This window comes from Bradyrhizobium sp. HKCCYLS3013 (assembly GCF_051167615.1).
Classification (GTDB): Bacteria; Pseudomonadota; Alphaproteobacteria; order Rhizobiales; family Xanthobacteraceae; genus Bradyrhizobium.
This window is the reverse complement of sequence record NZ_JBNPTK010000001.1, coordinates 1-113,066: the sequence shown is the minus strand read 5'-3', so window position 1 is coordinate 113,066 and position 113,066 is coordinate 1. Positions and strand designations below refer to the sequence as shown.

General features: G+C 65.5%; 99 protein-coding genes and 1 tRNA gene (1 of these 100 running past the window's edge). 49 read left to right on the top strand and 51 right to left on the bottom strand.

The genetic code is table 11. From position 1 onward, the window contains the following. From ACQR1F_RS00500 to ACQR1F_RS00485, 4 genes are all read right to left on the bottom strand, one after another. A protein-coding gene (locus ACQR1F_RS00500) for a TorF family putative porin (protein WP_316179491.1) crosses the window boundary here: on the bottom strand, window positions 1–554 show its 5' portion. Its footprint begins 442 nt before the window's first position; the window shows 554 of its 996 coding nt (coding positions 1–554); the start codon lies at window positions 552–554; its stop codon lies off the left edge, out of view. A gap of 475 nt (window positions 555–1,029) precedes the next feature. Then, window positions 1,030–1,473 (bottom strand): hypothetical protein, encoded by a 444-nt coding sequence (locus ACQR1F_RS00495; RefSeq protein WP_434912362.1) that lies wholly within the window; start codon window positions 1,471–1,473, stop codon window positions 1,030–1,032. 75 nt (window positions 1,474–1,548) lie between these two features. Beyond that, entirely contained in the window at window positions 1,549–2,871 is a 1,323-nt protein-coding gene (gene glcF / locus ACQR1F_RS00490; RefSeq protein ID WP_434912361.1) for a glycolate oxidase subunit GlcF, read from the bottom strand. Further along, the gene (locus ACQR1F_RS00485; RefSeq protein ID WP_434912360.1) at window positions 2,868–4,106 is read right to left on the bottom strand and encodes an FAD-binding protein; all 1,239 of its coding nucleotides are present in this window, start codon (window positions 4,104–4,106) and stop codon (window positions 2,868–2,870) included. The genes glcF and ACQR1F_RS00485 overlap by 4 nt, the downstream gene beginning before the upstream one ends. A gap of 421 nt (window positions 4,107–4,527) precedes the next feature. On the opposite strand from ACQR1F_RS00485, the gene ACQR1F_RS00480 reads away from it, so the two are divergent. Next, complete coding sequence (locus ACQR1F_RS00480; RefSeq protein ID WP_434912359.1) at window positions 4,528–4,866, top strand: putative quinol monooxygenase; 339 nt, start codon at window positions 4,528–4,530, stop codon at window positions 4,864–4,866. A gap of 315 nt (window positions 4,867–5,181) precedes the next feature. On the opposite strand, the gene ACQR1F_RS00475 is transcribed toward ACQR1F_RS00480, so the two are convergent. The 5 genes from ACQR1F_RS00475 to ACQR1F_RS00455 all read right to left on the bottom strand — a co-directional run bounded on the left by ACQR1F_RS00475 (window position 5,182) and on the right by ACQR1F_RS00455 (window position 11,685). After that, entirely contained in the window at window positions 5,182–7,170 is a 1,989-nt protein-coding gene (locus tag ACQR1F_RS00475; RefSeq protein WP_434912358.1) for an ATP-dependent nuclease, read from the bottom strand. 293 nt (window positions 7,171–7,463) lie between these two features. Next, window positions 7,464–7,751 carry a hypothetical protein gene (locus tag ACQR1F_RS00470; RefSeq protein ID WP_434912357.1) on the bottom strand — a complete coding sequence of 96 codons (288 nt, stop codon included), beginning with the start codon at window positions 7,749–7,751 and terminating at the stop codon, window positions 7,464–7,466. Further along, complete coding sequence (locus ACQR1F_RS00465) at window positions 7,751–7,981, bottom strand: hypothetical protein (protein WP_434912356.1); 231 nt, start codon at window positions 7,979–7,981, stop codon at window positions 7,751–7,753. Before ACQR1F_RS00465 ends, ACQR1F_RS00470 begins: the two co-directional genes overlap by 1 nt. A gap of 9 nt (window positions 7,982–7,990) precedes the next feature. Further along, on the bottom strand, window positions 7,991–8,905 hold the full coding sequence (locus ACQR1F_RS00460; protein WP_434912355.1) for a RelA/SpoT domain-containing protein: 915 nt from the start codon (window positions 8,903–8,905) through the stop codon (window positions 7,991–7,993). A 1,286-nt stretch (window positions 8,906–10,191) separates the two neighbouring features. Continuing rightward, entirely contained in the window at window positions 10,192–11,685 is a 1,494-nt protein-coding gene (locus ACQR1F_RS00455; RefSeq protein WP_434912354.1) for an FAD-linked oxidase C-terminal domain-containing protein, read from the bottom strand. A 208-nt stretch (window positions 11,686–11,893) separates the two neighbouring features. Between ACQR1F_RS00455 and cycA the strand changes: the two genes are divergently transcribed. Further along, a complete protein-coding gene (gene cycA, locus ACQR1F_RS00450; RefSeq protein ID WP_315801889.1) occupies window positions 11,894–12,289 on the top strand; it encodes a cytochrome c-550 CycA in 396 nt (131 codons plus the stop codon). A gap of 65 nt (window positions 12,290–12,354) precedes the next feature. On the opposite strand, the gene ACQR1F_RS00445 is transcribed toward cycA, so the two are convergent. Then, on the bottom strand, window positions 12,355–13,314 hold the full coding sequence (locus ACQR1F_RS00445; protein WP_315801888.1) for an alpha/beta fold hydrolase: 960 nt from the start codon (window positions 13,312–13,314) through the stop codon (window positions 12,355–12,357). 251 nt (window positions 13,315–13,565) lie between these two features. On the opposite strand from ACQR1F_RS00445, the gene ACQR1F_RS00440 reads away from it, so the two are divergent. After that, a complete protein-coding gene (locus ACQR1F_RS00440) occupies window positions 13,566–13,748 on the top strand; it encodes a hypothetical protein (protein WP_015669379.1) in 183 nt (60 codons plus the stop codon). Between the two features lie 20 nt (window positions 13,749–13,768). Here the strand turns inward: ACQR1F_RS00440 and ACQR1F_RS00435 are convergent, their stop codons facing one another. The 3 genes from ACQR1F_RS00435 to ykgO all read right to left on the bottom strand — a co-directional run bounded on the left by ACQR1F_RS00435 (window position 13,769) and on the right by ykgO (window position 14,982). Next, on the bottom strand, window positions 13,769–14,020 hold the full coding sequence (locus ACQR1F_RS00435; RefSeq protein WP_315801887.1) for a hypothetical protein: 252 nt from the start codon (window positions 14,018–14,020) through the stop codon (window positions 13,769–13,771). 102 nt (window positions 14,021–14,122) lie between these two features. Then, a complete protein-coding gene (locus ACQR1F_RS00430; protein WP_434912353.1) occupies window positions 14,123–14,752 on the bottom strand; it encodes a tetratricopeptide repeat protein in 630 nt (209 codons plus the stop codon). A gap of 104 nt (window positions 14,753–14,856) precedes the next feature. Continuing rightward, window positions 14,857–14,982 carry a type B 50S ribosomal protein L36 gene (gene ykgO, locus ACQR1F_RS00425; RefSeq protein ID WP_006611362.1) on the bottom strand — a complete coding sequence of 42 codons (126 nt, stop codon included), beginning with the start codon at window positions 14,980–14,982 and terminating at the stop codon, window positions 14,857–14,859. Between the two features lie 268 nt (window positions 14,983–15,250). Between ykgO and ACQR1F_RS00420 the strand changes: the two genes are divergently transcribed. From ACQR1F_RS00420 to ACQR1F_RS00410, 3 genes are all read left to right on the top strand, one after another. After that, window positions 15,251–16,135, top strand: coding sequence for an amidohydrolase family protein (locus ACQR1F_RS00420; protein ID WP_434912352.1), 885 nt, complete (start codon window positions 15,251–15,253; stop codon window positions 16,133–16,135). A gap of 90 nt (window positions 16,136–16,225) precedes the next feature. After that, window positions 16,226–16,972, top strand: coding sequence for a haloacid dehalogenase type II (locus ACQR1F_RS00415; RefSeq protein WP_434912351.1), 747 nt, complete (start codon window positions 16,226–16,228; stop codon window positions 16,970–16,972). Continuing rightward, window positions 16,962–17,429, top strand: a complete 468-nt coding sequence (locus tag ACQR1F_RS00410) for a YbaK/EbsC family protein (RefSeq protein ID WP_316179519.1) — start codon at window positions 16,962–16,964, stop codon at window positions 17,427–17,429. Before ACQR1F_RS00415 ends, ACQR1F_RS00410 begins: the two co-directional genes overlap by 11 nt. Window positions 17,430–17,452: 23 nt before the next feature. Here ACQR1F_RS00410 and ACQR1F_RS00405 read toward each other — a convergent pair whose 3' ends face one another. Continuing rightward, a complete protein-coding gene (locus ACQR1F_RS00405; protein WP_315801882.1) occupies window positions 17,453–18,361 on the bottom strand; it encodes a LysR family transcriptional regulator in 909 nt (302 codons plus the stop codon). Between the two features lie 130 nt (window positions 18,362–18,491). On the opposite strand from ACQR1F_RS00405, the gene ACQR1F_RS00400 reads away from it, so the two are divergent. Together ACQR1F_RS00400 and wrbA are read left to right on the top strand one after the other, a co-directional pair. Then, window positions 18,492–19,190 carry a pirin family protein gene (locus ACQR1F_RS00400; protein ID WP_315801881.1) on the top strand — a complete coding sequence of 233 codons (699 nt, stop codon included), beginning with the start codon at window positions 18,492–18,494 and terminating at the stop codon, window positions 19,188–19,190. A 75-nt stretch (window positions 19,191–19,265) separates the two neighbouring features. Beyond that, window positions 19,266–19,865: an NAD(P)H:quinone oxidoreductase gene (wrbA, locus tag ACQR1F_RS00395; protein ID WP_315801880.1), complete on the top strand. Its 600-nt coding sequence runs from the start codon at window positions 19,266–19,268 to the stop codon at window positions 19,863–19,865. Between the two features lie 204 nt (window positions 19,866–20,069). On the opposite strand, the gene ACQR1F_RS00390 is transcribed toward wrbA, so the two are convergent. The 9 genes from ACQR1F_RS00390 to ACQR1F_RS00350 all read right to left on the bottom strand — a co-directional run bounded on the left by ACQR1F_RS00390 (window position 20,070) and on the right by ACQR1F_RS00350 (window position 30,608). Continuing rightward, window positions 20,070–20,660, bottom strand: a complete 591-nt coding sequence (locus ACQR1F_RS00390) for a 3-keto-disaccharide hydrolase (protein ID WP_434912350.1) — start codon at window positions 20,658–20,660, stop codon at window positions 20,070–20,072. 97 nt (window positions 20,661–20,757) lie between these two features. Further along, window positions 20,758–21,618, bottom strand: coding sequence for a D-amino-acid transaminase (locus ACQR1F_RS00385; protein WP_434912349.1), 861 nt, complete (start codon window positions 21,616–21,618; stop codon window positions 20,758–20,760). 113 nt (window positions 21,619–21,731) lie between these two features. Continuing rightward, a complete protein-coding gene (locus ACQR1F_RS00380) occupies window positions 21,732–22,463 on the bottom strand; it encodes an amino acid ABC transporter ATP-binding protein (protein WP_434912348.1) in 732 nt (243 codons plus the stop codon). Window positions 22,464–22,472: 9 nt separating this feature from the next. Next, complete coding sequence (locus tag ACQR1F_RS00375; protein ID WP_434912347.1) at window positions 22,473–23,165, bottom strand: amino acid ABC transporter permease; 693 nt, start codon at window positions 23,163–23,165, stop codon at window positions 22,473–22,475. A 1-nt stretch (window position 23,166) separates the two neighbouring features. Beyond that, window positions 23,167–23,898, bottom strand: a complete 732-nt coding sequence (locus tag ACQR1F_RS00370) for an amino acid ABC transporter permease (RefSeq protein ID WP_434912346.1) — start codon at window positions 23,896–23,898, stop codon at window positions 23,167–23,169. 207 nt (window positions 23,899–24,105) lie between these two features. Further along, window positions 24,106–25,020, bottom strand: a complete 915-nt coding sequence (locus ACQR1F_RS00365; protein ID WP_315801873.1) for an amino acid ABC transporter substrate-binding protein — start codon at window positions 25,018–25,020, stop codon at window positions 24,106–24,108. Window positions 25,021–25,387: 367 nt separating this feature from the next. Further along, entirely contained in the window at window positions 25,388–26,770 is a 1,383-nt protein-coding gene (locus ACQR1F_RS00360; RefSeq protein ID WP_434873287.1) for a M20 family metallopeptidase, read from the bottom strand. A gap of 835 nt (window positions 26,771–27,605) precedes the next feature. Further along, window positions 27,606–29,270 carry a thiamine pyrophosphate-binding protein gene (locus ACQR1F_RS00355; RefSeq protein ID WP_434912345.1) on the bottom strand — a complete coding sequence of 555 codons (1,665 nt, stop codon included), beginning with the start codon at window positions 29,268–29,270 and terminating at the stop codon, window positions 27,606–27,608. A 213-nt stretch (window positions 29,271–29,483) separates the two neighbouring features. Beyond that, the gene (locus ACQR1F_RS00350) at window positions 29,484–30,608 is read right to left on the bottom strand and encodes an alkene reductase (protein ID WP_434912344.1); all 1,125 of its coding nucleotides are present in this window, start codon (window positions 30,606–30,608) and stop codon (window positions 29,484–29,486) included. Between the two features lie 100 nt (window positions 30,609–30,708). Here ACQR1F_RS00350 and ACQR1F_RS00345 point away from each other — a divergent pair, with 100 nt between their 5' ends. The 3 genes from ACQR1F_RS00345 (at window position 30,709) to ACQR1F_RS00335 (ending at window position 34,097) form a co-directional block, all read left to right on the top strand. Beyond that, window positions 30,709–31,098 carry a winged helix-turn-helix domain-containing protein gene (locus ACQR1F_RS00345; protein ID WP_316179535.1) on the top strand — a complete coding sequence of 130 codons (390 nt, stop codon included), beginning with the start codon at window positions 30,709–30,711 and terminating at the stop codon, window positions 31,096–31,098. A 153-nt stretch (window positions 31,099–31,251) separates the two neighbouring features. Continuing rightward, window positions 31,252–32,103 (top strand): SDR family NAD(P)-dependent oxidoreductase, encoded by an 852-nt coding sequence (locus ACQR1F_RS00340; RefSeq protein ID WP_434912343.1) that lies wholly within the window; start codon window positions 31,252–31,254, stop codon window positions 32,101–32,103. A 410-nt stretch (window positions 32,104–32,513) separates the two neighbouring features. Beyond that, entirely contained in the window at window positions 32,514–34,097 is a 1,584-nt protein-coding gene (locus ACQR1F_RS00335; protein WP_434912342.1) for a hypothetical protein, read from the top strand. Here the strand turns inward: ACQR1F_RS00335 and ACQR1F_RS00330 are convergent. From ACQR1F_RS00330 to ACQR1F_RS00315, 4 genes are all read right to left on the bottom strand, one after another. After that, window positions 34,024–35,298 (bottom strand): hypothetical protein, encoded by a 1,275-nt coding sequence (locus ACQR1F_RS00330; protein WP_434912341.1) that lies wholly within the window; start codon window positions 35,296–35,298, stop codon window positions 34,024–34,026. The two genes, ACQR1F_RS00335 and ACQR1F_RS00330, sit on opposite strands and share 74 nt — an antisense overlap. After that, entirely contained in the window at window positions 35,295–36,299 is a 1,005-nt protein-coding gene (locus tag ACQR1F_RS00325; protein ID WP_434912340.1) for a hypothetical protein, read from the bottom strand. Before ACQR1F_RS00325 ends, ACQR1F_RS00330 begins: the two co-directional genes overlap by 4 nt. Window positions 36,300–36,634: 335 nt before the next feature. After that, on the bottom strand, window positions 36,635–36,910 hold the full coding sequence (locus tag ACQR1F_RS00320) for a YiaA/YiaB family inner membrane protein (RefSeq protein WP_315721840.1): 276 nt from the start codon (window positions 36,908–36,910) through the stop codon (window positions 36,635–36,637). A 56-nt stretch (window positions 36,911–36,966) separates the two neighbouring features. Next, window positions 36,967–37,665, bottom strand: a complete 699-nt coding sequence (locus tag ACQR1F_RS00315; protein ID WP_316179543.1) for a PspA/IM30 family protein — start codon at window positions 37,663–37,665, stop codon at window positions 36,967–36,969. A gap of 103 nt (window positions 37,666–37,768) precedes the next feature. Here ACQR1F_RS00315 and ACQR1F_RS00310 point away from each other — a divergent pair, with 103 nt between their 5' ends. From ACQR1F_RS00310 to ACQR1F_RS00295, 4 genes are all read left to right on the top strand, one after another. After that, window positions 37,769–38,386 (top strand): TetR/AcrR family transcriptional regulator, encoded by a 618-nt coding sequence (locus ACQR1F_RS00310; protein ID WP_434912339.1) that lies wholly within the window; start codon window positions 37,769–37,771, stop codon window positions 38,384–38,386. A 382-nt stretch (window positions 38,387–38,768) separates the two neighbouring features. Beyond that, entirely contained in the window at window positions 38,769–40,403 is a 1,635-nt protein-coding gene (locus ACQR1F_RS00305; RefSeq protein WP_434912338.1) for an ABC transporter substrate-binding protein, read from the top strand. Between the two features lie 252 nt (window positions 40,404–40,655). Next, complete coding sequence (gene trpS, locus ACQR1F_RS00300; protein WP_434900145.1) at window positions 40,656–41,675, top strand: tryptophan--tRNA ligase; 1,020 nt, start codon at window positions 40,656–40,658, stop codon at window positions 41,673–41,675. Between the two features lie 94 nt (window positions 41,676–41,769). Continuing rightward, entirely contained in the window at window positions 41,770–42,039 is a 270-nt protein-coding gene (locus ACQR1F_RS00295; RefSeq protein WP_434912337.1) for a hypothetical protein, read from the top strand. Window positions 42,040–42,081: 42 nt separating this feature from the next. Here ACQR1F_RS00295 and galE read toward each other — a convergent pair whose 3' ends face one another. Then, a complete protein-coding gene (galE, locus tag ACQR1F_RS00290; protein WP_434900143.1) occupies window positions 42,082–43,077 on the bottom strand; it encodes a UDP-glucose 4-epimerase GalE in 996 nt (331 codons plus the stop codon). Window positions 43,078–43,679: 602 nt separating this feature from the next. On the opposite strand from galE, the gene ACQR1F_RS00285 reads away from it, so the two are divergent. Both ACQR1F_RS00285 and ACQR1F_RS00280 read left to right on the top strand, forming a co-directional pair. Beyond that, on the top strand, window positions 43,680–44,813 hold the full coding sequence (locus tag ACQR1F_RS00285) for an HlyD family secretion protein (RefSeq protein WP_315801859.1): 1,134 nt from the start codon (window positions 43,680–43,682) through the stop codon (window positions 44,811–44,813). Next, complete coding sequence (locus tag ACQR1F_RS00280; RefSeq protein WP_434900142.1) at window positions 44,800–46,425, top strand: MFS transporter; 1,626 nt, start codon at window positions 44,800–44,802, stop codon at window positions 46,423–46,425. The genes ACQR1F_RS00285 and ACQR1F_RS00280 overlap by 14 nt, the downstream gene beginning before the upstream one ends. 259 nt (window positions 46,426–46,684) lie before the next feature. On the opposite strand, the gene ACQR1F_RS00275 is transcribed toward ACQR1F_RS00280, so the two are convergent. Further along, window positions 46,685–48,160, bottom strand: coding sequence for a M81 family metallopeptidase (locus ACQR1F_RS00275; protein ID WP_434887852.1), 1,476 nt, complete (start codon window positions 48,158–48,160; stop codon window positions 46,685–46,687). A 217-nt stretch (window positions 48,161–48,377) separates the two neighbouring features. Between ACQR1F_RS00275 and ACQR1F_RS00270 the strand changes: the two genes are divergently transcribed. Next, window positions 48,378–49,232, top strand: coding sequence for an adenylate/guanylate cyclase domain-containing protein (locus ACQR1F_RS00270; RefSeq protein ID WP_434907380.1), 855 nt, complete (start codon window positions 48,378–48,380; stop codon window positions 49,230–49,232). Window positions 49,233–49,454: 222 nt separating this feature from the next. Here the strand turns inward: ACQR1F_RS00270 and ACQR1F_RS00265 are convergent, their stop codons facing one another. After that, on the bottom strand, window positions 49,455–50,057 hold the full coding sequence (locus ACQR1F_RS00265) for a TetR/AcrR family transcriptional regulator (RefSeq protein ID WP_315801856.1): 603 nt from the start codon (window positions 50,055–50,057) through the stop codon (window positions 49,455–49,457). 190 nt (window positions 50,058–50,247) lie between these two features. Between ACQR1F_RS00265 and ACQR1F_RS00260 the strand changes: the two genes are divergently transcribed. From ACQR1F_RS00260 to ACQR1F_RS00250, 3 genes are all read left to right on the top strand, one after another. Next, on the top strand, window positions 50,248–51,486 hold the full coding sequence (locus ACQR1F_RS00260) for an efflux RND transporter periplasmic adaptor subunit (RefSeq protein WP_434907253.1): 1,239 nt from the start codon (window positions 50,248–50,250) through the stop codon (window positions 51,484–51,486). 244 nt (window positions 51,487–51,730) lie between these two features. After that, window positions 51,731–54,913: an efflux RND transporter permease subunit gene (locus ACQR1F_RS00255; protein ID WP_434907252.1), complete on the top strand. Its 3,183-nt coding sequence runs from the start codon at window positions 51,731–51,733 to the stop codon at window positions 54,911–54,913. 253 nt (window positions 54,914–55,166) lie between these two features. Then, a complete protein-coding gene (locus tag ACQR1F_RS00250; RefSeq protein ID WP_434880451.1) occupies window positions 55,167–55,388 on the top strand; it encodes a hypothetical protein in 222 nt (73 codons plus the stop codon). 129 nt (window positions 55,389–55,517) lie between these two features. Here the strand turns inward: ACQR1F_RS00250 and ACQR1F_RS00245 are convergent, their stop codons facing one another. Further along, a complete protein-coding gene (locus ACQR1F_RS00245) occupies window positions 55,518–55,769 on the bottom strand; it encodes a hypothetical protein (protein WP_316179560.1) in 252 nt (83 codons plus the stop codon). A gap of 452 nt (window positions 55,770–56,221) precedes the next feature. Here ACQR1F_RS00245 and ACQR1F_RS00240 point away from each other — a divergent pair, with 452 nt between their 5' ends. The 6 genes from ACQR1F_RS00240 (at window position 56,222) to ACQR1F_RS00215 (ending at window position 61,270) form a co-directional block, all read left to right on the top strand. Next, window positions 56,222–56,602 (top strand): DUF2975 domain-containing protein, encoded by a 381-nt coding sequence (locus ACQR1F_RS00240; RefSeq protein WP_434912336.1) that lies wholly within the window; start codon window positions 56,222–56,224, stop codon window positions 56,600–56,602. A gap of 10 nt (window positions 56,603–56,612) precedes the next feature. After that, window positions 56,613–56,843 (top strand): helix-turn-helix domain-containing protein, encoded by a 231-nt coding sequence (locus ACQR1F_RS00235; protein ID WP_315801851.1) that lies wholly within the window; start codon window positions 56,613–56,615, stop codon window positions 56,841–56,843. A gap of 309 nt (window positions 56,844–57,152) precedes the next feature. After that, window positions 57,153–58,154, top strand: coding sequence for an ABC transporter substrate-binding protein (locus ACQR1F_RS00230; RefSeq protein ID WP_434846799.1), 1,002 nt, complete (start codon window positions 57,153–57,155; stop codon window positions 58,152–58,154). 97 nt (window positions 58,155–58,251) lie between these two features. Then, on the top strand, window positions 58,252–59,346 hold the full coding sequence (locus ACQR1F_RS00225) for an ABC transporter ATP-binding protein (protein WP_315801850.1): 1,095 nt from the start codon (window positions 58,252–58,254) through the stop codon (window positions 59,344–59,346). A 35-nt stretch (window positions 59,347–59,381) separates the two neighbouring features. Beyond that, window positions 59,382–60,494 carry an ABC transporter permease gene (locus tag ACQR1F_RS00220; RefSeq protein WP_315802161.1) on the top strand — a complete coding sequence of 371 codons (1,113 nt, stop codon included), beginning with the start codon at window positions 59,382–59,384 and terminating at the stop codon, window positions 60,492–60,494. Beyond that, complete coding sequence (locus ACQR1F_RS00215) at window positions 60,491–61,270, top strand: ABC transporter permease (RefSeq protein WP_434907250.1); 780 nt, start codon at window positions 60,491–60,493, stop codon at window positions 61,268–61,270. Before ACQR1F_RS00220 ends, ACQR1F_RS00215 begins: the two co-directional genes overlap by 4 nt. 123 nt (window positions 61,271–61,393) lie before the next feature. On the opposite strand, the gene ACQR1F_RS00210 is transcribed toward ACQR1F_RS00215, so the two are convergent. After that, the gene (locus ACQR1F_RS00210; protein ID WP_434912335.1) at window positions 61,394–62,293 is read right to left on the bottom strand and encodes an NAD-dependent epimerase/dehydratase family protein; all 900 of its coding nucleotides are present in this window, start codon (window positions 62,291–62,293) and stop codon (window positions 61,394–61,396) included. Window positions 62,294–62,636: 343 nt separating this feature from the next. On the opposite strand from ACQR1F_RS00210, the gene ACQR1F_RS00205 reads away from it, so the two are divergent. Further along, the gene (locus ACQR1F_RS00205; RefSeq protein ID WP_316217170.1) at window positions 62,637–63,224 is read left to right on the top strand and encodes a hypothetical protein; all 588 of its coding nucleotides are present in this window, start codon (window positions 62,637–62,639) and stop codon (window positions 63,222–63,224) included. Between the two features lie 146 nt (window positions 63,225–63,370). On the opposite strand, the gene ACQR1F_RS00200 is transcribed toward ACQR1F_RS00205, so the two are convergent. Beyond that, window positions 63,371–63,964 carry a TetR-like C-terminal domain-containing protein gene (locus tag ACQR1F_RS00200; protein ID WP_315802160.1) on the bottom strand — a complete coding sequence of 198 codons (594 nt, stop codon included), beginning with the start codon at window positions 63,962–63,964 and terminating at the stop codon, window positions 63,371–63,373. 114 nt (window positions 63,965–64,078) lie between these two features. On the opposite strand from ACQR1F_RS00200, the gene ACQR1F_RS00195 reads away from it, so the two are divergent. The 3 genes from ACQR1F_RS00195 to ACQR1F_RS00185 all read left to right on the top strand — a co-directional run bounded on the left by ACQR1F_RS00195 (window position 64,079) and on the right by ACQR1F_RS00185 (window position 65,066). Next, a complete protein-coding gene (locus ACQR1F_RS00195) occupies window positions 64,079–64,459 on the top strand; it encodes a DUF4267 domain-containing protein (RefSeq protein ID WP_434873526.1) in 381 nt (126 codons plus the stop codon). Between the two features lies 1 nt (window position 64,460). Next, window positions 64,461–64,781 carry a DoxX family protein gene (locus tag ACQR1F_RS00190; protein ID WP_434885416.1) on the top strand — a complete coding sequence of 107 codons (321 nt, stop codon included), beginning with the start codon at window positions 64,461–64,463 and terminating at the stop codon, window positions 64,779–64,781. A 123-nt stretch (window positions 64,782–64,904) separates the two neighbouring features. Further along, window positions 64,905–65,066 (top strand): hypothetical protein, encoded by a 162-nt coding sequence (locus tag ACQR1F_RS00185; protein ID WP_434912334.1) that lies wholly within the window; start codon window positions 64,905–64,907, stop codon window positions 65,064–65,066. A gap of 105 nt (window positions 65,067–65,171) precedes the next feature. On the opposite strand, the gene ACQR1F_RS00180 is transcribed toward ACQR1F_RS00185, so the two are convergent. Further along, complete coding sequence (locus tag ACQR1F_RS00180) at window positions 65,172–65,804, bottom strand: SRPBCC family protein (RefSeq protein WP_434912333.1); 633 nt, start codon at window positions 65,802–65,804, stop codon at window positions 65,172–65,174. Here ACQR1F_RS00180 and ACQR1F_RS00175 point away from each other — a divergent pair. Beyond that, window positions 65,784–66,095, top strand: coding sequence for a hypothetical protein (locus tag ACQR1F_RS00175; protein WP_434912332.1), 312 nt, complete (start codon window positions 65,784–65,786; stop codon window positions 66,093–66,095). The two genes, ACQR1F_RS00180 and ACQR1F_RS00175, sit on opposite strands and share 21 nt — an antisense overlap. 1,047 nt (window positions 66,096–67,142) lie before the next feature. Here ACQR1F_RS00175 and ACQR1F_RS00170 read toward each other — a convergent pair. Both ACQR1F_RS00170 and cpdR read right to left on the bottom strand, forming a co-directional pair. Next, window positions 67,143–67,217, bottom strand: a tRNA-Val gene (locus tag ACQR1F_RS00170). Between the two features lie 119 nt (window positions 67,218–67,336). Further along, on the bottom strand, window positions 67,337–67,696 hold the full coding sequence (gene cpdR, locus ACQR1F_RS00165) for a cell cycle two-component system response regulator CpdR (RefSeq protein WP_006610087.1): 360 nt from the start codon (window positions 67,694–67,696) through the stop codon (window positions 67,337–67,339). 343 nt (window positions 67,697–68,039) lie between these two features. Here cpdR and ACQR1F_RS00160 point away from each other — a divergent pair, with 343 nt between their 5' ends. Further along, on the top strand, window positions 68,040–68,924 hold the full coding sequence (locus ACQR1F_RS00160) for an N-formylglutamate amidohydrolase (protein WP_315801832.1): 885 nt from the start codon (window positions 68,040–68,042) through the stop codon (window positions 68,922–68,924). Window positions 68,925–69,405: 481 nt separating this feature from the next. Then, window positions 69,406–70,191, top strand: coding sequence for a histidinol-phosphatase (gene hisN / locus ACQR1F_RS00155; RefSeq protein ID WP_434912331.1), 786 nt, complete (start codon window positions 69,406–69,408; stop codon window positions 70,189–70,191). Between the two features lie 31 nt (window positions 70,192–70,222). Here hisN and ACQR1F_RS00150 read toward each other — a convergent pair whose 3' ends face one another. Then, the gene (locus ACQR1F_RS00150; RefSeq protein WP_315737053.1) at window positions 70,223–71,113 is read right to left on the bottom strand and encodes a LysR substrate-binding domain-containing protein; all 891 of its coding nucleotides are present in this window, start codon (window positions 71,111–71,113) and stop codon (window positions 70,223–70,225) included. A gap of 85 nt (window positions 71,114–71,198) precedes the next feature. Here ACQR1F_RS00150 and ACQR1F_RS00145 point away from each other — a divergent pair, with 85 nt between their 5' ends. Continuing rightward, window positions 71,199–71,951 (top strand): sulfite exporter TauE/SafE family protein, encoded by a 753-nt coding sequence (locus ACQR1F_RS00145; protein ID WP_315801830.1) that lies wholly within the window; start codon window positions 71,199–71,201, stop codon window positions 71,949–71,951. A 2-nt stretch (window positions 71,952–71,953) separates the two neighbouring features. Here ACQR1F_RS00145 and ACQR1F_RS00140 read toward each other — a convergent pair whose 3' ends face one another. After that, window positions 71,954–72,595, bottom strand: a complete 642-nt coding sequence (locus ACQR1F_RS00140) for a LysE family translocator (protein WP_315801829.1) — start codon at window positions 72,593–72,595, stop codon at window positions 71,954–71,956. A 171-nt stretch (window positions 72,596–72,766) separates the two neighbouring features. Here ACQR1F_RS00140 and ACQR1F_RS00135 point away from each other — a divergent pair, with 171 nt between their 5' ends. The 3 genes from ACQR1F_RS00135 to ACQR1F_RS00125 all read left to right on the top strand — a co-directional run bounded on the left by ACQR1F_RS00135 (window position 72,767) and on the right by ACQR1F_RS00125 (window position 79,409). After that, entirely contained in the window at window positions 72,767–74,509 is a 1,743-nt protein-coding gene (locus ACQR1F_RS00135; RefSeq protein WP_434912330.1) for an adenylate/guanylate cyclase domain-containing protein, read from the top strand. Window positions 74,510–74,623: 114 nt separating this feature from the next. Beyond that, window positions 74,624–76,417: an adenylate/guanylate cyclase domain-containing protein gene (locus ACQR1F_RS00130; protein ID WP_315801827.1), complete on the top strand. Its 1,794-nt coding sequence runs from the start codon at window positions 74,624–74,626 to the stop codon at window positions 76,415–76,417. Window positions 76,418–76,604: 187 nt separating this feature from the next. Further along, window positions 76,605–79,409 (top strand): di-heme-cytochrome C peroxidase, encoded by a 2,805-nt coding sequence (locus ACQR1F_RS00125; RefSeq protein ID WP_434912329.1) that lies wholly within the window; start codon window positions 76,605–76,607, stop codon window positions 79,407–79,409. Window positions 79,410–79,455: 46 nt separating this feature from the next. On the opposite strand, the gene ACQR1F_RS00120 is transcribed toward ACQR1F_RS00125, so the two are convergent. Next, a complete protein-coding gene (locus ACQR1F_RS00120; protein WP_434912328.1) occupies window positions 79,456–81,984 on the bottom strand; it encodes a YbcC family protein in 2,529 nt (842 codons plus the stop codon). A gap of 13 nt (window positions 81,985–81,997) precedes the next feature. Next, window positions 81,998–83,587: an NADH-quinone oxidoreductase subunit L gene (locus ACQR1F_RS00115; protein ID WP_316179601.1), complete on the bottom strand. Its 1,590-nt coding sequence runs from the start codon at window positions 83,585–83,587 to the stop codon at window positions 81,998–82,000. A gap of 113 nt (window positions 83,588–83,700) precedes the next feature. Between ACQR1F_RS00115 and ACQR1F_RS00110 the strand changes: the two genes are divergently transcribed. Then, window positions 83,701–84,600: a LysR family transcriptional regulator gene (locus ACQR1F_RS00110; RefSeq protein WP_316179603.1), complete on the top strand. Its 900-nt coding sequence runs from the start codon at window positions 83,701–83,703 to the stop codon at window positions 84,598–84,600. Window positions 84,601–84,705: 105 nt separating this feature from the next. Here the strand turns inward: ACQR1F_RS00110 and ACQR1F_RS00105 are convergent, their stop codons facing one another. Both ACQR1F_RS00105 and ACQR1F_RS00100 read right to left on the bottom strand, forming a co-directional pair. Then, the gene (locus tag ACQR1F_RS00105) at window positions 84,706–84,855 is read right to left on the bottom strand and encodes a hypothetical protein (RefSeq protein WP_316236796.1); all 150 of its coding nucleotides are present in this window, start codon (window positions 84,853–84,855) and stop codon (window positions 84,706–84,708) included. A gap of 420 nt (window positions 84,856–85,275) precedes the next feature. Beyond that, window positions 85,276–85,950: a GntR family transcriptional regulator gene (locus tag ACQR1F_RS00100; protein ID WP_316236795.1), complete on the bottom strand. Its 675-nt coding sequence runs from the start codon at window positions 85,948–85,950 to the stop codon at window positions 85,276–85,278. A gap of 146 nt (window positions 85,951–86,096) precedes the next feature. Here ACQR1F_RS00100 and ACQR1F_RS00095 point away from each other — a divergent pair, with 146 nt between their 5' ends. The 3 genes from ACQR1F_RS00095 to ACQR1F_RS00085 all read left to right on the top strand — a co-directional run bounded on the left by ACQR1F_RS00095 (window position 86,097) and on the right by ACQR1F_RS00085 (window position 90,022). Beyond that, on the top strand, window positions 86,097–87,299 hold the full coding sequence (locus ACQR1F_RS00095; RefSeq protein WP_434912327.1) for an ABC transporter substrate-binding protein: 1,203 nt from the start codon (window positions 86,097–86,099) through the stop codon (window positions 87,297–87,299). A 360-nt stretch (window positions 87,300–87,659) separates the two neighbouring features. Next, window positions 87,660–89,222, top strand: coding sequence for a TadE/TadG family type IV pilus assembly protein (locus ACQR1F_RS00090; RefSeq protein ID WP_315801819.1), 1,563 nt, complete (start codon window positions 87,660–87,662; stop codon window positions 89,220–89,222). Between the two features lie 89 nt (window positions 89,223–89,311). Further along, window positions 89,312–90,022: a hypothetical protein gene (locus ACQR1F_RS00085; RefSeq protein WP_316179610.1), complete on the top strand. Its 711-nt coding sequence runs from the start codon at window positions 89,312–89,314 to the stop codon at window positions 90,020–90,022. On the opposite strand, the gene ACQR1F_RS00080 is transcribed toward ACQR1F_RS00085, so the two are convergent. Both ACQR1F_RS00080 and ACQR1F_RS00075 read right to left on the bottom strand, forming a co-directional pair. Continuing rightward, window positions 90,012–90,860 carry a tetratricopeptide repeat protein gene (locus tag ACQR1F_RS00080; protein WP_434912326.1) on the bottom strand — a complete coding sequence of 283 codons (849 nt, stop codon included), beginning with the start codon at window positions 90,858–90,860 and terminating at the stop codon, window positions 90,012–90,014. The two genes, ACQR1F_RS00085 and ACQR1F_RS00080, sit on opposite strands and share 11 nt — an antisense overlap. 81 nt (window positions 90,861–90,941) lie before the next feature. Further along, entirely contained in the window at window positions 90,942–91,889 is a 948-nt protein-coding gene (locus ACQR1F_RS00075; RefSeq protein WP_315801816.1) for an alpha/beta hydrolase, read from the bottom strand. A gap of 194 nt (window positions 91,890–92,083) precedes the next feature. Here ACQR1F_RS00075 and ACQR1F_RS00070 point away from each other — a divergent pair, with 194 nt between their 5' ends. Together ACQR1F_RS00070 and ACQR1F_RS00065 are read left to right on the top strand one after the other, a co-directional pair. After that, complete coding sequence (locus ACQR1F_RS00070; RefSeq protein WP_315801815.1) at window positions 92,084–92,563, top strand: Hsp20 family protein; 480 nt, start codon at window positions 92,084–92,086, stop codon at window positions 92,561–92,563. A gap of 163 nt (window positions 92,564–92,726) precedes the next feature. Next, entirely contained in the window at window positions 92,727–93,491 is a 765-nt protein-coding gene (locus tag ACQR1F_RS00065) for an alpha/beta fold hydrolase (RefSeq protein ID WP_315801814.1), read from the top strand. 187 nt (window positions 93,492–93,678) lie between these two features. On the opposite strand, the gene ACQR1F_RS00060 is transcribed toward ACQR1F_RS00065, so the two are convergent. Beyond that, window positions 93,679–94,668, bottom strand: a complete 990-nt coding sequence (locus tag ACQR1F_RS00060) for a hypothetical protein (protein ID WP_315801813.1) — start codon at window positions 94,666–94,668, stop codon at window positions 93,679–93,681. Window positions 94,669–95,216: 548 nt separating this feature from the next. Between ACQR1F_RS00060 and gltB the strand changes: the two genes are divergently transcribed. Next, a complete protein-coding gene (gene gltB / locus ACQR1F_RS00055; RefSeq protein ID WP_434912325.1) occupies window positions 95,217–99,953 on the top strand; it encodes a glutamate synthase large subunit in 4,737 nt (1,578 codons plus the stop codon). A 275-nt stretch (window positions 99,954–100,228) separates the two neighbouring features. Beyond that, entirely contained in the window at window positions 100,229–101,677 is a 1,449-nt protein-coding gene (locus ACQR1F_RS00050) for a glutamate synthase subunit beta (RefSeq protein ID WP_316179620.1), read from the top strand. 974 nt (window positions 101,678–102,651) lie between these two features. Here ACQR1F_RS00050 and ACQR1F_RS00045 read toward each other — a convergent pair. From ACQR1F_RS00045 to ACQR1F_RS00035, 3 genes are read right to left on the bottom strand one after another with little or no spacing between them, the layout of a single operon-like run. After that, a complete protein-coding gene (locus ACQR1F_RS00045) occupies window positions 102,652–103,467 on the bottom strand; it encodes an arylamine N-acetyltransferase family protein (protein WP_434912324.1) in 816 nt (271 codons plus the stop codon). Between the two features lie 15 nt (window positions 103,468–103,482). Then, entirely contained in the window at window positions 103,483–104,298 is an 816-nt protein-coding gene (locus tag ACQR1F_RS00040) for an arylamine N-acetyltransferase family protein (RefSeq protein WP_434912323.1), read from the bottom strand. A gap of 10 nt (window positions 104,299–104,308) precedes the next feature. Continuing rightward, window positions 104,309–105,310 (bottom strand): KpsF/GutQ family sugar-phosphate isomerase, encoded by a 1,002-nt coding sequence (locus ACQR1F_RS00035; RefSeq protein WP_315801808.1) that lies wholly within the window; start codon window positions 105,308–105,310, stop codon window positions 104,309–104,311. A 169-nt stretch (window positions 105,311–105,479) separates the two neighbouring features. On the opposite strand from ACQR1F_RS00035, the gene ACQR1F_RS00030 reads away from it, so the two are divergent. Beyond that, window positions 105,480–107,198, top strand: a complete 1,719-nt coding sequence (locus ACQR1F_RS00030) for an outer membrane beta-barrel protein (RefSeq protein WP_434839649.1) — start codon at window positions 105,480–105,482, stop codon at window positions 107,196–107,198. 138 nt (window positions 107,199–107,336) lie between these two features. On the opposite strand, the gene ACQR1F_RS00025 is transcribed toward ACQR1F_RS00030, so the two are convergent. The 3 genes from ACQR1F_RS00025 to hemH all read right to left on the bottom strand — a co-directional run bounded on the left by ACQR1F_RS00025 (window position 107,337) and on the right by hemH (window position 110,081). Beyond that, window positions 107,337–107,783 carry an NfeD family protein gene (locus ACQR1F_RS00025; protein WP_316236783.1) on the bottom strand — a complete coding sequence of 149 codons (447 nt, stop codon included), beginning with the start codon at window positions 107,781–107,783 and terminating at the stop codon, window positions 107,337–107,339. A gap of 16 nt (window positions 107,784–107,799) precedes the next feature. Next, a complete protein-coding gene (locus ACQR1F_RS00020) occupies window positions 107,800–108,804 on the bottom strand; it encodes an SPFH domain-containing protein (RefSeq protein ID WP_315801805.1) in 1,005 nt (334 codons plus the stop codon). A gap of 209 nt (window positions 108,805–109,013) precedes the next feature. Further along, on the bottom strand, window positions 109,014–110,081 hold the full coding sequence (gene hemH / locus ACQR1F_RS00015; protein WP_434912322.1) for a ferrochelatase: 1,068 nt from the start codon (window positions 110,079–110,081) through the stop codon (window positions 109,014–109,016). A gap of 95 nt (window positions 110,082–110,176) precedes the next feature. On the opposite strand from hemH, the gene ACQR1F_RS00010 reads away from it, so the two are divergent. Beyond that, entirely contained in the window at window positions 110,177–110,584 is a 408-nt protein-coding gene (locus tag ACQR1F_RS00010) for an MAPEG family protein (RefSeq protein ID WP_315801803.1), read from the top strand. 216 nt (window positions 110,585–110,800) lie between these two features. Next, window positions 110,801–112,867, top strand: a complete 2,067-nt coding sequence (gene shc / locus ACQR1F_RS00005) for a squalene--hopene cyclase (protein ID WP_434912321.1) — start codon at window positions 110,801–110,803, stop codon at window positions 112,865–112,867. Window positions 112,868–113,066 lie beyond the last annotated feature (199 nt).

Sequence of the window (113,066 nt, the reverse complement as noted above, 5' to 3'; positions counted from 1 at the left end):
GTGACGCCGAACGTCCACATGTCGTTCACGGTGTAGTTCATCTTGCCGTAGACTTCGAAGAACGAGACGTCCTTCTTCATCACGTTCAGGTTGGTCAGCGTGTTGGCCTGACACTCGGCGCTCAGCGCCTGACCCGCGAAATCCGTCACGGCGCCGCCGCCGTAGTAGCAGGTGCCGCCCGGATACAGATAGCCCCAGACGCCGATGTCGAAGGCGAACGCGCCGAAGGTCGGGCGGATACCGCCGTAGATGTCGATCTCGGCAGCAGCGCGGTTCGCGAACGAGATGCTCTCGCCGGCGACGCCGACGTAGAGCTGCAGGTCCTTGTTGACGTTGTAGCGCGGCTCGAAATAGGCGGCGACCGACGCCTTGTGGTTCGACTGGGTGACGCCGCGGAACACGTAGTCGTTCATGATCGCCGCGCCGAACGCGATGTCCCACGGCTCGAACGCGACCGGAGGCGGAGCCTTATAGGCCTTGACCGCCATGTCCGCCGCCGAAGCCGATCCCGAAACCATTGCCAGCGCCGTTGCCAGCAAAGCCCACTTTTTCATGACGATCCCCATCACCCTATTTCGAAAAAAGCCTGCCCCACCTTGGCCCCCCAGGGCGCAAACAAGACCGGCTGCGTCATCCAGACGCAATTTGTGCCAGGGTCCCGCCACACGTGAAGCAAAAAAGCGCGGCATCTGCCGCCTTTTTGGGCGATTTGACATTTCTACGGCAGGTAGTCGGCGCGTGTTGCATTTGAACAACAAATCTCCGTGTCCGAAAGCACGCTAGGACGCACAATCGATTGTGCCGGCCCGCTGGAAACGCGGTGCCGCAAGCAAAACGGCGCAGCGCACCGGAGTCGGATTCGCCCGGCCGTAGATCTGCGGGGACGACCGTTCGGACAAACAGGTCCATCGACAACAAGGGGCAGCCAACGCAGACAACGGACGCTGGCAAACGAAAAGGCCGCAGCGCAGCCGCCGCGGCCTCCCGATGTGAATTCGTCCGGCCCTGAGAATGATCCGGTCCGGAGGATCAGTTGCTGGACGCCGTGCCCTCGCCGTCCTCGTGCTCCTCGGGCGCCGCGCTCGGCATCGCCCAGCTGGTCTCAGCAGCCGATTCGGTCTCGTGCATTTCGGGGGTCTCGACCAGCGGAGCCATCTTGGGAGCCCGCTTCTTGGCGGCCTTCTTCTTCGGCGCAGCCGGAGCCTTCGCAGCCGACGCCTTGGCCTTCTTGGCCGCAGCCTTCTTGGCGGGAGCCTTCTTGGCCGCCTTCTTCGCCGCGGCCTTCACGGTCTTCTTCGCCTTCTTGGCCGGCGCCTTGACAGTTTTCTTGGCAGCCTTCTTGGCGGCCTTTTTCGCCGACTTCTTTGCAGCCTTCTTGGCGGACGTCTTCGTCGCCTTCTTGGCGGCCTTGGCCTGCGCCATCAGCTTCTTCTTTTCTTTCTTGTCCTTCTTCGCCTTCTTGTCCTTCGCCATCAGAAACCCTCCAGTTGCCGCCGTTCGATCAGCTCGTCCGGCGGGACGGGCCGGCCATCAGCGCGCGCCCATCCGTCAAATCATTCCTGGCCGCGGACCGCCCGTCGCCCAGTCGAGAAGCTCAACGGTGTGCACGACGGGGACGGAGGTGCCGCTGGCAATCTGCATCATGCAGCCGATATTGCCTGCCGCGATCACATTCGGCTTGACGGTCGCGATGTTGGCGACCTTGCGATCGCGCAGCTTCATCGCGATGTCAGGCTGGAGAATGTTGTAGGTCCCCGCCGAACCGCAACACAAATGACTCTCCGGTATATCTTTCACCACGAATCCGGACTTGGAAAGCAATTCTTTCGGAATGCTCGTGATTTTCTGCCCATGTTGCAGCGAGCAGGCGGAGTGATAGGCCACGACGATGTCGTCGCGCCGAGATGCAGGGACCAGATCGAGACCGGCGAGATACTCGGTGATGTCCTTCGCGATCGCCGACACGGCGGCCGCGGACGCTGCATATTGCGGGTCTTCGCGCAGCATGTGTCCGTAGTCCTTGATGACGGTGCCGCAGCCCGAGGTCGTCACCAGGATGGCGTCGAGACCGCCGCGTTTCGCCTCCGCGGTCCAGGCGTCGACATTGCCGCGCGCCCGCGCCAGCGCGTCGGAATCCTGCCCCATGTGATGGGTCAGCGCACCGCAGCATTGCTCGTCCTTGACCAAGACGACCTCGATGCCGTGCCGGGTCAGGACGTTGATCGCAGCCTGGTTGATGCGCGGCGCCAGGGCCGCCTGTGCGCAGCCCTGCAGCAGCGCGACGCGGCCGCGCCGCGCGCCCTGCGCGGCAAACACGCTGCCATCAGCCGGCCCCGGCGGCGGCAGCGCGGCGGCGGGCGCCAGATCGAGCATCGCCCTGACGCGCCGCAGCAGGCTGGGCGCAGGTGCGCGCGAGGCGGAGGATGCCGGCAGCAGCGCCTTGAACGGCCGGCCGAGCCGCGCCAGGGTCATCGCCAGCCGAAACTCACGCGGCCGCGGCAGCACATAAGCGAGCACGGCGCGCAGCCACCGGTCGGTCAGCGGACGCTCGTAACGCTGCTCGATTCGCACCCGCGCCTGATCGACCAGATGCATGTAGTGGACGCCCGACGGGCAGGTCGTCATGCAGGACAGGCACGACAGGCAGCGGTCGATATGCTTGACCACGTCTGATGTCGGCGCCTGGTCCTTCTCCAGCATCTGCTTGATCAGGTAGATCCGCCCGCGCGGGCTGTCGAGCTCGTCGCCGAGCAGCACGTAGGTCGGACAGGTCGCGGTGCAGAAGCCGCAATGCACGCAGGCGCGCAGGATCTTGTCGGCGACCGCGATGTCGGGATCGGCGAGCTGCGCCAGGGTGAACTCGGTCTTCATGACGCAACGCTCCGACGCAGACGGCCGCGGTTGAGAATGGTCTTGGGATCGAAGGAGACGCGAACGCGCTCCTCCAGCGCGGCGACGCCTGAGGGCTGCGGGTGGAACACGTCGACCGCGAGCCGCATCTCGTCCCACGCGCGCAGCAGGGTCGCGTGGCCGCCGGCGGCCTCGACATGCTTGCGCACCAGCCCCGCCGACGCATCGGGCTGCGGCGGCAGCGCGGCCCAGATCAGGCCCCCGCCCCAGTCATAGATCACCTCGCCGCCGGTCTGGCGCGTCAGGGCCTGCCCGATGGCGCCGCCCGACACCGGCGGACAGACGATCCGCCACACCGTCCAGGCGCCGAGCGGCCCATGGGCGGCGAACGGCAGCACGTCGCGGACGGCGTTCCAGACATCGGTGGAGGCGTCGTCCGCGATGATCTCGGCCGCGCCGAACGCCGCGAGTTGCTTGGCGAGCGACGCCGCCCGATGCGCCGCGGACGCCGTGATGCCCTCCAGCCTGATCACCGTGACCGCCTCGCGCGGCGAGCCGGTCGGGCTCAAGCCCGTGACCTCCGGCCGCAGCGTCGAGGCCGGCAGATGCGCGGCTCCGGAGACGTCGAACGGCGAGCCGAGCGCCGCCGTCATGGCGCGGTTGGCCTTGAGGTCATCGAGCCCGCGCAGCACCAGCGTGCGTTCGGCCTCCGGCCGCGGCATCACCTTCAGGGTCGCCTCGGTCATCACCGCGAGCGTGCCCCAGGAGCCCGCCAGCAGCTTGCAGAGATCGTAGCCGGTGACGTTCTTGACCACCTTGCCGCCGGTCTTGAAGCTCTCGCCGAAGCCGGAGACGGCATGCGCCCCGAGCAGATGGTCGCGCACCCCGCCGGCCCGGACCCGCCGCGGCCCGGCCAGCCCGGCCGCGATCATCCCGCCGAGCGTGCCGCGGCCGGCGGTGCCGAGCAGCGGCCCCGTATCCATCGGCTCGAACGCGAATTGCTGGCTCTTCGAATCGATCAGCGACAGCAGGTCGGCGAGCGGCGCGCCCGCCTGCGCGGTGATGATCAGCTCGTTCGGCTCGTAGGCGACGACCGCGCTCAGCGCCGACAGGTCGAGCACGGCATTCGTGGTGGTGATCTGGCCGATCTGGCGCTTGGAGCCATGGCCGATGACGTCGAGCGGCTGCTCGCTGGCGATCGCGGAACGGACCACCTCCTCCACGTCGGCTGCGTTGCGTACTTTGAGGGCGTCCACCACTGCTGGCCTTGCTGGTTGATGATGACGATGGTCGCGCGCAACGCGCGGCCATCAGTGTTGGAGCCTTTCTAAAGCGTTGCGAGCCGGACACAAGGGCGGCCAGGACTGCGATCCGCATGGCGCCCCGCCGGCTACAGTTCCCTCGCGTGGCGCGCTGGGTGGCCCAACTACGAGCCCGGAAGACAGTGCCCTCCCTCTCCCCGTTCTTACGGGGAGAGGGTCGGGGTGAGGGGCAGCGGCACGGGAAGTGCCGCGTGGTCCCCCCCCGAATTGCATCTCCGATGCAACCCGATCTCTCCCCACCAGCAGCCCGTCAAGCCCCGGCGAAACATCCATCCTTCGTCCACCATCGAAGGATCGGATGCCGAAACCGCGGTATCGATTCCCCTGCACGACATCAACGAAAGGAACGATCGCAATGACCGGATATGCCAACGAGACCAGAACCGTGAGCGAGGCCGTCAGCGGCGGCGGCCTGCTGGTGGTGGCCCAATGGGAGGCCAGGTCCGGCGAGGCCGACCGCGTCGCCGAGATCCTGTCGCGCTTCCTCCCCGAAGCGCAGCGCGAGCCCGGCGCAAAACTGTTCCTGATCTCCCGCGCCAAGGAGAACCCGGCGCAGTTCCTGTTCTACGAGCTGTTCCGCGACGAAGCCGCCTTCAAGGCCCATCAGGAGAGCAATCACTTCAAGACCTACATCGCCGGCCAGGCCCTGCCGCTGCTCGCCCGGCGCGAGCGGATGCAGTACGGGCTGATTTAGGCCCGGCAACCCGTCGAGATCGAAACTGGGTGGAGAGCCGCCCGTCCCTTTCCTGCGATAAAAGGGGTGGGCCGCCTTCAGAAGCCGCTTTTTTAGTGGCAACGCTCGCTGAGCCATTTCAGTAGAATGCACTGCACCGTAATCCCTTAACACGCAACACGGTGAGCCGGAAGCCGCACGATGCGCGGCCTGATCCGGCTGTCGGCATATGGGCAAAACAAAACGCAGGGGGCGGCAGCTAGCCGCGTTTTTTTGTTTGGCAGGGCATATCTCAGTTCGTAGGTTCACGCTGTAGCCGGCTAAAGAAGACAGACCTCAGAAAAGAGCGTTCACGGCTTTGAAAAGAGCCTCGAATCTCCGTAGCGTAGTTGCATCGATCACCGACGGATCGCGAGCAAGTGCAATCGCGGGGAGATAGTGGTTGAACCCCGCAGATGGCCGCAGTTGGATTCCTTTAGACGCCATGTAGCGATCCAGCCGTTCAATGATCCTGTCACCCGCCGGCAGATCAGACTCAGCTATTGCTGTGCCTAAAAGCCCGTCTTTAAAGGCTTCGTTGAAATAGTGAAGGTAGGTCGCTGGCTCGAATAAGTCCTCAGTGTCGCTCGGTTTACCGCTCTTACCGATTGCAGCAAGGTCTCGAAATTGCGAGGCATCTAGAACCGCCTTTGAAGCGATCAACTTTTCACGCATCAAATCGAGCAATTTCTGCTCAGGAGCGCCCCGGTAGTCATGAAACACAGCTATTCTCAATTTATTGGCGTTTAACAGCGCGATGAACGTTACGACCTTGTCCAAACCGCCAGCTGGAACAATCGTAATATCCGGTCGTAGATATGCCTTTCCCTGCGACTCCAATATCGACGATGCCGCCTGCAGATAAACCAAATCGGCCGATCCTTCGACCAGCAAATTGCGCTCTGAAATGAACAGGTTTTGAGCGACGGTCCAGCCAAGAGCAGCCTGAAGCGGAAAGATTGTTCGTTCGTCGGTCCAAGATACATTGTCCGAAATCACCGTGCCGCCCCTCGCTCGATCCTCGACGACTCTGACTTCGTGAAGCCGATCGGAATGCACCATGAACGGCGAATGCGTGCTGTAGATAACTTGATGGCGTTGGGCGAGGTCGTCGATGTAACGCAAGAAATCGCCTTGTGCGAGTGCGTGCAAACTAAGTGCGGGCTCGTCTAATAACAGAATGACCGGCCTCTTCGTGGCGTGGTCGGCTTCCAGTTGATGCTGTACGCTGTCAAACCAAGTGAGGAAACTGAAAAACCAGATGAAGCCTCGGCTGCGTTGTCTGAATGGAGTAGAAACGCCTCTGTGTTTGTTGTTTGAAATGCGGATGTAGAGATTTGGCCCGCTGTTGTATGGCGGCTCATCATTTGGGTCCGGGCGGATTTCGATCTTTACTTGAAGGTCTTCATTCTGTTTCCAGAATTCCATGATTTGGTCGGTGAGTTTGATCGAGACCGATTCGATCCGTGCTATCAGAGCCTCCAGTGGACCCGGATTCGCAAATTGATCTACGGTGATGTTAGCCATTCTTAGCAATGCGAGGATGCCGCGATGTTCCGTCGTGAGCTCGGTTGGCTTTTCCTTGGCTTCCGCAACGCGCCGCGCCAAGTCAGGTAGATTCATCTTGCTCGGCAGGACATCATAGTCACCGAAGTACATAAAAATTGGCAGCCGTTTACGAAGCTCCTGCCAGACTTCGTAGGTTAGTACATTGTTTCGCCAGTTCTCGGGTACCTTTTGGATGCGTGAATTGATAGTCCCTAGCGCAGCTTTGTCCGCATCAGTCAAATTCAAGTTTGCTACCGCAACCGGAATTTCGTGTATCAGCTTTGCTTTCTGAACGGCCGATCGAAAATCCGTACTTAAATTCGCCTGGTTCGCGATAGTCGCAATGGCTGGCGTATCGTCGACGGAAATGAAAATCGTTATATTGTTGTTGTAATAATGTTCTACGGAAAACATGAAATCGTTCGAAAGTTGAGTGTGAAGCGTAGCATTGATTTCCTGAGCATTCTCCGACGAAAGCTGGAATCGCAGTGTCGTGACCATGTCAGGTTTCTCGTCATGGCGACGCTCGTAATCCGTGAGGTTCTTCCTCGGGTAATCCTCGACATAGTCGAATTTCGCGAGGCCAAACACGTCGTCTGATTTCTGTAAACCTTGCAAGAAAACCGTTTTTCCCGCCTCATTCATTCCGACCAAAACCGTGACGTGATCTTCGATCTTCACCTCAGTTGGCGTCTCAATCGACTTCAGAGGGCCAACTTTCGCCGAGATGAGTTTCATGCAATTCCTCCCCAATCCCTACGGTTGTAAAGCTTACATCTAACTCGGCTTTATTGTGAAGGGCTATCCGAGCGACCACCGAACGTTCGACGGCAGCGGCGGCGCCCGGTCTTGACCGGCAGCGACGCCAGCTTGATCGCGCAACACTTGGCGCGGTCGAGGGAGCTTCCGGTGTTGCTCGGCGACATTGCGCAGCTCGGCGTAAAGCGGATCACACAGCATCAGCGAGCCGTGCGAAATGTCAGTAGGTTCCTCATAATTACACTGTCAGCATGAGGAACCGCACGCGATCATCACCGTACGCGTCGGGCCTCCAGCGCTGACAGCAGCGCAAGGCGCACCTCGCGGCAGCGATGCCAGTCGTGATGCGCGATATAGCCCGGCGGATGGCAAGGCTCGTCGCTGCGGTCGAGGACACTGTTTACGGTCCAATATTCGCTGGTAAGGCAGAGCATGCGCATCAGCTCGGGCTCCTTCTGCCTGTAGCCCTCGCTGCGCCGGTCGCGGCGGTGCTCCAGCTCATCGAAGAGATCAAGCGCCACCTCACTGATGTTGCGTTCACGCCGCTGTCGCTGCGGCATCACCAGCCTCCCAGCTTCGGCGGGCGACCAGGGCCGCGCTTGCTCTCGCCGCCATCAAGCACACCAAGCCGACCCAATAGCCGCGCCGTGAGGCTCCGGACGCTGATCTCAAGCGCGAGCAGCGGGTTTGCCTTCCTGCCGCAGTTGCCGGTGTCGATCATGTCGCCATCGACCGCGATCTGCCGGCGCAGGCGCTCGGCTGTATCGTAGGCCGCTGCGGCACAGGTCACGCGCCGACATCACCTCACAGGAGCGAAGATTCTGCGTTGGTGTCCGCTAAGAGCCTGCTTCATCAGTTCGACGAAAATTCGGGTGTCCGCGAAATAGTTAGGATAGGCACGTTCCAAAGCCGCCAGTGAGTCGACCGAAACCAAGACAGCGTCCATTGCCGATCGTCTTTTCACCAGTTCCTCTGCCTCCGAATAACTGGCCGTTGCATTTTCATAATCGTCTCGCTGAAATCCCGTCACAATCAGTTGGTTCGCATTGGTATCTAATTTCATCAAATACCAATGGGCTCGCTCAGTCGTCCGCTTAATGCTTTGCAGCGCGTTTCCAAATGCAACCAATCGGTTCTCGACTTTGAGAACGTAGGAGTGATGATCTAGCTCCTCTATCAATTCGTTACGTTTGGTCGGCGTATCTGGTACCAGCGACGAGCGTTCGCGGAGCGCTATGACCGATCCCATTAAGGCAAAGAAGCGCAACCATTCGTCTGGCCCGGAAGAGGATTTCAGAGCTTCGCCGATAAATGTCCCCACGGTTTCAACAGCTGTTGCCCAGGCGTGCTGATATTGAGACCGCAGTTGCATCTCTATCTTGAGGCCGTTCCACGGTTCTCCAGCCTCTTTGTCGGAAAAAAATCGGTAGATTAGGTGGATGCCGCGATAGCCGGTATTTTTTGGCTCCTCGATGTAATCATTGCACTTGGACAACTTGTGCTTAATTTCACTCTTGTGAAGATAGAAATCTTGCAAAGCCATCACGGCTGACATTGATTTTACGACTGCTCGACATCCTCCGATGTCTTGCATCTGGCTCAGCTTCATCAAAGGTTCGCGGTCAAGCTTCGCGACGATCGACGAAAGCCGTTTAGTCCTCTGCGCAACAATAGGAGCATCATCGAACCTGCGCGCTGCACGGCGCAAATTCATCTGAAAGGTGTTCAGAGGGTATCCGTGAGAGGCCCGCCAATTCCTTAGAACTGGCTCAGCATGGTTCCATAAGGTCCACTCCTCGGCCGTCCATTGCTCATAGTCTCGCTCCGAGTTGAATAGCTTCACCAACTCACGACCGGCGAGGTTTACGTCCTGCGGGGTGTACTTCTTTGTTGCCCAAGCCACGCGTTTAGCCGTGCAAAACGATTCTCGATAATTCTACCATGGATCATATGTCCCAGCCCCGTTGGATCCATAGCCCAAAATTCGCCCACACGCTTAAACGAAACGAGATATTTATGAGTAAATCAAAATAGATAGGCTGAGGCCTCCCCTACCTTCAAACGGGAGAGGTCCAAGGTGATCCCTTGAGCATCCACAATTTCGAACCCGACTGATGCAGGGCTTCGTCCGGGCGTCGGGCAAATCAACTTTGCTGATTTTGCGCGATCTAACTGCACAAGAACGGCCGACCGCAACAGAATCGCTCGCGCGGAAAAGCTCATTTCGCGAGCACTTTCAACGCCGAACGACGACTCCGTTCCAAGCGCCGAAATTTTCCGCTTTCGTTTTTACAGAACTCGTGCATAACTCCGCCCATCCCGCCTCACCGAGAGGGGCGTACGCGCGGTCGTCACGATACGTGGGGTGGGGATGCGGTGGCCGTGTCGGGTCGCAGCGTGGCTTCGGTCATGCCGACGAACGATGTCGACGCGGACGTGAAATCGTGTGGGCCTGGCCTCCCGGTGCTGAGGCCAAGCGGGTCGTGCCCTTTGCGGGGCGGGCCAGCGACGGGGACAAGAACGCCGATCCCCGGGGCGAGCACGTATAAGCGTTAAGACCGCCGCGCAGGGAATGCCGGATGTTCGGCTGAACCTGTGGTACCTGCCGCCTGCATTTTTTTCGCAGGCGGGCCATGGGTGAGGCCTTCACCCGGCATTCCCTGCGCCCTCTCGATTGGTTCGAAGGGCGATGTCAATGGCATCACTCGGGCGGAGCACGCCGCGGGAATGTGAACGTGCGTCTGCGGACGGAGGTGGATGCGATGAGGTCAGCTCTCTCCACGTCATTCCGGGGCGCGCATCGCGCGAGCTACGATGCGCAATTGCGCATCGGAGAATCCATAGCCACAGGCGGATGTTGGTGGAGCGGGATGGAGCGACCCGCCTGCCTCGCATATCGGCCTGTGGTTATGGATTCCGGGTTCGCCCTGCGGGCGCCCCGGAATGACGGCGGAAAGAGCGAGGCGCCACAAGACGATGCCCTGCCCTGCAGCGCCCGCCTCAGAACCGCGGCAGGTCCGGAAACGCCAGCTTGCCGCCATGCACGTGCATGCGGCCGAGCTCAGCGCAGCGGTGCAGGGTCGGAAACACCTTGCCGGGATTGAGCAGACCCAAATGATCGAACGCGCATTTCACGCGCTGCTGCTGGTTGAGGTCGATCTCGGAAAACATCTCCGGCATCAAGTCGCGCTTCTCGATGCCGACGCCGTGCTCGCCGGTCAGGACGCCGCCGAGCTCGACGCAGCAGCGCAGGATGTCGGCGCCGAACGCCTCGGCGCGCTCCATCTCGCCCGGCTTGTTGGCATCGTAGAGGATCAGCGGATGCAGATTGCCGTCGCCGGCGTGGAACACGTTGGCGCAGCCGAGCTGGTACTTCTCCGACAGCTCGCGGATGCGCGCGAGCGCCTTCGGCAGCGCGCCGCGCGGGATGGTGCCATCCATGCAGAGATAGTCCGGCGAGATGCGGCCGACGGCGGGAAACGCCGCCTTGCGGCCGGCCCAGAACAGGTTGCGCTCGGCCTCGGAGGTCGAGATGCGGCAGGTGGTCGAGCCGCAACCGTTCGCGATCGCCTCGACGCGGCCGATCAGCTCGTCGACCTCGACGCCGGGGCCGTCGAGCTCGATGATCAGCAGCGCCTCGACATCGAGCGGATAGCCGGCATGGACGAAGGCCTCGGCGGCGTGGATCGCAGGCTTGTCCATCATCTCCATGCCGCCGGGGATGATGCCGGCGCCGATGATGCGGGCGACGCATTCGCCGGCGGCCTCGACCTCGGCGAAGCCGACCATCAGCGCGCGCGCCGTCTCCGGCTTCTGCAGGATGCGCACGGTGACCTCGGTGACGACGCCGAGCAGGCCTTCCGAGCCGGTGATCAGGCCCATCAGGTCGTAACCGGCGTTCTCGGTGCACTTGCCTCCGATGCGCAACACCTCGCCATTCATCAGCACGATCTCGCAGCCGAGCACGTTGTTGGTGGTCATGCCGTATTTCAGGCAGTGCACGCCGCCGGAATTCTCCGCGACATTGCCGCCGATCGAGCAGGCGATCTGCGACGACGGATCGGGCGCGTAGTAGAAGCCGGCATGCGCCACCGCCTGGCTGATGGCGAGATTGGTGACGCCGGGCTCGGTGACGACGACGCGGTTGTCGAAATCGATCTCGCGGATGCGCTTGAACTTGCCGAGGCCGAGCAGCACGCCGTCGGCCAGCGGCAGCGCGCCGCCGGACAGCGACGTTCCCGAGCCGCGCGGAACCACCTTGATGCCCTGGTCATGGCAATATTTCAGCACCCGCGACACCTGCGCGGTGGTCTCCGGCAGCACCACGACCATCGGCGGCTGGCGGTAGGCCATCAAGCCATCGGACTCGTAAGGCAGCATCTCGGCGGCGCTGTCGATGACGCCTTCGCCCGGCACGATTGCTCGCAGTGCAGCAACGATCTCGCCACGGCGCGCCAGCACCGCTTGATCTGCCTCCGGCATCATGATCGCCATCGCGTTCCTCCGGCCTCGATTTTGCCCCGGCCTATCAATCACAACCGAAACGGTTTGGATAGGCAGCGGATCCGCATCGAAGTTTGCGGCAGAGCAACAAGCTCAGCCATTATGCTGATTTGCCTCAGCGCATCCCCGCTTGTGCCTCGCCTGAGGCCATGCCACAACCTGCGCGCAAACTCGTCTCGTAACCCACAGAGCCTGATCCATGAAGAAAATGACTTTGAGCGCGCTCGTCATCCTCGCCTCGTCGTCGCTGGCGTCTGCCGCGCTGGCGCAGGATGCGGCCGCCGGCAAGACGTCCTTCAACAAGTGCCTGCCCTGCCATTCGATCGGCGAGGGCGCGAAGAACAAGGTCGGCCCGGAGCTGAACGGCCTCGACGGCCGCAAGTCGGGCAGCGCGCCGGACTACAACTATTCGGAAGCCAACAAGAATTCGGGCATTACCTGGAACGAGGCGGTCTTCAAGGAATACATCAAGGATCCGAAGGCCAAGATTCCCGGCACCAAGATGACCTTCGCCGGCATCAAGAACGAGACCGAGATCAACAACCTCTGGGCCTATGTGTCGTCGTTCGACAAGGACGGCAAGCAGAAGCAGTAAGCGGCCGCCGGCCGACCCATCACCTCGCCTGCAAAGCCCCGGCCGACCGCCGGGGCTTTTTTGCATCACGGCGCCACGGCATCGGCCGTGGCGACGGCCGCGACGATGCGGTCGACCTCGCCGGCCACCAGTTCCGGCACCGCGTTCTGGACCATGTGCCCGAGCTCGGGCAGCACGATCAGCCGGCTGTGCGGCACGACCTGGGCGAGCGGGCGGGCATGGATGTCGGTATAGACCGTCCGGTCGGCCTCGCCCGCCACGATCGTGACCGGGACCTTGATCTCGCCATAGCGCGGCGCCTGCTCGATCACGGCCTGCTTCAGGGTGACGAGATCGCGCGCATTGGCGATGAACTCGCGCGGCCGCAGCAGCAGCGGCGTCGCGGTCCGGTCGACGAAATCGTCCGGCATGGCCTGCGGCGCGAACACGCCGCGGGCGCCGGGCGCCATCAGCGCCAGACCGAGCGGCAGCGTGATCGTATGCGCCAGCAATGGCCCGACCACCGGCGTGGTGACGGCCTCGTTGTAGCGCCCGACCCCGCCCCGCCAGGGATACGCGACCGGCGCCAGCATCACGAGGCCCGCGACCCGGTCGGGGAAATCGAGCGCCATGCGCAGGCCGAGCGCGCCACTCCAGGAATGCACCACCAGGACGACCTGGCCGACCCCGAGCCGCGCCAGCGCCTCATCCAGCATGCGGGCCTGAGCGGCGGGCGTGGAATCCTCGGGCCTGAGACGCGGGCTCCAGCCGTGGCCGGGACGGTCGACCAGCAGCACCCGGTGGCGCTGCGCGAGCAGGTCGCCGAGCGGCCTGCGCATCGCCTCGAGGTTCGAGCTGGCGCCGTGGAGCAGCAACAGTGGCGGCTTTTCGCTGTCGCGGGGCCCGATATCCACAAGATTGATCGTCGCACCCTCGACATTGATGGCCTGCCCTTGCGCCGGGTAACGGCGCTCGAGCACCGCCACGCCGGCGCGCGTGAGCATCGCCAGGAGCGCCAAAGTGCCCACCAAGAACATTGAAATCATTGATAGTTTTCTGCCTGTCACAGTGACAGTTACGGTGCAGATCCGCGGGAGTTGCAGATCCGGCCGCGTTGTCTCGTCGTTTCGCCCGGGAATCCTGTCATCACCGCGTCGTCGGCCATTTTATAACCATGGTCGGGACTTTTCCTCGCAATCGGCTGATGGCCGTGAATTACTTCCGGTCGGGTCATTGCGTGATCTGAGCACGATGACCGGCCCTGAGTTTAGTTTGGTGTTTTGGGAGGGGGTTACCGATGAGTGTTCGTTCGAGCGAGACGGCTATCGACGAGATCGTCGCGAGCTGCAATGGCGATCTCCGTGGCGCGCTGAAGGCGCTGCTGCTGGTCAACGAGCACCTCGAGGCCGAGATCGCGCAGCTTTATGCCGCGGCTGCCCAGTACGGCCTGCCGGACCGCCGCAGCACCGCGTTCCACTGAGCGATCCGACCGGGCGACGATCAGTCCTCGGCTGTGATGTCCTTGTTCGGGCAGGCGTTGATCGTGGAGCGCGCGAGCTTGGCGTCGTCCAGCGACTTAAAGGGGCCGGACGCGAACCAGATGTCGCCCATGGTGGGGGTGACGACCGGATTGCTGGTCACGATCTCGCAGCGATTGGTGGCGCGGTTGCCGACCACCCAGAACATGTCTTCGGCCCACGCGGCCGTGGCCGCCGTGATCACCAGCGCTGCCGCCAGCACCGCACGCGTCATTGCGCCTCTCCTGCCGACAAATCTCGATCAAGAGGCACGTGGGGTTGCGCGGTCCCGCCAGCAAGAGCGGCGCTCAGCACATGGTTAACGGCAGGTCCGGCGTCAGATGTCGCGGCCTTCGACCTTTTCGGTCAGCGTCTTGACCAGCTCCGGCACCTTGTCCAGATGCGGATTGACCTCGAGCGCCTTGCGGAACGCATCCAGCGCCCGCTTCTCCTCGCCGAGATCCTGCATGATCATGCCGAGACCTGCGAGCGCGCCGAAGTGCCGCGGCTCACGGAGCAGGACCTGCTGGATGTCGGCCAGCGAGCGGCCGTAATCGTTCTGGAGGTAATAGATCGTCGCGCGACGGTTCCAGGCCTCGACATAATCGGGCCGCAGCTTGATGACCGAATCGAGCAGCTTGAGTGCGACTTCGTTCTGCTTCGCGTCCATCGCCGCCTTGGACCGCGCCATGAGCAGGGCAACGGTATCGCTGGGGGTCTGCAGCCAGATCGCCCAGATCCGCGCCTCGACGTGCTTGGCGCTGATATCGTCCGGCGCGGCCTTCAGGGCGCCGAACAGGAAATCGAGGCCCTTGGTCTTGTCGGCCCCGACCTTGGGCAGCTTGGCGGGCGCCTCGGGCGGCTTCGGCTTGGGAGCCGCACGCGGCTCGCCCTGCGCTTGCGCAAGGTGCGGTATGGAAATGACGACGGCGGCGAGCAGCACCGCCCGGAAAGTTCGCTTTGCCATGCGCGGAGTGTAGACGCAGTCCGCGCGTCCTGCAAAGCAGCACACGCGTCAAACGCCTGTGAGCGGACGGGACTGGCGACCGCGGCCGGATCAGCCTCGTTCGATCAACCCTGGCGGGCCTTGAAGCGGCGCTGGACCTTGTTGATCACGTAGACGCGGCCCTTGCGGCGGACCAGACGGTTGGCACGGTGGCGGCCACGCAGCGACTTCAGCGAGTTACGGACCTTCATGGGACATCCTGATACGTTGAAAGGCCGTGTTGGACAGGCCGGAAGTGGCAAACAGTGAGGTGGCAAATAGAAAAGGAGTTCCGCAAGCGACCAAGCCGCCCGGATTGGCCGGTTTCTAACCACCGGCCCGCCGGATGTCAATCATGGCGGCGCCGGACTTCAACAGAAGCTGCCGGCCAGCAGCCCGCCGATCCAACTTGGCGATTGCCAAATTCGTTATATCCTATAATCAATTTCTCAAAGCCAAGAACCAACCCCGGGAACGCCCATGCCCAAGCTCGCTCTGCCCAAGATCGACGACGTCGTCGCCATCGACATCCATACCCATGCCGAGGAGCCCTGCGGCATGCATGCAGATGACGGCTACGACGATTTCCAGGCCCAGATGGCCGACTACTTCAAGTCGCCGCACAAGCACCCGCCGACGGTGCCGGAGACGGCCGCCTATTATCGCTCGAAGAACATCGCCGCGGTGATCTTCCCGGTCGACGCCGAGCGCGAGACCGGCTTCCGCCGCTACAACAATTACGAGATGCTCGAGGTCGCCTCCGACCATCTCGATGTGCTGATCCCCTTCGTCAGCATCGATCCGCACAAGGGCAAGCTCGGCGTCCGCGAGGCGCGCAAGCTGATCGAGGAGTATGGCGTCCGCGGCTTCAAGTTCCACCCGACCATGCAGGGCTTCTACGCCAACGACCGCCTCGCCTATCCGCTGTACGAGGCGATCAACGACGGCGGCGCGATTGCGCTGTTCCACACCGGCCAGACCGGCGTCGGCTCGGGCATGCCGGGGGGCATGGGGATGCGGCTGAAGTACTCGAACCCGATGTACATGGACGACGTCGCGGTCGATTTCCCCGACCTCAAGATCATCCTCGCCCACCCCTCCTTCCCCTGGCAGGAGGAGGCGCTGTCGGTCGCGACCCACAAGCCGAACGTCTATATCGATCTCTCGGGCTGGTCGCCGAAATACTTCCCGCCGATCCTCGTCCGCTACATCAACTCGATCCTGCAGGACAAGATGCTGTTCGGCTCGGACTGGCCGGTGATCACCCCTGACCGTTGGCTCGCCGATTTCGCCAAGCTCGACATCCGCGACGAGATCCGGCCGAAGGTGTTGAAGGCCAACGCGCGCAGGCTGCTGGGGATCTGACATCGTCCGGTCCGCAAGGATCGTGCTAGTCTACGCAGGCGCGGTGACCCATCAGTCATTGCGCCTGTTCAAGGTGGTCAGGTGAGCGCCATGCCGTTCAAAGCCATCGTCTTCGACGCCTATGGCACGCTGTACGATATCCAGTCAGTGGCGGCGGTCACCGAGCAGGCCTTTCCCGGCCACGGCGACATCATCACCCAGATCTGGCGCATCAAGCAGCTCGAATACACCTGGCTGCGCTCGCTGATGCAGCGCTACGAGGATTTTTCGGTCGTCACCCGCGAGTCGCTGCTCTATGCGCTGCGCGTTCTCGGCCTGCAGGCCGATGCGATCACACGCGATCGCATCATCGCCAAATATCTCGATCTCGATCCCTACCCTGATGCACGCGCCGCGCTCGCCGCGATGAAGGACCGCCGGCTCGCGATCCTCTCCAACGGCAGCCCCGCGATGCTCGACGGCCTGGTCAAGGCCAGCGGCTTCGATGCTATGCTCGATGCGGTCATCAGCGTCGATGCCCACAAGATCTTCAAGCCGAGTCCCGAAGCGTATACGCTGATCGCGGAGACACTTGGACTTGCACCCGCCGAGGTGCTGTTCGTGTCCTCCAATCCCTGGGACGTCTGCGGCGCCAAGGCCTTCGGCCTCAACGTTGCATGGATCGAGCGCGTCACTCCCGAAGCCATGGCGGCCGCCTGCATCAAGACCGATCTCGTGTCCCCGCTCACGATGTTCAAGGCGCTGCGCACCCAGATGGACGAGTTGGGTTTTGCGCCCGATTATCGTATTGCTGCGCTCTCCGAATTGCCTGAGATCGTCAACACGCATGAGCCTTGAATCCGTCCGCGCCTTCTTCGCTGAAAAAGCCCCCGACATCGACGTCCTCGTCTCCAGCCAGAGCTCCGCAACCGTGGCGCTCGCGGCGGAAGCCTATGGCGTGGAGCCGGCCCGCATCGCCAAGACGCTGTCGTTGCGCGTCGGCGAACGCGTCATCCTGATCGTCGCTGCCGGGAACGCCCGCATGGACAACAAGAAGGTCAAGGCGCAGTTCGGCGGCAAGCCGAAGATGCTGGGTCTCGACGAGGTCGCCGACATCACGGGGCACGAGGTCGGCGGCGTCTGCCCGTTCGGGCTGAAGTCGCCGCTGCCGGTATATTGCGATCTGTCGCTGAAGGCCTTCGACATCGTCGTGCCCGCGGCGGGCTCGACCCACAGCGCGGTGAAGATCACGCCGGATCGCATGGCCGAACTGACAGAAGCGGCATGGGTCGACGTCTGCGAGGTGCAGTCCTGATCGGCTGAGATCGGCGGGCGCGCTCATCGCTTCTTCGCCTTCGCCAGCTCCTTCACCAGAAACTCCGTCAGCACCTCGACCCGCGCGGGGCGCGGGCCGCCGGGCGGCATCACCAGGTGCATCGCGCCTTCCGGCTGGCTCCAGCCCTTCAGCACCACCTCGACCTCGCCCGACGCGATCGCGTCGCCCACGATGAAATCCGGCAGGTCTGCGATGCCGAGCCCGGCGCGCACCGCCGGCAACAGCGCCTCGCCATTGTTGACGCGCAGCTGTCCCGCCGGCCGCACGCTGGCCTGCTCGCCGGCCGCATTTGTGTAGTGCCAGACGCCAGCGGTGGAGAGATAGGCGTAGCCGAAGCACTTGTGCTCGGCGAGATGCATCGGGTGCGTCGGCCGGCCGTGGCGCTTCAGATAGGACGGCGCCGCCACCGTGTAGCGCGGCATGGCGCAGAGCCGGCGCGCGAGCAGCGAGGAGTCCGGCAGCCGCGCGATGCGCAGTGCGAGATCGAAACCTTCGCCGATCAAATCGACGGTGGCGTCGCTCATGTGGAGGTCGATCGAGACCTCCGGATATTGCTCCAGGAACGCCGGCAGCAGCGGCGCGATCTTCTTGACGCCGAACGTCATCGGCACCGCGAAGCGCACCAGGCCGCGCGGCGTCAGTGACTGCGCGAGCGCCTCGGTCTCCGCCGCCTCGCCATCGGCGAGCAGCTGCGCGGCGCGCTCGGACAGCCGCTGACCGGCATCCGTCAGCGCCAGGCGCCGCGAGGTGCGGTTGAACAGCCGCGTGCCTAGACGCTCCTCCAGCCGGCTCACCGCCTTGGAGACGGAGGCCTTGGAGAGGCTCAGCTCCTGCGCGGCGCCGGCGAAGGAGCGCAGCTCGACGACCTTGGCGAAGATCGCCATCGCCTCGAAATCCGGAAGTCGCGCCATTCCTTCAAATCTCTCTTTTGGAAACAATAGGTTTCAATAGTTTCTATTTCCATACTCCGATCGCCGCCTTATTCCAATGCCCAACGGCACGGCGGCACCGGCCGACCGTTGCAACCACAGGAGCAGACCCATGATCGAACTGAAGCCCTTTGCGGCGCTGGGCGGCGCCGACCACGGCTGGCTCAAGGCCAAGCACCATTTCTCGTTCGCGAGCTACTACGACCCCAGCAACATGGGCCACGGCGCCCTGCGCGTCTGGAACGATGACGAGATCGCACCGAACACCGGCTTCCCCGCGCATCCCCATCGCAACATGGAGATCATCACCTATGTCCGCGAGGGCGCGATCACCCATCAGGACAGCCTCGGCAACAAGGGCCGCACCGAGGCCGGCGACGTCCAGGTGATGAGTGCGGGCAGCGGCATCCGCCATTCCGAGTACAATCTGGAGCCGACCACGACGCGGATCTTCCAGATCTGGATCGAGCCGACCACCGATGGCGGCCAGCCGACCTGGGGCGCCAAGCCGTTCCCGAAGTCCGATCGCTCCGGCAAGCTGGTGACGCTCGCGAGCGGCTTCGCAGATGACGGCGACGCGTTGCCGATCCGCGCCAAGGCACGCGTACTCGGCACCACGCTGAAGGCCGGCGAGACCGCCGAGTACGATGCCGACAAGGCCCGGCATATCTATCTCGTGCCTGCCGCCGGAAGCGTCGAAGTGAACGGCGTCCGCGTCAACGCTCGTGACGGCGCCGCCATCCGCGACGAGGCCACGCTGAAGATCACGGCGCTCGAAGATTCCGAACTGGTGCTGGTCGACGCCGCTTAAGTCTGTTTCGCGATCCCGGTCGGCTCTCCGGCCGGGACGCCCTCCCCGATCACTCGCATTCCCACGGAGACTTCCATGACCAAGGTTCTCGTTCTCTACTATTCCGCCTACGGCCACATCGAAGCGATGGCCAACGCCGTCGCCGAAGGCGCCCGCGAAGCCGGCGCCGCCGTCGACATCAAGCGCGTGCCGGAGCTCGTGCCCGCCGACGTCGCCAAGGCCTCGCACTACAAGCTCGACCAGGCCGCACCGATCGCCAAGGTCGAGGAGCTCGCCAACTATGACGCCATCATCGTCGGCACCGGCACCCGCTTCGGTCGCATGGCCTCGCAGATGGCCAACTTCCTCGACCAGGCCGGCGGCCTCTGGGCCAAGGGCGCGCTGAACGGCAAGGTCGGCGGCGCCTTCACCTCGACCGCGACCCAGCATGGCGGCCAGGAGGTCACGCTGTTCTCGATCATCACCAACCTCTTGCATTTCGGCATGACCATCGTCGGCCTCAACTACGGCTTCGCCGGCCAGATGAAGCTCGACGAGATCACCGGCGGCTCGCCCTATGGCGCGACCACCATCACTGGCGGCGACGGCAGCCGGCTGCCGAGCGAGAACGAGCTGGCGGGGGCGCGCTATCAAGGGCGCGTGATCGCCGAGACCGCAAAGAAGCTGCATGGCTGACGCGACTGGGGCGGCACTTCCGTCACCGAAGCGCCGCCCCATCTCGTCGGAAGAAAGTGAGGGAGTCCGCAATGCCCGCCATGCTCGAACTGGTGACGCTGGCCAGGCTGGCCCGCCATCCTCTGCAGATGATGGCGCGCCATTGGTACTGCAAAGGCCTTTACCGCGCGAGCCGCGGTCAGCGCCGCTGCCCGGAATGCACCGCTATAGCGGCTTGATCTGCACCTTCTTGAACTTCACGACGCCCGAGCCGTATTGCAGGGCGATCGGCCCCGCAGCATGCTTGCTGTCGTCGACGTCGACGGTCTTCTCGCCGTTGAGCATCACGGTCAGCCGCGTGCCCTTGGCGGTGATCTCGTAGGTGTTCCACTTGCCGCCGGCCTTCGGCATCGGATCGACCTTGGACACGTCGACGATGGCGCCGGTGCCGTATTTCGGATCGGGCCGCTTGTCGAAGATGTTGACCTCGTAGCAGATGTTGGAGTCGATCTTCGCCGACTGGTCGCAACGGATGAAGATGCCGCTGTTGGCGGCGTCGTCGACCCAGAACTCGGCCTTGATCTGGAAATCCTTGTAGCTGGCCTTGGTGACCAGATAGGACGGATCCTTGCCGTCGAGCTTGTCGGCCATCAGAACGCCGTCCTTCGCCTCCCAATTGGCCTTGCCGACCTCGGCGAATTCGACCTTCTTGTCACCGTCGACCAGGGTCACCCAGCCGTCATCGGCGAATGCCGTCCCCCAGCTCGCGCCCGCAATCAACAGTCCGGCCGCAAGCCCGCACAAGCGATACCGCATCGAAACGCCTCCCCGTTTTTGTTTGGTTCGCCGCCACGATAGCAAAGCGCCGGACGAAGCAAACGGGTTTCGATGCTGCATCTGCTCTCTCGTCGAACTACACCGCCGTCGCGCGCGCAAAATCGACATAGATCTCGCGCAGCCGCGCCGCGACCGGGCCAGGCTTGCCGTCGCCGACCGGCTTGCCGTCGATCGTGACCACCGGCTGCACGAACGAGCTCGCGCTGGTGATGAAGGCCTCCTTCGCCGCGAGCGCCTCCTCCACGGTGAACAGCCGCTCCTCGACCTTGAGCTGACGCTCCTCGGCGAGCCTCACCACCGCCTTGCGGGTGCAGCCCGGCAGGATCGCGTTGGAGTTCGGCCTGGTGACGATGACGTCGTCCTTGGTCAGGATGAAGGCGGAGGACGAGCCGCCCTCGGTCACGTGACCATCCTCGACCATCCAGGCCTCTCCAGCGCCGGCGGCCGCAGCCGCCTGCTTCGCCAGCACCTGCGCCAGCAGCGCGACGCTCTTGATGTCGCGCCGCGCCCAGCGGATGTCGGGCACGGTGATGACGCCGATGCCCGCCGTCGCCGAGGGTGCATCGACGATGTTCTTGGCGGTCACGAACATCACCAGCGTCGGCTTGACGTCGCCTTTCGGAAACGGGAAGTCGCGGCCCTTGTCAGCGCCCCGCGTGACCTGCAGATAGGCCATGCCCTGGTCGAGCCGGTTGCGCGCGACCAGCTCCTTCTGCAGCGCCTCGATTCGCGCCAGGCTCTCCGGCAGCGCCAGCCCGATCTCGCCGACCGAGCGCTCCAGCCGGGCGAGGTGCGAGGCGCTGTCGACCAACTTGCCGTCGAGCACCGCCGCCACCTCATAGATGCCGTCGGCGAACAGGAAGCCGCGATCGAGCACCGAGACCTTGGCCTCGGACAGGGGCACGAAGGCGCCGTTGACGTAAGCGATGGGGTCCAAGGCGGTATCTCCTTTCTCATCAGCGCACGCATAGTCCTTAGCATGCGCCGATCGTTTCTCTCGCCGTCATTCCGGGGCGATGCGCAGCATCGAACCCGGAATGACGGGTCTAACTAGTGCGACAAAATCTTCGACAAGAACTGCTGCGCGCGCTCGCTGCGGGGCTGGCCGAAGAACTCATCCTTCTTGGCGTCCTCGACGATCTCGCCGCGGTCCATGAAGATGACGCGGTGGGCGACCTTCCTGGCAAACCCCATCTCGTGGGTCACGACCATCATGGTCATGCCCTCGCGGGCGAGATCGACCATGACGTCGAGCACCTCGCTGATCATCTCCGGATCGAGCGCCGAGGTCGGCTCGTCGAACAGCATGGCGATCGGGTCCATGGCGAGCGCACGCGCGATCGCGACACGTTGCTGCTGGCCGCCCGAGAGCTGCGCCGGAAATTTCTGCGCCTGCTCCTTCAGCCCGACGCGCTCCAGCAGCTTCATGCCCTTGGCGGTCGCTTCCTCGTGACCGCGCCCCAGCACCTTCTGCTGGGCGAGGCAGAGATTTTCGATGATCTTCAGATGCGGAAACAGCTCGAAATGCTGGAACACCATGCCGACGCGCGAGCGCAGCTTCGGCAGGTTGGTCTTGGGATCATTGACCTTGAGACCATCGATCGTGATCGTGCCGTCCTGGAACGGCTCCAGCGCGTTGACGCATTTGATGAGGGTCGACTTGCCGGAGCCGGAGGGACCGCAGACCACCACCACCTCGCCCTTGGCGACCGAGGTGCTACAGTCCTTCAGCACCTGGAAGCTCGGGCTGTACCATTTGTTGACGTGGCTGATTTCGATCATGGGAGCCGACTACCTGATGATGGCGATGCGCGACTGCAGGCGGCGGACGCCGTAGGACGCGATGCAGGAGATGGTGAAGTAGACCAGGGCCGCGAACAGGTACATCTCGACCAGCCGGCCGTCGCGCTGCGCGACCTTGGAGGCGGCGCCGAGGAAGTCCGGGATCGAGAGCACGTAGACCAGCGAGGTGTCCTGGAACAGCACGATGGTCTGGGTCAGCAGCACCGGCAGCATGTTGCGGAACGCCTGCGGCAGCACGACGTAGCGCATGGTCTGCGCGTAGGTCAGGCCGAGCGCCGAGGCCGCCGCCGGCTGCCCGCGCGAGATCGACTGGATGCCGGCGCGCATGATCTCGGAGAAATACGCGGCCTCGAACAGGATGAAGGTGATCAGCGAGGAGGCGAAGGCGCCGACCTTGATCGGCCGGGACGAGCCGGTGATCCACTGCCCGATATAGGGGACCAGGAAGTAGAACCAGAAGATCACCAGCACCAGCGGCAGCGAGCGCATGAAGTCGACATAGAGCCCGGCGATCCAGCCCATCACGCGATAGCCGGACAGCCGCATCAGCGCGATCATGGTGCCGAAGACGAGACCGCCAAAAGCCGACAGCGCGGTCAGCGTCAAGGTGAAGGTCATGCCGTCGATGAACAGGTAGCTCAGCGAGCGGCGGATGACGTCGAAATCGAAATTGGCCAGCATCTCATTTGCCCGTGATGTAGCCAGGGATCGCCACCGCGCGCTCCAGCAGGCGCATGCCGATCACGACGATGACGTTGATGACGAGATACATCAGCGTTGCGGCGCTGAACGCCTCGAACACCTGGAAGGAGAATTCCTGCATCTCGCGGGCGGCGCCCGTCAGCTCGATCAGACCGATCGTGATCGCCACGGCGCTGTTCTTGACCGTGTTGAGAAATTCGGACGTCAGCGGCGGCAGGATGATGCGGAAGGCCATCGGCAGCAGCACGTAGCGATAGGCCTGCAAGGTGGTGAGGCCGAGCGCGGTCGCCGCCATCATCTGGCCGCGCGGCAGCGAGCCGATGCCGGCCGCAAGCTGCACCGCGACGCGCGCCGACATGAACAGCCCGATGCCGACCGCGGCCGTATAGAACGGCGCATTCGGCATCTGTTTCAGCCACAGGCCGGCGGTTCGCGGCAGCAACTCGGGCAGCACGAAGAACCACAGGAACAGCTGCACCAGCAGCGGCATGTTGCGGAAGAACTCGACATAGACGAAGCCGATCCAGGTCGCCAATTTCGAGGGCAGACTGCGCAGGATGCCAACGATCGTGCCGCAGATCAGCGCGATCACCCAGGCCGACAGCGAGGTCACGATGGTGATCTTCAGCCCCGACAGCAGCATGTCGAAATAGGTGCCCGCCCCGGTCGGGTTCGGCTCCAGGAAGATGTGCCAGTTCCAGGTGTAGTTCACGGGGGTGTCCTGAAGTGATAGCTCGCGGTCGGTTTACGCAATGTCGCCACGAGCGACACTGCGCTCCCCTTCCCCCGCGCGAAGCGGGGAGGGGTCGGGGTGGGGGTCTCAGCAAAGACTGCCCCTGCGGGCCCCCTCCCCAACCCTCCCCCACAAGGGGGGAGGGAGCGCACCGGCGTCGCGGCACGAGCTTAATGCGACTTCACCTTACGGCTTGTACGAATCCGGATCCGGCGAGTCCGACGGCTTGGCGAACTCAGCCTTCAGCTCGGCCGAGATCGGGGTGTTCAGGTTCAGGCCCTTCGGCGGGATCTTCTGCATGAACCACTTGTCATACAGCTTGGCGCCCTCGCCGCTGGTGTAGATCTTGGCGGTCGCGGCATCGACGACCTTCTTGAACTGCGGATCGTCCTTGCGGAGCATGATGCCGTAGGGCTCCGGCTTGGAGAACGCATCCTTGGAGATGACGTAGGCGGCCGGATCCTTGGAGCTAGCGACGAGGCTCGACAGCAGGATGTCGTCCATCACGAAAGCCACGGCGCGATCGGTCTCGACCATCAGGAAGGCTTCGGCGTGATCCTTGGCCGGGATGATGTTGATCCCAAGATTGCGTGCGGCATTGGCTTCGGTGAGCTGCTTGATGTTGGTGGTGCCGGCAGTCGACACGACCGTCTTGCCCTTCAGATCATCAATCTTGTTGATGTTGCTCGACTTCTTCGAGACGTAGCGGCTCGCCGTCAGGAAGTGGGTGTTGGTGAAGGAGATCTGCTTCTGGCGCTCGGCATTGTTGGTGGTGGAGCCGCATTCCAGATCGATGGTGCCGTTGGCGAGCAGCGGGATGCGGGTCGACGACGTCACCGGATTGAGCTTCACGTCGAGCTTGTCGAGCTTGAGCTCCTTCTTCACGGCATCGACGATGCCCATGCAGATGTCGATGGCAAAGCCGATCGGCTTCTGATTGTCGTCGAGATAGGAGAACGGGATCGAGGAGTCGCGCACGCCCAGCGTGATCGCACCGGTCTCCTTGATGTTCTTCAGGGTCCCCGTCAGGTCCTCGGCCTGCACCTGGCCGGCGCAGAGCGCGGCGGCGACGGCAAGACCGAATAGGCGAAGCTGCTTCATAACTGATCTCCTCAATCCGGCTGATCGCCGGATGCTTGCATAAACCACAGCGAACTCAAAATGGCCCCCGCCCCCGGACGATCACCGGCCGGACGAGCGCGGGCACCATAGACCGCCCCGCGGCGGGAAGTTCTCGGACGCTTGCGACAAATTGCCTGTCCCGCGTCCCCTTCGACAAGACGTTCGGGCTGAAACGGCAGCGCCGAACGTCGGGATGGTAAACTACGATCAGCTCGCATGCCCCGCGACCAGACGAAAGTTGCAGGCGGACGGTTCCCGCACGCGGCACGCCCCTCACTCCGGCTCAGGCGGCGGGAGGTGAGCACCAATGATGCCAGGCGATGTGTGCTCATGCCTCCTTCTCGGTTCACAGCGGCTTCCGCAATTCGCCAAGATCCCAGAACAGCCCGGCCATCAGGCCGAGCGCCTCCTCCGTGACATCCAGCAGAATGTGCTCATCCGGCGCGTGCTGCGAGCAGCCCGGATAGGAATGCGGCACCCACATGGTCGGCATCTTCAACACGTCGGCAAACACGTCATTGGGCAGCGAGCCGCCGAAGTTCGGCAGCACGGCGGGCGCCTTGCCGGTGCTCATCTTGATGGAATCCGCGGCCCATTTGATCCAGGGACTGTCGATGTCGGCGCGCGAGGCCATGAAGCCCTGCGTCATGCTGACCTCGATCATCGGGAAGCCATGCGCAACGAGGTGGTTCTTCACGTCCTCCACGATGCTGTCGACCTTGGTGCCGACGACGAAACGCAGCTGCAGCACGGCACGGGCGCGGCCCGGGATCGCATTCGCCGGCTTGTCGATATTGCCGGAGGAGATCGCCAGCACCTCGAGCGTATTCCAGGCATAGAGCCGCTCCGCCGGCGTCAGCCCGTCCTCGCCCCAATTGTCGGACAGCGCCGGCTCGTCGGCGGTCGGCTCGACCTTCACGTCGGCGAGGATGGCGCGGATGGCGTTGGTGAGGCGCGGCGGCTTCAGCGACTCCAGCTTGATGCGGCCCTGGCCGTCGACCAGCGTGGAAATGGCGTTGGCGAGAATGGTCGCGGGATTGGCGAGCACGCCGCCCCAATTGCCGGAATGATTGCCGCCCTCGCGCAGGTTGACGTCGAGATGCAGCCGGATGCCGCCGCGGCAGCCGAGAAAGATGGTGGGGCGCGCGGTCGACAGCCGCGGGCCGTCCGAGCCGATGAAGACGTCGGCCTTCAAGGCGTCGCGATGCCGGTCGGCCACCTCTGCGAGATCGGGCGAGCCGATCTCCTCGCCCATCTCGATGATGAATTTGGCATTGAAGCCGAGCTTGCCGCCGCGGGCCTCGCGCACCGCGCGCAGCGCCGCCATGTTGATGCTGTGCTGGCCCTTGTTGTCGGCCGTGCCGCGGCCGTAGAGGCGGTTGCCGTCCGGCGTCACCGCCCAGGGATCGCGCCCGTCGCGCCATTCGCCGGCCATGCCGTCGACGGTGTCGCCGTGGCCATAGCTGAGCATCGTCGGGGCGCTGTCGCTCTCGTGGTAGGTCGCGATCAGGAACGGCGACTTGCCGCTCGGCGAGGGCACGATCTCGGAGAAAAAGCCGAGCGCGGCAAAGGACGGCGTCAGCTCGTTGGTCAGATACGCCGCGAGGTCGTCCTTGCGCTCGGGATTGAGGCTCTCGGTGCGATAGGCGACCCGGCGGCCGAGCTCGGCCAGGAAGTCACCGCTCGTCAGGCTCTGACGGGCACGGGCGATTGCATCAATCCTGGTCATGGCGCTTTTCCAGTCACAACGAAGGCGGCGTCATATCGGGATCGTGGGCGAAGCGAAAGAGGCTGGGTTTGAATTCAATTGGTCAGCGCATGCGTCTCGGATTATGGAACTGCCATGCCTGGGACTTGACGCGTCGGGCAGCATTGTCGCCGTCCCCGACTTACGCGCTCTCGTTCTCGCGGTGCGGTCGAGCACCCGAGCTATTGGCATGAACACCCTCACGAGACGGAGGGCGCGGGGAATGCCGGGTGAAGGCCTCACCCATGGCCCGCCTGCAGAAAGAAAAGCAGGCGGCAGTCACCACAGGTTCAGCCGAGCATCCGGCATTCCCCGCGCGACGGTTTTCACGCTTATAGCGCGCTCTCCCCGGTGTCCGGCTCGATAGCCACCGTCGTCTGCGGGATCATCACCCGCGGACTTGGCGCCAGCATCGGGGCGCCAGGACCACACGCCTTCACGTCCGCCAGATGCCGTTCGTCGGCGCGGGCTTCCCCACGCTGCGGCATGCCGACAGCCGTCGCATCCCCACCTCGCGTGTCGTGACGATCGCGATGCGCCCCTCCGTGTGAGGCGGGATTTCGGGAATAAAGCACATCTTCGGATATTCGTAAAGAATTTTCTCGCGGCTTCTCCGCCCGCCGCCTCCTTCGAGACGCCCGCCTGCGGCGGGCTCCTCAGGACGAGGACCGAGCTTGTGGCGAAATCCTAACCCTCATGGCTGGCGAGATCTCCACCCTCATGGTGAGGAGCGCCGCTTCCCCCGGATGGTCATGACCGAGCGAGCAGGTCGCCGCGGATGAGGTGCGGCGCGTCTCGAACCATCAGGCCAAGCTGTTCAATTCACCGCATTGCTCACCATCACCTCGATCAGCTTCGTGCCCGGCCGCCGGAAGGCCCCCGACAGCACCGACTTCAACTCACCGGGATCGCTGACGCGCAGTGACTCGCAGCCCAGCGATCTTGCCAGCCCGGCGAAGTCCACCGGCGGATCGACAAAGTCCATGCCGATATAGTTGTCGTCGCCGTGGAACGACAGCAGCCGCTGCTTGATGATGCGATAGCCGCCATTGTTGACGATGACGACGGAGAGCGGCAGCTTGTGGTGAGCCGCGGTCCACAGCGCCTGGATCGAATACATCGCACTGCCGTCGCCGGAGTAGCACACCACGGGACGGTCGGGATTGGCGAGGCTGACGCCGACCGAGGCCGGCAGGCCCCAGCCGATGCCACCCGACGCGAGGCCGTGATAGTTGTAGCGGTCGCGGTACGGCCACAGCGCCGTCATGTAGCGCGCGGACGTCAGCCCCTCGTCGACCAGGATGCCATGCTCCGGCATGGCCTGGGCCACCTGCAGCGCGAGATAGTCGGGATCGATCGGCGTTTTGTCGCGTGCCGTCTCGATCTGAGCGGTCAGCGTCCGGCGCCGCGCACTCCAGTTCTTCGACGACAGCTCCGCGATGCGCGCTTGCGCGGTAGCTTGCAGGGACGAACCGCCCACCTCGCGCAGCAGCGGCGTGAGCTGCAGGAGCGTCTCGCGGACGTCGGCTTTCAGCGCGATCTCGGCGCCGAAGTTCTTGCCCAGCTCCCAATCGACCAAGCCGATCTGCACGATCGGCAGTCCCTCCGGCAGCGGCTCGATCTCGCTGTGCACGGACATCCGCAACGGATCGGCGCCGAGCACGATCAGCAGATCATGCGGCGCCAGGAGATCGCGGACCTGCTTCTGCGCGCGCGACAGCGAGCCGATGTAGCAGGGATGCTCGGAGAGGAAATGCGCGCCATAGGGCGCGGACTGCTGATGCACGGGTGCGCCGATCGCGCTGGCGAACTCCGCGGCGGCCTGCAGCGCATCGCTCTTGACGATCTCGTCGCCGGTGATGATCACCGGCCGCTGCGCCTTGAGAATGCGCTGCGCCAGCCCCTGCAACGCGTCCGCGGTCGGCCGCACGCGCGCATCGACCCGCGTCGACCGGCCGAGCTCGATGCCGGCTTCGGCATTGAGGATATCACCGGGCAGCGAGATGAAGACGGGGCCCGTCGGAGGCGTGGTCGCGACCTTGGCGGCGCGCCTGACGATGCGCGGCAGGTCCTCCAGCCTCGTCACCTCGACCGCCCATTTCACCAGCGGCTCGGCCATCCGCACCAGCGGACCGTAGAGCAATGGCTCCATCAGGCCGTGGCCCTGCTCCTGCTGGCCGGCGGTGAGGATCATCGGCGTGCCGGTGAATTGCGCATTGTAGAGCGCGCCCATCGCGTTGCCGAGACCCGGAGCGACGTGGACGTTGCAGGCGACGAGACGTCCCGAGGCGCGGCTGAAGCCGTCGGCGATCGCCACCACCAGGCTCTCCTGCATCGCCATGACATAGGTGAGATCTGGATGATCCTTCAGCGCATGCATGACGGGCAGTTCGGTGGTGCCGGGATTGCCGAACAGATGCGTGATGCCCTCGTCCTTGAGCAGCGCGAGGAAGGCCGAACGTCCGGTGGTGCGGTTTTTCATGTTGCAGTTCCTCCGGCGACGCGGTGTTGTTTGTTGGTGCAAGCCCTCACCACGTCATGGCCGGGCTTGTCCCGGCCATCCACGTCGGTCGGCACGCTTGGATGGACGTGGATGCCCGGGACAAGCCCGGGCATGACGATGTGGAAAGAGACGAGCGAAGAGCGTCGATCATCGTACGCTTCGTTCCTCGCAATGACGTGGAGAGAGCGGAGGCTACGCCTCGGCTGTCTCCTGATACACCGGATAATCCGTGTAGCCCTTCTCCTCGCCGCCGTAGAAGGTCGGGCGGTTGTAGGGCGTCAAGGGCCAGCCGTGCTGCAGGCGTGCCGGCAGGTCCGGATTGCTGATGAAGTAGCGACCGAAAGCGATGGCGTCGGCATGGCCGGCCTTGATCGCCGCCTCCGCCGGCTCGCCGGTGAAGCCGCCGGCGCCGATCAGCACGCCCTTCCAGATCGGCCGGAATAGGGCGATCGCCGACGGCACGTTCTGCCAGTTGACGTCGGCGCGGCCGGCGCCGGAGGAGCGCGGCTCGATCAGGTGCAGATAGGCGATGCCCAGCTTGTCGAGCGCCTCGATCGCATGGGTGTAGAGCGGCATCGGGTCGGCTTCGCCGGAGCCGTTGGCGATGCCATAGGGCGACAGCCGCACGCCGACCTTGTCGGCACCGCAGGCGCCGATCACGGCCTCGGTCACCTCGAGCAGGAAGCGGCAGCGGTTCTCGATGGAGCCGCCGTAGCGGTCGGTGCGCTGGTTGCTGCGGGTCTGCAGGAACTGCTCGATCAGATAGCCGTTCGCACCATGCACCTCGACGCCGTCGAAGCCGGCGGCCATCGCATTGCGCGCGGCCTGGCCATAGGCGGCGACAAGCGCGGGGATCTCGTCGGTGTCGAGCGCACGCGGCGTCTCGTAGGCCGCCGGCCTGCCGTCCGCCGTCATCGCCTTGAGATCGTCGCCGATCGCGATCGCCGACGGCGCCACCGGCAACGCACCGCCCGGCTGGAACGAGGAATGCGAGACGCGGCCGACATGCCAGAGCTGCAGGAAGATGAATCCGCCCTTGGCATGCACGGCGTCGACGACCTGCCTCCAGCCGGCGATCTGTGCCGTGCTATAGATGCCCGGCACGTTCGGGCTACCGGTGCCGGTCGGCGCGACCGGCGAGGCCTCGGCGATGATCAGCCCGCCCGGCGTGGCGCGCTGCGCATAATAGTCGACGTTGAGCGGCCGCGGCGCGAGCGTCTCCTTTGCGGCGCGCATGCGGGTCAACGGCGCCATCACGACGCGATGCTTGAGGTGATAAGGACCGATCGTGAGCGGTGAAAACAGCGCAGGCAGCATTTCGTCCCCAGATGTCGTTGCGATTGTCGATTGGCATCATCTTGTTCGCAAAACATGATGGTGGCAATGTCCGCCCCACGTCAGTATGAGCAGACCCTCCATGCCGAAAGCGAACGCCCTGCCCTCGCTCAGCCTGCGCATCGATCTCGATGACGGCAGCCGGATCGGGCCGGGCAAGATCGCGCTTCTGGAGAACATCGCGCGGCACGGCTCGATCTCAGCGGCCGGGCGCGCGATGGACATGTCCTACAAGCGGGCCTGGGACCTCGTCGACGAGATCAACCGGGTATGCCGGCAGCCCGCGGTCGCGCGGCAGACCGGCGGCCGCAATGGCGGTGGCGCGGCGCTGACGGCGTTCGGCGCGCAGCTGGTCGAACGTTACCGGCGCATCGAGCGCGACGCGGCCAATGCCGTGAAGAAGGATCTCGCCGCGCTGCGCAGCGACATCGAGAAGCCACGGAAGGCCCGCGCGGCCAGAACCGCGTCGTAAGCCGGTTCCAGCCGACGCGGTGCATCTGTGACCGGACTGATGCGGCTCGCGTTGTAGCCGCAAAAAAACCCGTCTTGCCGTCAGCCGGATGATCTTGCGGCCGCGCCGGGACATCATACACCAGCATCTCATCGTCATGCCGGAGAACCTGCCGTGTCTCACCCTGCCTTGTCCGCCGACCACACCGCCGTCATCACCGGAGGCGCCTCCGGCATCGGGCTCGCCGCCGCCATGCGCTTTGCAGAACGCGGCATGAACGTCTGCATCGCCGATATCGACGAGGCCCGGCTGCGCGACGCCGCCGCCAGGCTCGCGGCTGCGACCAAGCGTGGCGAGGCTGCGGTCATGACCGCCACGGTCGATGTGAGCAGCCGGGACAGCGTGGTCGCGCTCGAAACGGCGGTGCGGCAGCGGTTCGGCGCGATCGACGTGCTGATGAACAATGCCGGCATCCAGCCGGGCAGCAAGATGCTGGCCGACGACAATTGGCAGCGCATCCTCGGCGTCAACCTGTGGGGCATCATCCATGGCGCGCAGGTGTTCGCCCCCGGCATGATCGCGCACGGCCGGCGGGCGCTGATCATCAACACCGGCTCCAAGCAGGGCATCACCACGCCGCCCGGCGATCCCGCCTACAACGTCTCGAAGGCCGGCGTGAAGGCGTTCACCGAGGCGCTGCAGCACGAGCTGCGCAACACGCCCGGCTGCCAGGTGACGGCGCATCTGTTCATTCCGGGCTTCGTGTTCACGCCGCTGACCGCCAATGGCCGCGTCGAGAAGCCGGCCGGCGCATGGACGCCAGAGCAGACCGTCGACTTCATGCTGGAGCGCGTCGCGGCCGGCGACTTCTACGTGCTGTGCCCTGACAACGACGTGCCGCGCGCGCTGGACGAGCGGCGCATCCTGTGGGCCGCGGGCGACATCGTCGAGAACCGGCCGCCGCTGTCGCGCTGGCATGCCGACTACGCCGACGCGTTCTCGGCCTTCGCAAAGAAATCGCCATGATCCGGCCACATCGCAGCGGCGGCCCGTCGTTGCTCCGGATCTCAGCATCATTTCGCCGGACGCGTCGGATCGTCGCAAGGCGCTCCGTGTGCGTTCGGAACGTCCAGCATCGACCGAATCGCGGCGGTCGAGCGCTCTTGCAACTCACTGATTTGCCGTGGCGCGACGTCGCCGCGGGTCGCGCGCTCTTGAAGCGGCCCCTCACCCGTCAAGCGGTGAGATGTCGCAGCTCTGCGGCAGCGCCCCCCGTATGCCGCACGACAATCTGACGCAGACGCATTCCACACTCCTTGCGCGAAGCAGCCACGAAGCGGGCAGCAGATAGCCCGCATCATCCGCACCCGCGTCAGCCGCGCCCCGTTGCCTCGGCTCATCCGCAGTGGTGCGCAGCCTTGGGGAGTACGTCGGACATGTCGCACCATCATCGTCACCATCACGACAGTCACCACGATCACCATCATCACAACCACCACCATCATCATCACAATCATCACTGCCAGCCGGCGCCTGCGCCGATGCCGCCCACGCCGACACCTCCCACACCCACGCCACCGACGCCCGCGCTCGGCTTCGCCGAACTCGGCGTGGTGTTCAACGACGCGACGCGCTTTCTCGAAGGCGGGCTGTGGCGCAACGTGGTCGACGAAGGCGGCCAGGGGCTCGGCAGCGTCTACAACTACACCGGCGATCTCACCGTGATTCAGGATGGCCTGAAGGCGATGGTTGCCGCCAACCAGTTCACCGGGCAGACGCTGACCAACGTCAACAAGATCCTCGCCGACATCACAGTCGCGCAGGATGCCGCGATGGCGTCGGTGACCGGCGGCGGCGCGTTCGGCAGCATCGCGGCCGCGGAGACCGCGCTGCGCAACGCGCATCTCGACATCCTCAACGTCGTCAACAACGATCCGAACCTCGCCGGCAAGGCCACCAACGCCGATGGCGTCACCGGCTTCCTGCAGGCGCCGGCGCTGCTGCCCGAGGGCGTGACGGCCGCAACCGCCGCCAAGGGCACGCTGGCCGAGCTCGGCCTGATCTTCAACGACGCCGCCAACCGGCTGATCGGCGGCGTCAACGACAGCAATGTCGACATCATCCAGGACGATGTCGACGCGCTGATCGCCGGCCTCAATGCGCTGGTCGCCGCCAACCCGCTGCAGTTCGGCGGCCTGACCGGCGTGCACGCGCTCGCCATCATCGACCAGCTCGCGCTCGTCAACACCCACATCAACGGCGCGGCCGGCAATGTCGACATCGGCCGCGCGCTCAACGACGACTTCCTCGACATCATCGACATCGTCGCCGGCGACACCAATCTCGCCAACATGGCGCAGCAGAACGGCCTCAACGGCTGGACCGGATTCGGCGACTTCCTCAATCCGACGCCGGCCTATCAGGACAACCAGGCGCAGACCGATTTCTGGGCCATGTTCATCGCCCAGTCGAACGCGCTCGGCAAAGCCGCCATCGCCGCGGTCAATGCCGGCGACGCCGCCGCGATGGCGAAGGTCACCGCCGACCTGATGACGTTCAAGAAGGACGTCACCGATTTCGACGCGGCGCAGGGCGGCATCTTCCAGGCCCGCTTCGACAACGAGCTGCTCGGCGACCAGAGCACGCTCGGCGCCGAGATCGCCAAGATTCTCGAAGGCTTCCAGGCCGGCAACAAGGCGCTGGTCGCCGCGGCCGCCGACCAGATGCACCAGAACGCAGCCGATGTCGGCGGCAACAACATCCCGGTCAATGGCGGCGCCTACAATGTCGATGGCACCACGATCGGCCAGGTGCTGGCGACCACCGGCGGCGGCAACAGTGCCGACGCCGCCGCCGTCCTGGCGGCCATCACGGCGGCGCCCGCCTCGAACGTGATCATGCTGGCGAGCGCGGCGCCCGCCGCCAGCGCCGCTCCGGCGACCCTCGTCATGGACGGTCCGATGATGGAAGGGCCGATGATGGACATGTCACAGCATCAGCATCATCACATGTGGGCGTGATCACGTCTCGCTCGGGCGCCTGCACCAGCAGGCGCCTGACCAGCGCGAGCGCGGTTTCCGTGGCCGGATCGGCCGAGATCACGGAGACCGCGAGCACGATGAGATCGACTGGCTGGTGCGACAGCACGATCACATGCGTCGCATGCCGCGCATCCATCAGCGCCACCATGCGCTCGACGGCCGGATCGGCGACCGCCCGCCGCCACGGCGCATCGGCCCGGCGCAACACCCGGCGCGACGCGAGAAAGTCGCGCAGCAGCGGCGGATCATAGGCGATCAGCTCATCCTCGCGGCAGCGGCGCGCGCTCTCGAAGACAGGCTGGCGGGTGAGCTCGGCGATCAGATCCTCGCGTGTCGCCGCGTTCGACGCCCCGATCGAGTCGAGCACGCCAGGCTCGCGGGCTTGCAGCACCGCGCGCAAGGCGTCGCCGATCAGTCCGATCGTGAGCACGCCGGCCACGGCGACCGCGCAGAAACGCATCAGTTGCGCCGCGTCGACCTCCGATGAGAGCGCGGCCGCGGCAGCGCCGAGCAAGGCGGCGCCGAGGATCCGCAACACTGTCAGCAGCCCGCTTTGGCGCTGCGTCTCCGCGCTGGCGCCGGCGATCAGGATCGCGGTCACCGCCAGCAGCGCGCCCAATGCGCCGAGCCGCACCGGCATGCCCGGCGCCAGCACGCGAAAATCTGTGATGATGAAGGGGATGACCATGATGGCGCCGAAGGCGACGCGATCGATGGCGCGGTTCTCCCACGCCAGCAGGCTCGCGCGGTCGCGGCGAAGCAGCAGCCAGGCGCAGGTCGCAAAGCCCGCGAGCTGAAAGGCTGACAGCACGATTGTGTGGTGACTTTCGAACGCGACCGGACCGAGCGCGCCGGCGATCGCGAGAGCCGCGCCGCCGGCAAGGGCAATTGCCTTGAGCATGCGATGCGCGTGCCGGCGCAGCAGTCCTTCGGTCACCACCAGCGCGCCAAGCGGGATCAGCGCTGCCGGAATCAGCGAGATGCGGTCGAGGAAAGCATTGTCCGTCCACCAGGCGATACCGCGCAACAGGAACAGCGCGGCGACGGTCCCGAGCAGAACGACGAGCCGCGCCGTCAGCGGTCCCCGGGGATCGCGCCGGTGCAGCATGGCTGCGGCCACCGCAAGGCCGATCGCGCCGCAGAGGTTGACGATGGAGTCGGCGACGATGCCGGCCGTCATGGCGCGGGCTCGCCGGCCGGCAGGCGCGGACGCAAGGTGCCGAACGTCCTGGTGTCGTCGAGCCAGTGCACCAGCGGCAGGATCATCCGCTGCAGCGCCAGCACGGCCGAGGTCGCCAGCAGCGCCGGCAGCGAGTCCGAGGGGATCTCGCGCAGCAGATAGCGCCGGGCGGCGGCGAGATCGATCCGGCCGAGCTGCAGCAGATCGTCGCCCCTGGCGTAGTCGAGCTCGCGCGCACAGAAGCCGTTGTAGACGGGGTCGCGATGCTTGGGCGCGTCGTCATACGTCTTCTTGAGCGCGTCGGAGCCGCCGGTATAGGCGTCGGTGATGACGAAGCGCTGTTCGTCGAACCCGGCCTCGTCGCCGACGCCGAAAACCGCCCGATGCGCCCGCATGATGCCGCGCGCGAGCTGAAGATGCGCAAAGCTCGGCCGGGCCTGCGGCAGCGGCGACGGATAGACGTCGGAGAAGGTCTCGCAGACCATGCCGGCCACCGCCGGCACCTGCGTGACGTTGGAGATCCATTTCGGCCGCAGGCCGTCACGGATGAACAGCAGCAGCGTGGTGAGGCCGTAGAGCACGCCGGAAAGGCCTTTGCCGCGCGCGTCCGGGTCGACCATCACCAGTCCGAGATGCAGCACCTGCTGGGCGTCGCCGTCGCGCTCGACCTGCATCACCGCGAGCGCGTTGAACGCGATCGGCCGGCCGCCCGCCTCCTCCGACACCACGGTGATGATGGCGCGCGCGAGCGGCTCGCGCTGGCCTGAAAAAATGCCATAGGTGAGCTCGCCGGCCGGCAGCGTCTTGCCGGCGACGGTGCGAAGATCGGCCACGAGCGCCGCCAGCGCCGCATCATCCAGGGTCGTGCCCGGGCTCTCGACGATGCGCGTGCGCAACTCCGCATGGGTGCGCAGCGACAGATCCATCGCCTCCTGGCCGAGCGCGGTCAGCCAGAAGCTGATGCTGCGTCGGATACGCCCCACTGCTGCGACGATGTTCATGCCTCAACCTAGCACGGCGTGATCAGAAGCGGCGCAGCCGGGATCACAGCCGCCCTGGCCGCCTTATGCCCTGGTGCTGTTAATTCACGATAACGACGAGGGACGGAGCGTGAGCGAGGGTAAACGCAGGTTGAACGACGTGAGCGGCGGACGCCATCGCGCCCACCGCCTGCCGGCGCTGTCTCGCCGAAGTCGAAGCTTGCCCCGCAAACTGCTCCCTGACCCGGATTGCATCTTCGAGGCAGTCCGGCCTCTCCCTTATCGGCCTTCGCTCTCTTCGAGCAACGGCGGACAAGAGCGGGGAGAGGCGAAGAGAGCGAGACTGCCGCGGCCGCCTACGCCGCCTTCGACACCTCCATCAGCAGGCGCTCGGCGCGGGCGTCCTCGATGCGGTTGACGAGCTTGCCGCTTTCGTGGCGGTCGCGCAGCGTCTTGGTCAGGGTGACGCATGTCTGCACCAGCATGACGATGCCCATCGTCAGGTAGCCCTTCATCCAGAGATCGATCGGCATGAAGAACACGCCGAGGGCGACGAGGAAGGCGGAGGCCCCGAACGAGGCGTAGGAGAAGGTGATGAAGGCGCTGCTGTGCGGCTGGGTGTTCTGGTTCATGGTCGGCTCCTATGATGGCAGTGGTTGTTGATGCGTTCGATCGGGGGTGACGGAATTCAGTTGGCCGGGGCGGTGCGGCCGGCCTTCAGCCGCGCCAGCACGTCGTCGGCAGTGGTCTTGATGCGCGGGCCAAAGCCCTGCTCGGCGAGCTTCTCGGCCGTGGTGATCGGCCCCGTCGCGGCATCGAGCTCCATGAGCGCCTCGTCCGCGGCTTGCGCCTCGATCTGCCGCTCGCGCAGCCGTTTCAGCGTCGCCTCGGCCTCGGGCAGCGTGCACTCGTAAGGACGCGCCGCCTCGATGCCGCCGCGGCGCAGATTGCGCACGGCCTCGGAGGCGCGCGCGATCCGCCGGCCGCGATCGAGTTCGGCAATGCGCGCCTCGGCGTTGACGACATGCTTCTTCAGCCTCGTGATCTCGGTCGCGAACAGCGCCCGCGCCGTCCGCGCCGCGTCACGCTCGGCCTCGAGGCCGGCGATCGCCTGCGCCGCCTCGCGGGCCAGATCCTCGCGGCCGCCGTCGAGCGCTGCGGTGGCGCGCACCTCGAGATCGGTGATCCGCGCCAAGGTCGCCTCGAGCCGCTTGCCCTCCTGCTGGTCCTGCGCGATGGCCAGCGCCAGCGCGCGCTTGCTGCGTTCGACAGCGGCGGCGGCGTCACGCAGCTGCTGATCCAGGATCACCAGCGCGGTACGGTCCTGCAGCTCCTCCTCCGCGACGGCCACGGTGCCCCGAAACAGCGTCAGAACGGTCTTGAACATTGTGAACTCCCTGTTATGAGCATCGCTCATAGGATTTCTTCTAGCGCAATCATGAGCGGCGCTCAAGGATTATTTTGAGCGACGCTCAATATTTTGGTCGACAATGTCCAAGACACTGGAAAGACGCGCAAAACAGCGCGAAGCCCTGATCGAGGCTGCCGAGCGGATGATCCGCACGCGGGGTCTCGCCGGCCTGAAGACGCGCGATCTCGCCCAGGAGATCGGCGTCGCCAATGGCGCGGTCTACAATCTCGTCGCCGATGTCGACGAGCTCGTGCTGATGGTCGGATCACGCACCCTGGCGCGGCTCGATGCCAACCTGTCCGCAGCCGAGGGCGCGGGCCCTCCCGGCCCCGAGGCTGCGCTGGTGCGCATCGCGATCGCCTATTGCGACTTCGCCGCCCACAATCTCGAGCTCTGGCGCGCGCTGTTCGAACACCGCATGGCGCCCGAGAAGCCGCTGCCCGACTGGGCGATCGCCGACCAGATGCACCTGTTCCGCCACATCCACCAGCCGCTGGCGGCGTTGTTTCCACAGCGCTCGTTCGACAACATCAGCGTCACCGCGCGCAGCCTGTTCTCGGCGGTCCACGGCATGGTCGCGCTCGGCCTGGAGCAGAAGCTGATCGCGGTGCCGCTCGCGGCCTTGCGCGCGCAGATCGCGACCATGGTGAAGGCGATGGTGACGGGACTGGTGGCGGAGGAGAAAGCCGGCCACTGACGAGAGGCTTTGCGCCGGGCGAACAGCATCATCGGCACCTGATGCCAACCATCAGGCTCGACTGCTTCACGTCTACTTGTTGTCTTAGCTAATTGCCCTCATGGCGGCGCAGCTCTCTCGTTGTTCAGCCGGAATTGACGGCGCGAACAAACAACCGCCGCATTGCTTCGCAGTATCATGTCGACGTTTGGACTTGTTCCAGACAACATGTCTGGGACAGTCGAGCCACCAGCACGCGATGATGAGTGCTGGTCGTGCGACATGCGCAGATCTCGACGCATGGCCACACTCATCCGGCCGGCAGAACCTGCAGCGTATGACGGCCGCGCGATCAAGAAGAAAACTCCAACGAGTCCATGACGCGCGAGCCAAGGGGGAAATCGTGAGACATTTGCGTGCGCCCAATGACGACCGCGATCCGCCATTCCCGTCCGGCTACGACGACGGCCGGCGTCCGATGTATGAACAATCGTGGCGCGACGAGCACGACCGGCCCACGCCCGCTGAATTCGCGTCGCGCTACGGCGTGCAGGAGGTTCCTCCGCCGCCACGGGAGCGGCGGTTGCTCGGCGTGCTGAGCGTGCTGGGGCTCGTGGCTGTCGCCGCTGGCGTGGCCGGCTTTGCCGCGATGCGGCTTCCGACGCGGTGGACCGCTGCGCTCTCCGCCAACGGCAGTGCGGAGGTGACGACGCCGGCAACAGTCGCCCCGCTGCCGGTCCGCGCCGCGCAGACAGTCGCGCCGGTCCAGGATGCTTTCCCGACCGGAGCGTTCGCGAGCGCCCTCCCCGTGGTCACGCCAGACCAGAGCATGCCGCTCAGGGAGGAGGACCGCACGCCGAAGTTCGACACGCGGATGGCCAATGCCGCGGCGGCGCCGCCGACCAGCGCGCGCCCCCCGGTCCAGGGCGTGACCGACACCGAAATCAGCTTCGGAATGGCGGCGCCGTTCTCGGGTCCGGCCCGGGAGATGGGCCATCAGCTCAAGCTCGGCATCGACCTCGCCTTCGCGCAGGCCAACGAGGAAGGCGGCGTGCATGGCCGGCAGCTCAAGCTCTACACGGCCGATGATGCCTATGAGCCGACGCGGACGCTGAACGCGATGAAGGAGCTCTACGAGCAGCACAAGGTGTTCGGCTTCGTCGAGAACTACGGCAGCCCGACGGCCCTGATCTCGGTGCCCTACGCGCTCGAGCACCATGCGCTGTATTTCGGCGCCTTCACCGGGGCTCCTTCGCTCCGCCGCGACCCGCCGGACCGCTACGTCTTCAACTACCGCGCCGGCTACGCCGAGGAAGCCCATGCGCTGGTGAACTATCTCGTCAAGAGCCGCAAGCTGCGACCGCAGGAGATCGGAGTGCTCACCCAGCAGGACGCCTACGGCGACGCGGGGTGGGAGGGCGTCAGCAAGGCGATGCACGCGCTGCGCGGCGGCGCGGGCGACGCCTTCCGCATGAGCTACAGCCGCAACACCGTCAATGTCGACGAGGCCATCGCGCAACTCCGCCGGCAGAAGCATGCGATCAAGGCCGTCGTGCTGGTCGCCACCTTCCGCGCCGCGGCCAAGTTCATCGAGAAGACCCGCGACCTCTATCCGGACATGACCTACGCGACGATCTCGGGCGTCGGCAGCACCGGCCTCGCCAGCGAGCTGATGGTGCTCGGCCCGCGCTATGCCGACGGCGTCATCTGCACCCAGGTCACGCCGGCCGTCGACGGCTACGCCTCCGTCACCCTGAACTACAAGAAGGCGCTCGCCAAATATTTCCCCGGCGAGCCGGCGGACTACTCGTCCCTGGAAGCCTATCTCACCGCCAACGTCCTGATCGAAGGGCTGCGGCGCGCTGGTCCCGCCGTCGACACCGAGTCGCTGGTCGACGTCCTCGAATCGATGCAGAACTACGAGCTCGGCGTTGGATCGAAGGTGAGCTTCGGCCCCTCCGACCACCAGGCGCTGCACAAGGTCTGGGGCACGCAGCTCGACAAGACCGGCCAGTATCATGCGATCGATCTCGAATAGACGGAATGGCCGGATCGCGCCGCGCTCGGCGCATGTCAGCGGGTTGCGTCGATCCGCGATTTCGGCCATATCGGTCCGATGATCAAGACCGAGACCCTGCGCGCGAACATGTGGTGGCGCTCCATCTAGGAGCGGCACGGCCTCGTCTTTGATCGCCCGTCGCCGCCGTTCATCGACCTGCGACGCGGTTCTTGTCATCAACAGCATCGAAGAGCTCGATCGAGCGGCGGTTCTCACTCCTGGAGAACCACAATGCGTCCCTCAGTGCCAGACCGTCCCGTCATCCTGACCGGCGACAGAACCACCGGCCCCCTGCACCTCGGCCACTATGTCGGCTCGCTGCGGAACCGCGTCGCGCTGCAATCCACGCATCGGCAATTCCTGCTGCTGGCCGATGCCCAGGCGCTCACGGACCACGCCCATGATCCGGCCAGGGTGAGCCGGAATATCCTGGAGATCGCGACCGACTATCTCGCCGTCGGCATCGATCCGGAGATGACGACCATCTGCCTGCAATCGCATTTGCCGGCGCTGGCTGATCTCACGCTGCTCTACATGAACTTCGTCACGGTGGCGCGGCTCGAGCGCAACCCCACCATCAAGGACGAGATCCAGGCGCGCGGCTTCGGCCGCGATATTCCGGCCGGCTTCCTTTGCTATCCCGTCGCGCAGGCGGCCGACATCACCGCCTTCAAGGCGACCATCGTGCCGGTCGGAGACGACCAGGCGCCGCTGATCGAGCAGACCAACGAGATCGTCCGCCGCATCAACCGCCAGGCGGGCAGCGAGGTGCTGCCCGAGGCACGCGCGCTGATCCCGAGCGTCGGGCGCCTGCCCGGCGTGGACGGCAAGGCCAAGATGAGCAAATCACAGGGCAACACGATTCCGCTCTCCGCCACGGCGGACGAGATCCGCGATGCCGTCCGCCGCATGTTCACCGATCCCGGCCACATCAGGGCCGCGGATCCCGGCCGCGTCGAGGGCAATGTCGTCTTCACCTATCTCGACGCGTTCGACGACGATCCTGCGGCTGTTGCGGACCTCAAGGCGCGTTATATCCGAGGCGGCCTCGGCGACAGCGTCGTGAAGCGGCGGCTCGATGACGTGCTGCAGGCCGTGGTCGCGCCCATCCGCGACCGGCGGGCGGCGCTGGCGCGCGATCCCAGCCATGTTCTCGACATCGTCAGGCGCGGCACCGAACTGGCGCGCACCCTCACTACTGCGACCTTGCGCGATGTCCGCGACGCGCTGGGTCTGTTCACGCTGCAATAGCTCTCGAATGATGAGGCCGCATGTGCCGCCGGATCGAGACCAAAGCGCGGCGGCATTTACCGGGCGGAAACCGTTGCTGTCGTTGAATGCGAGCATGGCTCAGTTGCGCATGGAAGTTCGCGATTCGGCCGGCACCATCCTGCCGGGCTATGGCGACGCATTCTTCGACCTCAGGCTCCCCGGCGATCACTGCCGCGTAGCTCAGACCCTGCTGCGGATGATCCGCGGCGACGATGCCCGCTCACCGGTCCACAGCGTCCACTTCTTCCGTGACGCGTCCGAGATCGGGAGCTGGTCGGTCGAAGACGAGCGGGTCGAAAGCTTCATCGACGCCTGCGTGCACACGCCGCCGGCAGCGGCTTAGCGCCACCGGCTCCAGAAGACGTCCTCGCGGACGGCCCGGCTTTCACGCGATGCGCGGGTGCGCCGCCTGGTGCCAGGTCCAGGCCGAGCGGATGATCGTGCCGAGATCGGACCGATGCGCCGCGAAGCCGAGCTCCTGCCGGGCAAGACGCGGATCGGCGACCAGGACCGGTGGATCGCCGGCGCGGCGCGCGCGCACCACCAGCGGGATCCGCTCGCCGGTCTCCCTGCCGATTGCATCGACGATCTCGCGAACCGAATGGCCGCGGCCGGTGCCGAGATTGTAGGTGCCACCCGAACCGTTCTGCAGCAGACGCTCCATCGCCGCGATGTGGGCTGCCGTGAGATCATCGACGTGAACATAGTCGCGCACGGCGGTTCCGTCGGGTGTGTCATAGTCGGTGCCGAAGATCGCGAAGTCCGGCACATGGCCGAGGATCGCCATCAGCGCCCGCGGGATCAGGTGCGTCTCGGGATCGCGCAGCTCACCGATCAGGCCTGACGCGTCGGCGCCGCCAGCGTTGAAGTAGCGCAGCACGATGGCCGACAGGCCGTAGGCCGCCTGATAGTCCGCCAGGATCTGCTCGATCATGTATTTCGAGCGGCCGTAGGGATTCAGGGCCGAGCCCGCGGCGCTCTCGGGAATCGGCTTCCGCCCGGCGTCGCCATAGACCGCGCCGGTCGAGGAGAACACCAGCCGCGCGCAGCCGGCCTCGCGCATGCCCTGCAGCAGGCGCAGGCTGCCGGCGACGTTGTTGAGATAGTATGCCTCCGGATCGGTGACGGATTCGCCGATCGTGCTCGGCCCGGCCAGGTGCATGACCGCGCCGACCCCGTGGGCGCGGATGGTGTCAGCCACTCTGGCGCTGTCGGCGATGTCGCCGACCACCAGCGGTCCCCACCGCACGAAGCGGCGATGGCCGGTGGACAGATTGTCGTAGCAGATCGGCACGTAGCCGGCCCCGGCAACAGCCTTGCAGCAATGAGCCCCGATGTAGCCGGCGCCTCCGGCAACCAGGATCGCTCCGTTGTGACCCATGCATGAAGGCCTTCTGATCAGCGAACGGCTGGACCCAGTCGCGGATGCGAAATGTGACCCAGCGCGGCGACCGCTGCAACCGGGCAGCGCGCCGGCCGGCGTCACCGACAACCGCTTGGCGGCACGCCGCTCTGCGCGCTCTTAACGGTCTTGCACCCCGGCCGGTCGTCCGGTGGCGGTCAGGTGATGCCGAATAGCTGATGTCACGCGATGGCAGCACGACATCTAGCCGTGAACAGACCTCGTACCCGGCTGCGCCGCTGATTCGGACGCGGTTCGTTCAAGTCGCGTTCTGAACGTTAACGTGAGCGCGCGCGACGTCGCATTCTGGGACATCATGCGCGGGCTGGTCGCGGCAGCGAGTGCAGCGCCGATGTCGTTGGCGCGGTCGCGGCGCGGCGATCGCGGGCTGTGCCCGTGTGCTCAACCTGCTGGCCTGTTAGCTGGTTCATCACGGTCCGATCGCCTGCCGGTTCCGTTCGGCGCGCAGATGTCCATGCCCCGCGGCGCATGGCTCACAACCCAGAGTCCAGGTGGCACGCGGCGCAGAATGGGGTACGAGTCGTCGGACTGATCAGCGTCGGCCGATGCAGGAGGCTCCCTTGAGTGAAACACCTGGTAACGTCGACGCGGCGGCGCGCGCTGCATCGACGCCGCCCCCCTCCTCCGCCGCGGCGCCCGGGCTCTGGGCGCGTCTCGGCATTCCGCTGCTTGCGGTGATCGCAGCGCTCGCCTTCGTGGCGCTCGCGACCACGCGCTGGAACGCCTGGACCGGCAACGCAACGACCCAGTCGACCAACGATGCCTATGTGCGCGCCGACCTGACGCAGCTCTCGAGCCGCGTGGCCGGCGAGGTGACGAAGGTTGCGGTCAGCGATTTCCAGCAGGTCAAGGCCGGCGACCTGCTGGTCCAGATCGATCCGGCCGACTACGAGGCACAGGTGTCGCAGGCCGAAGCCAATGTCGAAGCGGCGCAGGCGGCGCTCGACAACCTCAGCAACCAGGTCGAGCTACAATACGCGACCATCGCCCAGGCCGAAGCGCAGCAGGTCTCGGCCGGCGCGGCCGAGGTGCAGGCCAGGCAGGAGGAAGAGCGCCAGCAGTCGCTGTCGCAGAGCGAGGCAGGGACCAAGCAGCGGCTGGAACAGGCAACGGCCGCCTATGCCAAGGCACAGGCGGACGTGCGCGCGAGCCGCGCGGTGATCGCCGCCCAGCGCCACCAGTTGGAGGTGCTCACCGGCACCAAGAAGCAGCGCGGCGCCGATCTCGCCGGCGCCAAGGCCGCGCTCGCCGCGGCGCGGCTCAAGCTCGGCTACACCAGGATCACTGCGCCATTCGACGGCGTCGTCGGACAGCGCCAGGTGCAGGTCGGCGACTACGTCAACATCGGCAGCAGCCTGATCGCGGTGGTGCCGCTGCCGCATGTTTTCGTCATCGCCAACTACAAGGAAACGCAGCTCACCCATGTCGCGCCCGGCCAGCCGGTCGAGGTCACCGTGGACTCGTTCCCGGGCCAAAGGCTGCATGGCCGCGTCGAGCGGATCGCGCCGGCCTCCGGCTCGCAATTCGCGCTGCTGCCGCCCGACAATGCCACCGGCAACTTCACCAAGGTCGTGCAGCGCATTCCGGTCCGCATCGCCCTCGACGGCGACCAGCCGCTGCTCGCGCGGCTGCTGCCGGGCATGTCGGTCGAGACCCACATCCGCACCGCCGGCCAGGCCGATGGCACCAAGTGAGACCGATCGCGGACCGCTGTCGCGCGGCGGCCAGGCGGCGCATCCGCTGTTTGCCGTCGGGGCGGTGCTGCTCGGCTCGTTCCTGGCGAATTTCGACAGCCGGCTGACCTCGGTCGGCCTGCCCGATCTGCGCGGCGCGTTCTCGCTCGGCTTCGACGAGGGCGCATGGCTGTCGACCGCCGCGATCGGCTCGCAGATCTTGATCGCGCCGGCGGTGGCGTGGCTCGCGACCGTGTTCGGCCTGCGCCGTGTGCTCGGCATTCCCAGCCTGATCTACGCGGTGCTGTCGCTGATCATTCCGTTCGTGCGCGACTATCCGACCTTGATCGCGCTCGCGATCCTGCACGGCATGCTGCTCGGCACCTTCGTGCCGGCCACGCTCATGATCATCTTCCGCAACCTGCCGATCCGCTGGTGGCTGCCGGCGATCTCGATCTATGCGATCCGGGTCGGCTTCGCGCTGGATACCTCGACCTCGCTGGTCGGTTTCTATGTCGAGCATCTCGGCTGGCAGTGGCTGTACTGGCAGGGCGTCGTGCTGGCTCCGCTGATGGCGCTGATGGTCTATCTCGGCACCCCGGCCGAGCCGGTCAACCGCACGCTGCTCGAGAACGCCGACTGGGGCGGGATGCTGCTGCTCGGCAGCGCCGTGGCGATGATCTATGCCGGGCTCGACCAGGGCAACCGGCTCGACTGGCTGCAATCGGGCACGGTGATGGCGCTGCTATCAGGCGGCGCCGCGCTGTTCGTCCTGTTCCTCGTCAACGAGGCGCTCGCCCCGCAGCCATGGGCGCATTTCAACGTGCTGTTCTCGCGCAACATCGGGCTGTCGCTGGTCGTGATCCTGCTCTACACGCTGACCAGCCTCTCGAATGCGTCGCTGGTGCCGAACTTCCTCGCCACGATCACGCAGTTGCGGCCGGAGCAGAGCGGCTCGCTGCTGTTGTTCTACGGCGCGCTGCCGATGATCGTGCTGGTGCCGCTGTCGATCGTGCTGCTTCGCCATCTCGATCCCCGCATCGTCGTCGTGCTCGGTCTCAGCGCCTTCGCCGCGGCCAATCTGCTCGGCACCCAGATCACCCATGCCTGGGCGCGCGAGGATTTCATCGTCATCGTCGTGCTGCAGTCGATCGGACAGGCCCTGACCTTGCTGTCGATCATCATCCTCGCGCTGTCGAATTCCGATCCGGCCCGCGCGACCTCCTTTGCGGCCTACATCCAGGTGATGCGGCTCGGCGGCGCCGAAATCGGCGTCGCCCTGATGGGAACGTGGCTGCGGGTGCGCGAGCAGGTGCACTCGGCCTATCTCGGCCTCAACATCCAGAGCGGCGATCTCGACGTCGCGCGCGCGCTGCAACGGCTGACCGGCTATTTCGCCGCGCATGGCGGCGGCCAGGCCAAGGCGCGCGCCGTCGGGACCTTGGCCGCGCAGGTCCAGCGCGAGGCCAACGTGCTCGCTTATCTCGACGCGTTCTGGCTGTGCTTCTGGCTCGCGATCGCCGCGCTCCTGCTGGTCGCCCTGATCACGCGCGCGCCTCCGGGCCCGTTCTCGCCGACACCGATCAGTCTGAGGGCGGCGTGGATGCGACGGTTCGGATCGTCGACGACGTGAGCGGGCCCGCCCCCGCATGCGGGGTCGTAGCTTTCTCTCCAACGACGCCGGCGCGCCTCTGCGCCTTTAACCTTCTCGCGAAAGCCGAGCCGCGGCGATCAGGATCGCCGGCGCTGCATGTTGCGCGCCATGTCCGAGAGCTACGACATCTAGCCGTGAACAGATTTCAAACCTTGATTCGCAAGCGATTCGGACGCGGTTCGTTCCAGCCGCGTTCCGAACGTTAACGTCGCTGCGATGAGCGTCGCATTCTGGGACATCATGCGCGCGATGGTTGCGGCAACTCGTCGAGCGGCCATTTCGGACGCTTGATCTTCTTGTAGGGCAACGTCGTCACGTCGCGCGCGACCACGCCGGGCGCATCGACCATGATGATGTCGGCCGCGATCGGCGCAAATGCCGCGCGGAAATGCTGGGCGGATTTCACCACGACGAGCTTGCGCGTGGCAGGATCGCAGCCGAGCTGGGTGAAGAAGTCGGTGCCGAACGCCTGGCAGCGGAACGTCGTGATCACGACCTCGACGCCATTGCTCGCGATCAGCGCGCAATCGCCGAGCTTGGCGGGCGTGCCGGCGAGGCCCGTCATCACCATGTTCTCCTTCAGCGCCTTGATCTCCCAGGTCGCATCGACGGGATCACCCGACAGCGGCCCGATCTTGCCGCCGATCCGCAGCGGCAGCTTGGCGCCGACGCCGGCATCGAAGGCGATGCGCACCGCGATCGGATCCCAGAGTGGACCGAGGCAGGCATTGCCGATGTTGCGGTCGAGCAGCCGGCGCAGGATGAAGGTGGAATCGCCGGGCGCACCGCCGCCGGGATTGTCGCTGGCATCGCCGAGCACGATGGTGCCGTCTGTCGCCAATGCCTGGTCAAGCGCGGCATCGACGCCGGGCATGCGCTCGGTCACCGCCTCGCGCATGCCGATCAGTTCGTCCGCAAGGCGGCGTGCCAGCGCCTTCGCCCTGACACCGTCCGGATCGACGGCGGCATCGCTATAGACCAGCACCTTGGTGCCCATGGACGGCGTGTCGCCCCAGCCGAAGCCGTGAACGATCGAGACCGAGACGATGCCGTCCTTGCCTTCCAGCGCGGTGATGCGGTCGACGAAGCTGCGCACCGGCTCGCGCGTGGTGTGCAGGGTGACGATCATGTCGGTGTCGACCAGCGCCTTCTGCAGCTTCAGCCGCTTCTCGGCGATCTCGGTGCAGTGTTTCACCAGATCCTGCGCGCGCTCGAGAATGTCGGTGTGCGGATATTCCTTCCAGCAGATCAGAAGATCGGCGCTTCTGACCATCAGCTCGCTCATATGGACGTGGGGGTCGAGCGTGGCGCCGACGACCACATCGGGTCCGACGATCTCGCGTATCAGCGCGAGCAGCTCGCCCTCGCAATCATCATAGCCGTCGGCGATCATCGCGCCGTGCAGGCCGATCAGCGCCATGTCGACCGGCAGCGCGGCTTTGAGGTCGGCAAGGATCTGGTCACGCAGGGTTTCGAACGCGGCGCGAGTGACGAGCCCGTTGGGCACGGCCGCGGCCACCAGCCCTTCGATCAGCGTCCAGCCCTTGGACGGCCCAACCTGGCGCGCAGCCCATAGTGGCCCGCCATGCATCTGCATCTTGTCTGGGTGCTGGCCGGCGGGGAAGTAGGCGCGCTCATGGAAGGTCGCGAGCCCCGTGGGCATCGGCGCGAAGGTATTGGTCTCGGTGGCAAGGGCGGCGGAGAAGACACGCATGAAGGCTGAACCCGGTGGTTGCGAGGAAAGGCAGGCGCGCACCGGCCCGGCCGGCGATGCAGGCCCACAAAGAAACGGACCTCATCAGGAAGCGCAAGAGACCCATGCGAAGGGCGACCGCCGCACAGCGCATGGGACGGAAAACAGCGCGGCCTGATCCCGCTGCGCCGGATGATGCCTGATGCATTTGGCAATCGATGAGGCTACGATCGGCTACATGGCGGACGATAAATTGAAACGGCGGTTGACGACAGTGCTGTGCGCGGATGTGCACGGCTATTCCCGCCTCATGGGAGCCGACGAAGCCGGTACGCTGGAGACGCTGCGCCGCTACCGCACGGCCATTGCAGGATTGGTGGAGCGCCATGACGGGCGCATCGTCAATACTTGGGGCGATGCCGTGATCGCCGAGTTCGCCAGTGTCGTCGAGGCCGTGCGGTGTGCCGTCGAAATTCAGCAGGAAATCAGTCAGAAGCCCACGCCATCCAACGGACACCAGATGCAGTTTCGCATCGGGATCAATCTGGGAGATGTGATGGTGGATGGTTCCGATATCTTCGGCGATGGGGTCAATATCGCGGCGCGCCTGCAAGAACTGGCCGAGCCCGGCGGCATCGTGGTCTCGGCCCCCGTCTACGACCAGGTGCACAACAAACTGACTGTCGGCTTCGACTGTCTTGGCCAGCCACCGCTGAAGAATGTTGCCCCCGTGACCAGCTATCGTGTCACGATCGGCGGCCGTTCCGGCCAGCGACCCGACCTGGTTGACGACGGCGCCCTCCATGCGCGCGCGTTTGCGGCCTCGAGCGCTCCACCTCCTTTTCGCGACGGCGATGCGCGATCCACGTCGATCACCTCGATCGCGGATCACTTCGCGAGCCTGCCTCGTCCCCTCGCAATGGCCCTCACGGTCTCCGGCTTTCTGCTTCTGATCAATGTTTTCACCGGTCTGCACAGAGTCTGGTTTCATTGGCCGGCCGCAGCATTGCTGTTCGCCGGCATCATGCGGACGGTGCTCCAGAGCAGGCCTCCTTCGGACAAGATTGAGCGACGTCGGACGCGCCGGGACTAAGCGGCTGGTGGTTGCGAGCGCTCTATTCGGCCCGGAATCAGATCGAAGCCCGGCATCGCGAAGGTGCGCTTTAACGGCTGCGGGCTGACGGTCCGGAAAACGCCGATATCCTGCTACGATCTCACAGGCCGTCACTCCTACGCCTGCTCGGGGCTTCGCGAACACACAGATGGAGACAGCTTGAGAATGTCGCATGGCGGCTTGGCTCCGCGCGACCGGGCATTACGCCCGCACAGACTGCTCCTCGACCGACCTGATCGCCACGGCCGCAACCTGGGCCAGAGCCTCACGGTCGCCGCCGGAGGAGGCCATCACGCTCATGCCCGTGATCACGGCCGAGACGTAACGCGCGAGCGCGGCCGGATCCGCGGCCGGGGCCAGATCGCCTTCGCGCTTGGCGCGCTCGAAACGGTGCCGGAGCTGCTCCTCGGTCTGCGCACGGCGGGCCGCGAGCTCGAACGGCACGTTGGCGGAGCCGGAGCCGCAGGCGAGACCGCCCTGCACCAGCAGGCAGCCGGGCGGATTGGAGGGATCGGTCTGTTTCTCGGCGACGCCCATCAGCATCCGCGCGGTGACCTCGCGGGCGGTCGGCGCGCTCAGCACCTCGTCCATCCAGGCCTCCCGTCGCGCCGTGTAGCGGTCGAGCGCGGCCTTGAGCAGGGCTTCCTTGCTGCCGAACGCGGCATAGAGGCTGGGCGGGTTGATGCCCATGGCGTCGGTGAGCTGGGCGATGGTCGCGCCCTCATAGCCATGGCGCCAGAACACCTCCATCGCCTGGTCCAGCGCGGTGTCGCGATCGAAAGTCCGGGGCCGTCCGATGCCCATGTGCAAAACTCCTGTTCCCGTCTCCGCCCCGTCTGATTCTTATCTAGTTGTTATTGAACGCGATTTCTTTGATCTGGCGCAGTCGCCGAAAGTCGGGCTACTATTTTCGTAGTATCCGTTACATAAGTCTCTTGCGAACGGGTTGCCAGCGCCACATTTGTAGCGAGCACTACAAATCTGGAGCGCGCCAATGCCTTCGCCCGAAATTCGTTCTTCCGGCCGCCTGAAGCGGTGGCTGGGCACCGTCGCCGCCGCCGGCCTGGTGATTGCCGCCGGATCCTACGCCGGCTCCCAATATTTCCACTTCAGTCCCGCGCCGAATGCGGCCCGCGCGGCGGCCCCCGAACAGGCCGTCCCCGTGACGGTTGTCGTCGTCGAGCCGCGCCAGGCGAGCCTGTGGGACGAGTTCTCCGGCCGGCTCGAGGCGGTCGAGCGGGTCGAGATCCGGCCGCGGGTGGCCGGCGCCATTCTCGGCACCAATTTCACCGAGGGCTCGCTGGTCAAGGCCGGCGACGTCCTGTTCAAGATCGACCCCGCGCCCTACGCCGCCGAGGTCGACCGGGCGCAGGCGCAGCTCGAGGCTGCGCGGGCCCGCGCATCCTTCGCCGCCAATGAGCTGGAGCGCGGCGCGCAGCTGGTCGGCAACTCCATCGTCACCAAGCGCGACTACGACCAGCGCGACAACGGCAATCGCGAGGCGATCGCCAACGTCAAGGCCGCGGAAGCGGCGTTGCAGGCCGCAAAACTCAATCTCGACTACACGCAGGTGCGCGCGCCGGTCGACGGCCGGGTCGGCCGGATCGAGGTCACCGTCGGCAACCTCGTCGCCGCCGGGTCGGCCTCGCCGGTGCTGACCTCGCTGGTGTCCGTCAACCCGATCTATGCGAGCTTCGACGCCACCGAAGAGCTGGTGTTGCGCGCATTGTCGGCGATTGCCGACGGCTCCGGCAAACGCGGCAATCTCGACCGCATCCCGGTCGAGATGACGACCTCGGGCGGCATCACGGCATCCGGCCATATCCAGTTGATCGACAATCAGGTCAACGGGCAGAGCGGCACGATCCGCGTCCGCGCCGTGTTCAAGAACGAGGACGGCCGGCTGATCCCCGGCCAGTTCGCGCGCGTGCGCATGGGCCAGCCGCAGCAGCAATCGCTGGTGCTGCTCGACGAGCGCGCCATCGGCACCGACCAGGACAAGAAATTCGTGATGGTGGTCGGCGACGACGAGCGCGCTGTCTATCGCACGGTCAGCCTCGGCGGCAGCGTCGATGGCCTGCGCATCATCTCCGCCGGCCTCAAGCCCGGCGAGCGCGTGGTCGTCAACGGCCTTCAGCGGGTGCGGCCGGGCGCGCTGCTGAAGACGCAGGTGGCGGCGATGGGCGCGCGGGACGGGGCGGCGTCTGACAACAAGCAGCTGGCGCAGCGCTGAGCATCATTGGAGCCCGGCCACCAACGCCACCCACAGCTGTCGTCCCCGCGAAAGCGGGGACCCATAACCACCGGCTTTGTTTGTAGGCAAGAAAGATGACCCCCAGTCTTTTTCACCAACTGGCCGTCCGCGGTATGGGTCCCGGCGTTCGCCGGGACGACACCTGATCTGAGGCGGCAGCGAGCGCAATAGCTCGAGCGAATTTCATTTCACACGCTGACATCTCCCGACCACGGGGCCCCCCATGAACCTCTCCAAATTCTTCATCGACCGGCCGATCTTCGCAGGCGTGCTGTCGACGCTGATCTTCCTCGGCGGCCTGATCGCGCTGTTCTCCATGCCGATCTCCGAATACCCCGACGTCGTGCCACCCTCGGTGGTGGTGCGCGCGACCTATCCCGGCGCCAATCCCAAGGTGATCGCCGAGACGGTGGCGACGCCGATCGAGGAGCAGATCAACGGCGTCGAGAACATGCTCTATATGAGTAGCCAGGCGACCACCGACGGCGCGATGACGCTCACCGTCACCTTCAAGCTCGGCACCGATCCGGACAAGGCGACGCAGCTGGTGCAGAACCGCGTGCAGCAGGCCGAGCCGCGGCTGCCCGCCGTGGTGCGCCAGCTCGGTGTCATCACCAAGAAGAGCTCGCCCGACCTCACCATGGTCGTGCATCTGATTTCGCCGAACGGCCGCTACGACACGACCTATTTGCGCAACTACGCGGTGCTCAACGTCAAGGACCGGCTGGCGCGCATCGACGGCGTCGGCGACGTGCAGCTGTTCGGCGCCGGCGACTATTCGATGCGGGTCTGGGTCGATCCGCAGAAGGCGGCCGAGCACGGCCTCTCCGCTTCTGACATCGTCAAGGCGATCCAGGCGCAAAACGTCGAGGCCGCGGCCGGCGTGGTCGGCGCCTCGCCGAGCGTCAAGGGGCTCGACCTGCAGCTCTCGGTCAATGCCGAGGGCCGGCTGTCGAACGAGGACCAGTTCGCCGACATCGTCGTGAAGACCGGCGCGCATGGCGAGATCACGCGGCTGCGCGACGTCGCCCGCATCGAGCTCGGCGCCTCCGAGTACGGCCTGCGCTCGCTGCTCGACAACAAGCAGGCCGTGGCGATCCCGATCTTCCAGGCGCCCGGCTCCAACGCGCTGCAGATCTCGGACAACGTTCGCGCCACCATGGCCGAGATCAAGAAGACGATGCCGGAAGGCGTCGAGTATCACATCGTCTATGACCCGACGCAGTTCGTGCGCTCCTCGATCGAGGCCGTCGTGCACACACTTTTCGAGGCCATCGTGCTGGTCGTGATCGTCGTGATCCTGTTCCTGCAGACCTGGCGTGCCTCGATCATCCCGCTGCTGGCTGTCCCCGTCTCGATCGTCGGCACCTTCGCGGTGATGCATCTGTTCGGCTTCTCGATCAACGCGCTCAGCCTGTTCGGCCTGGTGCTCGCGATCGGCATCGTCGTCGACGACGCCATCGTCGTCGTGGAGAACGTCGAGCGCAACATCGAGAGCGGCCTGTCGCCGCGTGACGCCACCTATCAGGCGATGCGCGAGGTGTCGGGACCGATCATCGCGATCGCTCTGGTGCTGGTCGCGGTGTTCGTGCCGCTCGCCTTCATCTCCGGCCTCACCGGGCAGTTCTACAAGCAGTTCGCGCTGACGATCGCGATCTCCACCGTGATCTCCGCGGTCAACTCGCTGACCCTGTCGCCGGCGCTGTCGGCGCTGCTGCTCAAGGGCCACCACGAGCCCAAGGATCGCCTCACCCGGATTCTCGATCGTACGCTCGGCTGGTTCTTCCGCGGCTTCAACCGCGCCTTCGTCCGTGCGTCCAATAACTACAGCGGCAGCGTGTCGAAGGTGATCACCGGCAAGGCCGCCGTCATGGTGCTCTACGTCCTGCTGGTCGGCGCCACCGCCGTGCTGTTCAAGCAGGTGCCGGGCGGCTTCGTGCCGGGCCAGGACAAGCAGTACCTGGTCGGCTTCGCGCGGCTGCCGGACGGCGCCACGCTGGACCGCTCCGAGGAGGTGATCCGCAAGATGAGCGACATCGCGCTGACGCAGCCCGGCGTCGAGAGCTCGGTCGCCTTCCCCGGCCTGTCGATCTCCGGCTTTACCAACTCCTCCAATGCCGGCATCGTGTTCTCGACCCTGAAGCCGTTCGACGAGCGCAAGGATCCGTCCTTGTCGGGCGGCGCGCTGGCGATGGAGCTCAACAAGAAGTACGCCGGCATCCAGGACGCCTTCATCGCGATGTTCCCGCCACCGCCGGTCAACGGCCTCGGCACCATCGGCGGCTTCAAGCTGCAGATCGAGGACCGCGCCGGCCTCGGCTACGAGGCGCTCAACGACGTCACCAAGGCGTTCATGGCGGGCCTGCAGAAGTCGCCCGAGATCGCCGGCGTATTCTCCAGCTTCCAGGTCAACGTGCCGCAACTCTTCGCCGACATCGACCGCACCAAGGCGTTGCAGCTCGGCGTGCCCGTGACGGAGGTGTTCAACACCCTGCAGATCTACCTCGGCTCCTACTACGTGAACGACTTCAACAAGTTCGGGCGCACCTATTCGGTGCGCGTGCAGGCCGACGCACCGTTCCGCGCCCGAGCCGACGATATCCGCCAGCTCAAGGTACGCTCCGCCTCCGGCGACATGGTGCCGCTGTCGGCGCTGCTGAACGTGCGGCAGAGCGCCGGGCCCGAGCGCGCCATCCGCTACAACGGCTTCTTGTCATCGGACATCAACGCGGCAGCGGCGCCCGGCTTCTCCTCGGGCCAGGCGCAGGCGGCGGCCGAGCGGGTCGCGGCCGAGGTGCTGCCGCCCGGCTTTGCCTTCGAATGGACCGACCTGACCTATCAGGAGTTCATCGCCGGCAACTCCGGTCTGTGGGTGTTTCCGCTGGCGATCCTCCTGGTGTTCCTGGTGCTGGCCGCGCTGTATGAGAGCCTGACCTTGCCGCTCGCGATCCTGATGATCGTTCCGATGGCGCTGCTGGCGGCGATGGCCGGCGTCTACCTCTCGAAGGGCGACAACAACATCTTCACCCAGATCGGCCTGATCGTGCTCGTCGGCCTCTCCGCCAAGAACGCGATCCTGATCGTCGAATTCGCGCGCGAGCTCGAATTCGCCGGGCGCACGCCGCTGCGCGCCGCGATCGAGGCGAGCCGTCTGCGGTTGCGGCCGATCCTGATGACGTCGATGGCGTTCATCATGGGCGTGCTGCCGCTGGTGCTGTCGACCGGAGCAGGCTCCGAGATGCGGCGCGCGATGGGCGTCGCGGTGTTCTCCGGCATGATCGGCGTCACCGTGTTCGGCCTGTTCCTGACGCCGGTGTTCTATGTGCTGCTGCGGACGCTGACCGGCATGAAGCCGCTCACCCAGCATGGCGGCCACGGCACGGTGGCGGCTCAACCCGCGGAGTAAACAAGAATGTGAACGCGCGTGATGTCGAGGGTCCAGAAGCGCGATCGTCTCTTGATTCGTAGAGACAAATGGCCGCCGGCGTCCCCCATCACGCTCCCCCGATGATCCGTTTCGCGATCAATTCTACAGGACTGTGAAACGGATCACAGACCAGCGCAGCGGGATGGAGGACGCCAACTCCAGCACGTTGCGCCGACCCGGCGGCCTGTCCCGCACCAGGCCGCCGGGTCATTTGACCACAAGGAGTTGCAACATGGATTTTTTGAATCAAATGGTGGCAGCCCGGCTGATGAAGACGGCCGAGGGTTTTCAGCGCATCGGAGCACATGGAGGATTTCGCCGTCTCGCCGGCCCGGTCAGCGCTACAGCCAGCTCACGCCCCGCTGTGGGCCTGGTCGTCGACAATGCGGCAGCAGGTGATCCGTCGCTATCGCAGAGCTGCCCGGAGCGCGATGGCTGCGGCGCCGGCCTGTAGCGGCGCGCCTTGGCGCCGCATCAATGGCCAGCACGCGCGCCTTTGAACGAAGCCGCGGCAAAACACGAAGTAACGACATCTATGGCGAAGACCGGCTTTGGCGCGTGATGGCTGCTGCGCCGGAACAGCTCATGGGCGCTTGCATCCTGCGCGATCGAGCATGTCCCTGACGATCAAAGGCGTTGCCGGCGTTTCCGCCGCGTCCTGCGCTGCGGCAGCGGAGCTCAGCGCCTGCCCGACAGTCGCCGCGCTCAAGTTCAACGAGGTGCGGCAGGTCGCGCGCCCCATGCTGGCGACTGCGCCAGCGGCCTCGCCGACTCCGGCAAGGTAGGCGGTGAGAACCTGCTGGGCCGTCCGGTCGGTCGGCGCCTTCTCCAGCATCTGAACCACCTGCGCGACCGATATCAGGCCGCGAGAGGTGGATGGCGCGGCGCTGGATGGAGAAGTCGTCATAACAGCGGACGCGAAGGCGACAGTGACGGCCAGTCTGGCCCGGCAATGAGACATGAGGTGGCTCCTGAGCTAATACCCCATCTGTCGAACGAAAATAAATTATTGTCAAACGATAATTTTTGATCGTATCGTGATCCTGTCGGCGCACTGCCGAGACACCAATCAACCGTGGGGGCCATTCGACCATGACGCAAACAGCAGAGATGTCCGGCACGAGTGCCGCGCGCTCCGGACGCAGCAATCGCATTCGCCGGCTCAGCCAACTGATGGCGGCAAGCTGTCTCGTCACCTCCGCGCTGCTCGCCGCGGCAATGGCGCTCTATTGGGCCTTGACGCCCACGCCCATGCTGTTCAGCCAGGCCGGAATTCCAGATGCTCCCGTGACCGAGATCGACTTCTCCACACGAGCCCTCGCGTTCGGCATCGCCATGGTCCCGCTGGGCACGCTGATCTGGGGCCTGCTGAGCGGACGTCGTTGCTTCGACGCCTTCGCCGCCGGCCGCATCTTCTCGCGCGACTCGATCAGACAGCTGAAGACGTTTGCGATCGCTGTCGCGGCATCAGCCCTGCTGAAACCGCTGGCCGGTGCAGCGCTGTCGGTCGTCCTGAGCTTCCGTCAGCCCGCGGGAGCGAAGACCCTCGCGCTGAGCGTCGGATCGGATACGCTCATAGCGCTGATCTTCGCAGGGACGGTTGCGGTCATCGCCTGGGTGATGACGGAGGCGCTGGAGATCGCCGACGAAAACAAGCAATTCGTCTGAAGGACAGGACATGCCGATCCGAGTGCGGCTGGGCGTGATGCTCGCGGAACGCAATGTGAAGTCCAAAGACCTGGCCGAATATGTCGGGATCACCGAGGCCAACCTGTCCCTGCTCAAACAAGGCAAGGTGAAGGGTGTGCGCTTCGAGACCCTCGAGCGGATCTGCCGGTTTCTCGGCTGCCAGCCCGGAGACCTGCTGAGATATGAGGAAGCGCCGTCGACGGAGACGGACATCGGGTGAAACCACAACCGCGATCAAAATCCTGCGCTGCGGTGAAGCGGACGGATCCGGCACCATTAGCGCTTCGCCGCAACGCCACTGATGCAGCGCATGAACGCCAAAATAGCATCACGTGACGATCAAAACTCGCGCTTGCCAGGGCTTGGTCCAGCCGATAGCTTTTTTGAACCTTTCAAGCGCGACGGATCATCGAGCATGCTTTTTCTGCGGACCAACTCCACGACGGCAACAGTGTCGAACGCGACGGATCGGCCTGTCAGACGCGCAGCCGCAACCGTCTCGAAGACGGTGCTGGTGACCGCAGCCGCTATGCTAGGTCTCCTCGTTTCCGCGCAGGCACGTGATCTCACCGTCGTGTCCTGGGGCGGCAACTACCAGGACGCGCAGCGCAAGATCTACTTCCAGCCCTTCGCCGCCAAGCTCGGCGCCACCGTGCTCGACGAGAGCTGGGACGGCGGCTATGGCGTGCTGCAGGCCAAGGTGAAGGCCGGGGTGCCGAACTGGGATGCGGTGCAGGTCGAGGCCGAGGAGCTCGAGCTCGGCTGCAGCGACGGCATCTACGAGAAGATCGACTGGAGCAAGATCGGCGACAAGAAAGGCTTCATCCCTGCCGGCGTCAGCGATTGCGGCGTCGGCGCCATCGTGTGGTCCACCGGAATGGCGTTCGACGGCGATAAGATCAAGGACGGGCCGAAGACCTGGGCGGACTTCTGGGACACGGCAAAGTTTCCGGGCAAGCGCGGCCTGCGCAAGGGCGCCAAATACACGCTCGAGTTCGCGCTGATGGCCGACGGCGTGCCGGCGACCGACGTCTACAAGGTGTTGAAGACCAAAGAGGGCGTCGAGCGCGCCTTCAAGAAGCTCGACGCGCTCAAGGCCGACATCGTGTGGTGGGAGGCCGGCGCGCAGCCGCTGCAGCTGTTGTCGTCCGGCCAGGTCGCGATGACCTCGGTCTATAACGGCCGCATCACCGCCATCAACCGCACCGAGGGCAAGCATTTCGGCTTCGTGTTTCCGGGCAGCATCTATGCGGTCGACAGCTGGGTCGTGCTCAAGGGCTCGCCCAACAAGGATGCCGCGATGAACTTCATCGCCTTTGCGAGCCAGGCCGAGAACCAGGCCAAGCTGCCGGAATACATCGCCTACGGCCTGCCGAACATCGCCGCTGCCAAGCTGGTGCCGGAGAAATACGCCGCGGAGCTGCCGACGACCCCCGAAAACCTGAAGCAGGCGATCGCGCTGGACGTCGGCTTCTGGACGGACAATTCGGAAGAGCTGTCGAAGCGCTTCAACGCCTGGCTGGCGCGCTGAGGCCCGCCGCTTCCGCACACCGGGCGCGCGATCGTCGCGACGCGCGCCTGCCCGCCTCGTATGAGTCCCGGCGAGGTCCGCGCCGAAAGCCTTCGTCATGGATACCCCCTTCATCTCGTTCCGGCAGGTGGTCAAGCGCTTCGCCGCGCTGACCGTGGTCGACGATCTCGACCTCGATATCGCCCGCGGCGAGTTCGTCGCCCTGCTCGGCCCCTCCGGCTCCGGCAAGACCACGCTGTTGATGATGCTGGCCGGCTTCGAGCAGCCGACCAGCGGCACGATCGCGGTCAATGGCGTCAGGGTCGACGGGCTCCCGCCGCACAAGCGCAACATGGGCGTGGTGTTCCAGAACTACGCGCTGTTCCCGCACATGAGCGTGCGCGACAACATCGCGTTTCCCCTGAAGATGCGCGGCACGCCCAAGCCCGAGATCGCCACGCGGGTCGCGCGCGTGCTCGACATGGTGAAGCTGTCGGCCATGGCGGAGCGCAAGCCGGCGCAGCTCTCCGGCGGCCAGCAGCAACGCGTGGCGCTGGCCCGCGCGCTGGTGTTCGAGCCGCAGGTGGTGCTGATGGACGAGCCGCTCGGCGCGCTCGACAAGAAGCTGCGCGAGCAGATGCAACTCGACATCCGCGACCTGCACCGCCGGCTCGGCCTCACCATCGTATTCGTCACCCACGACCAGGACGAGGCGCTGACGATGTCCGACCGCATCGCCGTGTTCAACCACGGCAGGATCGAGCAGATCGGCACGCCGCGCGAGATCTACGAGCTGCCGCGGACGCCGTTCGTCGCCGAGTTCATCGGCGAGACCAACCTGCTGTCGTGCAAGGTGGCTGAGCAGGCCGGCGAGGCGATGCGGCTGACGACGGACTCGGGCCTTACGCTTTCGGCGCATGCCGGCGCTGATCGCGTCGATGGCGGCAAGGTGCAGGTCTCGATCCGACCCGAGGCGATCCGGATCAACGATCATGCGGCCGCGACCGCAAACCGCCTGACCGCGCGCATCATGGACGCGGTGTATTTCGGCGATCACATGCGTCTGGTCGCCACGGTCGGCGCGCAGCGGCTGATCATCAAGGGCGACCGTGCCGGCCAGGCCGCGGAGGTCGGCAGCGAGGTCGCGCTATCGTTCGCGGCGTCGGATGTCTGGGTGGTGGGATCATGCGACCAGACCTCCGCCAACGGTTGACGGCATCTCTGCTGCTCGCGCCGCTGCTGGCGTTCATGCTGTCGTTCTTCGTCGTGCCGCTGGTGACGATGATGAAGTCGGCGGTGTCCGATCCGGTCGCGACCGAGTCCCTGCCCCGCACCCACACGGCGCTGGCGCGCTGGGACCGCACCAGCTTGCCTCCTGCAGCGGCGCAGGCCGCGTTCGTCGACGACATCCGCAGGCTGACCAATGACGAGCAGTTCGGCGATCTCGTGCGCCGCCTCAACAGCGCGCAGTCCGGCTTCCGCAGCCTGCTCGGCAAGACCCGCCGCGCGCTCGGCGGCGACGGCGCGGCCGACCTCGCCGCGATCGATTCGCGCTGGAGCGAGACATCCTATTGGATGACCATCGCCGACGCCGTCGCCTCGCCCTGGACCGACAAGAACCTGCTCGCCGCGGTCGACCTCGAGCGCGACGCCGCCGGCGATATCGCCGCGATGCCGGAGGGCAGCTCGGCCAACCGCCTGATCATGATCCGGACCTTCGTGACCTCGGCGCTGGTGACGCTGGCCTGCATCCTGATCGGCCTGCCCTACGCGATGGTCGCCGCATCCGTGGAAGGCTGGCGCCGGCAGGCGCTGCTCGGCGCCGTGCTGCTGCCGCTGTGGACGTCGCTCCTGGTGCGCACCGCGGCCTGGTACGTCGTGCTGCAGGACAACGGCCTGATCAACGCGACCCTGAGGGGGCTCGGCCTGACTTCCGGTCCGGTCCCGCTGATGTTCAACCGGCTCGGCGTCGTCATCGCCATGACGCATGTGCTGCTGCCGTTCATGGTGCTGCCGATCTTCAGCGTGCTGATCGCGATCCCGCGCAACCTGATGCCGGCGGCGGCATCGCTCGGCGCGCATCCGCTGCGCGCCTTCCTCCACGTGCTGCTGCCGCTGTCGATGCGCGGCGTCGTCTCCGGCGCGCTGCTCGTGTTCATGGCCGCGCTGGGCTACTACATCACCCCCGCGCTGATCGGCGGCGCCAACGACCAGATGATCTCCTCGGTGATCGCCTATTACGCCACTGGCGCGGCGAACTGGGGCATGGCCGGCGCGCTCGGCCTCGTCCTGCTGGCGATGACCATCCTGCTCTATGCCGTCTACATCCGGCTGACCTCGGCCGAGGAGCAGCACGCATGAAGCTCCTGCCGGTCGTCAAGCTGCTGTTCGCGATCGCCGTCGTCGTGTTCCTGCTCGGGCCGCTGATCGCGGTGCTGCCGCTGTCGCTGACCGACAGCGTGTTCCTGAACTATCCCATTCCCGGCTATTCGACGCGCTGGTTTCGCGAGCTGGTCACCGCCGAATCCTGGCGGCTGTCGATCGTCAACAGCCTGCTGATCGGCTCGGGGACCACGGCCCTCGCAACGCTGCTCGGCACGCTGGCCGCGCTCGGCCTGCGTGGCAAACGCGCCTCGCTGCTGGTCTCGACGCTGCGTACGGTGTTCTTGCTGCCGATGGTGGTGCCGGCGGTCGTGCTCGGGGTCGGCATGCAGCTGATGTTTTCGCGATACGGTCTCACCAACACCTATCTCGGCGTCATCATCGCGCACACCGTCGTCGCCGTGCCGTTCGTGCTCGTCAACGTCTCCTCGGCCTTGCAGGGCGTCGATCTCCAGCTCGAGCGCGCCGCCGCGAGCCTCGGCGCCTCGCCCGCCGTGGTGCTGCGTACGGTGACATTTCCGATTGCGCTGCCCGGCATCATCTCCGGCGCCCTGTTCGCTTTCGCGACGTCGCTCGACGAGGTCGTGCTGACCTTGTTCGTCGCCGGCCCCAACCAGCGCACCCTGGCGCGACAGATGTTCGCCACCATCCGTGAGAACATCAGCCCGGCGATCGTGTCCGCGGCCGCCGTGTTCATCGTCGGCACGATCGTGCTGTCACTCGCGATGCTGGCAATCCGTCGGCGGATGGCGTGACGTTCCGTAGGGCGGATTAGCGCAGCGTAATCCGCCGCCTCGCGCACGAATGGCCGTCCATATTGCAGCAGCCGAAGCGGAAGAAGGCGGATTACGCTGCGCTAATCCGCCCTACTCGATGAGCTATCCCGCCTTCACATATTTCCGCCAATCATGTTCTTCCTTGAACCCGAGCACTTCGCGCGCTTTCCTGTTCGACAGCGGCGCCTCGAGCTCGCCGAGGTCGCGGGTGATCGGAGTCTTCGGGCAATAGCGCTGCAGCAATTCGCGCGTCGGCATATTGGCCGTCACCGTGTCATTCACGGCGTTGAAGACCTGGAAGCCGAGACCATCCTTCTGGATCGCCAGATGCACGATCTCGCCGAGGTCGCGCGCGTCGATATAGGACCAGGCGTTGCGCTTGCGCGACGGCGGGTCGGCGAGGAAACGCGGGAACATGTCGTATTCGTGCGGCTCGATGACATTGCCGATTCGGAGTGCGTAGATGTCGATGCCGTAGCGCATGGCGAAGGCGCGCGCGGTCTTTTCGTTCACGACCTTGGACAGGCCGTAGGAGTCCATCGGGTCGGTGTCGTAGTCCTCCTCGAGCGGAAAGCTCCTGAAATCCTTGTCGCCCTCGGCGAAGCAGACTCCATAGGTTGTCTCGCTGGAGGCGATGATGATCTTGCGTACGCCGAGCTTCGCCGCAGCCTCGATGACGTTGTAGGTGCTGACAGTGTTGACGCGAAAGGTCTCATTGTCGGGCTCGATCAGCACGCGCGGGATCGCGGCGAAATGCACCACCGCATCCGGCGCCCGTGGCGGCCGGCCGGCGTTGAAGCCGCCGAAGCCGTAATGCGTGGTCAGCGCGTTGAAGGCCTGGCCGCTGTCCGTCAGATCCGCGACCAGGGTGTTGATCCCGGGGTGATCGAACGGCTTGAGATCGACGTTGAGGAGCTCGTAGCCCTTGCCCTGCAGATGTGGCAGCACATGCCGGCCCGCCTTGCCTGTTCCGCCGGTGAACACCACGCGTTTGCTTGTCATCGTTCTGTCCTCGTGAATGCGCCGGTTCTAGCAGCTTCGGTCGCAGCCGCTCCATAGGAACTTCCAACCCGATTCCCTGTGGTCTGACGGGCCGCCGGGCGGCGCTGGCCGACGAACACAGCGGTCGAAGAATGATCAATTTAAAATTGAAAATCGATAACGCACAATTTCAGAACGATGATTGCAATCCGAAACTTGCCGGTCCGCTGATGGGCCGACGCTCGAGCAACTCGTCCGCATGCGATCAGCAACGATGCTGGCGGCAACCGCGAGCGAGAATCTTTCTCATTATCAGTAGCCAAGTTCCCGAACGCGTGATAGGTATCTAATGGCAGTCAAGTAGATGCATCTGGCGGCTGGCCCGCCCTGGAAGGACGCCGTCATGCGATTGTCGTCTTGTGTCGTCGCGCCGTCATTTGTTGCTGTGTTGGCGACGATGCTGTTCTGCAGCCCGGCGGTCGCGCAGCCCACCAAAAGCTCCACGCTTCCCGATATCACGGTCGATGCACCCAAGCAGGCTGTACGGCCCTATCGGCCGCAGCACGCAGCCGGCGCGGTGACGTCGCGCCGGGCACGGCCAGTCGCTCAGGCCGCATCCCAGGCCACGCAATCGCCGCCGGCTGCGCCAGGCTCTGTGGAAGCCAGGTTCGCCAGGCTGGAGAGAGCTGCCACTGGTTGCAACGGCGGCTGCGAGACAAGCTTCAAGTCCGGCAACGCGCCTTGGGTCGGATGCAGCCTGTCGGGCCAGGAATTCTCACATTTCGATACGACCTGCAGCGACACGCTCAGATACAAGCACTATGCGGACTGTGCGGAGACCAAGGCGTTCCTAGGCTGGGATCGCAATAAGGTCTGGCTGCATTGCAGCAGCCTCTTGGCCGGCGGCAAGTTTCAGGTCGCCGAGCTGAAGCGAGCGCGGCGCGCCCGTTAGTCCGCCTCAGCTGAGCTGAAGTTGAAGCACATTTGTCGGCCTGCGCGTGCTCCGGTCGACACCTCGTGAGCCGACGTCTTTCTCACGCGTCCTGCGATGTTCATCTGGTCTCAGCGCGTGACCGTATCTCACGCACATTGACTGCGTCAGCCGCGAGCTGGTGCGCGGCTTCCAGCCCCCGCGATCGCCCGCACGACACGTGCGATACGTTCGTCGCGCGCGGCGGGCCTGATACGTCCTGACCGTTCGAGCGCGGCGAGGCCATGAAGGGCCGCCCAGAACGTCTCGGTGACGACCGCGGCATCCTTGCAGAAGGGCGCGATGACCGCGGCCAGCGCATCGAAAGCAGCCCGCAGCTCCGGCCTCGTCTCCGCCACCGCGAACCGCAGATCGGTCGGCAGGACGAACATGGCATCGTAGAGCGCAGGACGGCCGAGCGCGAAGCCGAGATAGGCCGCAGCGACATTCTTGAGCGCAGAGCCGCGAGCGCTCGCTTGCCTCGCCGCGTCTTCGAGGGCGGCCGTGATCTCCTTGAAGCCCTCGAGGGCAACCGCGGACACGATCGCATCCCTGTTCTCGAAATGCGAATAGAGCACGGGCTGGCTGTATTCGATCTCGTCGGCCAGGCGCCGGATCGTCACCGCGCCCCATCCCTCGCGCTCCGCGATCGCGCGCGCGGCCGCGACGATGTGCTGCTCGCGCTCGGCGCGCGCCCTGCCCTTTCGCTCCGCGATGCCCAGATTCTCGCCCTCCGCCGGACAGCACTCATCATACCACCGCTTGACGATCTAGCAACGCTAGATTATTGTCCTAGCGTTGCTAGGTTATCGACGGCCGTTAGAACGGAGGGTCGCATGCACTGGTTTTCGCTTGGGCTTGCCTTGCTGCTGGCGGTCGCGATCATCGCGATTGGGGTGCAATACGTTGCTCGCCCGTTCACTGCGATGCGCAGTTTCGGGCTGCCACTGCCCGAGACCGGCGCCAACGTCGCGTGGTGGCTGCGGCTCAAGGGCGTGAGGGACATCGTCTCGGGCCTGGCGGTCCTTGCATTGATGATGTGGGGTAGTTCCGGCGCGGTTGGCCTCGTCCTGCTGGTCGAAGCCGTCATTCCAGTTGGCGACATGCTGGTCATCCTTGCCGCGAACGGCTCGAAGACGAGCGCCTTCGGCATGCACGGCCTCACGGCCGCGATCATGATCCTGGCGGCCCTGCCCCTGGTCACCGGAGTGTCTTGAGATGGCGCACGCTGTTTCGATCTGGCTGCTGGTCGCCGCCTTCTTCGGCGCCGGCGTCTTCAACGCGGTCGGCACGGCCGACACGCGGCGCGATTTCGCCCGTTGGGGCTACCCCACTTGGTGGGGCAGACTGACCGGCGGGCTGGAGATCGTCGCCGCCATTCTGATTGCGCTTCCCCAGGCTCGCATCGTCGGCCTGGCGCTTGGATCGGCGATCATCGCCGCGGCAGCAGTGACCGTTCTGCGCCATCGCGATGTCCGGCACCTGCCGCCGATCGGCGGATTCGTCGTCCTGCTCGGGCTTGCCGCTGCCGCGCCCTGAAGGATCGCGCGGCGTTCCGAGAGCCGGATTCTGGCGCCTGCTGTCGGTCAGCGCCTGTCCTGCGATGAACCTTCTGCCTCCCGTCTTGACCCACCTCAGGGCGGGAGGAGATTGAGGTCGCAAATGACGGCTCTGACCAAGGTATTTTATAAGGCATTTTCTGAAACATCCGAGGGTCGCAAACACGCGTTGCTCAAACACCTCTTGCTGCTCGGTGCCGCCATATTGCTGGTGGGGGCGATGGCGCTGACCTACGGAACAGATCTGAGCCCCGGCTTTTTCTGAGCGGCTTTTTCTTCCTCTGCTTCGGCGAACAGCGGTTGCCGTCGACGGCATGTCCTTATGATCGGCATGCGCATGTCTGCCTCGGGCATGAGCGGAAAACCGGGCTTATCGCGCCTCGACCAGCGCCGCGAGTTTCGCGAGTGCCATCCGCCAGCCAGTCTCGTTGTCGGTCGGCGATACCGCGCGTGGCAGTCCAGCGTGGGTGGCGTGAAGTTCGGTCCCGCCATCCGCGTCGGCGAGCGTGATGGTGATCGTCATCTCGCCGCGCAGCGCGGGATCCGTGGTCTCGAACTCGTCCACTTCGACAACCTGCTCATTCGGGACGAGCTTCACAAAGCGACCGCGATATGTGTCCGTTTGCGCGGTCGTCTTGCCCGCCCCGGTCGGCACGTCATAGGTGAGCGAAATCCGCAACGAGCCGCCTTCACGGGCGTCGAACGCATGCACCTCGCAGGTCATTCCGTCCGGCACTTTCCATTTTGCAATTGCGCGTGGATCGAGCAGCGCTCGATAGACCGCCGACCGAGGCGCGGCGATGTAGCGCCGTATCGAAAGGGTCTCGTCCATGTTCATTCCCTGCTGACCTTGCGCATCGTCTCGAACCGTCATCCGATAGGACCGATGGTGTACCGGCGGCAGGCTTTTGGATAGGCTCGTTGCCGATGATGCGGCCTGCCGCTTGACGCGACCGACGAACAGCACCCGGGAGCCCATACGATGATCACCCTGGGACGACATCGGCCGCTGATCCAGACTCCCTTGGACGAAGCGACTGCCCTGGTCGCGATCTTAGACATCGCGGCCGACGCGATCGCCCAATTCGATCCCGATCATTCTGGCCGGCCCACCCCATCGACGACGAGAATGCCGACGGCGATCCCAGCTTCTACAAGGGCGCCGCCGGGTGTGATCTGGGCCCCCGACTGCCTGCATCTTCGGTTGTTTGTTCTGGCTGGCGAGATAGCAGAAGGGCAGATCCAAGCCGGCATGTTCGTCACCGTGCCGCTGGACTCTTCGCTGTCTTGGTGATGAAGGCGCCGTCGATCTGAGAAACCTTCGCACACGTGACGAGCTTCGGCTGGCGGACCAGGTTCTATCTATTCTCCGGGCACGAACTTCAAACGACGCATCGGCAAAAGCGAGGAGCGCACGCGACCCGACGGGCAAATCACTGCTGCGAGACTCGCGTACGCCCAGCACATCCGCCCATCACCCGGAGCCCACGCTCCAAGAAAACGCCTCCGTCAGAAAAATTCATTCGCCTGCGGGTTCAAACACATCTCTCTATCCAGCCCTCCCGGCCTGAAGATTTTTGTTTCTTTTTTCCAGAAATCATGATCTTCTCTCTCCATCCCGTCTCACAAGAGGGGCGCTTCGCGGTCGTCACGAACGTCGAGGCGGGATGCGGTGGGCGTGTCGATGTCGCAGCGTGGTTCTCCACGCCGACGAACGGCGGCGATGCGCACGGTCAAGTCGCGTGGTCCTGACACCCCGACGCTGGTGTCACGCTTGCGTTGGCGCTCACGCGCGGCGCGGGCAACGGTGGCCAGAAAGCCCGGCGCACCGGGGAGATCGCGAAGCAGCCGTCAAAACCATCGTGCGGGGAATGCCGGGTGATCTCGGCTGAACCTGTGGTGACTGCCGCCTGCTTTTTTTCTGCAGGCGGGCCATGGGTGCGGCCAGCGCCCGGCATTCCCCGTGCCCTCTTCCAAGAGAGGGACATCGATCAGCAAAGCTCGGACGCGAGAATGCGCCGCGAGGCAGCGAAGCCATGTCGCAGCGCCCTCATCACAATCTAACCGCCGTCATTGCGAGCGAAGCGAAGCAATCCAGAGTCGCGCGCGCGACTCTGGATTGCTTCGTCGCTACGCTCCTCGCAATGACGGAGAACTTGACCGAAGAGACTCGTCATGGATGGCCGGTTCAAGCCGGCTTGCCGCCGTCACGACGACGCGGCGGCGGCGGAGCCCGCGGTTGCGTCGCCCCGCGATCGTCACGCGCGCCTCGCGTTCACAAGGGAGGATATTCAACGATCGGAAAACCAGACCCAGCTGGGTCACCGGCCGCTTCGGCCGATGGTGGGCACGACAGGGATCGAACCTGTGACCCCTACCATGTCAAGGTAGTGCTCTCCCGCTGAGCTACGTGCCCTAAACCCAAAAGGTCTCGTCGGGTGGGGGTCCCTATATCGGCTCCCACGCAGGCAGGCAAGGACGCAAACAGGCGAAAATGGGAATAATCCTGAACTTCGCGACGCCGGCCCCGGCGGCTCAGGCCGCCAGCATCTTGTTGACCTCGCTGACGAGCTCGCGCAGGTGCACCGGCTTGGACAGCACCTTGGCATTCTTGGGCGCCTCCGAATCGGAGTTCAAGGCGACCGCGGCGAAGCCGGTGATGAACATGATCTTGATGTCCGGGTCGAGCTCGGAGGCGCGGCGCGCCAGCTCGATTCCGTCCATCTCCGGCATCACAATGTCGGTCAAGAGCATCTCGAACGGCTCCTCGCGCAACCGCTGGTAGGCCGACATGCCGTTGTCGTGGGGCGAGACCTGGAACCCGGCATTTTCCAATGCCTTGACCAGGAAGCGGCGCATGTCGTTGTCGTCTTCGGCGAGCAGGATTTTGTGCATGGCGAGGGGTTGTCTGGTCCGGGTGAGAGGCGGAGCGTTGCCGCCACTAAGCCTGACGGGCGGTAAATTTCGGGTGAAAGATTGCGCCTTTTGATCCGACATCGGCAAGGCATTTTGAGGGCTGAAGCCGCGGTCTTCGATCGAAGCAGCATGCCAGCTCAGAGTTGTTCCAACGCGGGATGAACTTTTTCATTGCTTTTCGCTTGGCAGACCGGCTGGGATTATCGAAGATGCGCGTTGGCGAGAGCAGTACCTGCGTTGTCCAGAGCGAATCGGCCGGAGGATACCGGCGCATCAACGGACGTGACATCGACGCACGTGACCAAGGGGACGGCGCCCAGAGATGACGGACTTTGATGGCGAATTGCCGCCGTTCGAGATCATGGAGCCGACCGAATGGCGCGCGCCCATCATCTTCAATTCCCCTCACTCCGGATCGGCCTACCCCGACGATTTCCTGAGGGCCTCGCGAATCGATCTGCCGGCGCTGCGGCGCTCCGAAGATTCGTTCATGGACGAATTGATCGCCGATCTCCTGTCGCGCGGCTTTCCGGTCGTTCGCGTGCATTTCCCGCGCTGCTATGTCGACGTCAATCGCGAGCCCTATGAGCTCGATCCGCGAATGTTCACCGGGCGGCTGCCGAGCTTTGCCAACACCCGCTCGATGCGGGTGGCCGGCGGCCTCGGCACGATCCCGCGCGTGGTCGGCGACGGCCAGGAGATCTATCGCGACCGGCTGAGCGTCGACGAGGCGCTGCACCGGATCGAGACGCTGTACAAGCCGTATCACCGCGCGCTGCGCCGGCTGATCAACCGCGTGCACCAGCAGTTCGGCACCGTGGTGCTGGTCGACTGTCATTCGATGCCGTCGGTCGGCGTCTCGCGCGACGAGCCGCGCCGGCCCGACATGGTGATCGGCGACCGCTACGGCACGAGCTGCGCGTCGCTGCTGCCGGATCTGGTCGAGGACGTGCTCGGCCGGCTCGGTTATTCGGTCGGCCGCAACAAGCCCTATGCCGGCGGCTTCATCACCGAGCATTACGGCAATCCGGCCACGGGCTTGCATGCGATCCAGATCGAGCTCAACCGCGCGATCTACATGGATGAGCGCCGCAGGGAGCGCGGACCTCGCTTCGCCCAGGTCGCTTCCGATCTCGCCGTGCTCGCGGAGGTGCTGGCGACGGTGCCGCTCGGCGACCTCGGGCCGTTCCAGGCGGCGGCCGAATAGAGGGCAGCGCCCTCGGTCCGAGGGATTCCGGCCGGTGGCGCCGGCGCAAAAAAAAGGGCCGCTTGAATGACAAGCGGCCCAAGTCTAGGGAGGAAACGCCCAAGGAGGGCAGCGATAACGCGAAGCGCTACCGCACCGCAACAATATGCAATCGCGCTGCACAAAGCGCAAGGGTTTTTCCGCCTTTCACCATGCAAAAAAACATAGGCCGGGTTGCGTTCAGCGCGAAACAGCTTTGCTTTTCATCATAAAAGTCAATGGCTTGATTGGAGATTCCAAACGATCGGAGAGGGACGCCGGTTTCGCTTTCACTTTCACATCAGAGGCCCGCGACGGCTCAATCGCGCCCGGTCAGCGCGGCAGGACACCAAACGGTATCCATGATGCCACGCTGGTGTTCCATATCCGGGTGCACCCCGAACCGCTTTGAGCTAGGCATAGCGGCTCATTGCCACCCGATTCCCTCACCCAAGGACGCGCTGTGACGGTCATCGATTTCTCCGCCTTCATCGGTCGTCTGGCGACCGCGTCTGGCGAAACCATCCTGCCGTTCTTCCGGACCTCGCTGCTGGTCGACAACAAGAGCAGCCGGCAGGATTTCGACCCGGTGACCGAGGCCGACCGCGCCGCCGAGGCGGTGATGCGCCGCCTGATCAAGGCGAACTTTCCTCAGCACGGCATCGTCGGCGAGGAATTCGGCAATGAGCGCGAGGACGCCGACTACGTCTGGGTGCTCGATCCGATCGACGGCACCAAGTCCTTCATTGCCGGTTTTCCGACCTGGGGCACGCTGATCGCGCTGCTGCACAAGGGCGCGCCGGTGTTCGGCATGATGCACCAGCCCTTCATCGGCGAGCGCTTCGCCGGCGACAACGGCTCCGCCAACTACAAGAACGGCGGCGGCGAGCGCCGGCTCTCGGTGCGGCGCTGCGAGCGTCTCGGGGATGCGGTGTGCTATACGACGAGCCCGCTGCTGATGAACGAGGCCGATCGCGCCACCTTCAGCCGGGTCGAGGCCGAGACGCGGCTGTCGCGCTATGGCGGCGACTGCTACTCCTATTGCATGCTGGCCGCGGGCCATCTCGATCTCGTCATCGAGACCGAGCTCAAGCCCTACGACATCGCGGCGCTGATCCCGATCATCAACGGCGCCGGCGGCATCGTCACCAACTGGGAAGGCGGCCCGGCGCAGAACGGCGGCCGGATCGTCGCCGCCGGCGACAAGCGGGTCCATGAAGCGGCGCTGAAGCGGCTGGCGGCGGGCTGAGCCCGCCTCCACCGGCCTGTCGTCGGGCGCCTCACGCGGCGGCCCGGCGCAAATGCTCGACGAGCAGTTTCGCGGGACGCGGCAGCGCCTTGAAGCTGCGGGCGCAGATCACCAGCCGCCGATCGGCCCAGGCGTCGCGCAGCGCGACGAGGCTGATCGGCATCGACCGCGCGCAACGTCGCGCCGCGGCTTCGGGCACCACGGCAATGCCGATCCCGGCCGCCACCATCTGGCAGATCGCGTCGAAATCGCGCAGCCTGGCCCGCACGTGCTGCCGGATGCCGAGCCGCGCGGCGTGCCGGCCGATATGGACGTTGAGCGCCGTCCCCTGCGTGAGGCCGATGAAATCCTCCCCCGCGGTCTCGCTGAAGTCGATCTGTCGGCGGGCCGCGAACGGGCTGCGCCGTCCGGCCACCAGGATCAGCCGGTCCTCGCCGAAGGCGAAGCGCTCGATCGTCTCGGGCAGCGCGTGCTCCGCCGCAAAGCCGAGATCCGCCCGGCCGGACGCGATCGCCTCGGCGATCTCGGTGCTCTCGCGCTCCTCGACATCGACGTTGATGTCGGGATGCTCGCGCAGAAAGGCCGCCAGCGCCTTCGGCAGATGCTCGGCGAGGCCGACCGTATTGGCGAGCAGCTGCACGTTGGCGCGACGGCCGGATGCGAAGCCCGAGAGCTCGCCCTGCATGGCCTCGACATTGGCCATGATGATGCGGGCGTGATCGAGCAGGCTCTCGCCGGCCGCGGTCAGATCCACGCCACGCCGGCCGCGCTTGAACAGCTCGACGCCGAACGCGTCCTCCAGACCCTTGATCCGCGCGCTCGCCGAGGCCAGCGCCAGATGCGCCCGGTCGGCGCCCCCGGTGATGCTGCGGGCCTCGGCCACGGCAATGAACAGCCTGAGATCGACCAGATCGAAACGCATGGTCATCCTGCCTCAGTCCTGGACGAAGGCTTGCTCCGTAACCTCCACATTGTGCCGCCGGCGCAGTCTGGTCAATGTGACAACCATGATCGATCCCATCCTCATCTTCATCGCCTTCGCGCTCACCTTGGCCGGCTTCGTCAAGGGCGCGCTCGGCCTCGGCCTGCCGACCATCTCCGTCGGACTGCTCGCGGTCGCCATGCCGCCGGGCCGCGCGCTCGCCATCGTCATCGTGCCGGCCGTGATCACCAACATCTGGCAGACCTTCGCCGGACCTTACCTGCGCGATATCGCCAGGCGCCTGTGGCCGCTGATGCTGGGGACCGCGATCGGCATCTGCCTCAACGCCGGCGCGCTCAGCCATGCCTCGACCCGCTGGGGCAACGTCGCGCTCGGCGTCTTGCTGATGCTCTATGCCCTGCTCGGCCTCACCAAGCTCGCCTTCAAGGTCGCTCCGCCGCACGAGAAATGGGTCGGCGGCATCGTCGGGCTCGTCACCGGGCTGATCTCGGCCGCCACCGGCGTGCAGGTCGTACCCTCGGTACCGTACATGCAGGCGATCGGGCTCGAGAAGGACGAGTTGGTCCAGGCCCTCGGCGTGTTCTTCACGGTCGCCACGGTCACGCTGGCCTTCAACTTGACGAGCTCCGGCCTGCTCAGCACGGCCACCGCCCTGCCCGGCGCGGTCGCGATGGCCGGCGCCTTTCTCGGCATGTATGCCGGCCAGGCGGCGCGATCCCGACTGCCGGCCGAGGCGTTCCGCCGTGTGTTCCTGATCGCCATGATCCTGCTCGGCCTGTATCTCGCCGGCACGGCGGTCATCGAGCTGCTCTGGTAAAGTCAGCGCGCCTCGAGCATCGCGATCCGGACCCCGAGATAGATCAGCAGCCCGCCGATCGCGCGGTTGAGCCAGAGCAGTGTGGCGGACGAGCCGCGCACGCGGCGCGCAGCACGGGCCGCGACGACGGCGACGCCGAGGCACCAGATCGTGCTGTTGACGATGAAGATCGTGCCGAGCAGCAGGAAGGCGATCGCCTTGTGCGGCGCCTCGGCTGCGACGAATTGCGGCAGGAAGGCGAGGAAGAACATCGCGACCTTCGGATTGAGGATGTTGGTGAGCGCGCCCTGCCAGAACGCCTGGTGCAGCGTCACCACCGGCATCGACGTCGCATCACTCGTCCTGGCGGCGTCCGGCCGCCGCGCCAGAAGCTGCGTGATGCCGAGATAGACCAGATAAGCCGCACCGGCCCATTTCACCGCAGCGAAGGCCGTGGCAGAGGCTGTGAGCAGCGCCGACAACCCGATCGCGCTTCCGAACACGTGGACCAGGCAGCCCGTGCTGATGCCGAAGGCGGCAGCGGCCCCGCCGCGCCAGCCCATCTGCGCGCTGCGGCCGACGATGTAGGCGGTGTCGGGACCCGGCGTGATGTTGAGCAGCAGCCCGGAGACGAGAAACAAAGGCAAATCGTGAATGCCGAGCATGATTGAGCATTTCCTAACAATACTGGTCTAACCATACCTGGCCTCGGCATTGCCGTCTCGCCCCGCAGAGGCCGGCGCGGGGCCGCATGGCGAGGTGCCGCGATGGGTTCCGGAAAAGCGTTGGATTCGGCCGCCTCGGCCGTGGTATGCGCGAGGCGGGAGCACGATGTGATGGAAAGACGCCTCGCCGCCATCCTTTGCGCCGACGTCGCCGGCTATTCGCGCATGATGGGTATCGACGAGGACGGCACGCACGCCGCCTTCAAGGCTCATCGCGGCGCCATCCATCCGATCATCCTCAACCACGCCGGCCGCATCGTCAAACACACCGGCGACGGCTTTCTGCTGGAATTCGCCACCGCCGCCAGCGCCATCCAGTTCGGGATCGAGATGCAGTCCCTGATGGCGGAGCGCAACGCCGATCTGCCGTCCGACCGCAACATGCGCTTCCGGCTGGGAATCCATCAGGGTGAGTTCACGGTCGATGACGGCGAGGCCTTCGGCGACGGCATCAATGTCGCCGTCAATCTGGAATCGATCGCCGTCCCGGGCGGTGTTGCCGTCTCGGCCAAGGCTTATGAGGAGGCCGGCCCGCAACTGCCCATCAAGCTGACCAGCGCCGGAAGCTTTCAGTTCAAGAACCTTCAGGAGCCGGTGCAGGCGTGGACATGGGAGCCGGGTAGCGCGGCGATCCGGAGCGGGACGAGCGTCACCGGCCTGCCGCCGCAATATCGCTCCGCGATCGTCGGCGTGCTGCCGTTCGTCAACCTCTCCGACGGCGCCGACGCGTATCTCGCCGACGGGCTCGCAGACGACCTGATCCATGCGCTGTCGCTGCAATCGTTCTTTCGCGTCCTGAGCCGCACCTCGACGTTTCGCTTCAGGGACCGCGGCCTCAATCCCCGCCTGATCGCACGCGAGATCGATGCGACCTACCTGATTCAGGGAACGGTGCGGCGCTCTCGTCACAAGCTCCGCGTGACGGCGGAGCTGATCGCGCCCGAGACCGGCGCTCAATTGTGGACCGGTCGCTACGACGGCGACGTCGGTGATCTCTTCGCGATGCAGGACGAGATCACCACCAGCCTGTGCGCGGCGCTGATGCCGGAGATCTATCGTGTTGAAGCCTCGATTCCGGTCCGTGCGCCGGCGACCGACCCGACCGCCTGGGACCGCTTCCTGCGCGGTCTGTCGCACTACTACCGACCGACCAAGGCCGACTACGAGATCTCCATCTCGCTGTTTCGGCAGGCGATTGCGCTCGATCCCACTCTCGGGCTCGCCCACGCTTATCTTGCGACCATTCTGATGCAGGGTATCAATTTCGGCTGGATCAAGGGCTCGCGCGAGCTCTGGGACGAGGCGAAAAATCTGGCGCTGGACAGCGTGCGGCTCGACGGGCGCTCGTCGTTCGCCTATGCGATCCTTGCCTTCGTGCAGGCCATGCAGGGCGACCATGAGGACGGCATGAAGGCGGCGCGCAAGGCGACCGAGCTCAATGCCTACGACATGGGCGCGCGCGGAGTGCTCGGGCTTTGCCATATGGTCAACGGCGAGCACCAGCAGGCGATCGATCTGTTCTCGATCGCGGCCCAGCGCGGCAACAGCGATCCGCGCTACCAATGGCCGGCGCTGAACGCCTACAGCCACTACCTGCTCGGCCGCTACGAGGCCGCGTTGTCCTGGGCCCGCGAGGAGCTGTTTCTCTACCCGAACCATCTGCAGGCGCTGACGATCCGCGCGGCGACCCTGGCGCAGCTTGGCGCGACCGATCAGGCGGGCGACGCCGTCGACGTGCTGCGCGCGCAATATCCCTGGCTGACGCTCGACCGCCACATCAAGAACATCCGATGGAAACGCCGGGAGGATATCGATCACTACCGCGACGGACTGATCAGGGCCGGGCTGATTTGAGCCAACCGGGCCGCATGGTGCCGGCCCGCCACATGGCCTACACATTGCTTCCGCAAATTGATTGGATTCGGCCGCTGTTGCCGTGGTATCGCCGTGTGTGGGAGCAAAGACGGAATGGAGAGACGGCTGGCCGCGATTGTCTGTGCCGATGTGGTCGGTTACTCGCGGATGATGGGCGCCGACGAGGCGGGAACCCATGCCGCGTTCAAGGCGCATCGCGGCGCCATCCACCCGATCATCCTCAATCACGGCGGCCGCATCGTGAAATACACAGGGGACGGGTTTCTCCTGGAATTTCCGAGCGTCGTCGGCGCCATCGCGGCCTCGGTCGAGGTGCAGAAGCTGATGGCCGAGCGCAATGCTCATTTGCCGGCCGACCGCGTGATGCAGTTTCGCCTCGGCCTCAACATGGGCGACGTCATCTTCGATGAGGACGAGGTATTCGGCGACGGCGTCAATACTGCGGTGCGACTTGAAGCCGCAGCACCGCCTGGCGGAATTGCCGTCTCCCACAAGGCCTACCAGGAAGCCAGCAAGCACCTCACGGTCACCTTCGTCGACCGCGGGCCGTTCCGCTTCAAGAACATCGAAGACACGATCAACGTCTGGACCTGGGATCCGTCCTCGCCGGAGAAGAGACGCGAGCAGCGGTCCGCCACGGCCCTGCCGGCGCAATACCGGACCGCCATCGTCGGCGTGCTGCCATTCGCCAATCTCAGCGGCGAGACCGACGAGTACTTCTCGGACGGCCTGGCGGAGGACCTCATCCATGCGCTGTCGCTGCAGTCGTTCTTCCGGGTGCTCAGCCGCAACTCCACCTTCGCCTTCAAGCATGCCGGCATGAGCGCCCGCCTGATCGCACGCGAGATCGATGCGACCTATCTCATCCAGGGCTCGGTGCGGCGTTCCGGCGACAAGATCAGGGTCACCGCCGAGCTGGTCGCGCCGGAGAACGGCGAGCAGCTGTGGGCCGGCCGCTACGACCGCGACATCGGCGACCTGTTTGCCGTGCAGGACGACATCACCGCCAACCTGTGCACCGCGCTGATCCCCGAGATCTACCGCGCCGAGGCCGCGGTGCCGGTGCGGTCCAAGACGACCGACCTCACGGCGTGGGACCGCTTCCTGCGCGGGCTGTCGCACTACTACCAACCGACCAAGGCCGACTACGAGAGCTCGATCGCGCTGTTCCGCGAGGCGATCAGGATCGACCCAGGTCTCGCGATCGCCCACACCTATCTCGGCACCATCCTGCTGCAGGGCATCCATTTCGGCTGGATCAGGAATTCACGGGAGCTGTGGGACGAGGCAATGGCGCTGGCCGAGGCCGGTGTCCGGCTCGATTCCCGCTCGTCGTTCTCCTATTCGCTGCTGGCCTATGTCCATGCCATGCAGGGCCGGGTCGAGGCCGGGATGGAGGCGGCGCGCAAGGCGCTGCAGCTCAATCCCTATGACATGGGTGCGCGCGGCGTGCTTGGCGTCTGCCATCTCGTCGGCGGCGAGCACCGTCAGGCGATCGAGCTGTTCTCGGTCGCTGCCCAGCGCGGCAACAGCGATCCGCGCTATCAATGGTCGGTGCTGAGCGCGTTCAGCCACTACATGCTCGGCCAGTACGACGCCTCGCTGTCCTGGGCGCGGGAGTCGCACTATCAGAATCCGAACCATCTTCAGTGCCTCGCGATCCGCGCCGCCGCGCTGGCGCAGCTCGGACGCTCGGTCGAAGCCGGCGAGGCCGTCGCGGCGCTTTTGAGCCAGCATCCGTGGATGACGATCGAGCGCCTCCTGAGCAACATCCGCTGGCGCAATCCTGCTGACATCGCGCATTATCGCGACGGCCTCACCAAGGCCGGCATCCCGTTGACCAAGCTCACCCTCGTGGACACCAAGGCCAAATTCGCGGGCGAATAGCGCGATCGCGACTTGAGGTTGACACTTGAGGTTGACACTTGGGCGGGTTACTCCAATCATTCACGATTGCATTGTAGCGTTCAGACGGCGGCCGACCCGCCCGTTCCTCGGCGCAATTCGGCGCCGCCTTCGTTTGTTTGCGTGATTTCGTTTTCATCACTCAGGTGCTTTCCAAGGATGTTCTTCGATGCAAGAAGACAGCGCCCGCGCCCGTGACGCCCTGCCCGGACAGCTTCCGGTCTCGTCCGACAACCCGTGCCCCTTCCTGCGCGCGCTCGTCGCCGGCGGCTTCGTCGACGGCCACAGCGTCCCGCTGAAGACCATCGGCGACCGGGTCGAGGCGGCAAGCGGCGAGACCGGCTTCAAGAAGCGGCTCGTCGGCATCGAGACCTTCGGCGTGGCGCTGATCGCGAACGGCCTGTCGCCGCTGCGGCTCCTGAAGAGCCTGTGGTCCGGCGCCGATCTCGACCAGTTGCGCAACGGTCCGCTCGACAAGCATGGCGGCGGCTCGCGCATCCTCGACGCCGAGGCCAAGGTCCATCCCGAGGAGATCGACCGCTTCGCAAGCTTTGGCAGCGACTATCCCGATCCCAACGGGGGCACCGAGCGCGGCCTCAACGCGGCCCAGATCCAGACCTTCATGAAGGCCAATCTGACGCGCGACGGCGACCAGGCACGCTGGTACTTCCCGATCCTGATGCAGGGCGAATGGCCGGTGCTGCTGAACATCCTCGGCAAGGGCGACGGCGATGGCCGCTATCTCTCGGTCGCCGAGGTCCGCACGCTGTTCGTCGAGCGTCGCCTGCCGCAGCGTATCGCCGCGCGGCTGATGACCAAACCCAAGCCCGCGAACATCGTCTGGCGCATCGGCAAGGCGCTCGTCGGCGGCGCGGTCGCCGCGGCGCTGGCGCTGCTGCTGCTCTGGGTGGCCGCGCCGGACGCGGTGAGCGACAAGCTACGCTCCATCCTGCCGTCCGATGCCGCGGCCCTGGTGCCGCCCGCGCTGCCCGAGACCGAGCCGACCAAGGCGGCCTACTGGCTCGACCAGGGCTGGAGCACGCAGGACCGGCACTGGTTTCACCACGTGACGCAGGGCACCGCGACCTTCCCGATTCCCTACGCCTGGTTCATGGCGATGGAGCAGCCTTATCTGACGCCGTTCGGCACGCCCGGCCTGATCTCCGACAGCGCCTATCTCGAACGCTTCGGCTTCATCCCGAGCCCGAAGAGCGTCGACGGCGACCCAAGCGTCCTCCGGCCGTTCGGCTACGCCGCCACGGCTGCCAAGACCGAACCCGCCGCGCCGCTGCCCGCCGGCCTCAAGCCGACCCCGGCCGGCAATGAAGGCGGCCTGCCGGTCGGCTTCGCGCGGCTCACTGGCGCTGCCGATCCCACCACCGGTGCGCCGCAATCCGACAAGATCGGCCTCACCTGCGCGGCCTGCCACGCCGGCAGCATTCACTACAAAGGCGTGAGCGTGCGCTTCGACGGCGGCCCCGGCATGGTCGACCTGCGCAAGCTGGAAGAAGCCATGGGTTTTGCGATGATCTTCACGCAATACGTGCCCGGACGCTTCTCGCGCTTTGCCGATCGCGTGCTTGGGCCCAATGCAACCGATGCCGATCGCGACGCCCTGAAGAAGGGGCTGAAGGACGCGACCTCCTTCGCGCTCAACATGCAGGCCAAGAACTACAAGGACACGATCAAGGCCAAGAAGCAGATCGAGACCGAGGAAGGCTTCGGCAGGCTCGATGCACTCAACCGCATCGGCAACCAGGTGTTCTATCTCGACATGGCCGTGAGCGGCCTGCCGAACATGCTCGGCAACCAGGAGGCCATCGACGCGCCGGTGTCGTATCCGCCCATCTGGACGGTGCCGTGGTTCTCCTGGGCGCAGTATGACGGCTCGATCGCGCAGCCCTTGATCCGCAATGCCGGCGAGGCGCTCGGCGTGTTTGCACAGATCAACCTCTCGCCGGAGACCGCACGGGACAAGCTGTGGCGCTCGTCGATGGCGATCGAAAATCTGCTCTACATCGAGAACATGCTGCGCGGTCCCGATCCGTTCGCGACGACGACGCCCGCGTTCGGCGGGCTGACCTCGCCGAAATGGCCGGAGAAACTGTTCGCCGGCGACGACGCCTGGAAGATCGATCCGGCCCGCGTCGAACGCGGCCGGAAGCTCTATGCAACGATCTGCGTCGAGTGCCATCTCGGGCCGGTCGCCGACACCGTGTTCGACAAGACCTATCCGGACAAGAGCTTCTGGAAGATCAAGCCGGCCGATGACTGGGAGAGCAAGGGCTGGAATGCGAAGGGCCCGACCCTCGACCTCGTGCAGAAGCCGGTCGAGGCGATGCAGACCGACCCTGGACAGGCGAGCATTCTCGCCAACCGCAAGGTCAAGGTGGCAGGCTTCCTCGAGGTCGATCCGGCCAAGGACCTGAAGGGTTGCAACCTGCCGCAGGACTCGACCACGGACATGCCCTATGCGCTGGCGCTGATGGCCGTCGTGCAGAAGGCCAGTGACAAATGGATGGAGGACCGCAAGCTCTCCGAGGCAGAGCGGACCGCATTGTGGGGCGATCGCAGGAACTGCCCCAACCCGGCCGGCAAGAGCTATCGCGCCCGCCCGCTCAACGGCGTCTGGGCGACCGCGCCCTATCTGCACAACGGCTCAGTGCCATCGCTGTACTGGCTGCTGACGCCGGCTGCCGAGCGGCCGACGTCGTTCTGCCAGGGCGCGCGCGACTATGACCCGAAGGCGGTCGGCTTCGCCGTGCCGAAGGGCGGCGAGAGCGCGTGCAAGGTCGGACAGACGCTGTTCATGGCCAGCGATTCGAGCGGCAAGCCCATCAAGGGCAACAGCACGCTCGGTCATTCCTTCGAAGGCCCGACGAAGCCCAACAAGGATTATCCTAACGGCATCATCGGCGGAGCCTTCTCGGAGGACGAGCGCTGGGACCTCATCGAATATCTGAAGACGTTGTGAGGATGTGAAGCGGCGCGCCTTGCCGACGGCGAGGCGCGCCAGCGCGTCATGCCGCCCTCCAGAGACCGGGGCGCAGGCACCGCCGGATGGTCGTGCCCTGCTCGCTCAGCGAATGCAGCATCACCCAGCCATTGGCGACGAGATCGCGGACGCCCTGGTGGCGTTGCATGATCTCGTCCATCGCACTCTCCGGCGCGGCGATGAACACGTTCAGGCGAACCGGCTCGTGGATGAAGCGGGTGCCGTCATGCACCGACTGCCAGGGCAGTCCGACCCGGAGATCGCCGGCATTGCCCTCGAGCACGCCGAGTTGCCCGACGATGTTGTGCAGCACCTTGTTGCCGCTGCCGAAGGCGGCATTGTTCACGGTCGAGCCGTAGTACTGCAGATTGATCCAGCTCGCGACCACCATCGGCGCCGTCATGATCAGTTCGAGCGTCCGATGTCCCTCGTCGCGCCCCGCCTCGTAGGAGTGCAGGAAGACGCGGCCGCCGAGGTCAAGCCCGCGGGTGAAGCTGCGCGGCGCGGCGATGAAGGCGGCGTTGCCGGCGAGCCCCCATTCCGGCCGCACCTGCGACCAGTCGCGGGTGCGCGCGACGACGGCCTCGTCGACATCCGAGGCGTCGCGGATGCCGAGCAGCGCGCTGCGCTCGAGCCGCGCCAGCCGTCCGGCCTCGGTCAGCCGCGCCCTCAGCCGCGCGAGGTCCTGCGCGAGCGCCGCCGGAACGTCGTCCTCATCGAACAGCGTGACCGCATCGGTGGTGGTGTCGTGCAGCGCGCCGATGAACCAGCAGTCGGCGGGAATGTCGATGTCCTTGGCACGGAGGCCCTCGCGGACGCGCCGGTCGTTGAGCACGGCTGCCGCGACACGCGCGTTGGCTTCGCCCGTGTGACCGCCGCAGGCGCCGCAATCGAGCCCGGAGGCGTGCGGATTGTTGACCGTCGTGCTGCCGTGGCCGGCCAGTAGCACGAGCCGCGCGAACGGCCCGGTCAGCGACATCGCCTTCAGCACCGCCTCCGCCATCGCGACGCGCTGCACGTCGTCGAAGCCGGTCACGCGCCCGCCGAGTTCGCCGGGCGTCAGTTGCGGCATCACCCGCGAGGCGACCTCCGGATCGAGACCATCTACGACCGGCGACGGCACCGGCCGTGTGACGCCGGCGCTATCGGTCGCGATCTTGGCGGCGAAGCCGAGGCCCGCAGCCTCCACGAAGGAGAACGACGACACGGCCGAGACCTTGAACGACTTCCATGCCTTGGCGGCGCGCCGCCGCAGCAGACGCAGGCCAAGCACCTCAGCCTCCTCGACATCGTCGGCGCCCTTGACGGCCTCGCAGACGATGAAGGCGGGCTTCAGCAGCACCGGGCACTGCGCGCCGCCTCTGGTGTGGCCAATCGGCACGTATTCGATCGGGAAGCCGAAGAAACCGGCGAAGCCGATGGTCTCGGCTTCCGGATAGGCGGTCTCCAGCGCGCGGCGGAAGATCTCCGAGCGCACGTCGATGCAGAACGCGGCCTGGACCAGCGGCCGGGCCGGCAGCTGCGTGATCGATCGCTGCGCACCATAGGTGGCGAGCTTCGCGACGAGCCTCTCGCGGAACCCGATCTCGTAGGCTTCATGCAGAATGAGATCGATCGCAAGCTCGGGCGTCTCCTCGAGCCGGTGGTCGGCCGGCAGCTTGGCCGCCTCGGCCATCGCCTGCGCCCAGGCCTTCTTGAACGCCTCGTCGGTCCGTGCCTGGAACAGCGCAAAGCCCCAGGCGAGCCGAATGGCCAGCAGTTCCAGCAGAGTATCGTCTCGCCCGCCGTCGAGCTGCGCGTTCCAGCCGATATAGCGCGCATAGGCCGACCAGCCGCCGAGATCGAACAGCGCCCGCACCAGATAGTCCTCGACGGCCCGAGCTGGGATTCCCAGCCGATCCACGATCAGGCCGATCGCCTGCACCGGATCGGCGGGCAGCTCCGCGACGGCTTTCCGGAATCCGGCAAGGCCCATCGCCTCGGGATTGCGATCGTAGGCCGCGAATTTGCGCCAGGCCGCGTAGGGCTTCAGCTTCCGCACCGGGCTCGGCCAGCTCGCCTGCCCCTCGTCGAAATAGGTGGCGCAGAAGGCCGAGATCTCGTCGATCATGAAGGCGACAAGCGAGACGTAGCGGTCGCCCTCGGCGAGCCGGTCGAGCACCTCGGCGACGGTCGCGACCACGGCGGGCGGCGACGACTGCGCGGCCTCGGCAAGAGCCTTGCGCTTGAGCTGTTCGACGTCGAGGCCCATGGATGGATGCGACATGAGAGCCTGCGTCAGCGCGGCATCGTCGATCCGGCCGTCATCGAGCGCCTGCCGGTAATACGCCCGCGGCATCAGCATGCGCGTGCGCACCACGCGCTCGAAGGTGGCGGCGGTCGCCGCGAAGCTCTGGCCGGTGAAGCCGAGGAACGGATTGACCGCGACGAAGTGCTTCAGCGGCCACAGCGGCGCGACCCGCTGACAGGCGCTGTCGATGCGGGCCATGAGCCCGGCATCGGCGGGGGTGTCGAGCGGATCGGCCATGGACATGGCGAGGGCGGCCTGGGTCATCGGAGATCTCGGATCACTGGTTGGACGGGAGACGTGCGGTCGAATGCCTCGGCCCTAAGGTCAGCACGAGACGGTTGGCGAGCGTGTTGAGATAGAGGCCGTTGCGCAGGTGGACGTAGGCCGCGATCCAGAACGGCGCGTCGGCGCGGCGCATCATCTGGTTCTGGAACACGGTGACGGCCGCGAACGACACGACGACGGCGGCCGCGATCAGCATCGGCACGATGCCGTCGACCGGCCGTGCAGCCGGGATGCTGCCCCCGACCAGCCAGGCCATCGCGGCCTGCAGCGCGAAGTAGACGATCGCGACACCGGCCGCGGTGACCGCGGCGCGAGCGACGACGAAGGCGTTCGGCCGCTCGTCGATGGCGTTGGCCATCAGGTGAACGAGCCCCATCAGCAGCACCGAGCCGAGTGCGATCTGCGCCGGGTTGGTGCGCAAGGTCATGCCGAAGGCGAACCCGGTGAGCAGCGCGAGCCCGATCACGGCGACCAGCGCCAGGATCAGCCGTGCCGCGTGCGGCTGGCCGCCGGGGCTCGGTGTCCAGGACGCCCGGGCAAGATCGATGATGCTGCCCGAGGACAGGAAGGCATGCGCCTTGTAGAGCGAGTGCGCCACGATGTGCAGCAGCGCCGCGGAGAAGGCGCCGAGCCCGCATTGCAGCAGCATGAAGCCCATCTGCGCCACCGTCGAATAGGCCAGTTGCACCTTCACCGAGGTCTGCGTCAGCATCACCAGCGAGCCGAACAGCGCGGTGGCGCCGCCGACGATCGCGAGGACGTCGAGCGCGGGCGTGGCCAGCAGCAGCACGTCGCTGAGCCTGAGCACCAGGAAGCCGCCGGCATTGATGATGCCGGCATGCAGCAGCGCCGACACCGGCGTCGGCGTCTCCATCACCTCGATCAGCCAGCCATGCAGCGGCAGCTGGGCGGATTTCAGCATGGCGGTCGCGACGATCAGGAGCGCTGCAATCGTGACGATCGGAGAGCCAACCCCCTCGCCCACCCGGGCGTGGGCGACGAGGCCGGCAATCTCCAGCGTGCCGAACCGGATGTAGAGCAGCAGCGCAGCGAGTGCGAGGCAGGCGTCGCCGAGCCGGCTCGCGACGAACTTCTTGCGCGAGGCGCGGATCGCAGCCGGCCGGGTCTCGTAGAACAACAGCAGCTTGCCGAGCGAAAGGCTCGTCGCGACCCAGGCGGCGAGCAGAAGCACCAGATTGCCCGCGATCAGCAGTGTCAGCACCGCGGCGAGGGTCAGCAGCAGCCAGCGCGTGAACCGGACCTGACCTGGATCGCCGTCGAGATAGTTGCGGCTGTAGCGCACCACGACCATGCCGATGAAGCTGACGAGAACCGAGAGGATGGCGCCGAGCGCGTCGAGCTGAAGCGACAGCCCGAGGCCGTATCCGCCAAGCAGCGGCGTCCGCCCTGCCCCGACGACGGCCGCAGCGAGGCTCGCGACCGTCGCGATGCCGAAGGCGATCGCCGCGGCGAGGATCGCGCGGCGAGCAACGTCACGGGCGCTGGCGTGGATGCCCACAAGTGCGGCGACACACAGCGTGAGCGGCGCAAGCGCCGCGAGGCAGGGAATGAGCGGGTTCATGACGGCTCGACAGGTTGATCAAATGAGACGGCTGCCCCCTGCTTTACCGGCCCACGATGCTTCTTAAAATTTCAATGATTGAACCTGATCGTTATAAAATATAGAACGATGCCATGCCGCACCTGAACTACCATCACCTGCGCTATTTCTGGGTCATCGCCAGCGAAGGCAGCATGAGCCGCGCCGCGCAGCGGCTCAACGTCTCGCCCTCCTCTCTCTCGGTACAGATCAAGGCGCTGGAGGCGCAGCTCGGGCAGAAGCTGTTCGAGCGCACCGGCCGCACTCTGCAGCTCACCGAGGCCGGGCGCATCGCGCTCGACTATGCCGGCAGCGTGTTCAAGTCCGGCCATGAGCTGATCGAGACGCTGTCGGGCCTACGGCCGGGACGACAGTTGCTGCGGGTCGGCGCCGCGGCGAACCTGTCGCGCAACTTCCAGATCGCCTTCCTGAAGCCGCTGATCGCGCGGGTCGACGTTGAGCTGATCATCCGCACCGGCCAGTTCGCCGAGCTCCTGGAGCAGCTCGATTCCCACAAGCTCGACCTCGTGCTCGCCAACCATCCGGCAGCGCCGGACATGCGCAGCAGTTTCGAGAACACACTGATCGACGAACAGCGCGTCAGCCTCGTCGGCCGCAAGCCGACCGGGCCCGCGCGATTCCGCTTTCCGCAGGATCTCGCGACGACGCCCGTGATCCTGCCCGGCCGAGGCAGCGCGCTGCGCTCGGCCTTCGATGCGCTAGTCGGATCGGGCGGGATCCGCCCGATCATCGCCGCCGAGGTCGACGACATGGCGATGCTGCGCCTGATGGCCCGCGAGAGCGGCACCGTCACATTGGTGCCGTCGATCGTCGTGATCGACGAGCTGCGCTCCGGCACGCTCGTCGAGCGCGCGCGGCTGAGTGCGCTGAAGGAGCAGTTCTTTGCCGTGAGCCAGCAGCGCCGCTACGCCAATCCGCTCGTCGCCGAGCTGATCGGATCGCGCGCCAGGAAGACCGGTTCACGGCCCGAATGACTGTCGGTGACAGCTTGTCTCGAGAGAGGTTACAGGCAGCCCGCCTCGGGACGGGTGAGTCCTGCGGACCAACTACCAACTGGGGCCGGGTCGGCAGCGGTTCGATCAGAACATCGCAGGCGGGCTGACATTCACCCCGTGCTGGACCAGCACGAGTGAAGCGACCACGCCGGTCAACGAGAACATGGTCACCAGACCGAAGCCGGAATTGAGCGCATGGGGACCAACCAGCTTCCGCGCAATCTTCATCATCATCAATGTCTCCTCCAGGAATGTCGTTAGTGGACGCCACTAGCGGGACGGCGCGTTACCGGGACGTTTCCAAACTTGGAGAGATCGCCGCGTGGTGAATGCATGCTTGAATACACAGCAAGCCCGGCATGAAGCCCGATTAACACTGACGGCGGAATTGCCGTTGCGTCGGGATGAGGGAAGCGCCCGCGCTCGAGATGGTTGAATTTTTGTAAGAACTCGCGCTTAACGACCGCGCTTGAGGCATGGTGGTTCACGTCGCACCGAGCGGTCGCATCTAGGCGACGCTTTCCAGCGGAAGTACATCGTCACCCAGAATGAATTGGCCACAGCCGCCAGGCTACCCTCATTCATTCGGCTGGTGACATCCCGTTCGGGACGGATCGCGTCGAAGACGCTCGCGGTCTGCGTCCTGATAGGGTCCTAATTCGCCTCATTCATCGCCGTCGCTGCGAGCAGCGCCGCCTCGATCGTGTCCCGGGTCTTGTCGAGATGCGCCGTCATGAGCATCACCGCGCGCTCGGTGTCGCGCGCCAGCGCCGCCTCCATCAGTTCGCGATGCTCACGCGCGGCATCGCGGTTGCCCCGATCGGTCTTGCGGGCAAGATCGAGATAGCGCTCATTGTGCGCAAACAGGAGATCACGCACCCGCATCATCCAGGCGCTGCCACAGGCCTGGGCCAACGCGGCATGAAAATCGGCGTGCGCCAGCATCCAGGCCGGCGAGAAGCTGCCGTCATGGGCCGCGATCGGCGTCCCGGTCAGACGGTGATGCGCGGCAACGACCGTGGTCTCCCAGGCGAGATCACCGTTGGCAATGGCGCGGCGCAGGCACTTGGTCTCGATCTCGACGCGCATGTCGGTCAGATCGCGCAGATCGGCCACCGAGACCGGCGCCACGCGAAAGCCGCGCTGCGGCGTCGCCGTCACCAGCCCCTCCGCCGTGAGTCGCGCCAACGCCTCACGGATCGCCCCAGTGCTGACCGAGAAGGCTGATCCGAGCTCGCTGATCTTCAGCTTCTCCTCCGGACGATAGAGGCCGGCGAGCAGGCTGGCACGCAACTGCTCGTAGACGGTCTGGGTGGCGCTGCCGGACATCGACTCACTTTCGCGAAACAATTCACACTAGCAGAGTCGGAAAGTACATTTTTATAAAAAAGTATATTTTAATTGCACGGCCCTCAACCTCCCCCTATGCTCAGCGCCAAAACGCCGCCGACAGCGCGGCCATCAGGGAGGTCTCCATGCGAAGCGCCATCGCAGCGGCAGGATTGTTCGTCGTCGCGTCCGTCCTCGCCGTACCCGTACGGGCGGAGGATCAGCCGGGCGTCACCGCCACCGAGATCCGCATTGGACAGACCATGCCCTATAGCGGGCCGGTGTCCGCCTTCGGCATCCTCGGCAAAGGCGAGGTGGCCTATTTCAAGATGGTCAACGACCGCGGCGGCATCAACGGTCGCAAGGTCAACCTGATCTCGCTGGACGACGGCTACGTGCCGCCCAAGACCGTGGAGCAGACGCGACGGCTGATCGAGAGCGACGAGGTGTCGTTCATCTTCTCGACCATGGGAACCGCACACAACACTGCGATCGCCAAGTATCTCCAGGGCAAGAAGGTGCCGCAGCTGTTCGTGGCCTCGGGCGCCTCGAAGTTCGGTGATCCCCAGCAATTTCCGCTGGCCTTGATGGGGGTGATGGCGCCGTTCCGCAACGAGGCTCGGATGTATGCGCGCTACGCGCTGCAGAAGAAGCCGGATGCGACCTTTGCCATTCTCGCGCAGAATGACGATTTCGGCCGCGACTATCTCGCCGGGCTGAAGGACGTGCTGGGCGAGCGCTTCGACAGCGCGGTGACCGTCGCAAGCTACGAGTCGACCGATCCGACCATCGACTCGCAGATCGTGAAGCTGAAATCGACCGGCGCCGATGCGCTGATCGTTGCCGCGACGCCGAAATTCGCCGCGCAGGCGATCCGCAAGACCCATGAGATCAACTGGCGCCCGCTGACGTTCCTGAGCAACGTCTCGGTGTGGATGTCGTCGGTGATGGAGCCGGCCGGCCTCGAGGCCGGCACCGGCATCATCTCGACGGCTTACGTGAAGGACCCGCTCGATCCGGCCTGGGCGGACGATGCCGGCGTCAAGGGCTGGCGCGACTACATGGCCAAATACGTGCCCGACGGCGACATCCGTGATTCCAACTACGTCAACGGCTACAACAACGGCATGGTGCTGGAGCACGTGCTGAAGGCCGCCGGCAACGATCTGTCGCGCGAGAACATTTTGCGGCAAGCGCTGTCGATCAAGGATCTGGAGCTGCCGATGCTGCTGCCGGGCATCAAGGTCAGCACCAGCGAGAGCGACCACCTCCCGGTCGAGCAGGTGCAGTTCATGCGCTTCACCGGCAAGCAGTGGGAGCGGTTCGGCGAGGTGCTGTCGACCAAGTAGCGGCGGCTGCTCCGTGGATCGTCGGCGCGGCTCCGCGCTGACGACAGGTGCATGCATGGGCTGGCACGGTATTGGAGGACGGCGCCTCTCTCTCGCCACGTAAACAAAATCGCAACAGTCGCCTGCGATGTTTCGTCGCAGGTCAACCAAATTCGCAATCGGCGTCCGCATACATCCACATGTGGTCCCGCGCGCGACGGCGTACCCCTCTGCTCACGACCGGGGAGCGGGCGGAGCTCGTGCCCGGTTCTCACTGCAGGTCTCCTTGAAGCAGTCGCGGAGATGATCGCCGCAGGGAAGCGCCAACAAGGAAAAGAATACAGGTCCTCACCGCCCCAACGGGATCTTTTGAGGAAGAGCATGACGGATATCAGCCGACCAGCGAGCCGGGCGATCGCCGCCATCGCGCGCTTCTCCCGCGACAGCAAGGCCAATATCGCGGTCACATTCGCGCTGGCGCTGTTGCCGATTCTCACGGCGATCGGATGCGCGACCGACTACTCCATGGCCATGCGCATGAAGATCAGGCTCCAGTCTGCGGCCGATGCCGCGAGCATCGCCTCGATCTCGGTCAACTCGGCAGGCTATGCAGCGGCGATGGCGATGACGTCGGACGGAACCGTTACCGCCGGGGTCTCCGAGGCGGACAACATCTTCAAGGGCAACGCCTCTACCTTTCAAGGCTACACATTGACGTCTGAGACCAGCACCGTCACCAAGAGTGGGTCCACACTGACGTCGCAGGTGCAATTCACCGCCAACGTGCCGGCCACGTTCCTGACGGTGATCGGCTATCAGAATCTGACGGTCAGCGGCCAATCGTCCTCCTCCGTCACCCTGCCGCTCTATCTCGACTTCTACTTGACGCTGGACGTCTCCGGCTCGATGGGCCTGCCGTCGACATCGGCCGAAGCGCAGCGCATGCAGGCGATCAGCCCGGACAACTACCGGCAATACCCCACGGGGTGCACGCTGGCGTGCCACTTCTCGCCGCAGAACAGCGCGTGCACCGATACGGGGACCCAGGGATATCCTACCAACAACTATTGCCTGGGCTATGCGATCTCGCGCGTCAGCCAGAGCGGCTACAAGAGCCTGCTGACCACCAACAAGAACAACCCCAAGGGCGTTCAACTGCCGTCGTCGATCGTGTCCGGCCTGCCGAACTCGCTGTACAAGAACCTGGCGACCGTTGCGAACTGTCCGACCGACGGGACGGATTCTTGCATCCAGCTGCGGCTGGATGCGGTGGGCTATGCCGTGAACCAGCTGTTCGTCACTGCGAACAACACCAAGAAGGTCAGCAACCAGTTCCGGATCGGTCTCTATCCCTTCATTCGCTATCTCTATTCCTACTTCCCGCTCACCAGCAGCATCAACGGCTCGACGTCGGATTCGACCACCATCAACTATGCAGCCGCCAACCTCGCGACCCTGCTCGACACCAACACCAACGCATCTCTGGGCTCGGGCGGCACGCACATCGACACGGCCCTCTCCAGCGTCAACAACCTGATCGTCAGTGTCGGCAACGGCAGCGCTTCGACCAACACCCTGCCCTACGTATTCCTGGTCACCGACGGCGCACAGGACCCGCAGGTCAAGGGCGTCCCCAATGGCTCATGGTCAGGCAGCAACCATGCCACCGTGATCGATCCGAACACCTCCTGCACACCGCTGAAGAACCGCGGCATCATCATTTCCGTGCTCTACATACCCTACCAGGTGATCAATCCGGTGAACGCATCCTTCGCCGGTGACGAAGACGACTATGCCAACAGCAACATTCCTTCGATTCCGCCGAGCCTGAAGGCCTGCGCCTCGCCAGGATTCTTCTATACTGCGAACACGCCCGCCGACATCACGTCGGCGCTGAACGCGATGTTCAATCATGCGGTGTCCGAGGCGCATCTGACGAGATAGAGCATCGCCAGGCCCAGGCTCGGCCGGTTGGACTTTCGGCGGCGAAGGCGTAGACATCTGCCGTCGTCCCCAGGAGAACCGCGGCGCCGATGTCCGAGACTGAACCGCTCACGCTGAAATTCCGCTGTCCGAAGGAGCTCGAAGGCCTCATTCCGCAGCCGGTGCCGGCGCCGATGGGCGTTCCCGACTGGGTCAAGACGATGCCGGCCACCGCGTTCAGCGCGCTCAACCAGGCCGAGGAGCAGACCGTCAAGCGCTGCCCGCCCTTCATCGACGCCATGACCACGGGCTTCCTCATTCCGCTGATCTGCGATCTCACGGTCGAGGACGGCGGCATCAGTTGGGACAACGAGCTGCCGCCCGGCGGTGCGATCGATTTTCCGCGCTCGCCGATCAGCTTTCACGACGTCGCCCAGGTCACGGGCTCGCCGCTGTTCGAGGCCGACCGCTTCCTGCTCAAGTTTCACAATCTGTGGACGATCGAGTCGCCGGAGGGCTGGGCATTGCTGTTCACGCATCCCGTCAACCGCTTCGACCTGCCCTTCACCACCTTGACCGGACTGGTCGACAGCGACCGCTTTCACGACTCGTTCGTGCACTTCCCGGCGCACTGGCATGACACGGCGTTCCGTGGCCTGATCCCGAGAGGAACGCCGGTCGCGCAATGCATTCCGGTGAAGCGGCAGGCATGGGCGATGCAGACCTCGGCCTTCACCGAAGAGGAGATCGCCGAGATCCACGAGGTGCGCGATGCGCTGAAGCGCGAGACGGGCGTCTATCGCAAGCGGTTCAGGGCTTAGCTGTCGCAGCGCCGTCGATCTGCAGGAATCTGGCAGCGTCGCTCGGACGGAAGAAGAAACGGCCGTGCGAGGTGACGGCGAGCGTGTAGGCCGCGCGGGTCAGCAGATGCGGCCGGCCGCGCACCGCCGTGCGCAGCGCAGCCTGGGCGCCGTCGCGATCCCCCATCTCGGCCAGACACATCGCGAGATTGGCGCGGGTCTGGGTGTCGTCGGGCCGCAGACCGAGCGCATGGCGGTAGGTGCCTGCGGCCTCGGCATAGTCGCCGTCGAGGAACTGCACCCAGGCGAGCTCGATCAGGATGTCGGGCCGTCCCGGCGCGGCCTCGCGCGCCGCCAGCAGGTGCGTGCGGGCACGAACGCGGTCATTGGCCTGAAGAGAGAGGCGTCCGAGATCGAGCTGGAGGTCGACGCTGCCGGGTGACAGCGTCAGCGCCTCCTCGATCACGGCGATGGCTTCACCGAGCTGCCCCGACTTGGCAAGCCGCCCCGCCAGCTCCTGGAACGCCGGCAGAAACGGCGGCCGCCGCGCCGCGGTCTTGCGCAGCTGCGCGATGCCGTCGGCGGCGCGTCTGGACTCGCACAAGGCGGCGCCGAGCAGCGTCTCGAGTTCCGGATCGCTGCCGCGGAGCGCAGCCTTCTCCAGCGGCGCAATCGCCTCGCTCGCGCGGTGCTGGCCGAGCAGCGCATGGGCATGAACGAGCAGCGCCGCGCGATCGGTCCTGGCCGTGCGCAGGATCGAGGCGGCGATCTGCTCGGCGCGCGCGAACTGCCGCGAACGGAGCGCGTGGACCGCTTCCTGCAGCGCCTGCGCCTGCTGATTTTTCCGCCGTTCACTCACGTCTGCCGCCAAGCTCCGAGGAGGACGTCGGGCCTAGCTAGCCCGCCCGCCCAGGGGTGTCCAGCAAACGGGCGCGACGGCTCAGCCGAACAGCGGGGTGCCCGGCACGAAGGCATCGAACGCGGCCCAGAACTGCGAGCGGTAGCGGTCCTGCTCCTGCAGGATCTCGTGCTTGGCGCCGGCGATCACGAGATGCGAGCCGGCGCGCAGATGATAGGCGAACTCCTCGATCGCAGCCGTCGACACCACGGTGTCGCTGGACGCGGCCAGCATCAGGATCGGCTGGCGGATCTGCGACGGATAGCTCATGCCGCGGAAGGTCATCATCGCGGAGAACGCGGCGTCGGCCCAGGCGACCGTGGGCGAGGCGATGCCGAGCGTCGGATCTTCCTCGAGGATCGCGGCGTTGCGGGCATAGCGGACCGGATCGGAGGTCAGCGGATTGTTGACGAATGGCGCCAGTCCGCTGATCTCGTCGTTGCCGCCCGGCACGTAGCGGCCGCCCTGCCCGGCGATGCGCATTGCCCGCAGCAACAGCCGCGCCGGCAGCGCTGTGCGGCTGCCCGGAAGGTCGATCATCGGCGCCGACAGCACGATGCGATCGAACCAGCGCTTGCCGGCATGCGCGAGCCGCAGCAGCACCGTGCCGCCCATCGAATGCGCCAGCGCGAAATAAGGCGGCGGACAGTCCGGCAGCACGACTTGCGTGACGAAGGTCTCCACGTCGGTCTCGTAGTCGGAGAACGAGCGCACATAGCCCTTGCGGGAATCGCGCAGGCGCCGCGACGAATGGCCCTGGCCGCGCCAGTCGATGATGGCGACCGCAAAGCCGCGATCGCGCAGATCGCGCACCGTCTCGAAATACTTCTCGATCATCTCGCTGCGGCCGGTGAACACGCACACCGTGCCCTTGCGCCCGGCCGGCGGCGCCCAGCGCGCAAAGCGCAGCTCGGCGCCATCAGGGGTCTTGATGGTGCCGGCAGTGACGTTTTCGGGAACGGGATTGGCGGGAATCGAGACGAGCGTCATGAGGCACCCATCGAATAGGTGAAAGGCAGCGGGAATCAAGGGGTGGAACGGCAAAAAGAGCAGGTCCCGAACGCCCTTGAACGTCGAAACGCCTGCCCTACATCGAGATCGTGCAGGCCTCTGATGGCTGCACGACGGCCCGGCCCGATGGCGGGCGGGTTTGCCCAATAGTCGCTCAATGGAGGACTTTGACCATGCGTACCTACGACCTCACCCCCTTCTATCGTTCCACCGTCGGTTTCGACCGTCTGTTCTCGATGCTCGATCAGGCCACCGCCGAGCCCACCCCCGGCTATCCGCCCTACAATATCGAGCGCACCGGTGAGAACGCCTACCGCATCACCGTCGCCGTCTCCGGCTTTGGCAAGGATGAGCTCTCCCTCGTCGCGAAGGAAAACACGCTGACGATCAAGGGCGAGAAGGCCGCCAATGAGAACGGCAAGAAGGCTGAGGTGCTGTATCGCGGCATCGCCGCCCGGGCGTTCGAGCGCTCGTTCCAGCTCGCCGACCACGTGGTGGTGAAGAACGCCAGCCTCGAAAACGGCCTGCTCCACGTCGACCTCGTACGCGAGATTCCGGAAGCGAAGAAGCCCCGCTCGATTCCGATCTCGACCGGCGCGCAAGGCTCCGAGCAGCCGGTGATCGAGGGATCGGCCGAGAAGGCCGCCGCTTAACCGGCACTCAGACTTGAGAATGCGAACGCCCCGGGCAGCCGGGGCGTTTTTTTGTGCGTTGCTGCAGTGCAGTCAAACGATCGTGACGGGCGGTAACGCCTGCACCCGGCCAGCGAAGACGCCAGTGATGACCTCACTCACCCGAGCCACTGGAGCCTCAACGATGAACGTCGTTTGCACCCTCACTTTCGTCGCCGCCCTGACGGCATTGGCCGGCCCTGCTCTGGCGCAGCCCGCGCCGCCGCCCAAGGTCCACAACGTCGTGCTGGTGCACGGCGCCTGGGCCGACGGCTCGAGCTGGGCCAAGGTCATCCCCTATCTGCAGGCGGCCGACCTCAAGGTCACGGCCGTGCAGAACCCGCTGACCTCGCTGGCGGACTCCGCGGCCGCCACCCGCCGCGCCCTGGCCGAGCAGGATGGGCCAGCCGTGCTGGTCGGCCATTCCTGGGGCGGCACGGTCGTGAGCGAGGTCGGCACCGATCCGAAGGTCAGCGCGCTGGTCTATGTCGCCGCCCGCGCCCCCGATGCGGGCGAGGATTTCGTCAAGCTCGCCGGGCAATATCCGACACCGCCGGCACGCGCCGGCATCGTCGACCATGACGGCGAGACCAAGCTCAACGAGGACGCCTTCCTGAAGGACTTCGCCAATGGTGTCGATGCGACGACGGCGAAGGAGCTCTATGCGGTGCAGTGGCCGACCGCGGCGACGATCTTCGGCAACCGCACCACCCAGGCGGCGTGGCACGACAAGCCGTCATTCTATGCAGTGTCGAAGCAGGACAAGACCATCGATCCGGATTTCGAGCGCTTCCTGGCCCACCGCATGAAGGCAACCACGATCGAGCTCGACGCCGGACACCTGTCGCTGGTGTCGCATCCGAAGGAGATCGCTGATCTGATCCTGAAGGCCGCCGGTCAGCACGAGTAGTGCGACCGATGGTGCTGGGGTCTCATCGGCTGCTCCAAACGACCTGTCATGCCCGCGAAAGCGGGCATCCAGTCCGCGGCGGCGGTCGTGAATGACCGAGATGCCGGTGTTGACTGGATCGCCCGGTCGAGCCGGGCGATGACGGCGTTGGGGGTGGCAAGCGGCCGGGCAGACCGTCTGACTGCCTCTATTCCAACCCCTGTACAGCCGGCATCTTTGCCGTCGGCAGGATCTGGGGCACCGGCTTCGCCGCGGGCGCCGCGACGGAGCCAGTCGTCTGCGGCGTGGCCGTAGCCGCGGCCGATTGCACGGGCTTCGGCTCAGAGGGTTTTGCGTCTGAAGCCTTGGCCTCTGAAGCCTTGGCGTCTGAAGGCTTCGCGTCAGAGGTGTTGGCGTCAGAGGTGTTGGCGTCCGAAGCCTTGGCCTCGGCCGGCTTGATGTCCGCGGGCTTGGGCGGAAGGGCCTTGGGTGCGTCCGCCGGCTTCGGATTGAGCGCTGCGGTCTGCGGTGCCGGTGCACTCGGCCGCGCGGCAGGCGTCGGCACCTTCGGCTGGATCGGCGCCGCGGTGGCAACGCGCGGCGCAGCCGGCATCGGCGGCACTAGGCGCGGATCGGCCCGGATCACGCTCGGCGGCGGCAGGCGGTCGAGGCCACCGCGCGGGGCGGGCTCATAGCGCATCCGCTCGTACTCCTCGCCCCATTGGAACGCCGGCACGAAGCGGATGATGCGGCCGGAGCGGGCATCGACGACGAGCTTGCCGTCCTCGCCCTGGCGATCGAGCACCGCCACGATCCAGACATTGCCGCGCTGGCGCGGCGCGCCGAGCGGCGAGAAACCGTTGTCGCGCAGAATGGCATAGACCTCATGCACCGGCAGGAACGCGGGCGCATAGCCATAGTCCTGCTGATAGCCCTCTCTGTAATTGTCCTGACGGTAGACCGGCGCCGGCGGCACATAGCGCTCGTCGCGGTAGCCGTAGTCAGGGCCCGGCCGGTAGCCGTAGCGCGGCGGTGGCGCAGGCACGACGGCCGGCGGCGGCAAGTCCGAATAAGGCGCATCGAAATCGGAGACTGCCGTATACGGCCCGTGGAGGCCGGACGGTGGCAGCGGCTCGGCCTGCGCGGCGGCGAACGTCGCGACCAGCGCGGCTGAGACGACTCCAACTAGCAACTTCATGGTTCAAAGCTCCTGCATGCCCCCGCACGTGAAGCTGTTCGCTTCTTCTCAAGTGCGGCGGAAGTTCTGCCGCGATTCCGGCGGTCCTGGGTCGGCGAAGGGGCGGGATCGGGGCGTTAGGTTTCAAAATCGAGCGCGGCGCGTGATCGCCGGCCCGGCCGGATCGTTCGGTCAGCGGCAGAAACGGAAGATTTGCCGGGGAATGAGCGTGTTGCGGCGCCCGAACTCGAGGACTCCGCAGTGCTTGTGTGATAGGTTAAAGTTTGGCATCTTGCGGTTTAGGACAGAAATGCTGTCTAAAATTTCGTTGCAAAGGTGACCGAGACTTTGCAATGATGTTACGGCGCCTGAGGGCGCTGCGACATGAACAGGCCGCGGTCGTCCAGCGGGGACATGGTCCCCCGGCGGCTGGCCTGAATTCTGCAAATGCGGCTCGCTGAAAAAGGACGAGCGTTGGCTCCGGAGAGGGGCCGCGCAGCGCCCGGGGTGCGCCGGACTGTGTACCGGACTGTGGTGAAGGCCCTGACCAATAACTGATGGGGACGGATATGAGCGGATCGAAGGTCGAGCACGGAATTTTGGGCGGCGCGGTGCTGGCTGTGGATTCGCACGAGAAACCGGCCGAGATCACCCGCGAGCTGCACACCTGGCGTCCGGAGGCCGAAGGTCTGTATGACCCGAGCCAGGAGAAGGATTCCTGCGGCGTCGGCTTCATCGCCAACATCAAGGGCCAGAAGTCGCATCAGATCGTCGCCGACGCGCTGAACATCCTGTGCAACCTCGAGCATCGTGGCGCCGTCGGCGCCGACCCGCGCTTCGGCGACGGCGCCGGCATCCTGGTGCAGATCCCGCACGCCTTCTTCTCGCGCAAGGCGAAGGAGCTCGGCTTCACCTTGCCCGCCCCCGGCGAATACGCCATCGGCGCGCTGTTCATGCCGCGCGACGATTCCTGGCGGAACGTCATCAAGAGCATCATCGCCGACCAGATCGAGGAGGAAGGCCTGGTCCTGCTCGGCTGGCGCGACGTGCCGACCGACAACTCCTCGCTGGGCGTGACGGTCAAGCCGACCGAGCCGCGCAGCATGCAGGTGTTCATCGGCCGCAACGGCGCCGCCAAGACCGAGGACGAGTTCGAGCGCAAGCTCTACATCCTCCGCAAGTCGATCTCGCAGGCGATCTATCAGCGCCGCGACCGCGGCATGTCGGGCTATTACCCGTGCTCGATGTCCTGCCGGACCGTGATCTACAAGGGCATGTTCCTGGCCGACCAGCTCGGCAAGTACTACGCCGACCTGCACGAGCCGGACTTCGAGAGCGCGCTGGCGCTGGTGCATCAGCGCTTCTCGACCAACACCTTCCCGACCTGGTCGCTGGCGCATCCCTACCGGATGATCGCGCACAACGGCGAGATCAACACCCTGCGCGGCAACGTCAACTGGATGGCGGCGCGGCAGGCGTCGGTGTCGTCGGAGCTGTTCGGCAAGGACATCAGCCGGCTCTGGCCGATCTCCTATGAGGGCCAGTCGGACACCGCCTGCTTCGACAACGCGCTCGAGTTCCTGGTGCAGGGCGGCTACTCGCTGCCACACGCGGTCATGATGATGATCCCGGAGGCGTGGGCCGGCAATCCGCTGATGAGCGAGGAGCGCCGCTCGTTCTACGAATATCACGCCGCCCTGATGGAGCCGTGGGACGGCCCGGCCGCGATCGCCTTCACCGACGGCCGCCAGATCGGCGCCACGCTCGACCGCAACGGCCTGCGGCCGGCGCGCTATCTCGTCACCAAGGACGACCGCATCGTGATGGCGTCCGAGATGGGCGTGCTCAAGATTCCGGAGGACCAGATCGTCACCAAGTGGCGGCTGCAGCCTGGCAAGATGCTGCTCGTCGATCTCGAGCAGGGCCGCCTGATCCCGGACGACGAGATCAAGGCGCAGCTCGCCGCCAGCCATCCCTACACCGAGTGGCTCGGCCGCACGCAGATCCAGGTCGAGAAGTTGCCGGATGCGCCGACCACGGGCGCGCGCACCAACCTGCCGCTCTTGGACCGGCAGCAGGCGTTCGGCTACAGCCAGGAAGACATCGCGATCCTGATGACGCCGATGGCCGCCACCGGCGAGGAGGCCACGGGCTCGATGGGCAACGACACGCCGATCTCGGCGCTGTCGGACAAGCCGAAGCTGCTCTTCACCTACTTCAAGCAGAACTTCGCACAGGTCACCAACCCGCCGATCGATCCGATCCGCGAGGAGCTGGTGATGAGCCTGGTCTCGATCATCGGCCCGCGACCTAACCTGTTCGACCTCGAGGGTGTCGCCTCGACCAAGCGGCTCGAGGTGCATCAGCCGATCCTGACCGATGCGGACCTGGAGAAGATCCGCTCGATCTCTGAGGTCTCCGACAGCCACTTCGTCTCACGCACGCTCGACACCACCTTCGATGCGAGCCTGGGCGCGGCCGGCTTCGAGCAGGTGCTCGACGATCTCTGCGGCCGCGCCGAAGCCGCGGTGCGCGAGGGCGTCAACATCATCATCCTGTCCGACCGCATGGTCTCGGCCGACCGGATTCCGATCCCGTCGCTGCTCGCCTGCGCCGCCGTGCATCATCACCTGATCCGCACCGGCCTGCGCACGTCGGTCGGTCTCGTCGTCGAGAGCGGCGAGCCGCGGGAGGTGCATCACTTCGCGTGTCTGGCGGGCTATGGCGCCGAGGCGATCAATCCGTATCTCGCCTTCGAGACCATCATCGCGCTCAAGGACAAGCTGCCGGGCGCGCTGAGCGACTACGAGGTCGTCAAGCGCTACATCAAGTCGATCGGCAAGGGCCTGCTCAAGGTCATGTCGAAGATGGGCATCTCGACCTATCAGTCCTACTGCGGCGCGCAGATCTTCGACGCGGTCGGCCTTCGCGCAGAGTTCGTGCAGAAGTTCTTCGCCGGCACCCACACCCGCATCGAGGGCGTCGGCCTCGCCGAGATCGCCGAGGAGACCACGCGCCGTCACCGCGACGCGTTCGGCGATGCGCTGGTCTACAAGAGCGCGCTCGATGTCGGCGGCGAATATGCCTACCGCACCCGCGGCGAGGACCATGCGTGGACGGCAGAGTCGGTTGCGACCTTGCAGCACGCCGTGCGCGGCAACTCCAGGGAGCGCTACCAGGCGTTCGCCAAGCTGCTCAACGAGCAGTCGGAGCGGCTGCTGACCCTGCGCGGCCTGTTCCGGATCAAGTCGGCCGAGGACGACAAGCGCAAGCCGGTTCCGCTCGACGAGGTCGAGCCGGCGAAGGAGATCGTCAAGCGCTTCGCCACGGGCGCGATGAGCTTCGGCTCGATCTCGCGCGAGGCGCATACGACGCTCGCGATCGCCATGAACCGGATCGGCGGCAAGTCGAACACCGGCGAAGGCGGCGAGGAGGCCGACCGCTTCAAGCCGCTGCCGAACGGCGATTCCATGCGCTCGGCGATCAAGCAGGTCGCCTCGGGCCGGTTCGGCGTGACGACGGAGTACCTCGTCAACTCCGACATGATGCAGATCAAGATGGCGCAGGGTGCCAAGCCCGGCGAAGGCGGTCAGCTGCCCGGCCACAAGGTCGACGCCACCATCGCCAAGGTGCGCCACTCGACGCCCGGCGTCGGCCTGATCTCGCCGCCGCCGCACCACGACATCTACTCGATCGAGGATCTCGCGCAGCTGATCTACGACCTGAAGAACGTCAATCCCGACGGTCAGGTGTCGGTCAAGCTCGTCTCGGAGGTCGGCGTCGGCACGGTTGCGGCCGGCGTCGCCAAGGCGCGCGCCGACCACGTCACGATCGCGGGCTTCGAGGGCGGCACCGGTGCCTCCCCGCTCACCTCGATCAAGCATGCGGGATCGCCGTGGGAGATCGGCCTTGCCGAGACGCATCAGACGCTGGTGCGCGAGCGGCTGCGCAGCCGCATCGTGGTCCAGGTCGACGGCGGTTTCCGCACCGGCCGTGACGTCGTCATCGGCGCACTCCTTGGCGCCGACGAGTTCGGCTTCGCCACCGCGCCGTTGATCGCGGCCGGTTGCATCATGATGCGCAAGTGCCACCTCAACACCTGTCCCGTGGGCGTTGCCACCCAGGACCCGGTGCTGCGCAAGCGCTTCACAGGCCAGCCCGAGCACGTCATCAACTTCTTCTTCTTCGTCGCCGAGGAAGTCCGCGAGATCATGGCCGCTCTGGGCTACCGCTCGTTCAACGAGATGGTCGGCCAGACCCAGATGCTCGACCAGTCCAGGCTGGTGGCGCATTGGAAGGCCAAGGGCCTCGACTTCTCCAAGCTGTTCGTCAAGCAGAAGGCGGAGCCGGGCCAGAAGGTCTATCACGCCGAGAAGCAGGACCATCACCTCGACGCCGTGCTCGACCGCAAGCTGATCGAGCAGGCCAAGCCCGCGCTCGACCGCGGCGCGCCGGTCAAGATCGAGGCCGAGATCAACAACACCGACCGTTCGGCGGGCGCGATGCTCTCCGGCGCGGTGGCGAAGATCTACGGCCATGCCGGCCTGCCGCAGGATACGATCCATGTCAGCCTGAAGGGCACCGCCGGCCAGGCGTTCGGCGCCTGGCTCGCCAACGGCGTCACCTTCGAGCTCGAAGGCGAAGGCAACGACTATGTCGGCAAGGGCCTGTCGGGCGGCCGCATCATCGTCAAGCCGCCGCGCAACTCCGGCATCGTGCCGGAGGAGTCGATCATCGTCGGCAACACCGTGATGTACGGCGCCATCTCCGGCGAGTGCTTCTTCCGCGGCATCGCCGGCGAGCGCTTCGCGGTGCGCAACTCGGGCGCGGTCGCCGTCGTCGAGGGCGCGGGTGATCATTGCTGCGAGTACATGACCGGCGGCATCGTCGTCGTGCTTGGCAAGACCGGGCGCAACTTCGCGGCCGGCATGTCCGGCGGCGTCGCCTATGTGCTCGACGAGGCCGGCGACTTCGACAAGCATTGCAACATGGCGATGGTCGAGCTCGAGCCGGTGCTGTCGGAGGAGATGATCGCGGAAGCCTCCTATCACCAGATGGGCGATCTCGAGGCGCATGGCCGGGTCGACGTGTTCAAGAACCTGCTGGCGTCCGACATCGAGCGCCTGCACATCCTGATCTCGCGTCACGCCAAGGCCACCGGCTCGAAGCGCGCCGCAGACATCCTGGCGAACTGGAAGGACTTTGCGCCGAAGTTCCGCAAGGTCATGCCGGTCGAGTACCGTCGCGCCCTGAAGGAAATGGCGGCCAACGCCGACGCCGAGCCGAAGATCGCGATCGGGGCTTGAGGCACGGCAGTAACCAAGGCGTCATTGCGAGCGCAGCGACTTGTCCGCCGAAGCCCCTAGGGCGTAGGCGGAAGCAATCCAGGGCAAGGAAGACAGTCTGGATTGCTTAGTCGCCTCCGGCTCCTCGCAATGACGAAGTGAATGAGAGACGGCGTCATTCCGGGGCGCGCGGAGCGCGAACCCGGAATCTCGCGCCACAAACTTCGAGATTCCGGGTCCGGCGCTGACGCGCCGTCCCGGAATGACGGAAACGATGACAAGGGACGCCACAGGTCATGGGCAAGGTCACAGGTTTTCTCGAAATCGAGCGGCACGATCGCAAGTACGCGCCGGTTGCCGAGCGTCTGAAGAACTTCAACGAGTTCGTGGTGCCGCTCTCCGAGAAGGAGCTGCGCGACCAGGCGGCGCGCTGCATGAATTGCGGCATCCCCTACTGCCACGGCACGGGCTCGGCCGCGCCGGGCACCACCGGCTGCCCGGTCAACAACCAGATCCCGGACTGGAACGACCTCGTCTACAACGGCAACTGGGAAGAGGCGTCGCGCAACCTGCACTCGACCAACAACTTCCCGGAGTTCACCGGCCGCATCTGCCCTGCCCCGTGCGAGGCGTCGTGCACCTTGAACATCGACGACAACCCGGTGACCATCAAGACGATCGAATGCGCCATCGTCGACAAGGCCTGGGAGAATGGCTGGCTGAAGCCGGAGCCGGCCTCCGTCAAGACCGGCAAGAAGGTCGCGGTCGTCGGCGCGGGTCCGGCCGGTCTCGCAGCCGCGCAGCAGCTGGCGCGCGCCGGACACGAGGTGCATGTCTATGAGAAGCACGCCAAGGCCGGCGGTCTGCTGCGCTACGGCATTCCCGACTTCAAGATGGAGAAGGGTATCATCGACCGCCGCATCGCGCAGATGGAAGGCGAAGGCGTCGTCTTCCACTACGGCGTCAATGTCGGCGGCAAGGATGGCCTCGATGCCAAGACGCTGCTGAAGGATTACGACGCCGTGGCGCTGACCGGCGGCGCGGAAGCCCCGCGCGACCTGCCGATCCCCGGCCGCGATCTCGCCGGCATTCATTACGCGATGGACTTCCTGCCGCAGCAGAACCGCCGCGTCGGCAACGAGCCGGTGAATGCGACCGAGATCCTCGCCGGCGGCAAGCATGTCGTCGTGATCGGCGGCGGCGACACCGGCAGCGACTGCATCGGCACCTCGCTGCGCCAGGGCGCGCTCTCCGTGACCCAGCTCGAGATCATGCCGGCCCCGCCGGAGCGCGAGGACAAGGCGCTGACCTGGCCGAACTGGCCGCTGAAGATGCGGACATCGTCGAGCCAGGCCGAGGGCGCGATGCGCGAGTTCGCGGTGCTGACGCAGAAGTTCGAGGGTGAGAACGGCGCGGTCAAGAAGATGCACTGCGTCCGCGTCGACGCCCAGTTCAAGCCGATCCCGGGCACCGAGTTCGAGCTCGCAGCCGACCTCGTGCTGCTGGCGATGGGCTTCGTGCATCCGGTGCACGAGGGTCTGCTCAAGAGCCTTGGCGTCGACCTCGACCCGCGCGGCAACGTCAAGGCCAACCTGACCGACTACCAGACCTCGCTGCCGAAGGTCTTCTCCGCCGGCGACATGCGGCGCGGCCAGTCGCTGGTGGTCTGGGCGATCCGCGAGGGCCGCCTGTGCGCCCAGGCCGTCGACAAGTTCCTGATGGGCAAGACCGAGCTGCCGCGCTGAGCGCGGAGTGTAGTGGACGTGCTGTAGATCAGCCTTAGCCCGACTGCCCACCCCGACGCCGGTGCGCTCCCCTCCCCCTTGCGGGGAGGGGTCGGGGGTGGGGGTCACCGGGCGCCGAACAGCGTTGGATCCGCCGGCGCTTCAACATGCCCAAGAACATGCCGAAGAACATGCCCAAGGCAGTCACCGCTTTCGTCGCCCTCTTCTTCTGAAGTCAGCTATGAGCTTCCGAGGAGCAAAGCGACGAAGCAATCCAGAGCCGCGCAACCGACTCTGGATTGCTTCGCTGCGCTCGCAATGACGCGGTGAGACTATCGAGCTCAGCATGCGCCCTACTCACGGATAGAGAATTCAGCTCTCATCAGATCGAACGTGACTCGGGGACCCCCACCCCCGATCCCTCCCCGCAAGGGGGAGGGGAGCGCACCGATTGCGTCGCTTGCAGCTCCAATCCAATTTGCAGCATTCATTGCACGGACAACAAAAAAAGGGATGGGGGCTTCCTCGACGAGAGTCTCCGCTCGGCCTGAAGTGGCAGGTCAGGCCGTGGTCTCATGATCGATCGGATGAGCGTCGAAGCGTCAGGGTCGACGTTGCAACCGTGAAGCCCCCACCCGTCCTGGCCGTGAGGCCAGCTCGGATGAGCCGCGGTGCGCGGCTCCGATGTCAGGAAGGATGCGGCCGTGTTCGGTGAGGGCAGCCCTGCTCGGACACACTCGGCAGGATTGATCGCGTCGCGTGCATCACGATGTCAGTCATGCTGGACGATCCCCATTGTTCGACGGCTGGCAGCCGCGAGCCCCTCCGGTTCCCGCAACCTAAGGGTGCGACTCTTAACATAAACACAATGAGAGGGCCGGCATTCCCGTCAAATTCCGCACGACACGCGAAAAAGTTCCGCAGCGACTCGTGCTCGCATGCGCGGCCGCAACGCACGTTCGATCACAGAACATCGCGTGCAACCTGCAACGCGATCAGCTCGACGTCCGCGCCCAGATGTCTTCGACCGGCACCGGGGGCGTCACACGGAAGATGTCGTCGATGAGACGGCCAAGCTCGCCGGCGGTCTCGATGATCCGCTCCTCGATCACCTCGCCATCGCGCGCCTGCCGCTGATAGCGGCGGCTGACCAGCTTGTGCCGCACACGAGGCTCGACACGCTCCATCATCAGCGTATGCGTGGCCGGCACGTTCGGGCTGGTCGAGGTGTACCAGTTGCCGAGCACGTAGTCGGCATGGATCTGCGGCGCGAGGTCGAACGCGTACATCATGCGCCAGCCCGCCGGCTGCTTTGCGCTGACCGTGTAGAGTCCGTCCCACGTGCCGATGCGAAACGTCCCCATCGGCGTCTGCTGCTCGGGCCCGATCTCGAGACGGATGAGCGCATCCATCATGCAGATGCCGAAGCCGACATCGACGAGATGCGGATGGCCGTTGACCTCGACGAGCAGCATCATGTGCTGGCGCGGCCCGAGCGGATCTGATGGCGCCGAGCGCCAGCGCACGCGCCCCGTCAGGCCGTTGACCTTGAATCCGATCGCTTCCAGCGCGGCCTGGAGCAGCACGTTCTGCTCGAAGCAGTAGCCGCCGCGGCGGCCGAGCACGAGCTTCTGCTGCACAGACGGCAGGTCGACATGGACGGAACGGCCCATCAGCGGATCGAGCGCCTCGAACGGCAGCGCGTCGACATGCGCGGCCTGCAGCGCTGCGAGCGTCGCCAGGTCGGGCGCGAGCGGCCCGCGATAGTCGATGCGGGCAAGATAGGAATCCAGCTGAAACTCATCCGCCATCGCAACGCCTTCCCGTCAACCCTCGATGCGCGCCCAGATCACATCGACGGACACCGGAGGTGTCAGCCCGAACACCTCCTCGATGACGCTGCGCAGCGTCTCGGGCGTTTCGATGATCTGCTCGCTCCTCACCTCGCCATCGCGCGCCTCGATGACCAGGCGGCGATTGACCAGCTTGTAGCGCGCCTCGCGGGTCAACCGCTCCAGGATCAGCATCGAGGTGAACGGCGTCAACGGGCTGGTCGAGGTAAACCAGTTGCCGAGCACGTAGTCGGCATGAATCTGCGGCGCGAGGTCGAAGACGTACATCGTGCGCCAGCCGGCCGGCTGCCTCGCCGCGAGCCAATACAGCCCATCGGAGAGCGTCAGACGGAACGTCCCCATCGCGGTCGGCTGCTCGATGTCGGCAACCATCTGCAGCGGCGTATCGAGCAGGCAGGAGCCGAAACCGACATCGGCGATGTACGGCCCCTCCGGCAGGTCGACCTTCAGCATCATGTGCGTGCGCGGCGTCAGTGGCGCGTCGGCATCGAGCCGCCAGCGCACCCGCGCCGAGAGCGGCGTCACCGCAAAGCCGATCGCCTCGAGCGCGGCCTTGAACAGCGCGTTCTGCTCGAAGCAATAGCCGCCCCGACGGCCGTCGACGATCTTGGCCTGCACCGAGACGAGATCGATGTTCACGGGCCGGCCGAGCAGCGGATCGATGCCTTCGAAAGCGATGGCATCGACATGGGCGGCCTGCAATCCGGCGAGCGTCTGGAACGTCGGCGTCAGCGGGCCGCGATAGCCGATGCGGGCGAGATATCTGTCGAGATCGAAACGGTCGGTCATGGTGGGAAGGTCACGCCACCCCTGCCCGCAACAGATCGTGCATGTGCAGGATGCCGACCGGCTTGGCGCCGTCGGTCACGATCAGGGTCGTGATCTTGGCGGAGTTCAGGATCTCCAGCGCCTCGGAGGCCAGCGCCTCGCGGCGCACGGTGCGCGGGTTCGCGGTCATGATCTCGTCGACCGAGACGGACAGCAGGTCGGCACGCATCTTCCGGCGGAGGTCGCCGTCGGTGATGATGCCGGCGACATGGCCACGGCCATCGACGATGATGACGCAGCCCAGACCCTTGGCCGACATCTCGGCAAGCGCATCGGCCATGCCGGTGCCGAGCGGCTTCAGCGGCACCGCGTCGCCCGAGCGCATCAGATCGGAGATATGTTTGAGCATGGCGCCGAGCTTGCCGCCCGGATGGAAATTGGCGAATTCGAGCGCGGTGAAGCCGCGGCCTTCGAGCAGCGCGATCGCGAGCGCATCGCCGATCGCGGCCTGCATCAGGGTCGAGGTGGTCGGCGCCAGATTGTGCGGACAGGCCTCGCGCGCCTTCGGCAGCTCCAGCACGATGCGCGCCGCCTCCCCCAGCGACGATTGCGCATTGGAGGTGACCGCGATCAGCGGGATGGCGAAGCGCTTGGTATAGTTGACCAGCGTCTTCATCTCCGGCTGCTCGCCGGACCACGACAGCGCGATGACGACGTCGTCCGAGGTGATCATGCCGAGATCGCCATGGCCGGCCTCGGCGGAATGGACGAAGAAGGCGGGCGTGCCGGTCGAGGCGAGGGTTGCGGCCATCTTGCGGGCGACGTGGCCGGACTTACCGAGGCCGGTGAGGATCGCCCGGCCCTTGGCTTGGCGGATCAGCTCGACGGCAGCGGCGAAGGCTGCTCCCAAGGGCCCGGATAGCGCCGCGGAGATCGCGGCAATGCCGTTGCTGCCGGCGTCGAGCGTGCGCAGTGCCGACTGGATATCTGCGTTGGCGGGAGCGGTGTCGGGCAACGGCTTCGATCTCGGCATGCGGACTTCCAGGGCTGAACAGTCAGGCGCCGCTCTTTAGCATGGGTAAGGCAGCAAGGCGCCATCAACAGCCCATTAACCATATTTGTTTTTACTCCCTTAACGACGCGGTTTGCCGGCGGCGCGGGCGTCCCGACGACGCAATTGATTTTGTTGGAGTATTTTCATCGTGGGGTGGAGGCCTGACAGCGGCCGCGCGAGGCGCGCGCGAAGGCGCGCGGTGTGGCGCGGCGCGTCCGCCGCATGCCTGCTGCTCGCCGCGCTCGGCCCCGAGGCCGCCCGCTCCCAGACCATCGACGTGTTCCGGCCGGTGCGCGACGGCTTCCTGGCTCCGCAGGACTCCCCGTTGCGGCGGACCGTGGTCAGCGGCCTGACCGATGCCGTCCCGACGCCAGGGCTGCCCGCGACGCCTGCGCCGGCCAGCTCGGCCGCACGACGAAATCTGGTCCCCCTGCCCGGTGTGCCCGCGGCCAGCGGCGCATCCGATGTCGGCTATGATTCGCTGAATCGCACCCGCAAGAAGCCGAAATACTATCCCGCCCAGGCGCGGCCCAAGCCGGCGCCGGGCCCCGGCACACCGCCGTCCGGCGAGCTCACCGGCCAGTTGCGCCCGACCTTGCCGCCCTCGGCCTCCGCCAACCGGCAACCGCTGCCGCCCGCGATGGCGGGCACCGTCCCGGGCCAGCCGCCGCGCAAGCGCCTCAGAATCGACGATGACCCATTCGGCGCGGTCGGCGACTACGCCGGGCCGTTCCTGATCAAGGGCGCGGTGGAGCTCTCCGCCGGCTATGACAGCAACCCGGCCCGCCTCGCCAGGCCGCGCGGCATGCCGGCCTGGGTGATCGCGCCGGAATTCCTGGCGGTGTCGAACTGGGAGCGTCACGCCCTCGTCGCCGACCTCAGGGGATCCTTCACCGGCTATGGCAGCACCCTGCCGGCCATCATGGACGGCGGCATCAATTCGGCGCCGACCACGCTCGACCGCCCCGACTTCACCGGCCATGTCGACGGCCGCCTCGATATCACGCGCGACACCTCGATCGGCGCCCAGCTCCGCCTGCGCGCGGCGACCGACAATCCCGGCAGCCCCAGCGTGCAGGCCGGATTGTCGCGCTATCCGGTCTACACCACGCTCGGCACCACCTTAGGCATCGACCAGCGCTTCAACCGGCTGCAGGTCTCGGCCGGCGCCACCACCGATCGCACCAGCTATCAGCAGAGCAAGCTGACCGACGGCACGATGACGTCGAACGATGACCGCAACTACAACCAGTTCGGCGGCATCGGCCGGGTGTCCTATGAGGTCATGCCCGGCCTGAAGCCCTTCACGGAAATCCAGGGCGACAGCCGCGTGCACGACGAGAAGATCGATCGGTCCGGCTATCAGCGCGATTCCTCCGGCGGCTACGCCAAGGCCGGCACCTCGTTCGAGTTCACCCGGCTGCTGACCGGCGAGGTCTCGCTCGGCTATGCCACGCGCAGCTATGTCGACCCGCGGCTGAACCGGCTGCAGGGCTTCCTGACCACGGCCTCGCTGGTGTGGTCGGCGACGCCGCTGACCACCGCGCGCTTTCTCTCCGACACGCAGCTCGCGGAGACCACGGTGGCCGGCGCCTCCGGCGTGCTGGTGCGCACCTACACGGTGCAGGTCGATCACGATTTCCGCCGCTGGCTGACCGGCATCGGCAAGTTCAGCTTCGGCACGCTCGACTATCAGGGCTACGGCCGCAGCGACCGCACGTATTCGGCCGAAGGCAACCTCGTCTACAAGATGTCGCGCAACGTCTGGGTCAAGGGCACGCTGCGCTATGACAAGCTGGACTCCAACATTGCCGGTGCCGGTTCGTCGGGCACGGTGGTGATGCTGGGCGTGCGGCTGCAAAACTGATCCCCGCTCTCTCCCCGTCATTGCGAGGAGCAAAGCGACGACGCAATCCAGGGCTATGGAAACGACTCTGGATTGCTTCGCTGCGCTCGCAATGACGTGGTGAGAGCGTTGCTTCAATCAGGCGACATCACCCGGAGCTTACGCCGCCGTCACCGTCAGATGTGCGCCGTCCGCCTGCACGATGCGCACGCGGCTGCCGGCGGGCGTGTCCGGGCCGGCGACGCGCCACACCGTGTCGTCGATGCGCACGGTGCCGTTGCCGCCGACGATCGGCTTCTCCAGGGTGAACTCGCGGCCGACCAGCGCGGCCGAGCGGCGGTTGAGGAACGGATTGTCCTGCGATGGCGCCGCGTTGGCGCGCGCCAGCCGCCGCCACAGCGGCACGGCCGCGATCGCGAACAGCGCGAACAGCAGGATCTGCAGTTGCCATCCCGGCGCGACGACGAACGAGATCAGGCCGACCAGCAGCGCCGCGAGGCCTAGCCAGAACAGGAAGATGCCGGGCGCCAGCAGCTCCAGCGCCATCAGCAGGACGCCGAAGATCAGCCAGTTCCAGGTGCCGAGCGTGACGAACATGTCGCTCATGATCGCCTCCTTCGCTCTACGTCCGCGGCGGCACGGGCGGCGCCGGCGGCGTCCCCGCCGACGGCACCGAACCGCCGCGGCGCGCGGCGGCCACGGCCGAAGCCGCGCTCTCACCGAACGTCGCCTTGGCGATCTCGCCGATGCCGGCGAGCGAGGCCAGCATGCCCGTCGCCTCCAGCGGCAGCATGATCACCTTCTGGTTCGGTGAATCGGCGAGCTGGCCGAATGCCTTGATGTATTTGTCCGCGATGAAGTAGTTGAGCGCGGCGACATCGCCCTTGCCGATCGCGTCCGACACCATCTGCGTCGCCTTGGCCTCGGCTTCGGCCGCGCGCTCGCGCGCCTGGGCATCGAGAAAGGCCGATTCGCGGCGGCCCTCCGCCTGCAGGATCTGGCTCTGCTTCGCACCTTCCGCGCGCAGAATCTCCGACTGGCGCTGGCCCTCGGCCTGCAGGATGTCGGCGCGCTTGACGCGCTCGGCCTTCATCTGACGGCCCATCGCCTCGACCAGATCGGCCGGCGGCACGATGTCCTTGATCTCGATCCGGTTCACCTTGAGGCCCCACGGCGACACCGCGGCGTCGACGACCCGCAGCAGCCGCTCGTTGATCTCGTCGCGATGCGACAGCACCTGGTCGAGATCCATCGCGCCCATCACCGAGCGGATGTTGGTCATGGTCAGCGTGACGATCGCCTGGTTGAGGTTCGACACCTCGTAGCTCGCCTTGGCGGCGTCGAACACCTGGTAGAAGGCGACGCCGTCGACCGTCACGGTGGCGTTGTCCTTGGTGATGACCTCCTGCTCGGGGATGTCGATCACCTGCTCCATCATGTTGATCTTGCGCCCGATGCGATCGAAGAAGGGCACGATGATGTTGAGGCCCGGCGACAAGGTGCGGGTGTATTTGCCGAACCGCTCGACGGTCCAGTCGAACCCCTGTGGCACGGTCTTCACGCCGGAATACAACGTGAAGATGACCAGCAGCACCAGCGCTATGGCGAAAATGTCGAAACCGCTCATGGATCCTCCAAGGGAGGAGACGGTCGTCCCCTCACCAGCCTCTGCAGCCATCACAATCTAGGGATTGCTGCATGATTTTGTCGGGGATTCGTTAGGCGCGGTTCAGGAAAGTATTTTCGAAGGTTGCAGCGGCATTAACCTTGCGCCGCCGCACGGCTCACCTAGCCGAAGGCAGAGAAGCGCCGGCGGGCCGGCTCAGAGCCAGCCCGTTACAGCCAACCCTGCAGCTCGCGCAGCACCAGCTGCCGCAGCACCTCCATGCCCGGGGCACTGTCGTTCAGGCACGGCACGGCGGAGAATTCCTCGCCGCCATTGTGCTTGAAGATCTCGCAGTTCTCGCCGGAGATCTCCTCCAGCGTCTCCAGGCAGTCGGCGGCGAAGCCGGGCATCACCACGGCGATGCGCTTGACGCCGTCCTTGGCGAGCTTCTCGATGGTCTTGTCGGTGTAGGGCTGCAGCCACTCCGAGAAGCCGAAGCGCGACTGGAACGTCAGCAGCAGCTTGGTGTCGTCCATGCCGAGCCGCTTGCGCAGCAGCTCGGTGGTGGCGACGCACTGCTCACGATAGGGGTCGCCCTTGTCGACATATTCCTTCGGCATGCCGTGGAACGAGGCCACGATCAGCTCGGGCGTGTACGGCAGCGTCTTGAGATGGTCCTCGATCGAGACCGCCAGCGCCTCGATGTAGAAATCGTCGTTGTAATAGGGCGGCGTCACCCGGATGGTCGGCTGCGCCCGCAGCTCGGTCAGGACGCGGAACGCCTCGTCGCACACGGTGGCCGAGGTCGCGGCCGAATATTGCGGATACAACGGCACGACCAGGATGCGGTCACAGCCTTTGGCCATCAGGCCATCGACACCGGCCTTGATCGACGGATTGCCGTAGCGCATCGCCCAGTCGACGAGGACGTGGCTGCGGTCGGCGATCGCAGCGGCCAGCTTCTCACTCTGCGCGCGGGTGATCGTCTTCAGCGGCGATTCGTTCTTCTCGGTGTTCCAGATCGACTGGTAGTCCTTGGCCTTCTTGCGCGGCCGGACGTTGAGGATGATCCCGTTGAGGATGATCTTCCACAGCAGGCCCTGGTCCTCGATGACGCGACGGTCGGACAGGAACTCTTTCAGATACACCCGCACGCCAGCGGCGTCGGCCGTATCGGGCGTCCCGAGATTGACCAGCAGCACGCCGACGCGTGACGTGCTCGCGGCCGGCAACGGTTTGGCATCAAGAGCCTTGGCATCGACAGGCCTGGCATTGTCGAGGGAGATGGCGGCGGTCATGATGCCTGTGACTGGTGAAGGGCGTGGCTTGGCGGCTTGTTTCGACATTGTCAAGATAAGGGCCATTTCACCGATGTCATCGGGCTGGAGGAGCCATGACGATTGCAGAATGGTGCATTTTCGCCAGCGTAATGCTCTACCTTTTAACGATCGTGCCGGCGAAATGGATCAAGGTCGACGGCGCCGGGCGCTATGACAACGCCCGGCCGCGAGATCCCGCCTTCTACGCCGGCGGCATCCGCGAGCGGGCGCTGGGCGCCCACCAGAACGGCATCGAGGCGTTCCCGTTCTTTGCGGCGGCGGTACTGCTGGCCGAGTTCCGCGGCGCGCCGCAGAACCTGATCAACGAGCTGTCGGTGCTGTTCCTGATCGTGCGCATCGCCTACGTCCTGACCTACGTCGGCGACCGGCCGTCGCTGCGCTCGATCCTGTGGGCGATCGGCTTCCTGATCACGGTCGCGATCTTCTTCCTGCCTTTGCTGCGCAATTACCTGCCGGTTTGAGCGGAAGCCGCGGCCCCCGCGCGTGAGCGGTGTCACATCCCTGTCCCCGCCGAGGTGCTAACCACGAGCGCTGAAGACCTCGGTCCGTACGCTTTTCGTTTCCGCTTTGATCCAGCCTGCTACGGCCAGTTGATTGGATTTGACGGCGAAATTCCCTATAGGGCGGGGTGAATTCGACGGCTGCAGCGGCGCTATCGGGCCGCCAGAGGGATGATGATGACTTTGACCAGCTCGGCTTCCGCGCGCGCGCCGCGCGACCCGGGAAATTACCAGACCGCCCTGCAATCGACGGTGCGGGCGGCTTCGGACTGGCTGATCGCCAACCAGAAGCCGGACGGCCACTGGGTCGGCCGCGCCGAATCCAACGCCTGCATGGAAGCGCAATGGTGCCTGGCGCTGTGGTTCATGGGGCTCGAGGACCATCCGCTGCGCAAGCGCCTGGGCCAGTCGCTGCTCGACAGCCAGCGCCCGGACGGCGCCTGGCAGGTTTATTTCGGCGCGCCCAATGGCGACATCAACGCGACCGTCGAGGCCTATGCCGCGCTGCGCTCGCTCGGCTTCCGCGACGATGAGCCGCCGGTGCGCCGCGCCCGCGAATGGATCGAGGCCAAGGGCGGCTTGCGCAACATCCGCGTGTTCACGCGCTACTGGCTGGCGCTGATCGGCGAATGGCCGTGGGAGAAGACGCCGAACATCCCGCCCGAAGTGATCTGGTTTCCGCTCTGGTTTCCGTTCTCGATCTACAATTTCGCGCAATGGGCACGCGCCACCCTGATGCCGATCGCCGTGCTGTCGGCGCGGCGCCCGAGCCGGCCGCTGCCGCCCGAGAACCGGCTCGACGCGCTGTTTCCGCATGGACGCAACGCGTTCGACTACAACCTGCCGGTCAAGGCCAACGCCGGCGGCTGGGACAAGTTCTTCCGCGGCGCCGACAAGGTGCTGCATGCCCTGCAGAACTTCGGCAACAAGCTCAATCTCGGCCTGTTTCGCCCGGCGGCGACCAGCCGCGTGCTGGAATGGATGATCCGCCATCAGGATTTCGACGGCGCCTGGGGCGGTATCCAGCCGCCCTGGATCTACGGCCTGATGGCGCTCTATGCCGAGGGCTATCCGCTCAATCACCCCGTTCTCGCCAAGGGCCTCGATGCCCTGAACGATCCCGGCTGGCGGGTCGATGTTGGCGACGCCACCTACATCCAGGCGACCAACAGCCCGGTGTGGGACACGATCCTCACTTTGCTCGCCTTCGACGACGCCGGCGTGCTCGGCGATTATCCGGAAGCCGTCGACAAGGCGGTGAACTGGGTGCTGGAGCGCCAGGTGCGGGTGCCCGGCGACTGGTCGATGAAGCTGCCGCACGTCAAGCCCGGCGGCTGGGCGTTCGAATACGCCAACAACTACTATCCCGACACCGACGACACTGCCGTCGCGCTGATCGCGCTGGCGCCGCTGCGCCATGATCCCAAGTGGAAGGCGAAAGGCATCGACGAGGCCATCCAGCTCGGCGTCGACTGGCTGATCGGCATGCAGAGCCACGGCGGCGGCTGGGGCGCGTTCGACAAGGACAACAACCAGCAGATCCTGACCAAAATTCCGTTCTGCGACTACGGCGAGGCGCTCGATCCGCCGTCGGTCGACGTCACCGCCCACATCGTCGAGGCGTTCGGCAAGCTCGGCATCTCGCGCAACCATCCCGCCATGGTGCGCGCGCTGGACTACATCCGAAGGGAGCAGGAGCCGAGCGGTCCATGGTTCGGCCGCTGGGGCGTCAACTACGTCTACGGCACCGGCGCCGTGCTGCCGGCGCTGGCCGCGATCGGCGAGGACATGACGCAACCCTATATCGGCCGCGCCTGCGACTGGCTCGTCGCCCATCAGCAGCCGGACGGCGGCTGGGGCGAGAGCTGCGCGTCCTACATGGATGTCAGCGCGGTCGGGCGCGGCACCACCACCGCGTCGCAGACCGCCTGGGCGCTGATGGCACTGCTCGCCGCCAACCGTCCACAGGACAAGGACGCCATCGAGCGCGGCTGCCTGTGGCTGGTCGAACGCCAGTCCGCCGGCACCTGGGACGAGCCGGAATTCACCGGCACCGGCTTCCCCGGCTACGGCGTCGGCCAGACCATCAAGCTGAACGATCCCTCGTTGCAGGAACGGCTGATGCAGGGCCCCGAGCTGTCCCGCGCCTTCATGCTCCGCTACGGCATGTACCGCCACTACTTCCCGCTGATGGCGCTCGGCCGCGCGCTGCGGCCGCAGGCGCATGGGTCAGTGGAGCGGTGACGCAGCGGGCGAGCAACTAATAACTATAGCCTCCGCACGGTGCCCACGAATGCGCCCTCGCCCCTTGTGGGAGAGGGCATGTAGGACAGCGCGGCAAGCTCGGTTGGGTGAGGGGTCTCTCTCATTGGCGCTAACTTACCATTTTGCTGCCGGAAATGGATGATTCCTCGGTCGAGTGACTGACGAATCGCTTTCGAAC

Excerpts from the sequence above, each read along its gene's own strand:
- ACQR1F_RS00225 (WP_315801850.1), top strand. The coding sequence starts at position 58,252 with ATGGATACCCCCTTCATCTCGTTCCGGCAGGTGGTCAAGCGCTTCGCC.
- ACQR1F_RS00475 (WP_434912358.1), bottom strand. The coding sequence starts at position 7,170 with ATGAAACTCATCTCGGCGAAAGTTGGCCCTCTGAAGTCGATTGAGACG.
- ACQR1F_RS00150 (WP_315737053.1), bottom strand. The coding sequence starts at position 71,113 with ATGCGTTTCGATCTGGTCGATCTCAGGCTGTTCATTGCCGTGGCCGAG.
- ACQR1F_RS00335 (WP_434912342.1), top strand. The coding sequence starts at position 32,514 with ATGTCGCACCATCATCGTCACCATCACGACAGTCACCACGATCACCAT.
- glcF (WP_434912361.1), bottom strand. The coding sequence starts at position 2,871 with ATGAAGACCGAGTTCACCCTGGCGCAGCTCGCCGATCCCGACATCGCG.
- ACQR1F_RS00345 (WP_316179535.1), top strand. The coding sequence starts at position 30,709 with ATGCCGAAAGCGAACGCCCTGCCCTCGCTCAGCCTGCGCATCGATCTC.
- ACQR1F_RS00145 (WP_315801830.1), top strand. The coding sequence starts at position 71,199 with ATGATCGATCCCATCCTCATCTTCATCGCCTTCGCGCTCACCTTGGCC.
- ACQR1F_RS00390 (WP_434912350.1), bottom strand. The coding sequence starts at position 20,660 with ATGCGGTATCGCTTGTGCGGGCTTGCGGCCGGACTGTTGATTGCGGGC.
- wrbA (WP_315801880.1), top strand. The coding sequence starts at position 19,266 with ATGACCAAGGTTCTCGTTCTCTACTATTCCGCCTACGGCCACATCGAA.
- ACQR1F_RS00025 (WP_316236783.1), bottom strand. The coding sequence starts at position 107,783 with ATGAGCGACATGTTCGTCACGCTCGGCACCTGGAACTGGCTGATCTTC.
- ACQR1F_RS00315 (WP_316179543.1), bottom strand. The coding sequence starts at position 37,665 with ATGTTCAAGACCGTTCTGACGCTGTTTCGGGGCACCGTGGCCGTCGCG.
- ACQR1F_RS00075 (WP_315801816.1), bottom strand. The coding sequence starts at position 91,889 with ATGACGCTCGTCTCGATTCCCGCCAATCCCGTTCCCGAAAACGTCACT.
- ACQR1F_RS00095 (WP_434912327.1), top strand. The coding sequence starts at position 86,097 with ATGCGAAGCGCCATCGCAGCGGCAGGATTGTTCGTCGTCGCGTCCGTC.
- ykgO (WP_006611362.1), bottom strand. The coding sequence starts at position 14,982 with ATGAAGGTCCGTAACTCGCTGAAGTCGCTGCGTGGCCGCCACCGTGCC.
- ACQR1F_RS00060 (WP_315801813.1), bottom strand. The coding sequence starts at position 94,668 with ATGAAGTTGCTAGTTGGAGTCGTCTCAGCCGCGCTGGTCGCGACGTTC.
- ACQR1F_RS00110 (WP_316179603.1), top strand. The coding sequence starts at position 83,701 with ATGCCGCACCTGAACTACCATCACCTGCGCTATTTCTGGGTCATCGCC.
- ACQR1F_RS00460 (WP_434912355.1), bottom strand. The coding sequence starts at position 8,905 with ATGAATTTGCGCCGTGCAGCGCGCAGGTTCGATGATGCTCCTATTGTT.
- cpdR (WP_006610087.1), bottom strand. The coding sequence starts at position 67,696 with ATGCACAAAATCCTGCTCGCCGAAGACGACAACGACATGCGCCGCTTC.
- ACQR1F_RS00175 (WP_434912332.1), top strand. The coding sequence starts at position 65,784 with ATGATCACCCTGGGACGACATCGGCCGCTGATCCAGACTCCCTTGGAC.
- ACQR1F_RS00215 (WP_434907250.1), top strand. The coding sequence starts at position 60,491 with ATGAAGCTCCTGCCGGTCGTCAAGCTGCTGTTCGCGATCGCCGTCGTC.
- ACQR1F_RS00355 (WP_434912345.1), bottom strand. The coding sequence starts at position 29,270 with ATGAAAAACCGCACCACCGGACGTTCGGCCTTCCTCGCGCTGCTCAAG.
- ACQR1F_RS00020 (WP_315801805.1), bottom strand. The coding sequence starts at position 108,804 with ATGAGCGGTTTCGACATTTTCGCCATAGCGCTGGTGCTGCTGGTCATC.
- ACQR1F_RS00455 (WP_434912354.1), bottom strand. The coding sequence starts at position 11,685 with ATGGCGATCATGATGCCGGAGGCAGATCAAGCGGTGCTGGCGCGCCGT.
- ACQR1F_RS00010 (WP_315801803.1), top strand. The coding sequence starts at position 110,177 with ATGACGATTGCAGAATGGTGCATTTTCGCCAGCGTAATGCTCTACCTT.
- ACQR1F_RS00130 (WP_315801827.1), top strand. The coding sequence starts at position 74,624 with ATGGAGAGACGGCTGGCCGCGATTGTCTGTGCCGATGTGGTCGGTTAC.
- ACQR1F_RS00220 (WP_315802161.1), top strand. The coding sequence starts at position 59,382 with ATGCTGTCGTTCTTCGTCGTGCCGCTGGTGACGATGATGAAGTCGGCG.
- ACQR1F_RS00250 (WP_434880451.1), top strand. The coding sequence starts at position 55,167 with ATGGATTTTTTGAATCAAATGGTGGCAGCCCGGCTGATGAAGACGGCC.
- trpS (WP_434900145.1), top strand. The coding sequence starts at position 40,656 with ATGCGTCCCTCAGTGCCAGACCGTCCCGTCATCCTGACCGGCGACAGA.
- ACQR1F_RS00100 (WP_316236795.1), bottom strand. The coding sequence starts at position 85,950 with ATGTCCGGCAGCGCCACCCAGACCGTCTACGAGCAGTTGCGTGCCAGC.
- ACQR1F_RS00410 (WP_316179519.1), top strand. The coding sequence starts at position 16,962 with ATGAGCCTTGAATCCGTCCGCGCCTTCTTCGCTGAAAAAGCCCCCGAC.
- ACQR1F_RS00105 (WP_316236796.1), bottom strand. The coding sequence starts at position 84,855 with ATGATGATGAAGATTGCGCGGAAGCTGGTTGGTCCCCATGCGCTCAAT.
- ACQR1F_RS00195 (WP_434873526.1), top strand. The coding sequence starts at position 64,079 with ATGCACTGGTTTTCGCTTGGGCTTGCCTTGCTGCTGGCGGTCGCGATC.
- ACQR1F_RS00275 (WP_434887852.1), bottom strand. The coding sequence starts at position 48,160 with ATGCGTGTCTTCTCCGCCGCCCTTGCCACCGAGACCAATACCTTCGCG.
- ACQR1F_RS00265 (WP_315801856.1), bottom strand. The coding sequence starts at position 50,057 with ATGGGCATCGGACGGCCCCGGACTTTCGATCGCGACACCGCGCTGGAC.
- ACQR1F_RS00360 (WP_434873287.1), bottom strand. The coding sequence starts at position 26,770 with ATGACCAGGATTGATGCAATCGCCCGTGCCCGTCAGAGCCTGACGAGC.
- ACQR1F_RS00325 (WP_434912340.1), bottom strand. The coding sequence starts at position 36,299 with ATGAACATCGTCGCAGCAGTGGGGCGTATCCGACGCAGCATCAGCTTC.
- ACQR1F_RS00040 (WP_434912323.1), bottom strand. The coding sequence starts at position 104,298 with ATGACCGACCGTTTCGATCTCGACAGATATCTCGCCCGCATCGGCTAT.
- ACQR1F_RS00255 (WP_434907252.1), top strand. The coding sequence starts at position 51,731 with ATGAACCTCTCCAAATTCTTCATCGACCGGCCGATCTTCGCAGGCGTG.
- ACQR1F_RS00280 (WP_434900142.1), top strand. The coding sequence starts at position 44,800 with ATGGCACCAAGTGAGACCGATCGCGGACCGCTGTCGCGCGGCGGCCAG.
- ACQR1F_RS00310 (WP_434912339.1), top strand. The coding sequence starts at position 37,769 with ATGTCCAAGACACTGGAAAGACGCGCAAAACAGCGCGAAGCCCTGATC.
- ACQR1F_RS00495 (WP_434912362.1), bottom strand. The coding sequence starts at position 1,473 with ATGGCGAAGGACAAGAAGGCGAAGAAGGACAAGAAAGAAAAGAAGAAG.
- hemH (WP_434912322.1), bottom strand. The coding sequence starts at position 110,081 with ATGACCGCCGCCATCTCCCTCGACAATGCCAGGCCTGTCGATGCCAAG.
- ACQR1F_RS00140 (WP_315801829.1), bottom strand. The coding sequence starts at position 72,595 with ATGCTCGGCATTCACGATTTGCCTTTGTTTCTCGTCTCCGGGCTGCTG.
- ACQR1F_RS00035 (WP_315801808.1), bottom strand. The coding sequence starts at position 105,310 with ATGCCGAGATCGAAGCCGTTGCCCGACACCGCTCCCGCCAACGCAGAT.
- galE (WP_434900143.1), bottom strand. The coding sequence starts at position 43,077 with ATGGGTCACAACGGAGCGATCCTGGTTGCCGGAGGCGCCGGCTACATC.
- ACQR1F_RS00045 (WP_434912324.1), bottom strand. The coding sequence starts at position 103,467 with ATGGCGGATGAGTTTCAGCTGGATTCCTATCTTGCCCGCATCGACTAT.
- shc (WP_434912321.1), top strand. The coding sequence starts at position 110,801 with ATGACTTTGACCAGCTCGGCTTCCGCGCGCGCGCCGCGCGACCCGGGA.
- ACQR1F_RS00295 (WP_434912337.1), top strand. The coding sequence starts at position 41,770 with ATGGCTCAGTTGCGCATGGAAGTTCGCGATTCGGCCGGCACCATCCTG.
- ACQR1F_RS00050 (WP_316179620.1), top strand. The coding sequence starts at position 100,229 with ATGGGCAAGGTCACAGGTTTTCTCGAAATCGAGCGGCACGATCGCAAG.
- ACQR1F_RS00245 (WP_316179560.1), bottom strand. The coding sequence starts at position 55,769 with ATGCTGGAGAAGGCGCCGACCGACCGGACGGCCCAGCAGGTTCTCACC.
- ACQR1F_RS00365 (WP_315801873.1), bottom strand. The coding sequence starts at position 25,020 with ATGAAGCAGCTTCGCCTATTCGGTCTTGCCGTCGCCGCCGCGCTCTGC.
- ACQR1F_RS00270 (WP_434907380.1), top strand. The coding sequence starts at position 48,378 with ATGGCGGACGATAAATTGAAACGGCGGTTGACGACAGTGCTGTGCGCG.
- ACQR1F_RS00115 (WP_316179601.1), bottom strand. The coding sequence starts at position 83,587 with ATGAACCCGCTCATTCCCTGCCTCGCGGCGCTTGCGCCGCTCACGCTG.
- ACQR1F_RS00180 (WP_434912333.1), bottom strand. The coding sequence starts at position 65,804 with ATGTCGTCCCAGGGTGATCATCGTATGGGCTCCCGGGTGCTGTTCGTC.
- ACQR1F_RS00375 (WP_434912347.1), bottom strand. The coding sequence starts at position 23,165 with ATGCTGGCCAATTTCGATTTCGACGTCATCCGCCGCTCGCTGAGCTAC.
- ACQR1F_RS00065 (WP_315801814.1), top strand. The coding sequence starts at position 92,727 with ATGAACGTCGTTTGCACCCTCACTTTCGTCGCCGCCCTGACGGCATTG.
- ACQR1F_RS00125 (WP_434912329.1), top strand. The coding sequence starts at position 76,605 with ATGCAAGAAGACAGCGCCCGCGCCCGTGACGCCCTGCCCGGACAGCTT.
- ACQR1F_RS00470 (WP_434912357.1), bottom strand. The coding sequence starts at position 7,751 with ATGCCGCAGCGACAGCGGCGTGAACGCAACATCAGTGAGGTGGCGCTT.
- ACQR1F_RS00190 (WP_434885416.1), top strand. The coding sequence starts at position 64,461 with ATGGCGCACGCTGTTTCGATCTGGCTGCTGGTCGCCGCCTTCTTCGGC.
- gltB (WP_434912325.1), top strand. The coding sequence starts at position 95,217 with ATGAGCGGATCGAAGGTCGAGCACGGAATTTTGGGCGGCGCGGTGCTG.
- ACQR1F_RS00480 (WP_434912359.1), top strand. The coding sequence starts at position 4,528 with ATGACCGGATATGCCAACGAGACCAGAACCGTGAGCGAGGCCGTCAGC.
- ACQR1F_RS00405 (WP_315801882.1), bottom strand. The coding sequence starts at position 18,361 with ATGGCGCGACTTCCGGATTTCGAGGCGATGGCGATCTTCGCCAAGGTC.
- ACQR1F_RS00435 (WP_315801887.1), bottom strand. The coding sequence starts at position 14,020 with ATGACGCGTGCGGTGCTGGCGGCAGCGCTGGTGATCACGGCGGCCACG.
- ACQR1F_RS00230 (WP_434846799.1), top strand. The coding sequence starts at position 57,153 with ATGCTAGGTCTCCTCGTTTCCGCGCAGGCACGTGATCTCACCGTCGTG.
- ACQR1F_RS00400 (WP_315801881.1), top strand. The coding sequence starts at position 18,492 with ATGATCGAACTGAAGCCCTTTGCGGCGCTGGGCGGCGCCGACCACGGC.
- ACQR1F_RS00205 (WP_316217170.1), top strand. The coding sequence starts at position 62,637 with ATGCATCTGGCGGCTGGCCCGCCCTGGAAGGACGCCGTCATGCGATTG.
- ACQR1F_RS00320 (WP_315721840.1), bottom strand. The coding sequence starts at position 36,910 with ATGAACCAGAACACCCAGCCGCACAGCAGCGCCTTCATCACCTTCTCC.
- ACQR1F_RS00260 (WP_434907253.1), top strand. The coding sequence starts at position 50,248 with ATGCCTTCGCCCGAAATTCGTTCTTCCGGCCGCCTGAAGCGGTGGCTG.
- ACQR1F_RS00135 (WP_434912330.1), top strand. The coding sequence starts at position 72,767 with ATGGAAAGACGCCTCGCCGCCATCCTTTGCGCCGACGTCGCCGGCTAT.
- ACQR1F_RS00070 (WP_315801815.1), top strand. The coding sequence starts at position 92,084 with ATGCGTACCTACGACCTCACCCCCTTCTATCGTTCCACCGTCGGTTTC.
- ACQR1F_RS00160 (WP_315801832.1), top strand. The coding sequence starts at position 68,040 with ATGACGGACTTTGATGGCGAATTGCCGCCGTTCGAGATCATGGAGCCG.
- ACQR1F_RS00380 (WP_434912348.1), bottom strand. The coding sequence starts at position 22,463 with ATGATCGAAATCAGCCACGTCAACAAATGGTACAGCCCGAGCTTCCAG.
- ACQR1F_RS00185 (WP_434912334.1), top strand. The coding sequence starts at position 64,905 with ATGACGGCTCTGACCAAGGTATTTTATAAGGCATTTTCTGAAACATCC.
- ACQR1F_RS00090 (WP_315801819.1), top strand. The coding sequence starts at position 87,660 with ATGACGGATATCAGCCGACCAGCGAGCCGGGCGATCGCCGCCATCGCG.
- cycA (WP_315801889.1), top strand. The coding sequence starts at position 11,894 with ATGAAGAAAATGACTTTGAGCGCGCTCGTCATCCTCGCCTCGTCGTCG.
- ACQR1F_RS00440 (WP_015669379.1), top strand. The coding sequence starts at position 13,566 with ATGAGTGTTCGTTCGAGCGAGACGGCTATCGACGAGATCGTCGCGAGC.
- ACQR1F_RS00350 (WP_434912344.1), bottom strand. The coding sequence starts at position 30,608 with ATGCTGCCTGCGCTGTTTTCACCGCTCACGATCGGTCCTTATCACCTC.
- ACQR1F_RS00415 (WP_434912351.1), top strand. The coding sequence starts at position 16,226 with ATGCCGTTCAAAGCCATCGTCTTCGACGCCTATGGCACGCTGTACGAT.
- ACQR1F_RS00235 (WP_315801851.1), top strand. The coding sequence starts at position 56,613 with ATGCCGATCCGAGTGCGGCTGGGCGTGATGCTCGCGGAACGCAATGTG.
- ACQR1F_RS00120 (WP_434912328.1), bottom strand. The coding sequence starts at position 81,984 with ATGACCCAGGCCGCCCTCGCCATGTCCATGGCCGATCCGCTCGACACC.
- ACQR1F_RS00210 (WP_434912335.1), bottom strand. The coding sequence starts at position 62,293 with ATGACAAGCAAACGCGTGGTGTTCACCGGCGGAACAGGCAAGGCGGGC.
- ACQR1F_RS00420 (WP_434912352.1), top strand. The coding sequence starts at position 15,251 with ATGCCCAAGCTCGCTCTGCCCAAGATCGACGACGTCGTCGCCATCGAC.
- ACQR1F_RS00430 (WP_434912353.1), bottom strand. The coding sequence starts at position 14,752 with ATGGCAAAGCGAACTTTCCGGGCGGTGCTGCTCGCCGCCGTCGTCATT.
- ACQR1F_RS00085 (WP_316179610.1), top strand. The coding sequence starts at position 89,312 with ATGTCCGAGACTGAACCGCTCACGCTGAAATTCCGCTGTCCGAAGGAG.
- ACQR1F_RS00330 (WP_434912341.1), bottom strand. The coding sequence starts at position 35,298 with ATGACGGCCGGCATCGTCGCCGACTCCATCGTCAACCTCTGCGGCGCG.
- ACQR1F_RS00445 (WP_315801888.1), bottom strand. The coding sequence starts at position 13,314 with ATGATTTCAATGTTCTTGGTGGGCACTTTGGCGCTCCTGGCGATGCTC.